This is a genomic window from Cutibacterium porci, assembly GCF_009696315.1.
Classification (GTDB): Bacteria; Actinomycetota; Actinomycetes; order Propionibacteriales; family Propionibacteriaceae; genus Cutibacterium; species Cutibacterium porci.
In genome coordinates, this window is sequence record NZ_VUMG01000005.1 from 57,672 (window position 1) to 150,217 (window position 92,546).

General features: G+C 59.0%; 86 protein-coding genes, 1 pseudogene and 1 riboswitch (1 of these 88 only partly in view). Of the genes and pseudogenes, 37 read left to right on the top strand and 50 right to left on the bottom strand.

Annotated elements, in window-relative coordinates:
- The 3 genes from FYJ43_RS11405 to FYJ43_RS11415 all read left to right on the top strand — a co-directional run.
- Positions 1-153, top strand: the 3' portion of a protein-coding gene (locus tag FYJ43_RS11405) for a DUF1003 domain-containing protein (RefSeq protein ID WP_154565003.1). It extends 372 nt beyond the left edge of the window; 153 of the gene's 525 nt are visible here — the last part of the coding sequence; the start codon falls outside the window, past its left edge; it ends in the stop codon at positions 151-153.
- Positions 154-214: 61 nt separating this feature from the next.
- Entirely contained in the window at positions 215-1,375 is a 1,161-nt protein-coding gene (locus tag FYJ43_RS11410; protein ID WP_154565005.1) for an Mrp/NBP35 family ATP-binding protein, read from the top strand.
- Between the two features lie 118 nt (positions 1,376-1,493).
- Positions 1,494-2,993, top strand: coding sequence for a cellulase family glycosylhydrolase (locus FYJ43_RS11415; RefSeq protein WP_154565151.1), 1,500 nt, complete (start codon positions 1,494-1,496; stop codon positions 2,991-2,993).
- A gap of 42 nt (positions 2,994-3,035) precedes the next feature.
- Here the strand turns inward: FYJ43_RS11415 and FYJ43_RS11420 are convergent, their stop codons facing one another.
- Positions 3,036-3,449, bottom strand: a complete 414-nt coding sequence (locus FYJ43_RS11420; protein ID WP_154565007.1) for a sec-independent translocase — start codon at positions 3,447-3,449, stop codon at positions 3,036-3,038.
- 73 nt (positions 3,450-3,522) lie between these two features.
- The gene (gene dapA, locus FYJ43_RS11425) at positions 3,523-4,404 is read right to left on the bottom strand and encodes a 4-hydroxy-tetrahydrodipicolinate synthase (protein ID WP_154565009.1); all 882 of its coding nucleotides are present in this window, start codon (positions 4,402-4,404) and stop codon (positions 3,523-3,525) included.
- A gap of 69 nt (positions 4,405-4,473) precedes the next feature.
- On the opposite strand from dapA, the gene FYJ43_RS11430 reads away from it, so the two are divergent.
- Entirely contained in the window at positions 4,474-5,127 is a 654-nt protein-coding gene (locus tag FYJ43_RS11430) for an O-methyltransferase (protein WP_326833619.1), read from the top strand.
- 81 nt (positions 5,128-5,208) lie between these two features.
- Here FYJ43_RS11430 and glgC read toward each other — a convergent pair whose 3' ends face one another.
- Positions 5,209-6,435: a glucose-1-phosphate adenylyltransferase gene (gene glgC / locus FYJ43_RS11435; protein ID WP_154565011.1), complete on the bottom strand. Its 1,227-nt coding sequence runs from the start codon at positions 6,433-6,435 to the stop codon at positions 5,209-5,211.
- Positions 6,436-6,578: 143 nt separating this feature from the next.
- On the opposite strand from glgC, the gene glgA reads away from it, so the two are divergent.
- Entirely contained in the window at positions 6,579-7,763 is a 1,185-nt protein-coding gene (gene glgA / locus FYJ43_RS11440) for a glycogen synthase (protein ID WP_154565012.1), read from the top strand.
- Between the two features lie 56 nt (positions 7,764-7,819).
- Here the strand turns inward: glgA and FYJ43_RS11445 are convergent, their stop codons facing one another.
- From FYJ43_RS11445 to dapE, 3 genes are read right to left on the bottom strand one after another with little or no spacing between them, the layout of a single operon-like run.
- Positions 7,820-7,987 (bottom strand): DUF3117 domain-containing protein, encoded by a 168-nt coding sequence (locus FYJ43_RS11445; RefSeq protein WP_154565014.1) that lies wholly within the window; start codon positions 7,985-7,987, stop codon positions 7,820-7,822.
- A 40-nt stretch (positions 7,988-8,027) separates the two neighbouring features.
- On the bottom strand, positions 8,028-8,333 hold the full coding sequence (locus tag FYJ43_RS11450) for a DivIVA domain-containing protein (protein WP_154565016.1): 306 nt from the start codon (positions 8,331-8,333) through the stop codon (positions 8,028-8,030).
- Complete coding sequence (gene dapE / locus FYJ43_RS11455) at positions 8,333-9,433, bottom strand: succinyl-diaminopimelate desuccinylase (protein WP_154565018.1); 1,101 nt, start codon at positions 9,431-9,433, stop codon at positions 8,333-8,335. Before dapE ends, FYJ43_RS11450 begins: the two co-directional genes overlap by 1 nt.
- Before the next feature lie 178 nt (positions 9,434-9,611).
- Between dapE and dapD the strand changes: the two genes are divergently transcribed.
- Positions 9,612-10,574 (top strand): 2,3,4,5-tetrahydropyridine-2,6-dicarboxylate N-succinyltransferase, encoded by a 963-nt coding sequence (gene dapD, locus FYJ43_RS11460; RefSeq protein WP_154565020.1) that lies wholly within the window; start codon positions 9,612-9,614, stop codon positions 10,572-10,574.
- A gap of 1 nt (position 10,575) precedes the next feature.
- Positions 10,576-11,508: a hypothetical protein gene (locus FYJ43_RS11465; RefSeq protein WP_229771758.1), complete on the top strand. Its 933-nt coding sequence runs from the start codon at positions 10,576-10,578 to the stop codon at positions 11,506-11,508.
- A gap of 7 nt (positions 11,509-11,515) precedes the next feature.
- Here the strand turns inward: FYJ43_RS11465 and dapC are convergent, their stop codons facing one another.
- From dapC to FYJ43_RS11485, 4 genes are all read right to left on the bottom strand, one after another.
- Complete coding sequence (gene dapC, locus FYJ43_RS11470) at positions 11,516-12,619, bottom strand: succinyldiaminopimelate transaminase (protein WP_154565022.1); 1,104 nt, start codon at positions 12,617-12,619, stop codon at positions 11,516-11,518.
- Positions 12,616-12,936 (bottom strand): ferredoxin, encoded by a 321-nt coding sequence (gene fdxA, locus FYJ43_RS11475; protein ID WP_326833620.1) that lies wholly within the window; start codon positions 12,934-12,936, stop codon positions 12,616-12,618. Before fdxA ends, dapC begins: the two co-directional genes overlap by 4 nt.
- Before the next feature lie 145 nt (positions 12,937-13,081).
- Positions 13,082-14,503, bottom strand: coding sequence for an NAD(P)(+) transhydrogenase (Re/Si-specific) subunit beta (locus FYJ43_RS11480; RefSeq protein WP_154565024.1), 1,422 nt, complete (start codon positions 14,501-14,503; stop codon positions 13,082-13,084).
- Between the two features lie 3 nt (positions 14,504-14,506).
- Positions 14,507-16,054, bottom strand: coding sequence for a Re/Si-specific NAD(P)(+) transhydrogenase subunit alpha (locus FYJ43_RS11485; protein ID WP_154565026.1), 1,548 nt, complete (start codon positions 16,052-16,054; stop codon positions 14,507-14,509).
- 327 nt (positions 16,055-16,381) lie between these two features.
- Here FYJ43_RS11485 and FYJ43_RS11490 point away from each other — a divergent pair, with 327 nt between their 5' ends.
- Together FYJ43_RS11490 and FYJ43_RS11495 are read left to right on the top strand one after the other, a co-directional pair.
- The gene (locus FYJ43_RS11490) at positions 16,382-16,882 is read left to right on the top strand and encodes a GNAT family N-acetyltransferase (RefSeq protein ID WP_154565156.1); all 501 of its coding nucleotides are present in this window, start codon (positions 16,382-16,384) and stop codon (positions 16,880-16,882) included.
- Positions 16,883-16,959: 77 nt separating this feature from the next.
- Positions 16,960-17,463, top strand: a complete 504-nt coding sequence (locus FYJ43_RS11495; RefSeq protein WP_154565028.1) for a phosphoribosyltransferase — start codon at positions 16,960-16,962, stop codon at positions 17,461-17,463.
- Between the two features lie 26 nt (positions 17,464-17,489).
- Here FYJ43_RS11495 and FYJ43_RS11500 read toward each other — a convergent pair whose 3' ends face one another.
- Positions 17,490-19,184 (bottom strand): dihydroxyacetone kinase family protein, encoded by a 1,695-nt coding sequence (locus tag FYJ43_RS11500; protein ID WP_154565158.1) that lies wholly within the window; start codon positions 19,182-19,184, stop codon positions 17,490-17,492.
- A gap of 119 nt (positions 19,185-19,303) precedes the next feature.
- Here FYJ43_RS11500 and FYJ43_RS11505 point away from each other — a divergent pair, with 119 nt between their 5' ends.
- The gene (locus FYJ43_RS11505) at positions 19,304-20,353 is read left to right on the top strand and encodes an alcohol dehydrogenase catalytic domain-containing protein (protein ID WP_154565030.1); all 1,050 of its coding nucleotides are present in this window, start codon (positions 19,304-19,306) and stop codon (positions 20,351-20,353) included.
- Positions 20,354-20,367: 14 nt separating this feature from the next.
- Here the strand turns inward: FYJ43_RS11505 and FYJ43_RS11510 are convergent, their stop codons facing one another.
- Positions 20,368-23,826, bottom strand: a complete 3,459-nt coding sequence (locus FYJ43_RS11510) for a bifunctional proline dehydrogenase/L-glutamate gamma-semialdehyde dehydrogenase (protein WP_154565032.1) — start codon at positions 23,824-23,826, stop codon at positions 20,368-20,370.
- Positions 23,827-23,911: 85 nt separating this feature from the next.
- On the opposite strand from FYJ43_RS11510, the gene FYJ43_RS11515 reads away from it, so the two are divergent.
- From FYJ43_RS11515 to FYJ43_RS11540, 6 genes and pseudogenes are all read left to right on the top strand, one after another.
- Positions 23,912-25,375: a purine-cytosine permease family protein gene (locus FYJ43_RS11515; RefSeq protein ID WP_154565034.1), complete on the top strand. Its 1,464-nt coding sequence runs from the start codon at positions 23,912-23,914 to the stop codon at positions 25,373-25,375.
- On the top strand, positions 25,372-25,923 hold the full coding sequence (locus FYJ43_RS11520; protein ID WP_154565036.1) for a cysteine hydrolase family protein: 552 nt from the start codon (positions 25,372-25,374) through the stop codon (positions 25,921-25,923). Before FYJ43_RS11515 ends, FYJ43_RS11520 begins: the two co-directional genes overlap by 4 nt.
- A gap of 116 nt (positions 25,924-26,039) precedes the next feature.
- Positions 26,040-26,969, top strand: a complete 930-nt coding sequence (locus tag FYJ43_RS11525; protein ID WP_154565038.1) for a metal ABC transporter solute-binding protein, Zn/Mn family — start codon at positions 26,040-26,042, stop codon at positions 26,967-26,969.
- Positions 26,970-26,974: 5 nt separating this feature from the next.
- Entirely contained in the window at positions 26,975-27,832 is an 858-nt protein-coding gene (locus FYJ43_RS11530; protein ID WP_326833621.1) for a metal ABC transporter ATP-binding protein, read from the top strand.
- Between the two features lies 1 nt (position 27,833).
- The gene (locus tag FYJ43_RS11535; protein ID WP_154565042.1) at positions 27,834-28,688 is read left to right on the top strand and encodes a metal ABC transporter permease; all 855 of its coding nucleotides are present in this window, start codon (positions 27,834-27,836) and stop codon (positions 28,686-28,688) included.
- A gap of 101 nt (positions 28,689-28,789) precedes the next feature.
- A pseudogene (locus FYJ43_RS11540) lies at positions 28,790-30,034 on the top strand (esterase-like activity of phytase family protein); the annotation flags it as partial.
- A gap of 519 nt (positions 30,035-30,553) precedes the next feature.
- Here the strand turns inward: FYJ43_RS11540 and FYJ43_RS11545 are convergent.
- From FYJ43_RS11545 to FYJ43_RS12380, 3 genes are all read right to left on the bottom strand, one after another.
- Positions 30,554-32,641, bottom strand: a complete 2,088-nt coding sequence (locus tag FYJ43_RS11545; RefSeq protein WP_154565160.1) for an ABC transporter permease family protein — start codon at positions 32,639-32,641, stop codon at positions 30,554-30,556.
- Positions 32,642-32,709: 68 nt separating this feature from the next.
- Entirely contained in the window at positions 32,710-33,393 is a 684-nt protein-coding gene (locus FYJ43_RS11550; RefSeq protein ID WP_195839992.1) for an ABC transporter ATP-binding protein, read from the bottom strand.
- Positions 33,394-33,416: 23 nt separating this feature from the next.
- Positions 33,417-33,818 (bottom strand): hypothetical protein, encoded by a 402-nt coding sequence (locus FYJ43_RS12380; RefSeq protein ID WP_229771759.1) that lies wholly within the window; start codon positions 33,816-33,818, stop codon positions 33,417-33,419.
- Between the two features lie 286 nt (positions 33,819-34,104).
- Here FYJ43_RS12380 and FYJ43_RS11560 point away from each other — a divergent pair, with 286 nt between their 5' ends.
- The 4 genes from FYJ43_RS11560 to FYJ43_RS11575 all read left to right on the top strand — a co-directional run bounded on the left by FYJ43_RS11560 (position 34,105) and on the right by FYJ43_RS11575 (position 37,060).
- On the top strand, positions 34,105-35,031 hold the full coding sequence (locus FYJ43_RS11560) for an ABC transporter substrate-binding protein (protein WP_154565046.1): 927 nt from the start codon (positions 34,105-34,107) through the stop codon (positions 35,029-35,031).
- A gap of 287 nt (positions 35,032-35,318) precedes the next feature.
- Entirely contained in the window at positions 35,319-36,002 is a 684-nt protein-coding gene (locus FYJ43_RS11565) for an amino acid ABC transporter permease (protein WP_229771766.1), read from the top strand.
- Between the two features lie 35 nt (positions 36,003-36,037).
- On the top strand, positions 36,038-36,799 hold the full coding sequence (locus FYJ43_RS11570) for an amino acid ABC transporter ATP-binding protein (RefSeq protein ID WP_154565164.1): 762 nt from the start codon (positions 36,038-36,040) through the stop codon (positions 36,797-36,799).
- A gap of 45 nt (positions 36,800-36,844) precedes the next feature.
- Positions 36,845-37,060: an RNA-binding S4 domain-containing protein gene (locus FYJ43_RS11575; protein ID WP_154565166.1), complete on the top strand. Its 216-nt coding sequence runs from the start codon at positions 36,845-36,847 to the stop codon at positions 37,058-37,060.
- Positions 37,061-37,072: 12 nt separating this feature from the next.
- Here FYJ43_RS11575 and FYJ43_RS11580 read toward each other — a convergent pair whose 3' ends face one another.
- From FYJ43_RS11580 to FYJ43_RS11600, 5 genes are all read right to left on the bottom strand, one after another.
- The gene (locus tag FYJ43_RS11580; protein WP_154565048.1) at positions 37,073-38,548 is read right to left on the bottom strand and encodes a S8 family peptidase; all 1,476 of its coding nucleotides are present in this window, start codon (positions 38,546-38,548) and stop codon (positions 37,073-37,075) included.
- A gap of 173 nt (positions 38,549-38,721) precedes the next feature.
- Positions 38,722-39,768: a methylmalonyl Co-A mutase-associated GTPase MeaB gene (gene meaB / locus FYJ43_RS11585; protein ID WP_154565050.1), complete on the bottom strand. Its 1,047-nt coding sequence runs from the start codon at positions 39,766-39,768 to the stop codon at positions 38,722-38,724.
- Positions 39,769-39,905: 137 nt separating this feature from the next.
- Entirely contained in the window at positions 39,906-42,095 is a 2,190-nt protein-coding gene (scpA, locus tag FYJ43_RS11590; RefSeq protein WP_326833622.1) for a methylmalonyl-CoA mutase, read from the bottom strand.
- Positions 42,092-44,002 (bottom strand): methylmalonyl-CoA mutase small subunit, encoded by a 1,911-nt coding sequence (gene mutA, locus FYJ43_RS11595; protein ID WP_154565052.1) that lies wholly within the window; start codon positions 44,000-44,002, stop codon positions 42,092-42,094. Before mutA ends, scpA begins: the two co-directional genes overlap by 4 nt.
- Before the next feature lie 80 nt (positions 44,003-44,082).
- Positions 44,083-44,335: riboswitch (cobalamin riboswitch) on the bottom strand.
- 70 nt (positions 44,336-44,405) lie between these two features.
- Complete coding sequence (locus FYJ43_RS11600) at positions 44,406-45,362, bottom strand: alpha/beta fold hydrolase (RefSeq protein ID WP_154565054.1); 957 nt, start codon at positions 45,360-45,362, stop codon at positions 44,406-44,408.
- 200 nt (positions 45,363-45,562) lie between these two features.
- On the opposite strand from FYJ43_RS11600, the gene FYJ43_RS11605 reads away from it, so the two are divergent.
- Positions 45,563-46,729, top strand: a complete 1,167-nt coding sequence (locus tag FYJ43_RS11605) for a nucleotide sugar dehydrogenase (protein WP_326833623.1) — start codon at positions 45,563-45,565, stop codon at positions 46,727-46,729.
- A gap of 15 nt (positions 46,730-46,744) precedes the next feature.
- Here FYJ43_RS11605 and FYJ43_RS11610 read toward each other — a convergent pair whose 3' ends face one another.
- The 6 genes from FYJ43_RS11610 to FYJ43_RS11635 form a co-directional block, all read right to left on the bottom strand.
- A complete protein-coding gene (locus FYJ43_RS11610) occupies positions 46,745-47,980 on the bottom strand; it encodes an alpha-amylase family protein (protein ID WP_154565056.1) in 1,236 nt (411 codons plus the stop codon).
- A gap of 46 nt (positions 47,981-48,026) precedes the next feature.
- Positions 48,027-49,451, bottom strand: coding sequence for an amino acid permease (locus FYJ43_RS11615; protein WP_154565058.1), 1,425 nt, complete (start codon positions 49,449-49,451; stop codon positions 48,027-48,029).
- Positions 49,452-49,602: 151 nt separating this feature from the next.
- Positions 49,603-50,106 (bottom strand): thiol peroxidase, encoded by a 504-nt coding sequence (tpx, locus tag FYJ43_RS11620; RefSeq protein ID WP_154565060.1) that lies wholly within the window; start codon positions 50,104-50,106, stop codon positions 49,603-49,605.
- Between the two features lie 52 nt (positions 50,107-50,158).
- Positions 50,159-51,127, bottom strand: a complete 969-nt coding sequence (locus tag FYJ43_RS11625) for an aldo/keto reductase (protein ID WP_154565062.1) — start codon at positions 51,125-51,127, stop codon at positions 50,159-50,161.
- A 27-nt stretch (positions 51,128-51,154) separates the two neighbouring features.
- Positions 51,155-51,673, bottom strand: coding sequence for a glycine cleavage system protein R (locus tag FYJ43_RS11630; protein ID WP_154565064.1), 519 nt, complete (start codon positions 51,671-51,673; stop codon positions 51,155-51,157).
- A 23-nt stretch (positions 51,674-51,696) separates the two neighbouring features.
- Positions 51,697-52,359 carry a peptidyl-tRNA hydrolase gene (locus FYJ43_RS11635; protein ID WP_154565172.1) on the bottom strand — a complete coding sequence of 221 codons (663 nt, stop codon included), beginning with the start codon at positions 52,357-52,359 and terminating at the stop codon, positions 51,697-51,699.
- A 116-nt stretch (positions 52,360-52,475) separates the two neighbouring features.
- Here FYJ43_RS11635 and FYJ43_RS11640 point away from each other — a divergent pair, with 116 nt between their 5' ends.
- Genes FYJ43_RS11640 through FYJ43_RS11650 form a run of 3 tightly spaced genes read left to right on the top strand, consistent with a single transcriptional unit; the run spans position 52,476 to position 53,600 of the window.
- Positions 52,476-53,078 carry an HAD-IA family hydrolase gene (locus FYJ43_RS11640; protein ID WP_326833624.1) on the top strand — a complete coding sequence of 201 codons (603 nt, stop codon included), beginning with the start codon at positions 52,476-52,478 and terminating at the stop codon, positions 53,076-53,078.
- 25 nt (positions 53,079-53,103) lie between these two features.
- Positions 53,104-53,310 (top strand): hypothetical protein, encoded by a 207-nt coding sequence (locus tag FYJ43_RS11645; protein ID WP_154565068.1) that lies wholly within the window; start codon positions 53,104-53,106, stop codon positions 53,308-53,310.
- The gene (locus tag FYJ43_RS11650) at positions 53,307-53,600 is read left to right on the top strand and encodes a hypothetical protein (protein ID WP_154565070.1); all 294 of its coding nucleotides are present in this window, start codon (positions 53,307-53,309) and stop codon (positions 53,598-53,600) included. The genes FYJ43_RS11645 and FYJ43_RS11650 overlap by 4 nt, the downstream gene beginning before the upstream one ends.
- 311 nt (positions 53,601-53,911) lie before the next feature.
- On the opposite strand, the gene FYJ43_RS11655 is transcribed toward FYJ43_RS11650, so the two are convergent.
- From FYJ43_RS11655 to FYJ43_RS11690, 8 genes are all read right to left on the bottom strand, one after another.
- The gene (locus FYJ43_RS11655; protein ID WP_229771767.1) at positions 53,912-54,451 is read right to left on the bottom strand and encodes an arginine repressor; all 540 of its coding nucleotides are present in this window, start codon (positions 54,449-54,451) and stop codon (positions 53,912-53,914) included.
- Between the two features lie 145 nt (positions 54,452-54,596).
- On the bottom strand, positions 54,597-55,502 hold the full coding sequence (arcC, locus tag FYJ43_RS11660; protein WP_154565074.1) for a carbamate kinase: 906 nt from the start codon (positions 55,500-55,502) through the stop codon (positions 54,597-54,599).
- A 22-nt stretch (positions 55,503-55,524) separates the two neighbouring features.
- Positions 55,525-56,529: an ornithine carbamoyltransferase gene (locus FYJ43_RS11665; protein ID WP_154565076.1), complete on the bottom strand. Its 1,005-nt coding sequence runs from the start codon at positions 56,527-56,529 to the stop codon at positions 55,525-55,527.
- Between the two features lie 68 nt (positions 56,530-56,597).
- Positions 56,598-57,842, bottom strand: coding sequence for an arginine deiminase (locus tag FYJ43_RS11670; protein ID WP_326833630.1), 1,245 nt, complete (start codon positions 57,840-57,842; stop codon positions 56,598-56,600).
- A gap of 136 nt (positions 57,843-57,978) precedes the next feature.
- A complete protein-coding gene (locus FYJ43_RS11675; RefSeq protein WP_154565174.1) occupies positions 57,979-59,460 on the bottom strand; it encodes a basic amino acid/polyamine antiporter in 1,482 nt (493 codons plus the stop codon).
- 552 nt (positions 59,461-60,012) lie between these two features.
- On the bottom strand, positions 60,013-60,696 hold the full coding sequence (locus tag FYJ43_RS11680; RefSeq protein ID WP_154565080.1) for a type 1 glutamine amidotransferase domain-containing protein: 684 nt from the start codon (positions 60,694-60,696) through the stop codon (positions 60,013-60,015).
- Between the two features lie 73 nt (positions 60,697-60,769).
- On the bottom strand, positions 60,770-62,158 hold the full coding sequence (locus tag FYJ43_RS11685) for an NAD-dependent succinate-semialdehyde dehydrogenase (protein WP_154565082.1): 1,389 nt from the start codon (positions 62,156-62,158) through the stop codon (positions 60,770-60,772).
- A gap of 113 nt (positions 62,159-62,271) precedes the next feature.
- Positions 62,272-62,700, bottom strand: a complete 429-nt coding sequence (locus FYJ43_RS11690; protein WP_154565084.1) for an organic hydroperoxide resistance protein — start codon at positions 62,698-62,700, stop codon at positions 62,272-62,274.
- A 120-nt stretch (positions 62,701-62,820) separates the two neighbouring features.
- On the opposite strand from FYJ43_RS11690, the gene FYJ43_RS11695 reads away from it, so the two are divergent.
- A complete protein-coding gene (locus tag FYJ43_RS11695) occupies positions 62,821-63,252 on the top strand; it encodes a MarR family winged helix-turn-helix transcriptional regulator (protein ID WP_326833625.1) in 432 nt (143 codons plus the stop codon).
- Positions 63,253-63,347: 95 nt separating this feature from the next.
- Positions 63,348-64,514: an MFS transporter gene (locus FYJ43_RS11700; RefSeq protein ID WP_154565178.1), complete on the top strand. Its 1,167-nt coding sequence runs from the start codon at positions 63,348-63,350 to the stop codon at positions 64,512-64,514.
- 52 nt (positions 64,515-64,566) lie between these two features.
- On the opposite strand, the gene FYJ43_RS11705 is transcribed toward FYJ43_RS11700, so the two are convergent.
- The 4 genes from FYJ43_RS11705 to FYJ43_RS11720 all read right to left on the bottom strand — a co-directional run bounded on the left by FYJ43_RS11705 (position 64,567) and on the right by FYJ43_RS11720 (position 68,872).
- Positions 64,567-65,157, bottom strand: a complete 591-nt coding sequence (locus tag FYJ43_RS11705; protein WP_154565086.1) for a cysteine hydrolase family protein — start codon at positions 65,155-65,157, stop codon at positions 64,567-64,569.
- A gap of 248 nt (positions 65,158-65,405) precedes the next feature.
- Positions 65,406-66,389, bottom strand: a complete 984-nt coding sequence (locus FYJ43_RS11710) for an amidohydrolase family protein (protein ID WP_326833626.1) — start codon at positions 66,387-66,389, stop codon at positions 65,406-65,408.
- A complete protein-coding gene (gene ychF, locus FYJ43_RS11715; RefSeq protein ID WP_326833627.1) occupies positions 66,386-67,477 on the bottom strand; it encodes a redox-regulated ATPase YchF in 1,092 nt (363 codons plus the stop codon). Before ychF ends, FYJ43_RS11710 begins: the two co-directional genes overlap by 4 nt.
- Before the next feature lie 108 nt (positions 67,478-67,585).
- Positions 67,586-68,872, bottom strand: coding sequence for a M18 family aminopeptidase (locus FYJ43_RS11720; protein WP_154565088.1), 1,287 nt, complete (start codon positions 68,870-68,872; stop codon positions 67,586-67,588).
- A 78-nt stretch (positions 68,873-68,950) separates the two neighbouring features.
- Between FYJ43_RS11720 and rmuC the strand changes: the two genes are divergently transcribed.
- Positions 68,951-70,153, top strand: coding sequence for a DNA recombination protein RmuC (gene rmuC / locus FYJ43_RS11725; protein ID WP_154565090.1), 1,203 nt, complete (start codon positions 68,951-68,953; stop codon positions 70,151-70,153).
- A 15-nt stretch (positions 70,154-70,168) separates the two neighbouring features.
- Here rmuC and FYJ43_RS11730 read toward each other — a convergent pair whose 3' ends face one another.
- On the bottom strand, positions 70,169-71,140 hold the full coding sequence (locus FYJ43_RS11730) for a 4-hydroxy-3-methylbut-2-enyl diphosphate reductase (RefSeq protein WP_154565092.1): 972 nt from the start codon (positions 71,138-71,140) through the stop codon (positions 70,169-70,171).
- A gap of 149 nt (positions 71,141-71,289) precedes the next feature.
- On the opposite strand from FYJ43_RS11730, the gene FYJ43_RS11735 reads away from it, so the two are divergent.
- The 3 genes from FYJ43_RS11735 to FYJ43_RS11745 all read left to right on the top strand — a co-directional run bounded on the left by FYJ43_RS11735 (position 71,290) and on the right by FYJ43_RS11745 (position 75,640).
- Positions 71,290-74,088 (top strand): bifunctional YncE family protein/alkaline phosphatase family protein, encoded by a 2,799-nt coding sequence (locus tag FYJ43_RS11735; RefSeq protein WP_326833628.1) that lies wholly within the window; start codon positions 71,290-71,292, stop codon positions 74,086-74,088.
- Between the two features lie 71 nt (positions 74,089-74,159).
- Positions 74,160-75,407, top strand: coding sequence for an exodeoxyribonuclease VII large subunit (gene xseA / locus FYJ43_RS11740; protein ID WP_154565094.1), 1,248 nt, complete (start codon positions 74,160-74,162; stop codon positions 75,405-75,407).
- Positions 75,404-75,640 carry an exodeoxyribonuclease VII small subunit gene (locus FYJ43_RS11745; RefSeq protein ID WP_154565096.1) on the top strand — a complete coding sequence of 79 codons (237 nt, stop codon included), beginning with the start codon at positions 75,404-75,406 and terminating at the stop codon, positions 75,638-75,640. The genes xseA and FYJ43_RS11745 overlap by 4 nt, the downstream gene beginning before the upstream one ends.
- An 18-nt stretch (positions 75,641-75,658) precedes the next feature.
- Here the strand turns inward: FYJ43_RS11745 and FYJ43_RS11750 are convergent, their stop codons facing one another.
- The 3 genes from FYJ43_RS11750 to trhA form a co-directional block, all read right to left on the bottom strand.
- Positions 75,659-76,174 (bottom strand): DUF4245 domain-containing protein, encoded by a 516-nt coding sequence (locus FYJ43_RS11750; RefSeq protein WP_154565184.1) that lies wholly within the window; start codon positions 76,172-76,174, stop codon positions 75,659-75,661.
- 79 nt (positions 76,175-76,253) lie between these two features.
- Positions 76,254-77,633: a PhoH family protein gene (locus tag FYJ43_RS11755; RefSeq protein ID WP_154565098.1), complete on the bottom strand. Its 1,380-nt coding sequence runs from the start codon at positions 77,631-77,633 to the stop codon at positions 76,254-76,256.
- Between the two features lie 116 nt (positions 77,634-77,749).
- Positions 77,750-78,421 carry a PAQR family membrane homeostasis protein TrhA gene (trhA, locus tag FYJ43_RS11760; RefSeq protein ID WP_154565100.1) on the bottom strand — a complete coding sequence of 224 codons (672 nt, stop codon included), beginning with the start codon at positions 78,419-78,421 and terminating at the stop codon, positions 77,750-77,752.
- A 144-nt stretch (positions 78,422-78,565) separates the two neighbouring features.
- Here trhA and FYJ43_RS11765 point away from each other — a divergent pair, with 144 nt between their 5' ends.
- Positions 78,566-79,387: an isoprenyl transferase gene (locus tag FYJ43_RS11765; RefSeq protein WP_154565102.1), complete on the top strand. Its 822-nt coding sequence runs from the start codon at positions 78,566-78,568 to the stop codon at positions 79,385-79,387.
- Between the two features lie 19 nt (positions 79,388-79,406).
- On the opposite strand, the gene FYJ43_RS11770 is transcribed toward FYJ43_RS11765, so the two are convergent.
- Both FYJ43_RS11770 and FYJ43_RS11775 read right to left on the bottom strand, forming a co-directional pair.
- Positions 79,407-81,422 (bottom strand): thioredoxin domain-containing protein, encoded by a 2,016-nt coding sequence (locus FYJ43_RS11770; RefSeq protein ID WP_154565104.1) that lies wholly within the window; start codon positions 81,420-81,422, stop codon positions 79,407-79,409.
- A gap of 47 nt (positions 81,423-81,469) precedes the next feature.
- Positions 81,470-81,670, bottom strand: a complete 201-nt coding sequence (locus FYJ43_RS11775) for a GNAT family acetyltransferase (protein ID WP_154565106.1) — start codon at positions 81,668-81,670, stop codon at positions 81,470-81,472.
- Between the two features lie 26 nt (positions 81,671-81,696).
- Between FYJ43_RS11775 and FYJ43_RS11780 the strand changes: the two genes are divergently transcribed.
- Positions 81,697-82,128, top strand: coding sequence for a DUF4307 domain-containing protein (locus FYJ43_RS11780; protein WP_154565108.1), 432 nt, complete (start codon positions 81,697-81,699; stop codon positions 82,126-82,128).
- A 21-nt stretch (positions 82,129-82,149) separates the two neighbouring features.
- The gene (greA, locus tag FYJ43_RS11785) at positions 82,150-82,656 is read left to right on the top strand and encodes a transcription elongation factor GreA (RefSeq protein WP_154565110.1); all 507 of its coding nucleotides are present in this window, start codon (positions 82,150-82,152) and stop codon (positions 82,654-82,656) included.
- Between the two features lie 78 nt (positions 82,657-82,734).
- Here the strand turns inward: greA and FYJ43_RS12385 are convergent, their stop codons facing one another.
- Entirely contained in the window at positions 82,735-83,709 is a 975-nt protein-coding gene (locus tag FYJ43_RS12385) for a DUF4097 family beta strand repeat-containing protein (protein WP_154565112.1), read from the bottom strand.
- 37 nt (positions 83,710-83,746) lie between these two features.
- Complete coding sequence (locus FYJ43_RS11795) at positions 83,747-84,847, bottom strand: AI-2E family transporter (protein WP_195839995.1); 1,101 nt, start codon at positions 84,845-84,847, stop codon at positions 83,747-83,749.
- 189 nt (positions 84,848-85,036) lie between these two features.
- Here FYJ43_RS11795 and FYJ43_RS11800 point away from each other — a divergent pair, with 189 nt between their 5' ends.
- Complete coding sequence (locus FYJ43_RS11800) at positions 85,037-85,753, top strand: uracil-DNA glycosylase (RefSeq protein WP_154565114.1); 717 nt, start codon at positions 85,037-85,039, stop codon at positions 85,751-85,753.
- 27 nt (positions 85,754-85,780) lie between these two features.
- On the opposite strand, the gene FYJ43_RS11805 is transcribed toward FYJ43_RS11800, so the two are convergent.
- Positions 85,781-85,885, bottom strand: a complete 105-nt coding sequence (locus tag FYJ43_RS11805) for a methionine/alanine import family NSS transporter small subunit (RefSeq protein ID WP_154565116.1) — start codon at positions 85,883-85,885, stop codon at positions 85,781-85,783.
- Complete coding sequence (locus FYJ43_RS11810) at positions 85,882-87,501, bottom strand: sodium-dependent transporter (protein WP_154565118.1); 1,620 nt, start codon at positions 87,499-87,501, stop codon at positions 85,882-85,884. The genes FYJ43_RS11805 and FYJ43_RS11810 overlap by 4 nt, the downstream gene beginning before the upstream one ends.
- 153 nt (positions 87,502-87,654) lie before the next feature.
- On the opposite strand from FYJ43_RS11810, the gene msrA reads away from it, so the two are divergent.
- Together msrA and FYJ43_RS11820 are read left to right on the top strand one after the other, a co-directional pair.
- Positions 87,655-88,287 (top strand): peptide-methionine (S)-S-oxide reductase MsrA, encoded by a 633-nt coding sequence (gene msrA, locus FYJ43_RS11815; RefSeq protein ID WP_154565120.1) that lies wholly within the window; start codon positions 87,655-87,657, stop codon positions 88,285-88,287.
- Positions 88,288-88,399: 112 nt separating this feature from the next.
- Positions 88,400-89,263 (top strand): aldo/keto reductase, encoded by an 864-nt coding sequence (locus FYJ43_RS11820; protein ID WP_154565122.1) that lies wholly within the window; start codon positions 88,400-88,402, stop codon positions 89,261-89,263.
- A 3-nt stretch (positions 89,264-89,266) separates the two neighbouring features.
- Here FYJ43_RS11820 and FYJ43_RS11825 read toward each other — a convergent pair whose 3' ends face one another.
- Both FYJ43_RS11825 and FYJ43_RS11830 read right to left on the bottom strand, forming a co-directional pair.
- Entirely contained in the window at positions 89,267-91,195 is a 1,929-nt protein-coding gene (locus FYJ43_RS11825) for an OPT family oligopeptide transporter (protein ID WP_195839996.1), read from the bottom strand.
- 134 nt (positions 91,196-91,329) lie between these two features.
- Positions 91,330-91,761: a GtrA family protein gene (locus FYJ43_RS11830; protein WP_154565188.1), complete on the bottom strand. Its 432-nt coding sequence runs from the start codon at positions 91,759-91,761 to the stop codon at positions 91,330-91,332.
- 135 nt (positions 91,762-91,896) lie between these two features.
- Between FYJ43_RS11830 and FYJ43_RS11835 the strand changes: the two genes are divergently transcribed.
- Positions 91,897-92,388 carry a GNAT family N-acetyltransferase gene (locus FYJ43_RS11835; protein WP_154565126.1) on the top strand — a complete coding sequence of 164 codons (492 nt, stop codon included), beginning with the start codon at positions 91,897-91,899 and terminating at the stop codon, positions 92,386-92,388.
- Positions 92,389-92,546: the final 158 nt, after the last annotated feature.

A 92,546-nucleotide genomic window follows, 5' to 3' on the forward strand; every position in this document is an offset into this window, starting at 1 on the left:
GATATGGAGTTCCTGGCTCGAGAGGTCGCATCTATCCGGATGCAGATAGGTGAGTTGGCTACCCGCGACTATCTGCGCTCCGAACTACGCGACGAGTTACGTTCCCTCCTGGAGGAGATCGAAGCCTCTCCGGCGTCGTCGACCTCCCATTGACTGACCCGGTTCGCGGTCGGCGAGTTGTCGCATAGGCCCAACGGTGTGTAGACAAGTCAGCATGAGCACCGAGAACCCAGTGGTTGAGGCCATTGCCGACGCGTTGTCGCACGTCAATGACCCCGAAATCAAACGCCCTATTACCGACCTCAACATGGTTGATGAGATCACCGTCGACGAGCAAGGACGCGCTTTCGTTCGCGTCTTGCTGACTGTGGCCGGGTGTCCCCTCAAAACCGAGTTGCGTGAGCAGGTCACCGAGGCTGTGCGCGGCGTCAATGGGGTCACCAGTGTGTCCGTCGAACTCGGAACTATGACCGACGAGCAGCGCGACGCCCTCAAGGTTCAGCTGCGCGGCGGCGTCCCGGAACGCATCATCCCCTTCGCCCAGCCCGGAAACACCACCAAGGTCATTGCGGTCTCCTCGGGTAAAGGCGGTGTCGGCAAATCCTCGGTTACCGTCAATCTGGCCCTGGCCCTAGCTCAGCTTGGCCGCGAGGTTGGTCTACTCGACGCCGATATCTACGGCCATTCGGTGCCTGACATGCTTGGTCTAGGCGATGCGCACCCCACACCTCTCGACGACATGCTGCTTCCAGTACCTGGCCTCGGCATCAAGTCGATCAGCATCGGCATGATGAAACCCAACAAGTCCGACGTCATCGCGTGGCGCGGGCCGATCCTCGATCGCGCGCTCACCCAGTTGCTCGCCGACGTCCACTGGGGCGACCTTGACTACCTCCTCATCGACCTTCCGCCAGGCACCGGCGACATCGCCATGAGCCTAGGCCAAAAACTCCCCAACGCCGAGGTGCTCGTCGTCACAACCCCGCAGCAGGCCGCGTCCGAGGTGGCCGAGCGTGCCGGCACGATGGCAGGGATCATGCAACAGCGAGTCATGGGCGTCGTGGAAAATATGTCGTGGCTAGAAGTGACCGCGCCGAAGTCCCGCGAAACCTTCCGCGTCGACCTGTTCGGCACCGGTGGTGGCCAGAAGGCTGCCGACGCGCTGTCAGAGCGTCTGGGCACCACGGTTCCATTGCTCGGCCAGATCCCCCTCGATGTCGAGCTACGCAGCGGCGGTGACGACGGCGACCCGATTGTCCTGGCCCACCCTGAATCGCCGGCGGCTCAGGCGATTGGCGCACTAGCTAGCACTATCGATTCACGTCCGCGCGGGTTAGCGGGCATGAATCTTGGGGTTCAGCCAGTCAATCACTAGCGCTAGCAGCTGCGAGGGCGATTAGTGACCCTGCGTACCCTACTGTGTAGGCATGCTTATCTCTAAGCGACATCCGCTGTGCTTGAAAACGGCGCTGTGGGCCACCGCCCTTGCAACCATGTTAGGTCTCCATGCCTCGGCACATGCCGCGACCCAAGACAATCGGTCGCATGTGGCGGTCTCCAGCGCCATCACTGATTCCGGCCCTATCGACCAGAAGAAGCGCTGGTACACCGACGGGCAGGGGCGTGTCCTGTTGACCGCCGGGGTTAACCTGGTGTCGAAGAATCCGCCGTACAGTCCTGAAGCTGCCGGATTTGACGAAGCAGATGCGGCATGGCTGCAAAACAATGGCTTCGACTCAGTGCGTTTAGGAATCATCTGGAAGGCGGTCGAGCCATCTCCTGGGGTGTATAACGACAACTACCTAGCCAGTATCACCCGCACCATCAGGCTGCTTCGCTCCCACGGGATCATGACTCTGTTGGACGCCCACCAGGACATGTACAACGAAAAGTTCCAAGGAGAAGGTGCACCAGACTGGGCCGTGCTCGATAAGGGCATGCCGAATCTACTCAAAGTTGGCTTTCCCTCCAACCAATTGTTCAATCTTGGCCTCATCAAGGCGTACGACAGCTTCCTAACCAATGCCACCGGTCCAGGTGGAGTCGGTTTGCAAGACCGCTACGCCTCGATGTGGAAGCATGTCGCCCATACCATCGGCAACGAACCGGGCGTCATGGGATATGACATCATGAATGAGCCATGGCCTGGCCATCACTATCCGATATGCTATCTCGCCTTGGGATGGTGCGGTTCAGCCATGAAGTCTCTTAATGGGATGTATCAAAAGGTTGGATCAGCCATCGTCGCAGCTGATCCGGACGCCATCGTCACATATGAGCCTTATTCCACTTGGAACCAGGGACTAAATTCCCGTCCCCGTCGCCCTTCGGTACCTCGCGCCGCTATGTCTTGGCACGTGTACTGCTCCATGAATGCGCTTTTCGGCACCTACCTTGGCTGCAATCTGCCCGACAATCACACCTTCCGCAACGCCGACAGAGCTGCCATCATCAATGATTCAGCCTCCTTGCTCAGCGAATTCGGAGCCACTAAGGACGTCAAGACTCTGATGGGCGTGACGCTGAAAGCCCGTACGCATCTCGTTGGTTGGCAGTACTGGACGTACAACGGATGTAATGATCCAACGACGCAGAATGTCGCCGATCAGGACCTAGTGTCGGACATTGACCATCCCGGACCCGTCACCGACGGCCAGGTAGATCATAACAAACTTGGCGTGCTTGCAGTCCCCCACCTGCGTGCGACGGCTGGCACTCCTACATCGACCTCGTGGGCGCCCAGCACCAACACTTACCAGGCTTCGTGGTCGTCAGCGCGAGTGGCTGGCGATGGGAACTTCGTCAAGGGTTCCATCTCTGAGATCGCCGTACCTTCCGCTCACTACCCGCACGGATATGAGGTCAAGGCGAACGGGGGCGAAGTGGTCTCCGCCCCAGGTGCTTTGCGCTTGCAAATCCGCTCAACCGGAGAGGGGTCAGTGAGCGTCACCATTACACCAGCCAGTGAGAAGTCCGGCAGCTCTCACGCCTGACCTAATTCTTGGCAAAGCGTGGCGGTGCTCCGGCACCGCCACTCAGGTCGCCTCGGTGTCGAACGGCACGGGCTGGGTGGAGTCGTGGACTGGTTCAGGCACCGTGTCCTCCGACGCCTCTGGCAGCCCCTCAGAGTTGCGAATGTCTGCTAAACCGAGGTCGAGATCAGAACGGACATCAGACAGATCAGCTTTGATCTCGTCGATATCGTCTTGCAGGCTATCGAGGACATACTTGCGCACAAAGTTCTGCGGCTTAAGGTCTTCATATTCCAGATCGGCGAACTGCGGGCCCAGCTCACTGCGGAGCTGATCGCGCGTATTGTTCGCAATGTTCTTGAAATAGTGGTAGAGACGCGCCGCTTTGCGGGCCATCTCCGGTAGCTTGTCTGGCCCGAACATGATCACAGCAATGATGATGAGTACCGCGATTTCCGCTGGACCTGCTGTGGACATGGCCTTTACCCTACCCCTGACATTGACCTGCCGACATCACGGCACGATAGTCACGCCTGCGCGATCGGCACAGTCACAACTGTGCACGATCCAGCACATCGAAGAATGCCTGGGCCTGGTCAGGAGTCGGCATCGTCTGGGGGGAACGCACCTTGCCGACGTCAAACCCTTGGTGAGCTAGCCCTGCCTTGACCATGGTGACTCCCTGGGCTGCGAAGACGCCGGTCAGCACCGGCAAAATCTCCCGGTAAATCGACAACGCCTCATCGACTCGGCCGTCAAGGTATGCATCAATGACCTCATGCATTCGTCGACCAGTAAAATGGGTAGACGTCCCGACGAGGCCCACTCCGCCCACGGACAACAGCGCCGGAGTGATGGCATCGTCACCGGAGTAATAGGCCAAGGTGGTGTTAGCCATCACCGTCGCAGACTCGACGACAAGGCCCTTGGCGTCCTTGACGGCCACAATTCGTGGATGATCGGCCAGCTCAATAAGAGTCTTCGTCTCGATTGGAGTACTGGTACGCCCCGGAATGTCGTACAGCATGATCGGCAGGTCAGTGGCGTCTGCAACCGTGGTGAAGTGCTCAATAAGTCCGGCCTGCGAAGGCTTGGAATAGTAGGGGGTAACGACAAGCAGACCGTCAGCGCCAGACTCGGCAGCCTGGTGAGCCAGTTCGACGGTGTGTGCGGTGTCGTTAGTTCCGATACCGGCAACAACCGCAGCATCCGATCCGACGGCTTCGACAACGGCCTTGACGATCTGCGCCTTCTCGGCGTCAGTTGTCGTCGGTGATTCCCCCGTCGTGCCGTTGACAACAATGCCGTCATTGTGTTGTTCCTCAACAAGTTTGCGCGCCAGATCGCCAGTCCGACGCAGGTCCACCGCCCCCTCGGACGTCATCGGAGTCACCATGGCCGTAAGTAGACGGCCAAAAACGGGAGCGGACATGCGAGACCTCCTTGTGTAGCTAACGCCCATGGTAGCCACGAGATGGCCTCAGCGGGATAGGCTGTTGATGTGAGTCCAGCACAGCCCAGACACCAAGTCCCCGACGCCCGGTCGTGGGAGTACGCCGACGGTTTCGTCGCACCGTCCCCGGCCTTACAGGAGGCCCGCGAGGCAGCCCGCGTTGATCAGTGGGAGGTGCTCGGCAACGGCACCACCGCCTTACTGACCTTGTTGGCTCGCGCCATTCAGGCCGGCAGCGTCGTCACCATCGGCACTGACGCCGGAGTCTCGGCGCTAGCTCTGCTAGAAGGCATGACCGATCACGGCGTCCTGACCAGTATCGACCCCGATGCTGAACGTCAAGCTGCGGCGCGTAAAGTCCTGAGCCTGTCCCATATCCGCTCTCATCGAGTACGGCTCATCACTGGCACCCCGTTGGATGTGCTGCCCAAATTGCGAGACGGCGCCTACGACATGGTGCTCATTAATGGCGACAGACTTGAATACGTCGAATACGTCTCCCAGGCCTTGCGCTTACTGCGCGCTGGGGGCATCGTCATCGTCAACGACGCGCTGGCCAATAACCACGTCGCCGATCCGGATAATGAGGACGACGACACCCTCATCATCCGCGAGACCCTCGACTCGGTTTTGGAGACCGAAGAGTTCACCCCGGCGCTCCTTCCCGTAGGTCAAGGTTTGCTGCTGGCTACCAAGAATTGAGCCCGCACGCTTAGGCACCCGGCATAGCGAAGCGGCTCCCGAATACCGGAGGCCGCTTCACGCATTCTGGACGTTACTCGATCAGTAGGGAACGGTAATTCCCTTACCGACCACCGTCACACCACCGGGAGACACAGTGAATCCACGAGCGCGGTCATGGTCATGGTCGACGCCCACTTGGGCGCCGTCAGGAACAATGACATTCTTGTCGAGGATGGCGCGGTGGACCGTCGCGTTAGAGCCAATCGTCACATTATTCATAACAATTGATTCATCAACGCGAGCCCACCTCTCAATGCGGGCACGCGGGCCCAATACCGTCCGGTAAATGTCGGTGCCAGAAATGATGCACCCGGCAGAGACTAGGGTGTCATCGCAGGACCCGCGCATCACAAATTTGGCACCCGGAGCTTGCTCCTGCATTGTCCAGATAGGCCAGTCAGGGTTGTACAGGTTGAACTCCGGCTCGACCGAGACTAGATCCATGTGCGCGTCATGATAGGCGTCAATGGTGCCCACGTCCCGCCAGTAGTCAGCATCCTTTTCAGTGTTGCCGGGAACCTCGTTATCACGGAAGTCATATACCTGCGCATCAGCCGCATTGACGAATCTCGGAATAACGTCGCCACCCATATCGTGCCGCGAATCGGCGCTGTGGGCATCGTCGTGAAGGGCCTGAACCAGGGCCTCGCGGCTAAAAATGTAGTTACCCATCGACGCGAAAGATTCGTCCGGGGCATCCGGAAGACCGGGCGGATCAGCCGGTTTTTCAAGGAACTGGGTTATTTTATGATCCTGGCCAGCATCAATAATCCCGAAGGCAGAGGCGTCCTTTCGTGGCACTCGAATCCCAGCGACGGTACATCCCAACCCGGAATCGATGTGGTATTGAAGCATGGCGTCGACATCCATCCGGTAAATATTGTCGGCACCAAAAACCACGACGTAATCGGGGCTCTGATCGTTAATGAGATTGAGAGACTGATAGATGGCATCCGCGCTTCCCTGATACCACCGCGGCCCCAGACGCTGCTGGGCCGGAACCGGGGTCACATAGGAGCCCAACATGGTCGACATCCGCCACGTGATGGAGATATGACGGTCAAGCGAATGAGACTTGTACTGGGTTAGTACGGCGATCTGGGTGAGGCCCGAGTTCGCCAAGTTGGACAGCACAAAGTCAATAAGCCGATATGTACCGCCAAAGGGAACGGCTGGCTTGGCCCGGTCCATTGTGAGGGGCATGAGGCGTTTGCCTTCGCCCCCGGCGAGGACGATGGATAGAACCTTGGGACGCGTCTTTGCCATGGTCCTCAATCTACCGTCACTCAGCGTCACCGTGGGCAATCGTTACAAGGTCAGCCACACATTGTCGACGAGAGTTTTCGGTCTGTTGGCAGCAACGCAACCCAGCTCCCCCATTGTGGCTGTCTTTGTGGGACGATCAAGCCATGTACGTGTCCGTCCTGACCCGTGAATACCCTCCGACTATCTATGGTGGCGCCGGCGTCCACGTCGCGCAGCTCGTCCCCCAGCTTCGCACTCTCATTGACGTTGATGTGCAGTGCATGGGGGAGCCGCGTGAAGGAGCCACCGCCCACGCCGAGAGCTTCCCCGAAGGCGCGAATGGCGCGCTGCGGGCATTTGGCGCAGACCTGTCCATGGTCAATGCCATCCCAGACGGGGTCGACCTCGTACATTCCCATACCTGGTACGCCAATCTCGCTGGTCTGCTCGCCGGCGTCTTTCACAACGTTCCGCACGTCATTAGCGCTCATTCGTTGGAACCCGACCGTCCGTGGAAGGCTGAGCAACTCGGGGGCGGCTACCGGCTCTCCTCCTGGGCAGAAAAGACCGCCTACGATGCCGCTGACGCCATCATCGCGGTCTCTGACGGTATGCGAACCGACGTCCTGCGTGCCTACCCGGAACTCGATCCTGACAAGGTTCACGTCGTGCGCAATGGGGTCGACACCGACGAATTCCACCCCGTCACCGAAACCGACGTATGCCGTGACATCGGGATGGACCCTGACCGACCCTCAGTGGTCTTCGTCGGGCGCATCACACGCCAAAAGGGATTGATCCACCTGGTACATGCCGCTACAGAGCTTGATCCCGAAACCCAGCTCGTCTTGCTTGCTGGCGCACCTGATACCCCAGAAATTGGCGAACAGTTCAAAGCCGCCTTCGAGGAGGTTCGTTCCAGCCGACAGGCGCCGGTCGTGTGGGTACAGCAGATGCTTCCCCGCCCCTCAGTTCGCCAGGTACTCTCTGCAGCGACGGTCTTCGCCTGTCCATCGGTCTACGAGCCGCTAGGCATCGTCAATCTGGAGGCGATGGCTTGTGCTACGCCGGTGGTGGCATCTCGTGTTGGCGGAATCCCAGAGGTCGTCGTCGACAGGTCGACCGGACATCTCGTCGACGGGGTCCCCACCGACTCATCGACCCCAGCCGAGATCGCAGCCTTCGAAAGCTCTTTCGCTACCGCTATCAACGATCTCACTCGAAACGTGGAACGCGCCAAGGCATTCGGAGCCGCTGGTCGTCAACGTTGCATCGACGAGTTCTCCTGGAGTCGAATCGCCGAGCAGACCGTCGAGGTTTACCGGGCAGCTATCAGACGCCACGGCTGACCTCTCATCTAGCATGATCGTGCCCGGCTCAGCTGAGCCGGGCACGATCATCTGCGTCAGCCGACGACGTCCTTAAGGCACGCGAGTAGTTCTTGGGCTTCGTCTGCGTTGAGTTCAACAACCAGCCGGCCGCCACCTTCGACTGGAACGCGCATGATGATGCCACGACCCTCCTTCGTGACTTCCATGGGACCGTCACCGGTACGGGGCTTCATAGCTGCCATGTCACTCTTCCTCAATCACTGGGCAGTGGTGCAACCCCTATTATTCCGTATCCGGGCGCTTTGCGTCAGTGGTGGACTCATCGACGCTTGTCGAGGCGGGTCGCTGAGCTACCTCCATCTGCGCTGCCAGACGGTCCACAAGCTCGTCGACCTGGCGCATCGAGTAGCCTCTCGCGACCACAGCAAAGCGCGCTCCACGCACATCATCTGCACTCAGATCGCCCTCGGGAAGATCGGGAACAGGACGATCATCGACAACGGCTGGCACTTGTCCGAATTTTCCCGAGGCGGCCAGTACAGCCAGTCCAATGATGACGATGATGCCCCCGCACAGTATCCACACCATCACGACTCTCCTTCGTCACGTGAACCGTCAAGCCAGGACGCCAGTGCCCGAGCACAGTCGTCAAGGCTGGACAATTTGCAGCACTCATCAGCCTTATGGGCGTACATGGCGTCACCGGGGCCAAAGTTAAGGGCCGGGCGGCCCATCTCAAAGAATCGAGCCACATCCGTCCAGCCGTATTTTGGCATCGGCATCGTCGCAACTGAGCGGGCGAAGGATTGAGCCAGCGGCTGATCCAGACCTGGTCGAGCCGGCGAGGACAAGTCCAACACGTCCATCCGCCACCCGGCGAACATGGCGCGCATAAGTTGCTCGGCCTGCTGAGCGGTCTTGTCCGGTGCGAATCGATAGTTGATTTGAACTGTGGCCTCGGGAGGTACCACATTTCCAGCCAGACCCCCCTGCACCATCGTCGCGTTCAGACCCTCCCGATACGTCAACCCGTCAACCTCGACGAGATGATCGCCACTCACCTGCCAATCCGACAAGATGCGCAAAATTGGCAGCAAGTCGTGAATAGCGTTATGCCCAGCCCACGAGCGAGCCGAATGAGCGGCTTGACCCTCAGTTGTCAGGGTGAAACGCATCGTTCCCTGACATCCTCCCTCAATAATGGCGTTCGTGGGCTCCATAAGAATGGCCAGATCGCATTCGAGCAAGCGTGGATCGTGGGATCGCAATCGGAGCAAACCATTGTGCTGCGCAGCAATCTCTTCGGCCTCGTAAAACACCCAGGTGACGTCTCGGCTAGGAGCGGCCAAGGTGGCCGCAAGGTGCAAGCCGACGGCCACTCCTCCCTTCATATCGCAACTTCCTCGACCGACGAGGTAATCGCCGTCACAACGGGTTTCAATGTGGCTGGGAAGGTTATCTGCCACCGGCACGGTATCAAGGTGACCAGCGACAAGGACTCGACTATCCCGATTGAGATGCGTCGCCGCGACGACCGAGTTACCGATTCTCGTGACCGTCAAGTGATCGAATTGACGCAAGGCTGCGTCGATGGCATCAGCGAGTTCCTTCTCATGGAGGCTTTCAGAGCGGATATCTACGATGTCCCGAAACAGAACGTGCAGGTCGCCAGCAAGGTCGAGTTGCATGATCTTCACTGTACTGACTTCGGCTGCGCAAGCGCTCCCCGGAACGTCGTCGTCACCGTACGCTCGGTGACATCTGCGAGGACACTTAAGCGTCAGACCGTATCTCAGTCACCACCGTGAGCCAGTGTGGTCGCTGCGACTGCGCAAGGCGTCTGACCACACAACTAGACTCATGTCCATGACGCAGACGACGACTTTGCAGACTGCCTCGGCTAACCGTCAGGCCTGGGGATGGGGCCTGGCAACTGTCCACGAGGACGGAGACGTGCTGGACACCTGGTATCCCGAGCCTCAGTTGGGTTTCCCCGACGACTCACCTGCCCCTGCTGATCTACAGCGGGTTACTGAAGCCGGCCGTGACGCTATTCGCAATGTCCATACCGAGGTGGTGCGCACGGTCATTGACCTCGACACTGCGCCCACCAGCGTCGCTGACGCGTATCTGCGCTTGCATCTACTGTCATCCCGGTTGGCTGCTCCCCGCACGATCAATCTCGATGGCATCTTCGGTGTGCTGCCAAACAATGCCTGGACAACTATCGGCCCTATCCGCATTGCCGATCTAGAAAAAGCCCGCATGGAAGCTCGCATCGCCCATGCCCCCTTTACCGTCCTTCTCGTCGATAAGTTCCCGCGCATGGTGGATTTTGTCGTCCCCACCGGGGTGCGTATTGGTAACGCCGACCGGGTCCGCCTGGGAGCCCATCTGGCTGAAGGAACCACCGTCATGCACGAGGGGTTCGTGAACTTCAATGCCGGCACGCTGGGCCACTCCATGGTTGAGGGCCGCATCAGTCAAGGTGTCGTCGTCGGGGATGGCACTGATATTGGAGGTGGCGCCTCCATCATGGGGACCCTCTCAGGCGGCGGTAAGGAGCAGGTGACGATTGGTCGCGGCTGCCTACTCGGTGCTGAGGCCGGAATCGGTATTTCCCTGGGCGACAACTGCGTCGTCGAGGCTGGTTTGTATGTCACTGCGGGAACGAAGGTGACGCTTCCTGACGGCACAGTTGTCAAGGCAGCTGAGCTTTCCGGTACTAGCGACATCCTCTACATTCGTGATTCAACGACGGGGATCGTCAAGGCCCTCGGTCGTGGTAACCACACGATCGAACTCAACTCGGATTTGCATCATAACTGACATGACGAAGTCCTCTCCCCGCCGGGCCCAACCCGCCACCACGCGACATCGACGTCGACGTTCCGCCCCTGTACGGTCGATTGCTGCCTTTGTCGTGGTATTGGCGATCCTGGCTGGGTTGGGCTGGGGAGGCTACAAAGTGTGGAAGGCAGTCGACCCGTTCGCCACAACAGAGCCCGAAGGCTGCCGAGTGACAGTCTCAGGCCAGTCCTACGACCTTGACTTAGAACAATCCCAAAACGCTGCCATTATTACCGCTGAGTCAATCCGCCGTGGCCTTCCCGCCCATGCGGCCACCGTCGCGCTGGCGACAGCCATGCAGGAATCGAAGTTGCGCAATATCAACTATGGAGATCGTGACTCCCTCGGGTTGTTTCAGCAGCGACCGTCCCAAGGATGGGGAACTGCCACGCAGATCATGGATCCGTGGTATTCGTCAGGGAAGTTCTACGAAGAACTGGTGAAATTCGGCAATTGGGAAACCATCAGTATCAACGACGCCGCCCAGCAAGTGCAGCGATCAGGCTACCCCGAGGCCTACCGCAAGCATGAATCCCTGGCGAAAGCATGGTCCTCTGCGCTCACTGGCCAGTCCCCCTCAGCGCTGACATGCATCAACAGGTCCACCGAAACGACACGAATCCAAAAACTCACCAGCACAGCACGCAAGGGCCTCGCATCGAAAGTCGCCGTCCAGGCAACTGGATCGACGGTGACATTCACCGCCACTGACCCGACACTCGTGCGAGCAGCCGTGGCGTTGACGATGGCAAGCACGAACCTTGGGCCCATCGACCATGCCACGGTCGCAACGACGAATTGGAAGGCTGATCCTGATCGCTACGCGCCGTGGACAGCAGCCTCTGGCCCCTCAGCGAGTCCGGTCTCCAGCGGGTCGGGCCGGGCCTACGGCACCGTCACCGCTCGCAGCTAGGCGGTGATCAAGCTGTCAGCCGTCGGGCAGCAGCGTTGATTCGCTCGTCAGTGGCCGTCAGCCCAATACGGACATGGTCGGAGCCACCATCGACGTAGAAATCACCGGGGGAACACAGGATGCCCAACGTCGCTAGCCGATCGAGAGTAGCCCGACAATCCTCGCCGTGGGTAGCCCACAGATACAGCGACCCTTCGGAATGGTCGATGCGGAAGCCAGCCTTCTCGAGGGCCGGTTTCAAGACACTGCGACGCAGCCGGTACCGGTTGGCTTGTTCACGCACATGGCAGCGATCTTGCAGTGCCGCCTGCATGGCAGCAATGACTGGGGTTGAGATCATGAGCCCGCAATGCTTGCGCACTGTGAGTAACTCGCTGGTCAGTTCAGGATCTCCAACGACAAAACCGGCACGATAACCGGCCATATTCGACCGTTTGGACATCGACAGACAAGCCAACAAGCCGGTGACGTCACCACCGTTGACCCTCTCGTCAAGAACAGAGACCGACTCGCCTTCCCACACAAACTCGCCATAGCACTCGTCGGAAGCCAGCACAGCTCCCGTGCTGCGCGCCACATCCACCCATGCCTTCATCTCATCTAGGTTGAGGATGCGCCCTGACGGGTTAGCCGGAGAGTTAATCCAGATGAGGTCGGGTGTGACGTCAACCTCGTCGGGCTCATTGACGGCAACGATCTTCGCCCCAGCTAGCTGAGCACCAACCCGGTAGGTCGGGTAGGCACACGCTGGGATGACGACGGTAGAACCTGATCCCACACCAAGTTGACTAGGCAGGGAGGCCACTAGTTCCTTGGTTCCGATGACCGGCAGAACGCTGGTTTCGTCAAGGCTCGCGGGCGCGCCCCAGACACGTTTCATGTGGTCCAGGATTCCGGCCCGTAATGCGGAGGTCCCCCACACTTGTGGGTATCCGTGAGCATCACCGGCTGCCGAAAGCGCATCGGTGACAACACGTGGGGTCGGATCGACCGGCGTACCTACCGACAAGTCAACGATACCGTCGGGATGAGACTCGGCCTTTCCCCTGGCCGCAGCGATGGTGTCCCAAGGGAAAGTAGGCAGGCTGGCAGAGACGCTACGGCGACTCATTCGCCCTGCGGGGGCAAGGCTTGAACAGCCGGATGGTCCTTGTGGGTTGGACCAAGCCGAGCAGCACCGCCCGGAGATCCCAACTCGTTAAAGAACTCGGCGTTGATGTCGAGGAACTTCTCCTGATCGCCAGGCAGGTCGTCCTCGTAGTAAATGGCCTCGACGGGACACACAGGCTCGCACGCTCCGCAATCCACGCATTCTTCGGGGTGAATGTAGAGAGTGCGCTCACCCTCGTAAATGCAGTCGACAGGACACTCCTCGACGCAGGCACGATCCTTGACGTCCACGCAGGGCAGACCAATGACGTAGGTCACGTCTTCTCCTTGTTCCGGCCCTTATACGGGGCCTGATAGACATTCACCGTCATCATAGTGCCGCATCGTGACATCTGCCCTAACACGCACCGACGCCCACAACCGTCGAACGGTCGTGGGCGTCGATTTTGGCTTGAGCAAGCCCTCAGAGAGCAGCTACCAGAGCGTCAACGCTGGCCTTCGCGTCACCGAAGAGCATCCGGGTGTTGTCAGCGAAGAACAGTGGATTCTCTACCCCGGCATATCCGGGCTTCATGGAGCGCTTGAAGACAACTACCTCATTGCCCTCCCACACGTGGAGCACTGGCATACCCGAAATCGGGGTACCGGGATCCATGGCGGCAGGGTTGACGGTGTCGTTAGCACCAATGACCAAGACGACGTCAGCATCAGCAAAATCATCATTGATCTCGTCCATTTCCATGACGATGTCATAGGGGACGTGGGCCTCAGCGAGCAGCACATTCATGTGCCCGGGTAGACGACCGGCCACCGGATGGATGGCGAACTTCACGTCAACACCCTTGTCGCGCAGCTTCTTGGCAAGCTCAGCGACCGGGTATTGGGCCTGGGCCACGGCCATGCCGTATCCGGGAGCAATGATGACCGAGGACGCGTCGGATAGCTGGGCTGCCAACTCATCAGCCTTAATCTCCGTGATTTCACCGGCCGGTCCCTCACCTTCGACTGCCGGAGCGTCACCAAAGCCACCAAGGATGACCGACACGAAGGAGCGGTTCATGGCTTTACACATGATGTAGGACAGGATTGCGCCGGAAAAGCCGACTAAGGCACCGGTGACGATGAGAACTGGAATGTGCAGGCTGAATCCGGAGAAAGCAGCTGTCCAGCCGGAATAGCTGTTCAGCATTGAGATAACAACCGGCATATCCGCGCCACCGATAGCGGCGACGAGGTGGAAGCCGAGGAACAACGAGGCTACGGTCAATATGACAAGCGGTAGCCACGCAATACCACCGGACGCATTGGAGAACCAAATACCACAGATGAGGATGACGACCAGAAGCCCGAGGTTAATCCAGTTGCGCCCCGGTAGAGTCAGCGGCTTCGAGGCAATCTTGCCTGACAGCTTTCCCCACGCCACCAAAGATCCTGTGAACGTCAGCGCACCAATAAAGATGCCAATCCAAATCTCGGAAAGCTGGAAGGTGCTGGCGCCAGTCCCGTCCTCAGCGAAGGCGTTGAATCCGATGAGGACGGCGGCCAAACCGACGAAGGAATGCAGCTGAGCGATGAGCTCAGGCATACCGGTCATCTCGACCTTCAGGGCCTTCCATACACCGAACGCGCCACCAATAAGCATCGGAATGAAGAGCAAAACGATAGATACCGGCGAATATCCAGGCAGCTTAACTAGGGCAACGATCGTCGCGACAATCGCGATGACCATGCCGAGAATGCCGTAGGCATTGCCCTTCTTAGAGGTCTCAAATTTGGACAGACCTGCCAGGGCAAAAATGAACAGTAGACCCGCGACGATGAAGGACGCGTTGACGAAGTTCACCAACGATCCGGCCATCGGAGCAATGAGAAGTGTTGACGTCATGGATCAGGCCTTCCTGAACATCTTGAGCATGCGCTGGGTGACGGTAAAGCCGCCAAAGATGTTGATACTGGCTATGAGCACAGTCAACGCGGCGATAATCCTGATACCCCACGAGTCGCTGCCGAGCTGGGTAATGGCACCGACAATGATGATGCCGCTGATGGCGTTCGTGACACTCATTAGCGGTGTATGCAGTGCGTGGGTGACGTTCCACACAACGTAGTAACCGACGACGACTGCGATGGCGAAAGTGCCGAACAATGCGACAAATTCCATCGGGGAGAAGGTCAGCAGTGCGATAAGCGCGATCGACAGTACTGCGACGATGCCAAAAGTCTGCGGCCACGGACGCGGCGTCTTTTCTGGAATGACCGGAGCACTCGCGGTCTCAGCTTTGGCGACCGGCTTGGGAGCGGCGGCGACCTGTACCGGGGGCGGCGGGAAAGCCACCTGGCCCTCGTGGCACACCGTCATGGTGCGTATAACCTCGTCGTCAAAGTTGAGGACTAGCTCGCCGTTCTTTTCCGGGGTGGCTAGCTTGAGCAAGTTGACGAGGTTAGTGCCGTAGAGCTGGCTAGCTTGGCCGGGTAGACGAGAAGGCAAGTCAGTGTAACCAATGATCGTCACACCGTTATCAGTGACGTAGGACTCACCGGGGTGGGTAAGTTCACAGTTGCCACCGCCGAGAGCAGCAAGGTCCACGATCACGCTGCCGGGTTTCATCGCGGCGACCATCTCAGCGGTGATGAGCTTGGGGGAAGGCTTACCAGGGATGGCAGCGGTGGTGATGATGATGTCGTCTTTACCAGCCTGCTCCATGTACAGCTCGGCAGCGCGGGCGTTGTAGTCGTCGCTCGTTTCCTTGGCGTAGCCGTCAGAGCTGACACCTTGGTCAGAATCTCCGGTTCGCACGTGTAAGAAAGTGGCACCCATCGACTGCACCTGCTCAGCAGTTTCGGGGCGAACGTCGGTGGCATAAACTTCGGCACCCATCGAATTCGCCGCGCCCAGTGCAGCCAGACCAGCCACGCCGGTACCAATGACGAAAACCTTGGCTGGCGGAACTTTGCCTGCCGCAGTGACCTGTCCACCGAAGGTACGCCCATATGCGAAGGCGGCCTCAACGACGGCCCGGTAACCAGAGATATTCGCCATCGAGGACAACGCGTCCATCGACTGCGCGCGCGAAATGCGCGGCACCATGTCCATACTGAGACCGGTGACGCCAGCTGCGGCCAGCTTCTCAGTGAGGGCGAGGTCCTGACGGGGATGCAGGAAGGTGACAAGGACGGATCCCGCGTGCATGGCGGCGATCTGGTCGTCGGTGGGTTCGTTGACGGCCAGCACGAGATCGGCCTGCCACGCCTTCCCCGGTGCAACGATCTTGGCTCCGGCCTTTTCATATGCGTGGTCGGGCAGAGCGGCATGCTCGCCAGCTCCGGACTCGACGACCACGTCGTAGCCGAGTTTTAATAGGGCGGGAACAGTCGTCGGAGTCGCGGCGACCCGGTTCTCACCTGGGAGTGACTCCCGTGGGATTCCGATGATCATGATGGTGACTTTACGGCCAAACGCCCTCACTCACGACATTGGGGTTGCACGTTTCCCCATATTGAGACTCGCCGGAGTGAAAATTGGGTCACTGTTCATCTGGGATTGTCTGTCACATCGCCGCAACGGATCGTGAACGAGGCTCACCGGGACCAGGAGACGGTCTCCCCGGCGGCAAACGCGCACGTGGCTCATCCCACGTGGCCTCTCGGGCCCCTTCTCGTTGACCGCTAGCCGTCAGACTGCAGACCACAACAGCGACTACCAGAGTGTCCCACTAGGCAGATGCCTGACGTCGGCCCCTACGTGACCGCTACTTTACCGTCCATGGACGTCAACATCCGGGACATGGAGGAACGCGATCTTCCCGCCGCAAGCCGCATTTATAACGAACACGCTGTGGCAACGACCTACTCCTACACATCGGTCGACACCACCGTCGAGGACCGGCTGTCATGGTGGCGCGAACAGGTCGCCGATGACAGACCGGTTCTGGTAGCAGAGGTCGACGGAGCCCTGGCGGGGTACGCCAATTACCACCAGTTCCGTACCGGCGGCGGATATGACGTCACTGCAGAGGTGACGATCTGGCTCGATACCCCGGCGCGCGGGCACGGGGTGGGACGCAAGCTCATGACCGAACTCATCCTCCACGCTCGCGCAGATCACCGCCTGCGCAACCTATTATCGGTGATCGATTCGGAGAACGAACGCAGTATCGGGTTCCACTCGGCCATGGGCTTCACTGAGGTCGGACGGCTACCGCACATCGCCTACAAATTCGGGGGCTGGCGCACCGCTGTACTCATGCAGCTAGCTGTGGGCTGACACAGTGCCGTCGATCACGACCCACCAAGAGTCCGAGCTACGCCGGAACGCGGCGCCCGCATGGCTAAGGTTACGCTATGACCGCGTACCATGCTGACGCCAGCGACCTTGAAGACAAGGAAATTCTCACCTGGGAAACCTTCGGTGACGCCACCGATGAATTAGCTCGCCACATCCATGATTCGGGGTTTAATCCCGAGATCCTTATCGCCGTAGCGCGCGGCGGCATGATCCCTGGCGGAGCCCTCACGTACTCCCTCGGGATCAAGCTCACTGACGCCATCAACGTCGAGTTCTACACCGATGTCCAGGAAACCCTTCCTGACCCTGTTTTACTGGCCCCGATGCTCGACACCGAATCCATCAGGAACAAGCGCATCCTGATCGTCGACGACGTCGTCGATTCCGGTCGCACCCTTGCCCTGGTCCTTGATTTGCTGCGCGGTTTTGGCGCCGACGTCCGCTCGGCAGTGCTCTACTCCAAGCCCACGACCATGATCGACCCGGACTTCGTGTGGAAGGCTACCGACAAGTGGATAGTGTTTCCCTGGAGTGCGAAGCCTCCACTCAGTCAACACTGAGCGCGAAGCCTCCACTCAATCAGCACTCACTTCGACAGCACGGATCCGACTGCGACGACAACCTCGTGAAAGGACACTGCTCCCGGATCAGGTGTACCTAGCGATTTCTTCCCCAACGGGCGCGCCCGACCGACCCTGGCCGTCATCTCGGAGGTCGCCTGTGCTGCCACACCGGCGCTATGGCAGGCCGATTCCCACGCCTGCGGCAGCTGGTCTGACGACGACTCGAGGGTCGTCACGAAGGGGTCCATGGCGTCGATCATCGTCTTGTCGCCGACCTTGGCCCCACCCAGCGACGTGACGGCGTCAAGGGCTGCTCGGGTAGCGTGCCGGATGATGTGGTCGTCTGCCGGATCGTCGTCGCCAAGCGCAGCCCCGAAAGCCGTCAGTGCTGCTCCCCACAACGCACCTGAGGTCCCACCGGCATGTTCAGACCATGCCGAACCGGCCGCATTGAGGGTGGTTGCTGCTCCGGCTCCATCCTCTCTCACCCTACGTGCCTCGGCTAGGGCTGCCTGGGAGCCGCGCGTCATGCCAATCCCGTGGTCGCCGTCGCCAGCAACAGAATCGAGGCGACCCAGCTCACTGCTGCACTCCGCCAGTCGCACTGCCACCGCTTCGAGCGCGGTGACAATGGCATCGGCGGTCTCTTGAGAGGCCCGAGACCCCGGATGCACAACCGAGACGTGTTCTGCTGTTTGGGGAAGGGCCGTGGTATCAAGCTCTACCTGGCCGATGACTCCGCGACGGAATGCAGGGGTGTCACATGCGGCCAACCACAGCGGCTCGATGACATCGTCGAGCCAGACGAGGGTCAAGGAGACCCCAGCCATGTCAAGGCTCGTGACGAACTCTCCCACCTGCGGATCGACTATCGTCAGGCCAGCTGCCTCAAGACGACAGCACATGTCATTCCACAATACGAAGAGTTCTTCGTACTTGGTACTGCCCAATCCGTTAACGATCGGCACCACTCGTGTTCCAGCGTTCTCAGGACGATCAGCCAGCAACCCGTCGACAAGCATGGCAGCCACCTCGTCTGCGGTGCCGAGTGCCTCGTCGTGGATGCCCGGCTCACCGTGGATGCCCATGCCCACGCCCATGTGGTGCGGTTTAACCCGGAATAGTGGCTCGTCACCTCCCGGCAAAGTACAACCAGCAAAGGCGACTCCGAAGGAGCGGGTGCGATCGTTGACCCGGTTGAACACCCTAACGACCTCGTCGATATCTCGGCCTTCCTCGCACGCTGCCGCCGTGACCTTGAAAACAGGCAGGTCGCCAGCGATGCCACGGCGTGCCAGGTGATCCTGCGCAGACGCAATATCGTCAGTGACGAGCAGGCAACGCGCATCAATTCCCTCACTGCGGAGTCGCTCTGCCGCCTGTCCGAAATGCAGCACGTCACCGGCATAGTTACCGAAACCAATGAGAACTCCAGCACCTCGATCGGCGGCTTTACACACCGAATAAGCCTGGGAAGCCGAGGGGGAAGAGAAGATATTCCCGCATACCGCACCATCAGCGAAACCTGGACCAACCCACCCGGCGAAGGCTGGGTAGTGGCCCGATCCCCCACCGACGACGAGGGCAACCTTGCGATGAGTACGGGCAGCGCGAACCACTCCTCCGAATACCGGCCTCACATGGCCAGGGAAGGCACTGGCAAAGCCGGCGACCGCCTGAGACGGGAAATCATCAGGATTATCCACAAGTCGTGTCATAGCTAGGTCTCCGATCATCATCGTCGATGGGGGTTTCCTCATATCCGATGATAATTGCAGTCTCCGTGACCTGTCCGGCACCGCGGAAATGCAACACTAGAGCCGTCGAAGGAGATCTCATGACGCACACCATGCCTGCTCTGGTCCTCAATGGCCCTGGGGACGTCCAGCTGGCCGAAAAACCCGTCCCCACCCCCGGCCCGGGTGAGGTCGTGCTGGCCGTCGAAGCGACGACGATTTGTGGCACCGACCTTCGTATCATTTCCGGTGAGAAAACGACCGGAGTGCGGCCAGGCGTCACCCTCGGCCACGAAATCGCGGGCAGGATTGCGTCTCTCGGCGACGGGGTTGAAGGGCTGACCGTGGGGCGGCAGGCGACTGTCTCTATCGTCGTTTCTTGCGGCATCTGTCGGGCATGTCTGGCGGGACAGGAGCACTTGTGCAGCCACTGTGAACTCATCGGATACGGCCTCGACGGTGGGCTGGCACCATGGTTATGTGTACCGGCCCGGGCCGTCTCTCGTGGAAACATCATCCCGGCTACCACTGAGATGCCGGCTACTCGACTAGCCCTGGCAGAACCGCTCTCCTGCGTCCTCAATGGGCACCGCCGTCACGGCGGGGTAAACCCTGGGGAGACCGTCGTCATCATCGGTGGCGGCGCTATAGGTCTGCTCCACACACAGCTCAATGTGGCATGCGGAGCTGGAAAGGTCATCTTGTGCGAGAAGCACGCTGATCGACGCGAACGCGCCGCCGCCATGGGTGCCATTACGACCGGGCCAGATCACCTTTCCGAGGTTGTCGCCGAGCACACCGACGGCTACGGGGCCGATCTCGTCATTGTTGCTATTGGTCGACATGAGTTAGCCGAGGAATCTCTCGATCTTGCCGCCCCCGGAGGGCGAGTGAGTTGGTTCGCCGGTTTCCCCAAAGGGTCAACCGCGACGATCACCCCCAATACGGTGCATTATCAAGAGCTGACCGTCTCTGGAGGGTCGAATGCCCGTCGCGCTGACGTTCACCGAGCAGTCGACATGCTCGGGCGCGCAGATATCGACGAGACCTCTATCGTCACTCATGTTTTCGGCTTGTCCCATTGGAAAGAGGCTGTTGAGGCAGTGCGCGGCCACGCCGGGGTCAAGATCGCTATTGATCCCCGGCGGTAGCTCACACGGAAGCTTCACAGTCTCAGCGACAGGGCCCCGGTATCCGGATTGCCAAATCGGTGTGCTGTCACCGTGACCGACTGCTCCCGCAGGAAGGGCAGAAGTTCGATCTGCGGGGCAGCGGTGACCTCGTTGCACCACAAGGCTAGGTCGGGGTCTCCGTCAGCCTCATCGGCAGCTCGAGCGGGATCGCCGCCGACGAGTCGGACCCGGCCAGCACCCCGGCTGGCGTACCAGTCCTCGTCGCTGGCAGTGGTGACGGCCACCCCGACCGAACGTAACGCGCGGCCTAACCCAGCGTCGATGCCCGGAGCCAAACTCACCGAAACGTCGTTTCCGGCAGCCACAAGGCCAGCGGCAACAACACGAGCGACATCAACCAGCTTGGCGTCGGCGCAACCTCTTATCTGCGTCGACACCGGGCGATACCTCAAAACGTTGCGCTCTCGTTCCAGACCGCCAATGTCAGTTGCGCGTCCAAACCATTCGCCCCACTCGTGGGCATCGCGGGCAACGGCGTCGAGGAGCCACGCGCGTTCGTCGCGAGTCATCAGCCCCTCGACATGCCCAATGAACTGCTCAACCAGAGCACAGGGACGATCGGCCGGGGTCGGAGTCGTCGTCGCAGCTCGTCGCCACGACCCCAGTACCTGTAGATAGTGGTAGCCACCGGCCTTGGCACCTGGGCCGACTGCAGAGCGTTTCCAACCGCCGAAGGGCTGACGACCGACGATAGCTCCCGTAATACCCCGGCTGACGTAGAGGTTTCCAGCCTCGACCCTCTCAGCCCAGAACTCGATCTCGGAGGGGTCCAGAGAGTGCAGACCGGCCGTAAGGCCATAGGCGGTGCCGTTTTGGTATTCGATAGCGGTGGCCAGGTCGGGGGCGTACATAATTCCGGTAATCGGACCGAAATACTCAGTGAGGTGGTACGGGTCACCCGGCTTGATGCCACCCCGCACGCCCGGAGACCAATACCGACCGTCCTCGTCAATACGCACCGGCTGCAATGCCCACACCTGGCCTGGATCGAGCTTGGTCAACCCGTCGAGCAATTTTCCACTGGCAGGCTCGGCAAGCGGACCCATCTGAGAGCGCAGATCGGATGGCGATCCCACCCGAATCGAGGACGCCGCGTCGAGAATTTGGTGGCGCAATCGCTTGGAACGATAAGCCTGCCCCACAAGGATGATGAGAGACGCCGCTGAGCACTTCTGCCCGGCATTGCCAAACGCTGACTTGATGATGTCGGCAGCCGCCAAATCGTAGTCAGCATTCTCGGTAACGATGATGGAGTTCTTGCCGCTAGTCTCCGCCAGCACCGGCAAGTCATGACGCCAGGAGCGGAATAGCTTAGCTGTCTGCCACGCGCCAGTAAGAATGACCCGATCGACCTCCGGGTGACTCACCAAATGTTGACCGACCTCATTTTCCTCAACATCGACAAGCTGCAGGACGTCGCGTGGGATCCCGGCCTGCCACAGACACTCGGCGATGACGGCAGCACAATGGCGGGCTTGTGGGGCGGGCTTGAGAAGTACCGACGATCCAGCGGCCAGGGCTGCCAGGGTGGAACCAGCGGTAATCGAGAGGGCGAAGTTCCATGGCGGTGTAACGACAGTTACTCGCGGCGGCACGAACTGGGCACCATCGACGGCATCGAGCTCCTCAGCTCGGTCGGCATACCAGGCGGCGAAGTCGATCGCTTCGGACACCTCGACGTCACCCTCAGCCACAATCTTGCCAGTTTCAGCGCCAGCCACCGCCAACAAGTCACCGCGTCGGGCGGCAAAAACATGTGTCACCGAGCGCAGTACATCGGCGCGCGCGTGTCCACCACGGTCGGCCCACGCCTGCTGGGCGTCGAGTGCGGTAGCAATGATGGCATCGACCTGACAGGCGCTCTCAATGTGGTTGTCGGCCAGGGTCGACTCTCCCAGCTGACAGTTCTTCATCTTCTCGGCGACCTCATCAGCCCAGCTCCGGATATTCGGCAAGGAGGGGTCGGAATCGGTGGACTGAACAAATCCCTCAGTCAGGTCCGGCACCCGATCGGGTTCTTGCCGACGACGAGGCTGCGGTACGACTCTCGTCACTCCAGCTACAGCGGTGCGGAACCTGGCCTCTTCACGAGCAAAGAGTGTGGAATCGTGACCGAGTTGGAAAACAGCCGACATGAAGTTCTCACTGGCAGCGTTCTCTTCCAGCCGACGCACCAGGTAACTAATCGCCACATCAAAGTGGGCAGGATCGACGACCGGCGTATAGAGCAACAGTCCGCCCACGTCAGCTCCAATGCGCTCAACTTGGTCAGGAGCCATGCCGAGCAGCATCTCGAATTCGACACGATCCCTGACGCCACGACGCTCAGCTAGCAGCTTTGTCAGCGCGATGTCGAACAGATTGTGACCAGCGACTCCGTAGCGCACTGACTGGGTGCGCTCAGGGGTGAGTGCCCAGTCGAGAATCCGTTTGTAATGAGTGTCAGTGGCTAGTTTCGACGGCCACGGCGTCTGCTGCCAGCCGTGAATTTCAGCGTCTACCCTCTCCATCGCAAGATTGGCACCTTTCACCAACCGCACCTTGATGCCCGCTCCACCAGTAGCGGTGCGACGATCAGCCCACTCAACGAGGCCCTGCAGAGCGGCAAGGGAATCGGGAAGGTAGGCCTGCAAGACGATTCCCGCCTCCATGTGGCGCAGCTCCGGGCGATCAAGGAGTTTCTGGAAGACTTCGATCGTCAGATCAAGGTCGTGGTACTCCTCCATATCGAGATTAATAAACTTCGGTGTCGGAGCGTTCGCAGCCAGATGGTACAACGGCAGCAACTGCTCGACGACCTCGTCAACTGTCGCATCATGGGCCCACAGATCAAGCTGATTGACAACGGCGGAAATTTTGATCGACACGTAGTCGACGTCGTCACGAGCCAAGAGAGCCATCGTTCCTTCAAGCCGGGACGCCGCCTCACGATCGCCTAGCACGGCCTCGCCCAAGAGGTTGAGATTAAGCCTGACACCCGTGCGTCGCAGTGCTTTAAGGGTGCGCGTCAGGTGGGCAGGCCGTGCATCGACAACCAGATGGCCCACCAACTGCCGCAATGCATTACGCGCGGCTGGGACGACGACGTCAGGGGCGATGGGAGCCATGCGTCCGCCTGCTCGCACCGCAAGTTGCAACGCACTGGGCAGAAATGAGCAATCTGTCTTGGCTAGCTCGGCAAGATTCGCCGCAGCAGTGCGGGGATCTTCAGGGCGGACAACCCGGTCAATAAAGGCCAGGGTGAAGGGCAAACCAGCCGGGTGAGACAGCACGTCGGACAGTAGGCCTGCAGCGATCTGTGCTCGATTTGTCCGCCGCTTCGATACACCATTGGCGTCTCGTAACCAGGTGTGGACTTGGCTAACTGCCTCGTCAACCAGGTCAGCAGGGCGTGGGGATGGAGAGATCCAAGTATCAGCGTCGATGCTCATGCCACGACTGTAACCCGGACGACCGACAGTGTGACGACGACACGGTGTAAGAATATCGCCGCTAATACTCCCGAGAGGACAGCTCATGACGCAGACCGCTACCGAGCCGAGCACGGAACCACGCGCGGGCATCGAGACGACTGGAATCGAGATCGTCGAAGAATCACAGCGCATCGCCCGGCCCCGTGACCTTTTCCTCCCCTGGTTTGCCTCCAATGTCTCGGTCTTCGGAATGAGTTACGGGGCCTTCATACTGGGATTCGGGGTGTCTTTCTGGCAAGCGATAGCAGCAACCTTAATCGGTGTTATCATCTCTTTCGGCTTCTGCGGAATTATCGCTATCGCTGGCAAGCGCGGCTCCGCACCAACGATGGTGCTGTCTCGGGCCGCTTTCGGTACTCAAGGAAATAAGATCCCCGGGATTATCTCTTGGATGACCTCGATTGGCTGGGAAACATCACTGGCTATTACAGCCGTCTTAGCTACGACAACAATCTTCCACCGCCTAGGTTGGAGCTCCGGTAATTCAGTCAAGGTCTGCGCCACGGTCGTGGTAGCCTTCCTCATTATCGGTGGCGCGGTGGCCGGTTATCACATCATCATGAAATTGCAGGCTTTTTTAACCTGGATTACCGGCATCCTCACTGTGATCTACTTAGCGATGGCGGTCAGCCATATTAACTGGCATGCCGCAACGTCGTTACCTTCGGCGTCCTTCCCAGGTTTCATCGGCGCACTCACCCTCATCATGACCGGCACCGGTCTGGGCTGGACGAATATCGCTGCAGACTGGTCACGGTACCAATCGCGCACATCTCCTGGATTCGCGATCGCCTTTTGGAATGTCTTTGGCGCCTCGTTGCCGCTCATCATTCTCATTACCGGCGGGTTGCTGTTAGCTGCATCGTCAAAGGATCTTTCCGACGCCATTGGGGCCGATCCTATTGGTGCACTGGCGACGATCCTTCCAACTTGGTTTCTCATCCCGTTCCTATTGGCTGCAATCCTCTCGCTATTGGCTGGTGCCATCAACGGCATCTACTCATCTGGACTCACTTTATTGACCCTCGGAATCCGAATCCCACGCCCAGCAGCTTCTCTTATTGACGGGGCAATTCTCACCGCCGGCACGCTGTATGTCGTCTTTGTGGCTCCGAACTTTATTTCTCCTTTCCAGTCTTTTCTGGTGACACTGGGCGTGCCACTTTCAGCATGGACTGGCATCATGATGGCCGATATCACCTTGCGCCGGCGCCCCTATGACGAGGCTGATCTTTTCGACGGTTCTGGACGTTACGGTCGCTTCGACGTCACCTCAATCACGATCTTCATCATCGTTACAGTCATCGGATGGGGGCTAGTCATCAACACCTACGAGGGCGTCAGCTGGAATAATTGGCAGGGATATCTCCTTGGGGTCCTCGGTCTGGGTGGGCGTGAGGGCGATTGGGCCTACGCCAACCTTGGGGTGCTCGGGGCACTGTTCCTCGGCTATATCGCCACCATCATTATCCGGCGCGGCACCGTGCGCCGTCAGGAGTCCCGATGAGTGAACCATGGCTTATTGTCATTGACCCCCAAATGATCTTTGCCTCCCCCACGTCTCCGTGGTGCTGTCCAACTTTTCCCGACATCATCGACCCGATTAATCACATGGCCGCCGCTTTTCGTGGTCGAACTGTCGTGACGCGCTGGATTCCCGCGACGATTCGCCATGGATCGTGGCGCGACTACTTTGACCGCTGGACCTTTGCAGATCGCCCCGCAAGTGACCCGATGTTCAACCTTGCCCACGGCGCTCAAGAATGGGTGGAACGCCCAACTGTCGACGTCACAACCTTTGGCAAGTGGGGATCTCAATTGTCGGCACTCACCGGCGACCATCCACACCTTGTACTCACCGGAGTCTCCACCGACTGCTGCGTCCTCACTACAGCTTTGGCCGCCGCTGATGCTGGCGCTTGGGTGACGGTTGCGTCTGACGCCTGCGCCGGATCTGCACACGATAACCACCGAGCTGCATTAACTGTCATGAATCTGTATGCCCCGCAGATCGACGTCACCACCAGTTCGCGAGTGCTTGAAACCCTGACCTAAGACCGCACGTCCCCAGCTCACGTCATCATCATGACGTCTTTGGCCACCCTAGCTTGCCGATACGCCCCATGAATACGAAAATGGTTATCACTTGCGTACTGGAAAGGGAACACCACATGCATCGTCGTCTTCTGACCCTTGCCGCCATCAGCGCCTGCGCCTTGAGCATGGCCGGTTGCTCCGGCAACTCTGATTCCGGCTCCGCTACCTCGGGCGATTCTTCTGCTGCCGCGTCGGGCACGGTCGATGTCGTCGCATCAACTAACGTCTGGGGGTCGGTCGCCCAGGCGGTCGGTGGGGACAAGGTCAATGTCCATTCCGTCATCAGTAGCCCCGATCAGGACCCGCACGACTATGAGGCAACCGCCAAGGACAAACTCGCCTTCTCGAAAGCCAAGGTCGTCATTGCTAATGGTGGTGGCTACGACGACTGGGCTGCCAACCTCGCCAAGAGCACCGGTTCCCAAGCTGACGTCATTGACGCCGTTGAAACCTCTGGCCTCAAGAAACCCGGCCAACAAGATTTCAACGAGCACGTCTTCTACTCAATCGACAGTGCCCGCAAAGTGGCCAAGGTCGTTGAGTCTGACCTCGTCAAGGCTTCACCAGACAACACGTCCACCTTTGAAAACAACCTCAAGGAGTTCGAGTCCAAGCTCGACGACCTCAAGGCCCGCGCGGGCAAGGTGGGGCAGCAGCACCCCAATAGCACCGCAATTGCTACCGAACCAGTGGTCGGCTATTTGCTCGATGACATGAAGATCAAGAATGTCACCCCCGACGAATTCGTCGAGCAATCTGAAACTGAGGCCGGTCCGTCAACGAAAGTCATCCACGAGACCGCCCAGTTGATCTCCGATAAGAAGGTCTCCATTCTTCTCGTCAACGGTCAAACAAGTGACGACGTCACCAAGGAATTGCAAAAGGCCGCCCAGAGCGCCAAAATCCGGCAGGCTGGGGTCTGGGAAACCTTCCCGACGGGCATCGACAACTACCCAGACTTCATGAGCAACACCATCGACTCCATTGACAAGGGCTTAGCCTGACACTCGTGGCATCACATCGTTTTGACACCGCCGGGGCAACGACGAGGATCGAACCCGCCAGGCTCACTGGCGCCACGGTCGCCTTCGGGGACCGAGTGCTGTGGTCAGGCCTCGACCTTGTTGTCGACCCCGGCGAGTTCATCGCCGTTTTAGGCCCTAACGGGGTTGGCAAGACCACCCTCCTGCGAGTCCTACTGGGGCAAATTGCGCTGACAGCCGGCACCGCTATGGTCGCTGGCCGTCCGGTGCGCCGTGGCTCGACTCACATCGGCTACATCCCGCAGCAGCGTTCCCTCGAGACAACAGCCCCCATCCGTGGCCGTGACCTCGTTGGGATGGGAATTGACGGACACAAGTGGGGATTCGCCCGGTTTAGCCGATCGCGGCGTCGCCGTATTGACGAGGCCATTGCCTCAGTCGGGGCTACTGCCTTCGCTCATGTCCCGCTGACGATGACGTCGGGTGGTGAGCAGCAGCGGCTGCGCATCGCCCAAGCGCTGGTCACCAATCCCCAGTTGCTGCTGTGCGACGAGCCATTGTCAAGCCTCGACTTGCGTCACCAGCAAGACGTCACCCGGCTCATTGATAATGCGTGCCGAACCCGCAATCTCGGGGTGCTCTTCGTTACCCACGAAATCAATCCCGTACTGCCCTACGTCGACCGGGTGGTCTACGTGGCGGGCGGCAAGGTTTGTGTTGGCACTCCCGACGAGGTGTTGCGCTCGGATGTTCTTAGCGAGTTATACGGATCACACGTCGAGGTATTTCATCACGGCGATCGCATCATTGTGCTCGCTGACGAGGAACGCTCCTCCCACCTACACGCCCCAGAAATCTCCGATAAGCCCAAGGAGATAGGCTGACATGGATTTTTCCACGATTATCAATTTCGACAGTTTCAGCCAGTTGGTGCCGCTCGTTCGCGGCTCGATCGTTGCCGGAATCATCCTTGGCGTGCTCGCAGGCCTTATTGGGCCGATGATCCATGCCCGGGACCTGGCATTCGCAGTCCACGGCACGTCGGAGCTTTCCTTCGCAGGCGCTGCGGTAGCCCTGTTCTTTGGGGCGTCAGTGACCAATGGGGCGGTAATCGGGTCTCTCGTGGCTGCCCTCATCTTGGGATTACTAGGCGTCAAGGCAGCCGAGCGCAACGCATCTATCGGCATAATGCTGCCATTCGGCATGGGAATTGGCGTGCTTTTCTTAAGCCTATACAAGGGCCGGTCGTCTAATAAATTCGGACTCCTGACCGGGCAGATCGTTGCGGTCGATACCACGGAATTACGCACCCTAATCACTGTGGCTCTCTTCGTAGCTGTGTGCTTGGGCATCATCTGGAGGCCACTGCTCTTTGCCTCGGTGGATCCAGAAGCTGCCAAGGCACGCGGCGTTCCGATGCGATTCCTGTCGATTGTGTTCATGCTGCTGCTCGGCCTCACCACCGCGATGGCGGTGCAACTCGTCGGCGCTCTGCTGGTCTTAAGCCTCCTCATCACCCCAACAGCCGCTGCCGCGAAAGTCACCGCCCACCCATTAGCGATGTCACTGCTTTCTATTGCATTTGCAACGGTTTCTGCCGTCGGAGGGATCTTGTTGTCCCTGGGGCCAGGATTACCCATTAGCCCCTATGTCACGACGGTGAGCTTCCTCATCTACCTCGTATGTCTAGGCTTGGGAACTCTTCGTCAGCGGCACGGTTGGAGCCGACGAATCATCTGACCGGCGTTGTATACCCAGCTGCGTGATGTTGTCATCTCGGCGTCACCGTCTCGTCATCTCACCACGATGGACTAGGGCGGTACACGTCGAGAGGATGACTCATGCGTCGCTATCTGGCCCTAGGCCTTGCCACTTCCACCTGCGCTGCCGCCCTCGCGAGCCCACTGACGGTTGCCTCGGCCGCACCCATCGACACCGCCATCCAGGTGTACACCGGTGACGCGCCAGTGCTGGCCACACAGCCAGATGGCGTGACAATCACCGATAGTGGATTCGGGTCAGCGTTCGCGCATCGCAATGGCGATCCCGATGACACGTATTACGGCCTGACCGACCGCGGCCCAAATGCAGATTCTGATACTGAAGACGTCAAGATCGAGCCAGTGACCTTCCAGCCTGCGATCGCCAAATTCCGCCTCCAGAATGGCCATATGACATTAGTCAAGCGCATCGGATTGATCGCCAAAGATGGTGTCCCCATGAACGGCGCTGTCAACCCCGAAGCCTCTACCGGCGAAACGATCGTTGACATTAACGGCACAGCAATCGCCCCGTCGCACGCGGGCATTGACTCAGAAGGGCTCGTCGCCGCCCCTGATGGCACCTTCTGGGTCTCCGATGAATATGGCCCCTACGTCGTTCACGTCGACGCTCAAGGCCATGAGATTTCCCGCCTCAAGCCGTTTAACGGCACTCTCCCCCGAGAATTAGCCTTTCGTACCCCCAATCGCGGCATGGAAGGTCTCACCTTGACCCCTGACGGCACGACGCTGGTGGGCGTCATGCAGTCGGCATTGGAAACCCCAGACTTATCAGGCAGCTCCAAGAAAGTCCCCTTTGTCCGCATCGTCACTATCGACGTTGCCAGCGGGAAAACCACAGGACAGTATCTGTACCAATTGCACCTTAGCCAGGCCAAAACCTCTGTCTCGGAAATCACGGCGCTGGGAAATCACACCTTGCTCATCGACGAGCGTGACGGCGATTCTGGCCCGGATACGTTCAAGCGCCTGTATCGCATCGACTTATCCAAGGCGACCAATATCAATGATGCATCGTCGATCCCAGCAGCAACATATAGCGCGTCTAGGGGCGGTCTGCTTGTCGACGGAAAATCGCTTGAGGGTCTCATCTCCGCCAATAAATCAGCTAAAAATAACGAGACGACGGCTACCGAAATCCTTAACTCTCACGGCATCAAGCCGGCTGTCGGTGAATTATACCTTGACGTCACCAAGCTGGTATGGACAGCAGATCCGTCCGGCAAGACGTTCCCCCATGACAAAGTCGAGGGAGTCGCCGTGACTCACGGTGGCGCCACAGTCACCGTGTCCAACGACTCGGACTTCGGCATCAACGGCATCGTTCAAGGGTCCAAGAATCCTTTCCAGCTCGTGGAAAAGCATTTCGGCACCGATGAATCCTGCCAAGACATCGGCGAGTCGATGAAAGTGAGCATGGATTCCCTGCCTGAAGGTCTGCGCGGTCCGGGATACCGAAAAGCCGGGTTCTCCGTCACGAATCGCACCGTTACTGCAACCAACCTTGAGCCTGACACCGGTTACGTTGTGACAGTCGATGGGAGCACCCTCGGCACACTCATGGCCGACGCCCACGGATCAGGTGTGCTCAGACTGCCATTTCTGACGCCGGGAAGCCACAAGGTGGTCTTATCCCTGGCTCAGTCCGAGGTGGCCTCCTTGACCGTCAAGTCCGTGTCTACTCCTAGCCCGACGCCGACAAACGGCTCCCCTGCCCCGCACCCGAAGCCATCCAACACTTCTGGCACTGTGAGGCCGTCGCTTCCGTCAGCCAACCAATTGCCTCATACCGGGGTTTGAGCAGTCAGCGGTATCGCGCCTTGCCTACGTGGTATCTCTCACGGTTGACAGTCGAAAGCGAGGCGCAGCAGTCGCGTGGGCGGTGACGATAATGGCGATCACACTGACCGCCCACATCGTGGCAGGTAGCGCTGCAATAGTGGGGTCAAAGGATTGACTCGCGTCGGTCGATCCGATCGCGGCATTAATCGCCCAGCCAGCCAGAACACCGATGACCAGTGACATCGACTGGGCTGGCAGGATCGTGACGATCATCTGCACCACGAAGGATCTTCGCAGCACACGGGCGGGGGTACCCACAGCTTGTTGGACGGCAATGGTACGCCGCATCCCCCACCGCAATTCGACAAACGCGGCAGAACATGCCGTCAGGATCAGCAGAAATCCGGCCGCCATGCCACTGCGCATGATTCCCTGTTGCTGAATAAACACCTGTAAAGTGTCGAGATTCTCAACCCCGGCATAGACCGAATAGGACGGCGCGGCGTCGTGGAGTTGATCCACGAGACGATCGAGGTCGCCCGTTGTGGAGTCTGCCGTGAATTCCAAGATGTCCGGCGGCAGACCTGCCAGTCTCGGATCATTGCGGTCGAGCAGAGCGTCATTACCGTAGGTGACGGGCAGGTAGCTGACGGGCTTGATAATGCGGATCGTGGCGTGCTTGCCGTAGTCAAAGGTCCATGTCGATGGCGCGTCTCGTGTCGTTGCCGGCATCTTTGGACAGGGCTGCGGATCGGGATCGAAGGCGGCTAAATCGGCACAAGAAGCGGCGACGAGGGTACGGCCATCGGTGGTCAGGTACATCATGCGTCGAGGCCGGGTAATACGCCGGAGGGCTTGCTGTTCGCTGGCTGTTCGGTCAGTGAAGGGGACTTGAACGAGGACGCGGTGGGGGTCCCCTGCTGTGCTACGCGTGCCAGAAATGACGAATCCTGATCCAAATCCGGCTAGGCCAACCATGATCGTCAACGCGACCACCATCACAACGGAATCCGGATAGTGGGCGCGGGCCAGGACCAACCCGAGGCGAGTGGGCAGTCTCACCTGCTCGCGACCAGCACACCATACGACGATGACGTGGGCTGACATGACGGCACCAAGCGTTCCAAGGATCGCTCCCCCCATGATGTACCCAACGCCTTGGTCCCCCTGGCCGTTGTGAGCGAGCGCCATCGTCAGGCACATCCAGCCTTCCAGACCGATCGCAGCCACGACGAGGAGCAGACCGACGGCCCCGAGCAGATGACCGCCACGGTGGGCACGGTGGCGCGGGGGGTGGGTTGAAGCCAGCAATCTTCGCAGGATGCGACGGGCCAACTGGCCACTCACGATCACCATGATGACGACGAGCAGCCACGTCAGCCATCTCAGCCGCGCTTGCCAAGGCCACCAGGTTAGCCCGAGCACCCCACTCGATCCGAGGGCGTTGCGAACGGGAAGAGACAGTGCCAACCCGAGCAGAGCACCTAGGCCAGCAGTTCCAGAAACCTCAGCGGCGAAAACGTGCCCGCACCAGTTGGGGTCGCATCCCATGCGCACTAAGGTCTTAAACCTGTCACGGCGCGAGGCAGCCGACAGGCTCAGCGACGTCCACAACAACACGGCTGCCGGCAGCCCCACCAGTCCGGCCACCTCGATCCACACGGTACGCGACGACGCCCCAGAATCGCCGACCCTGGTCAAGCCGAAGCCCTTTAGCTCGCGGCAACCAGCCTGATCGGCAGTGGTCGTAATCGAGAACAGTTCATCGGGTGAGGCCAAGGTGGCCCGATCCATCACCACCGGATCGACCGTACCTAAGCTAGAGATTTTCACGATTCCGGCGTCCATCAACGACTTCAGACGCGGGGACACGATGGTGTGGCCAGGTTGGGGCCAGTGCTTCAGCCCTGGGGGCAACCGGTCATCGGGGTGGCTCACTATGAAACTCGTCCAGGGCGTACCGTCGACCTGTAAGTCCTGCACCTTGAACCCGGTATGTCTGCTAGTCGGCTCGTCGGGAGCAAGAATCGGAGTGCGTGCATCACGCACCTCCTGCTGCTGGGCAGCGACGCGAGGCAGGGCGATACCCACAGCTAACCCGAGCGTAGCCAAAGCCACACCAACAACCATCATCAATGATCGAGCCCAGTCATGACGACCCGCCCCGCGGCCCAATCGCAACGCCAGCCGCATACTTTTCACGACGCGCCCTCGACGATCCGACCATCCGCTAAGCGAACGATCTGAGCATGTCCTGGCAGCGTGTGCTCATCATGGGTAACCATCACCAAGGTAGAGCTTTCGGAGCGAACCAGATTGTCCAGCAGTCCGATTACGGCGTGACGGTTCGCGGTGTCCAAGGCTCCAGTGGGTTCGTCGGCCAGGACGACCTCCGGGCGATGCGCTAGGGCGCGACCCACGGCAGCACGCTGCGCCTGGCCTCCCGACACCTCGCTGGGGCGTCGCCTGCTTGCGTCTTTGAGGTCAAGGATTTCAGCAAGGGAGTCGGCACGCTTCAGCGCGTCCCGGCGTCTAGCGCCAAGGAGCTCAAGAGGCAAGGCAATGTTGTCACGCAGAGTGAGCTCGGGAACCAGCTCAGAGTTCTGAAACACCAAGCCGATCGTTCGCAACCGCCACGCCGCACGCTGTCTGTCATTCAGCCCATATATATCCACAGTGCCATGAACAACCCGGCCTCTGGTCGGCTGCGCCAAACCGGCAAGGCACATCAACAACGTCGATTTGCCCGAGCCAGAAGCACCGACAACCACGGTAACTGACCCCGGCGGCATGGCAAGCGAGACATCGTCCAATGCGAGTCGGCCCGCATGGGGAAACTGCATGGCCACGTCACAACAAGTCAGTGAATATCGATTAACCATAGAATATCCGATCCAGGCAGTCTTTACTCGCGGTATAACCGGTCGACGCAATGGTCACCGTACCAATGCTCGGCGCAGATTTGAACCCGAAGATCTGCCGCACGCAGAGTATCCCCCGGACTCACATCAGAATTGACAGCCACTTTGCCACCAACATTGACGTGACCGATTCTCGTCCACGAGTACCCTTGCTGACGGACATTGACATGACCTGAGTTAGGACCAGTTGATGCCAAGGTTCCGGTAACCCTCACCGCCTTACCAGCCCAGCCCCGATGACTCACCCCATAGGTGTATCGGCCATGAAAACTGACTTTCTGCCCCGTATCGATCCCTATGGGTCCACTAGTAGAAGCATATGCGGCAGCAGTCATTCCGACTGTCAATGCCGCAGCAACTCCAACGACAGCCGAGAATCGTTTCATTACAGCCCATCTCCTTATGATTCCACAGAACCACTTTAATCTCGTAATTAATTACACGGAGTGATAGCACGCACGCAAACCTATTCTTAGATATCGTGTCCCTTCGTCTGCAGTACATTTGCCCATTTGTACAGCTGCCAAGCAAAAGGTTCTGGTGACCCTCCCCACCTACACACGGCCCCCGACCTCCCGCCGCCACACCCACTCAACTTGAAATTATGCCGTCGTATGCATAATTATGTACCTCACGGTGTTACCCGACACCACACCAGTGAAGGAACGTCACATGAAAACCCTGCGCCACGCCGTCGGCGCCTGCATGGCCGTCGCCGCTCTCACCGTGAGCGGATGTACACACGCCTCGGAGGATTCAGCCAGCCCCGACGGTAATTCCAGCAGCACCAGCCCGGCTTCCAACGCCGAGATCATCGGATCAGTTAAGAAGGACCCGACCATCGCCGCCATGGTTCCCGACGACATCAAAAAGTCCGGAACGTTACGCAACGGCGCAGCAGCCAACTACGCGCCCGCCGAATTCATCGATACCGATGGTTCCACTGTTGTCGGCCAAGATGTCGACTACATCACCGCCGTCGGTAAGATCCTGGGGCTCAAAGTAACCACCATCAACGCGGCCTTCCCCAGTCTTATCCCCGCTATCGGGTCAAAGTACGACGTCAGTGTCTCGTCCTTCACAATTACCCCTGAGCGTCAAAAGCAGGTCACCATGACCTCGTACTTCAAAGCTGGGTTCTCGATGGCCGTCCCGAAGGGAAATCCTCAACACATCTCCCCTAACGACTTGTGCGGTCACTCCGTAGCTGTCCAAACTGGCACAGCTCAAGAAACTGCCGCCCAGCAAAAGTCGACGCAGTGCGTCAAGGCTGGCAAGAAACCCATTGATCTGCTGTCGTATGCGTCCCAGTCTGACGCCACCACAAACGTCGCCGGAGGCAAGGCAGACGTCTTGTACGCCGACTCGATCATCACCTCCTACGCCATCAAACAGACGTCCAAGCTTGAAGCTCTTGGCGGCATTACCGATGCCTCCATGTTTGGTGTCGCCACCGCCAAAAATGACGGAGGCTTATCAAAAGCCATCCAGGTCGCGACCCAAAAACTCATTGACGACGGCACCATGAAGAAATTGTTGACCGCGTGGGGTACGGAGGACGGTCTTATTGAGACCTCCGAAGTCAATCCCGAATCGTGATCACATCGAGCTGAAAGGCATTTACGGTGGTCAACCACCACGCCGATATTCCCCATCGCATTCAGGCCCGTGACGTCATACACCCCGGCACCTGGATCGCGGCCGTCATCGTCGCGATCCTTGCGCTGGCCTTTATCGAAGGCCTCGTAACGAACCCTAATTATCAATGGCCTGTTGTGTGGCTATACCTGCGCGACGTCAAAGTCATTACCGGTATCGGTTACACCATCTTGTTGACATTCGCCGCAATGCTCCTTGGAACCGCGGTAGCCCTCCTCATGGCCATTATGAGGCAGTCCCGCAATCCCGTCTTGCGTGGCGTGTCATGGGCATACATTTTTGTATTCCGAGGAGTCCCGGTGTACACACAGTTAGTGTTTTGGGGCCTGTTAGCGGTTCTATACCCCACTCTGTCTATCGGGGTGCCCTTTGGCGGTCCACAATTTGCCAGCGTCGAGACAGAAAAGGTCGTCACGGCGCTAGCCGCTGCCATCATCGGCCTCGGCCTCAATGAGGGCGCCTACCTCGCCGAGATCATCCGGGCCGGTCTTGAGTCTGTTGACGTCGGCCAAACTGAAGCGGCCAAGGCACTTGGCATGAAACCCTCTCTCATCTTGCGACGCGTCATTATTCCTCAAGCCATGCGCGTCATCATCCCACCGCTGGGTAACGAAACCATCGGCATGCTCAAGACGACGTCGCTGGTTCTTGCCGTGCCCTTCACACTCGACCTTCAGTACGCTTCCAGCGCCATCGCAAACCGCATCTACGCTCCAATCCCCCTCCTCATCGTCGCCGCCTTCTGGTATCTCGTCATGACGAGTGTCCTCATGATCGGGCAGCATTTCCTTGAGCAATACTTTGGTCGTGGATTCAACGGAAAATCCTCGTCGAAACGTTTGCGTCGTCAAGCCGCCATTCAGGCAGCCGGGACGACGCATAAAAACATTGCCCTGGAGGTCGAGCAGTGAGTACATCTGTCGAAGCGCCCGTCGATGTCGAACCCATGGTGCATATCTCGCAACTGCACAAAGAGTTCGGCCCGCTGCACATCCTCAAGGGAATAGACCTTGACGTCGCACCGGGGGAGGTCTGCGTCCTACTTGGCCCATCAGGTTCGGGTAAATCCACCTTGTTACGCTGTATCAACCAACTGGAAACCTTCGAAGCGGGGGAAATCTGGGTCGGTGGTGAACGCGTGGGCTACGAACATGATCCGCTCCCCGACGGTCGGCTCAAAAAACTTTCTGACAAGGACATTGCCGCCCAGCGCGCCCGCATAGGAATGGTGTTTCAACGCTTTAACCTCTTTCCTCATATGACCGCCTTGGGCAACGTTATGGAGGCACCCATCAAGGTATCGGGGCTCAGCAAGGAAGAGGCTAAACCGCTGGCTATGTCTCTGTTAGACCGTGTTGGCATGGCTGATCGGGCTGACCACTACCCCGCCGAGTTGTCCGGTGGCCAGCAACAGCGCGTCGCCATTGCGCGCGCTATGGCAATGAAACCCGAACTCATGCTCTTCGACGAGCCCACCTCGGCCCTCGATCCTGAGCTTGTTGGTGACGTGCTGAGTGTCCTCAAGGATCTTGCCCGTGAAGGCATGACGATGATCGTCGTTACTCACGAGATGGGATTTGCCCGGGAAGTCGCCGACCATGTCGTGTTTATGGATGGCGGGGTCGTCGTCGAAGCTGGTTCCCCCCAGCAGGTCATTGACAACCCGAAGTCTGACCGTCTACGCGGTTTCATTGATTCCGTGCTGTGAAGTGTCGCGGTCTCATGACACAGTGACATTGTGCACGACGACCATATGATCAGGCTCGGCCAGTACCTCAAGTTCGCTAACCTCGCCGAGACTGGCGGGCAGGCCCGCGAACTCATTGCATCTGGGATGGTCAGCGTCAATGGTGAGGTAGAGACTCGACGGGGACGTCAGCTTCACCCCGGTGACGAGGTGACGGTCAGAAACGGCGGCCAGACCGTCACCGAGACTGTCGACCTCACCGAACCTGACGTCCCCTGGTAACTCTCTCCGCTATCAGGCTGGTTTAGCCGCCTGAACCGCCTCGCGAGCATCAATAATGCCGGTTCCGCACCTAGACGTGCACATGGCTGGGTTCACAGACCGCTTGAGGATCTCCTCAATCCTCGCGGGAGTCAAGCCCGGGTCGTCAGCAACCATGAGAGCAACAACACCCGAGACATGCGGAGCAGCCTGGGAGGTGCCCTCCATATATCCGTAGGCCGGGGACCCCGGAGTCGTCTTCCCGTCATTGACGGTAGACAGGATCATATCGCCGGTGCGATCATCGCCGCCCGGAGCAGAAACATCAACACCCGAACCATAATTCGAGTAGTACGACTGGGCGCCAGTCTCACCAGTCGCCCCCACGACGACCACATTGCCGCAATTAGCAGGCGTCGACTTACTCGCGTCCCTCGCCTCGTTACCAGCTGCCACCACAATGGTGGATCCGCGAGAAACAGCGCCGTCAATGGCTCGTTGATAGCTGACTGGACAGTAACTAGCCGAGCCGCCGAGACTCAAGTTAATGACTTTGGCGGGATGGGGATTAGTGGGAACACCCGGCACTTTGCCGCCAGATGCCCAGGTAATGCCATCAGCAATGTCGACGTCGGTCCCGCCGCAGTGCCCCAGCGCCCGTACCGGGAGAATTTTCGCGGCGGGAGCCGCACCAGCAACGCCTTCACCATTGTTAGTCGATGCACCAATGATGCCAGCTACGTGAGTCCCATGCCATGATGACGGGACGTCACGCCGAGTACACGTCCCAGCCCTCGTCCAGTCGCCTTCATCAGACGGGTCCGAGTCACGGCCATCACCGTCGCCGGCAGTGCTGCCGTCGGAGATGAAGTCATAGCCGGGCAGAATCTTTCCATCGAGATCCGGGTGCCTGGTAATACCGGAGTCGATGACGGCCACAGTCACTCCAGCTCCGGTGCTCGTCCTCCAGGCACCGGGGGCGTCGATTCCCTTCTCGGAGTTCAGTCCCCACTGATGATTCCAATACTGGTCGTTCGGAGCCGACGATACTGCGGCGGGGCGGACGTCACGGCTCTCATTAATCGTCATATGCAAGACGGGCTCAACGGACTCCACTTCTGGGTTGTGTTCGATCTCGGATGCAAAGGCCTTAGCCGCGGTGGCATCAAGTCCTCGAGACACTCGAACCGACATAGAGTCGTTAGCGTGAGCCACTGACTCGGTGACGTGGGCACCCCGCGCCTTCACAGCACGATCCACCGTCCCTCGCAGGGACGCAGTAGTTACATGTATCGCGGAGGAGGTACGAGCCGCCCGCGACATGCCCCGCACGGATGCCGAATGGTCCTTGAAGTGAATGACGAAACCGCTGGTGGATTGCGCGGAATCAGCGGTGCGCAGCGGCGAGGTCGTGAAGCCGGGAGCAGCGCTGCCAGGGATGGCGGTCACAGCAAGTGATGCGCCGGTGACCGCGCTGAGTAGCAAAGCCAACGTGCGACGTGATGCCATATGCCCATTCCTCTCGGTATACCGATGTTGGAATGAACATACGGCGCGACAAGGTCATGATCACGGCGTCACCCGAATATTTCTCGAATAACGATCGAGAAACATTCCCAGAGTCACGGTCACGCAAGCGTCGATGGCGAGTACGCCCACGCCGAGGGCCACTCACCCCAGGCTTATGACCCGCTCGTCAATTCCCCCTGGGCCCACGGGAGGTGCGGCACAGCGCGAGCGAATGCACGCAAAATCTCCTCGGCCCCTTCCAGAGCGCTGGTGGCTTCAATGCCTAAGCCGGCCTCAATGCGCTGCGCCGTCTGCTGGACGCTGGGGTCAGTGTCCAGCGACTCGATGATCTCGTTGCGCACCATATTCCACAGCCATTCCCGCTGCTGCTCGGTGCGACGAGCCTGAAGAGAACCGTCCTTCTCCAGATAGGCGCGATGCTCGACAACCGCCTGCCAGACCTCGTCAAGGCCCTCCTTAGTGTACGAAGAGCAGGTCAGCACCGGAACTCGACGCTTGTCCGCATCCGAGGACACAAGCCTCATAGCAATCGAGAGGTCTCGGGCGGACACTCGCGCATTACCTGCATTGTCACCGTCAGCTTTGTTGACCGCGACGACGTCGGCAAGCTCAAGGATGCCCTTCTTAATGCCCTGAAGCTGGTCTCCGGTACCGGCAACCGAAAGCATAAGGAAGGTATCAACCATCCCGGCCACAGCAACTTCAGACTGGCCGACGCCAACCGTCTCGACGAGGACGACGTTGTACCCAGCCGCCTCCATGACGATCATGGCCTCACGAGTGGCGCGGGCAACTCCGCCAAGATGGCCGCCCGACGGCGAAGGACGCACGAACGCCTCGTCACGGTTAGCGAGATCGCCCATCCGGGTGCGATCACCAAGAATTGATCCGCCAGTGCGCGTAGAAGAAGGATCGACGGCCAGGACAGCAACTTTGTAACCGTACTCATCAATGAGCTTGCCACCCATGGCGTTAATAAAGGTGGACTTGCCAGCACCGGGAACACCTGAGATGCCAACCCGGATGGCATTGCCGGTGTGCGGAGCTAACTGACGCAGCATCTCGCGCGCCTTCTCACGATGGGCCGGTTTGCTCGACTCCACCAGAGTGAGCGCCTTGGCAATGTGCTGGCGGCTCCCGGCCAGGACTTGCTCAACCAGTTCGGGGACGTCGATCGGCATGGTCACCATTTCCTTCATCGGGTGGGTACTCTTACCGTACCGTTCAACGACGACATGTTCGGCGTCAGCCCCATCCCGCTTGTTCTCAGCAGTATGCCTACAACACGTTGAGGCCTCCGGAGCTTAAGCTCCGGAGGCCTCAACGTTAATCGGACTCAGTCATCGTTGTGGGCAGCGAGCAATTTCTCCATCAACTCGACGGCAGCGTCCGGGATGACGGTGCCAGGCGGGTAGATGGCTGCTGCGCCGTCCTTACGCAGCTCGTCAAAGTCCTGGGTCGGAATGACGCCACCGACAACGATCATGATGTCGGAGCGACCAAGCTTGTCCAGTTCCTTGCGCAGTGCCGGCACCAGGGTGAGGTGTCCGGCGGCCAGCGAGGAGACACCAACGACGTGAACGTCGCCCTCAACAGCCTGTCGAGCCGTCTCCTCCGGGGTCTGGAATAGCGGGCCGACATCGACGTCCATGCCGAGATCGGCATAGGCGGTCGCGACAACTTTCTGGCCACGATCGTGACCATCCTGGCCCATCTTCGCGATCATGATGCGCGGACGACGGCCTTCCTTCTCCTCGAACTGCTTGATGAGCTCTTGGACCTTCTTGGTGGACTCAGAGTTGCCGGCTGCCTTGCTGTACACGCCCTCAATGGTACGGATCTGGGCGGTGTAGCGTCCAAAGACCTTCTCCATGGCGTCAGACATTTCACCGACAGAGGCGTTCGCACGCCCAGCTTCGATGCACAGCTTGAGCAGGTTGCGGTCAGGATCGCTGGGATCCGGGTTGGCGGCAGCCCACGTGAGCTTCTCCAACGCAGCCTGGCAGGCCTCCTCGTCGCGGTTAGCACGCAGCTGCTCAAGCTTGGCCTTCTGCTCCTTGAGCACCTGGGTGTTATCAACCTTGAGGACCTCGAGGGGCTCCTCTTCATCGAGACGGTACTTGTTGACGCCGATGAGGGGCTGACGACCGGAGTCGATACGAGCCTGGGTACGGGCAGCGGCCTCCTCAATGCGCATCTTCGGGATGCCCTTCTCAATGGCCTTGGCCATGCCACCGGCCTTCTCGACCTCCTGGATGTGAGCCCAGGCCTTGCGAGCCAGCTCAAGGGTGAGCTTCTCGACGTAGGCCGAACCGCTCCAGGGATCAATGACGCGGCAGGTGCCCGACTCCTGCTGGATGAACAGCTGAGTGTTTCGAGCGATACGAGCAGAGAAGTCGGTCGGCAAGGCGATGGCCTCGTCAAGGGAGTTGGTGTGCAGGGACTGAGTGTGTCCCTGTGTAGCTCCCATGGCCTCGACACACGTACGAATGACGTTGTTGTAGACGTCCTGGGCGGTCAGCGACCATCCCGAGGTCTGCGAGTGGGTACGCAGGCTCATCGACTTCGGATTCTTTGGCCCGAACTGGTTGACCAACTTGGCCCACAACATACGGGCCGCACGCATCTTGGCAACTTCCATGAAGAAGTTGGTGCCAATAGCCCAGAAGAAGGACAGGCGCGGTGCGAACTGGTCCACCTTCAAGCCCACCGACTCACCGGCGCGAATGTAATCGACGCCGTCGGCCAGCGTGTAGGCCATCTCGATGTCGGCAGTAGCGCCAGCCTCCTGCATGTGGTAGCCGGAGATCGAAATGGAGTTCCACTTCGGCATGTTCGCGCTGGTGTACGCGAAGATGTCGGAGATGATTCGCATCGACGGCAGCGGCGGGTAAATGTACGTGTTACGAACCATGAACTCTTTGAGAATGTCGTTCTGGATCGTTCCGGCGAGCTGCTCAGGCTTAGCGCCCTGCTCTTCGGCGGTGACAACGTACAGGGCGAGAATCGGCAGCACAGCGCCGTTCATCGTCATGGACACCGACATGCGGTCCAGCGGGATACCCGCGAAGAGCTCACGCATGTCCAGGATGGAGTCCACAGCCACACCGGCCATACCGACGTCACCGGGAACACGCGGATTGTCGGAGTCGTAACCACGGTGGGTCGGCAGGTCGAAGGCGACCGACAATCCCTTCTGACCAGCGGCTAGGTTACGGCGGTAGAAGGCGTTGGACTCCTTGGCAGTGGAGAATCCGGCGTACTGACGAATCGTCCACGGACGGAAGGCGTACATGGTGGCGTACGGACCATGTGTGAATGGCGGCAGACCAGCGTAGGTGTCCAGCCAGTCCATGTCGCTGTAGACGTCCTCGGAGTACAGGTGGCCAACCGGAATCTGCTCCGGAGTGGTCCAGGGCTCCTGCTCACCGACGGCCTCGGCCAGCTTGGCGAACTGCTCCTGCGCATCGGCAGGAACCGGAGAATCCCCGAGATTGATGGAATCGAAACGAGGCAGGGTGGTCACTTGGCAACTCCCAACGTGTCCAGAGTGGTGGTCAGGACGTCGACGACGTCCATCCCGAGGTAGATACGCCCGTCGATGACCTTCTCGGCCTCGGCAGCGTCATCACCGAATTCCTTGAAAGCACCCGACAGGTAGACCAGCTTGGCGCCAGCCTCCTTGAGGGCCTTGGCGACCTCGAGGCCCTGAGCCGCGTAAGTCTTAGCGTTCGAGCACAGGTCGGCAATCTCGGCACCAGACTCCTTGAAGGCCTTGACGACCTCCTCCGTGGTGCCTCCCTCGCATTCGGGGGTCTCCATGCCGGCGATATGCCACACCGGAGCGGAGAATCCCTCGCGAGGACCGAAGTCGCGACGAGTACCCAAACAGGCCAGGAAGACCTTCGGGCGCTCGGCGCAGGTGGCAGAGCGGTCGACGAGACCTTCAAAGACTTCCGCATCGCGATGCCACTCCAGGCCCTGACGCTCGGCGACCTCTGGGTAAGGCTTAGTCTCAACAGTCTTCGCATCGAGCAGCGGGAACTCGCTGACAGCCGTAATCGGCTGCTTGCGGGTAGCCAAGCGCTTGGCGCGCTCGTTGTTGAGCTTATCGAGCTCGGCGCGGACGTGGTCGCCAGTGAGGGCAGCAGCCATACCACCAACAGCCTCGACGGCCTGGAACTCAGCCCAACCGGCTTCCTCCAGCCTCGTGGTCAACGCCTCGACGTAGAAGGAGCCACCGGCCGGATCGTTGACGCGGCCAATGTTCGACTCCTCGGCGAGAATGATGCCGGTGTTGCGGGCGATACGGCGGGAGAAATCGCTCTTCGGCAGACCAATTGCGGCATCGAAAGGCAGGGTCGTGACGGCCTCAGCGCCACCAACAGCAGCACCGAACGTCGAGATCGTGCCACGCAAGATATTGACGTAGGGATCATCGCGAGTGAGCTCGCGCCAGCTCGTGACGGCCTCTTGGCGGGCACCACGCTTCGCAGCCGGCACCTCGAATACTTCACCAACGCGATTCCACAATGTCCGCAGAGCACGAAGGCGGGAGATGGTGAGGAACTCGTCGTGGGTGGCCGAGACTCGGAAGTTGATGGAGTCAAAGGCCTGCTCAGCCGTGAGCCCCTGTTCGATGAGTGCCCGGACGTACTCGACACCAGTCGCGATGGCCCACGCAAGTTCGTGCACATCACCAGCACCAGCATTGTGGTAGATCGTGGCATCGACGACGAACGGGCGAGAATTCTTGTATTTGTCAGTCTTCTTGACCCACTCGGCCATCCCAGACAGGTCCGGAGTGCCACCGTTAAGGGCCACAAAACCGATCGGATCCAGGCCGAGGTTAAACGACAGCTTATCGGCGTCGATCTTAGATTCCGCGTAGACGTCGAGGAGTGCTTGAGCAGCAGCTTCTTGATCGTCACGGCTGGAAACCTCAACCTTAGCCAGATCGAGCAACACATCCTTGAGATCACCAGCGATGTCCTCAGGCTTGATGGCGTCGGCTCCGACGCGCAGCCACAGGGACGTCACGCCACGCTCAAGGTCAGCGATGACAGCCTTCTTGGTAAACACGACGTCGGGATCCTCGTGAAGGGCCCGAACGTCCCACGCGTCCATGCTGCCGTCACGGATCGTGGTGCCGCGGGTGAAGGGTGGCACACCGGGAACGCCGAGCTTCTCGGGGGCATCCTGGCGCCGGTACATCGGCTCGATCTGGATGCCGTCGACCGTCGTCGGCTCGAGGCGCTTCATTCCCTGCTCAATGTTGAGTTCCTTGCCTTCGGGGCGCCCCCGGTTCAAGACCTTGAGGACCGCGTCCTCCCACTGCTCGTGGGTGACCTTCGGAAAGTCCCCGGCCAGGCTCAACTCCTCGGGCATCCTGTCCTCGACGGACTTGGATGCGAGGTTGTCAGGATCAGTCATTCGTCAGACTCCTGCTCCGCTGTGGATGGTTGGACGACCTCGGTCGGCCCTCGAGACCTCGGACGCTGTGGCACACGCGGAGTGCACCACACGCTCTGGCAGGTATTCGGACTCATGGGCACCTCGTCTGCCGACGAGTCCTACGTCACCGCTTCCCAGGCCGGAGCCCAGTGCTTGATCGTCGTCTACCTAATCCTCGGATTAGGTAGACGACGATGGTGATGTCGTTCCCACTCACCGCTGCGGGGCAGTTCCGGAGTCACACCGGATTCCCTCTTACCGCCTCAAAATCCCGGATGGGGATTCTTTGGCACCAGCACCTACGATACTAGGCCGCGCACGATCGGCGTCACACATCGGGGGTACATGTGCACGATTGTGCGTTTATGCCGAAAAAGACCCTTCAACGTGCTTTTCGCACCTGCCGGACCTGGGGCCGGTTTGCGACGGTGTTTATCCATTCGCGCAGGTGGGCATGAACGCGCCGGCGATTGACCTCATTGAGAACCTCATGACGCCCACCTGGGTAAAGGATGACGTCCACCTCGCGGGACCCGGAATCACGCAGCTGGCGAGCCACCCGTCGCACTCCTCTACCGGAATCACCCACCGGGTCTTTCGCACCAGACATCAGCAAGACCGGCAGCGTCGGCGGGGTAGCACGGAGCACCTCGGTGGAATTAGCAAGTTCAATAAGGCGCACCAACTCACGGTAAAACGCCGCAGTGCATACGAAGCCGCATAGTGGATCCTTGACGTAATCATCGATGATATGCACGTCACGAGACAACCAGTCGTAGTCGGTACGAGCTGGCTGAAAAGCCCGGTTAAAAGAACCGAATGACAGTGTATCGAGCAGCGGACTGCGGGAATCCTCGCCCATCATCAGTATCTGGGCTTGAGCTAGGCCGGTAGCAATGGTGCTCAACGGGCCGAGGGAAGAGCCAGTGCCGATGGCGACAAGGCCAGTCATCTCACGACCCCGCCTAGCTGCAAGGACGCGAGCTAAGAAAGAGCCCATGGAGTGGCCAACGAGGAACCATGGCTTACCCTCCATCAAGAAGTGGTCAGCAACAGCCGAGAGATCGTCAAGCAACTGGTGATAGCCACGATCTGGGGTAGAACCAAGCTCTCCCATAGCCGCCGCACGTGGGCCGTGGCCACGATGGTCATTGGCAATCACGAGCCAGCCGTCGTCAGCAAGAAGACCGGCTACCTCGTCATATCGAGCGGCGTACTCAGCCATCCCGTGGCACAACTGCACAAGTCCTTTTGTTGGCCGGCCTGAAACCTCCCGAGGACGCCACACGAGGATGTCGACGTCAGCTCCGTCATCAGCAGTAATGGTGATGGTGTCCATGATTCCTCCCCAGGTTGTAGCTCCCAGCATATTGAAGCCCCACCGCCCAATTTCCCTGCGGATACAGGGACACCTTTCCCTGCGGATACAGGGACACCGCCACCAAGCTGCAACAACGCAAGCTCTCCACTCAGATACGTAAGCAACTTTTCTCCATCTCCTCCCTACACTTAGTGGAGACCCCGCTGAGAGGAGACGCTGTGAAAATTACCGTCGCAGGACTGGGCTATGTCGGCATGGCCAATGCAGTGCTGCTCGCCCAGCACAACAGCGTCGTCGCTATCGACATCGACGCCGAACGGGTCGAGATGGTCAACAACAGTCATACGACAATCGTCGATCCTCTGATCACGGAGTATTTGGCCCATCGCGACCTAGATTTACACGCCACCACTGACCCGAAGGAGGCCTACCAGGGAGCGGACTTCGTCGTCATCGCCACGCCCACGAACTATGACCCTGATCAAAACTACTTCGACACCTCAAGCGTCGATGGAGTTCTTGATCTTGTTCAGGACCTCGCACCCCACGCGACAATCGTCATTAAGTCGACAATTCCCGTGGGTTACGTGTCACATGTCCGCAAGGAACGTCCTGGACTCGACGTCATCTTCTCCCCCGAGTTCTTGCGAGAGGGGAAAGCCCTGTTCGACAACCTTCACCCGTCGCGGATCGTCGTCGGGTCGGACTCCCCCAAAGCCCACCTTTTTGCCGATCTCATGGCTACCGGGGCCCTCGACACAGATATCCCGATCCTCTTCGTAGGAGCCACTGAGGCCGAGGCCATCAAGCTCTTCGCCAACACCTATTTGGCAATGCGGGTGTCCTTCTTCAACGAGCTCGACACCTATGCCTCTCAGCGCGGACTATCTACTCGCCAAGTCATCGACGGCGTGTGCCTCGATCCTCGTATCGGCCACCACTACAACAACCCGTCCTTCGGATATGGCGGTTATTGCTTACCCAAGGACACCCGTCAGTTACTGGCCAACTACCAAGATGTGCCGCAGACGCTCATCCAGGCCATCGTCGATTCCAACACCGTGCGCAAGGACTTCATCGCCTCCGACATTCTTGCCAAAGACCCTCAGCGAGTCGGCATCTTCCGTCTCGTAATGAAGGCTGGCTCGGACAACTTCCGGTCCTCCTCGATCCAGGGGGTCATGAAACGCATCAAGGCCAAGGGCGTCGAGGTGGTCGTTTACGAGCCAACCTTCGACGGCGACGAATTCTTCCATTCGACAGTTACCAAAGACCTTGAGTCTTTCAAGGCTGACTGTGACGTCATCATTGCCAACCGAATGTCACCGGATTTGGCCGACGTCGCTGACAAGGTATATACCCGAGATCTCTTTGGCGGGGACTGACTCGGCGCATGCTGGTCAGGTCTGGCTAGACCAGAGGATCTGACCGGCCTCCCGAATGAGGGCGGAGCAGCCGTCGCGCACATCGAGTTCGACGATCAGAGGTTCTACCCCTGGCGCCACGCTTCGGTAAACGTAGCGTTCATTGGTGAGATCTAGAGCCTCGGTGCGGGCATCCACGAGCCACGGGTGACGACGCCGCAGGCCGAGCAAGGCTTGGTGGGCGCGAAACGTATCTTCACCGAGGGCGGACAGGTCCGCAGGACGAGTTGGGAATACCGGGCGAATGTCGTCGTCACCCCCGAATCTTTCCTCTTTAATCCCACGATATGCCAGCTCATCTCCGTAGTAGATGAGTGGGATACCACCAACGGTGGCGAGTATTGCGGTAGCAAGGATGGCGCCATCTTGCCCCACCCGTGAGGCTATTCGGGTGACGTCATGGTTGCCGACGAAAGTCATCGGCGTAAAGGCGTTGCTGAACTCGTTGTGACGGCTCAAAGCGTGGTCAAGCTCAAAGAAGTTACGGGATGCAATGGCGGACCATATCGCCTTCCATAACTCGTACTGGGTCACCGAATCCATACCTGAGGTGTGGACAATATCGGTGTAATCGCCGTGAATAACTTCGCCAAAAATCCACACGTCTGGGTGCGTTTCACGCACCGGGGGAAGCACCGCCGCCCAAAACTCAGGCTTGACGGAATACGCGGCGTCCAACCTCCACCCGTCGACGCCGCGGTCACACCAATAGTTCATCACCCGGGTGACGAGCTGCCGGACTGCGGGGTCGTCATGGTTGAGGGCTACCAGCTCATCGTGGCCCTCGAAAACGGCAAGCTGGCCGTCGCGCCAGCGAACGAAGCGGCCAGCATCGGAAGCCGGACCGGCGCTCTGCGCGTCCTGCACGATGCGGTTTCGAATCGAAACGTGGTTGAAGACCCCGTCGAGAAGTATGGACAAGCCGCGACCGTGGGCGGCCTGGACCAGGTGATCGAAGTCAGCGTCGTCGCCAAGCCGAGGGTCGACGGTGAAGTAATCCAGCGTGTCATAGCCGTGGCTAGCCGACGAGAAGACCGGCCCCAGCGCCAGGCCAGAGCACCCGAGTGACACAACATAGTCCAGCCACGCCTCCACATGAGTGAGACGATGACTCATGTGGTGAGATCCCTCACGTATCGGGGCCCCGACGAATCCCAACGGATAGACATGCCACCCAATGAGGTAATCAACCCATCCAGGCCGATGAGCCATGACGCCTCCCGCCGTTGCAACCGATCAACTACCAACGTCCATCATGTCAGTCGCTATGCAGATTCGCCGTTGAAAGGTCAGCACGAGGCGCTTTGGTGACGATCTTGTGGCCGATCCACAGCACGAGGAACACCGGGATGGTGATGTAAGCGACGACCATGCCAGTGATATCACCGCTAAGAACTGCATCCCGCCCCTGCCCTAAGGTGACGATAACGCACAGCACCCCGGCGACGATCGGCCCAGCGGGGTACCAACGCGCCTGATACGGCAACTCGGATAAGTCGTGCCCCTGAATCAGGAAAGCGCGTCGAAACTGGATATGGCATATCGCAATACCGATCCATGCGATAAACCCGCACAACCCCGAGATATTCACTAGCCAGGTATATGCCTGGCCTGAACCCACTAGGGAGGTCGCAAAGCAGGCAGCCCCGACGAAAGTAGTAACGACGAGAGCCGGAACCGGAACCCCTCGTCGATTCGTGCGACCAAGTATCCGCGGCGCTTTACCCTCACGCGCTAGGGCATAAAGCATCCGGGTGGACGCATAAAGACCTGAGTTACCGGCAGACAGCACCGAGGTGAGGATAACTGCGTTCATCACAGCAGCCGCAGCGGCAACACCAGCCCGCTTTAACACCAAGGTGAACGGGCTGACGGCAATATCGGTGACCTCGCCTGCAAGCAGGTGCGGATCGGTATAAGGCAGCAGCACACCGATAACGGTGATCGCACCAATATAGAAGATCATAATCCGCCAAAAGATCTGACGGCTGGCCCTTGGGACTGTCGCCGCGGGATCTTTCGATTCTCCTGCGGCAATGCCAATGAGCTCGGTGCCTTGAAAAGAAAATCCAGCAATGAGAAAGACGGTCATAATGCCGCCGAACCCATGAACGAAGGGTGCCTCACCACGACGCCAATTAGAAAGGCCAGGAGACGTCCCCATGATCCCAGCAATCATGAGTATGCCAAGCACTAAGAAGACGATCACCGCCGTCACCTTGATGATGGCGAACCAAAACTCACCTTCGCCATACGCGCGGGCAGACAGGACATTCAAAAGGAAGAGTAAGGCCAGAAATCCGACCGACCATATCCACGACGGTACCCCGGGCCACCAGTAAGCCATCACGATTGAAGCGGCAGCTAATTCCGCAGCTACTGTGATAGCCCAGTTAAACCAGTAGTTCCACCCCAACGCGAAGCCGAATGACGGTGAGACGAATCTCGTGGCGTAGGTTTCAAATGCACCTGGCACTGGAAGATAGGAGCTCATCTCACCTAAGGACTGCATCAGCAGAAAGACCATAAGCCCCATAGCAAGGTAGGCAATCAGGGCTCCGCCTGGCCCCGCCTGGGAGATGGTGGCACCAGACGCTACAAATAGCCCGGTACCGATAGCCCCGCCGATCGCGATCATATTCATGTGTCGCGAGGAGAGCCCGCGCTTCAATTCACCGTCCATGGTGGTCCTCAGTTAGGAGAGCCCCGCCCTGCTGAACGAAGCGTCGGCAACTGTACCGCCCGCAAGGACCCTCTCATTCAATACTCTGTATGCTGATACGCCGCACACAAGAAAGGCGCCCCGACATTACGCCGGGACGCCTCTCATGATCTCAGGCCTTGGACGCAGCCTCGAGCGCAGCATCATAATTCGGCTCGGTGGTGATCTCATCAACAAGCTGGGTGTAGGTCACTTTGCCCTCAGCATCGACAACGATGACGGCTCGGGCCAGCAGGTGCTTCATCGGGCCGTCAGCGAGGGTGACTCCGAGATCCTTTCCAAAATGGGAGCGGAATGCCGACGCGACGACCACGTTCTCGATGCCCTCTGCTCCGCAGAAACGATCCTGGGCGAACGGAAGGTCACGAGAAACACACACGACGGTGGTGTCATCGAGTCCGGCGGCCTTCTCGTTGAAGGTACGAACGCTCGTGGCACAGACACCGGTGTCGATACTCGGGAAGATGTTGAGGACGAGCTTCTTGCCCTTAAGCTCGTCACTCGTCAACTCCGATAGATCAGGCTTGACAAGGGTGAACGACGGTAGCGCAGACCCAACCTGAGGAAGATCGGCGACAGTGTTGACGGTCTGTCCTTTAAACGCAGTAGTAGCCATGGTCACACTTTATGCGGATATGGCTGCCGACCACGAGGCTCTCGGGGACCATTCAGTTCCGAGTGAACAGGTCAGATGCTGCGTCGAGGGTACTCACCTCGTCATGGGTCAAGGTGAGATCGGTTGCGGCCAGTAGTGGGCCAAGCTGGTCAACTCTGCGAGCTGACGCGATGGGGGCCGTGACGCCTTTCGCGAGCAACCAGGCCAGCGCAACCGACGTCACCTCAGCACCGTGGTCCCCGGCGATGCGACGCAATTGATCGAGGACAGAAAAAGCCGCAGCCTCGTGCTCGGCATCAGGCAAGTACGCGGTCATCATGGATTCGCGGGCTACACCGTGCAAGTCGTCGCGCGTGGTGTATTTGCCAGTCAGGAACCCCGAGGCTAGCGAAAAATATGGGAAGAGGGCCAGGCTGTACTCCCTGGCTAGTTGCCCGTAACCCTGCGGATCCTCGACGTCTGCGCGATGCAACAGGTTGTACTGCGGCTGCAACGCGATAGGCCTTGCAAGGCCCTCATGCTCGGCCACTTCAAGCCACTTTTGTTCGCGGGCTACCGAGAAATTGGATAAAGCAATCCAACGCACCTTGCCGGCCTTAACGAGCTTATCGAAGGCCACTGCCATGTCCTCGATCTGCTGGGAGTCGTCGTCAAAGTGGGCGTAGTAGAGGTCAATGTAGTCGGTATGGAGCCGCGCCAAGGAGGCGTCAACCGCAGCAGAAATGTTCTCCGGAGCCAAGCCCTTAAACTCCGGGTGAGTTGCGACCTTGGTGGCTAGGACGATGTCGTCGCGCCGACCGCCTTTCTCCAACCACGAACCGATGATTGTTTCGGACTCGCCACCGCTATTGCCGTCAACCCAATGTGAGTAACCATCCGCGGTGTCAACCAGCGATCCCCCAGCAGCGATGAAAGCATCAAGGATGGCATGGGACTCATGCTCATCAGCCGTCCAACCGAAGGTATTAGCCCCCAAAACTATTGGTTTGACGTCCAGATCAGTGCCTGGGATACGAGTCATGAGACCTCCTCTAGATCATGGCCGAGATCACGAACGGTCAACCAGATCAATGTCGACCATAATCTCGGTGGCAATAGCTTCCAATTCCGAGCGTAGTTCGTCGAGGGTCGTCGAGTTCGTAATACGGCACTGCACTTGCGCCTCGAAGAGAATACCGTCCCCCATCGGAGCCTCACGTAAACCGGTAGACAGGTCATCTATGGTGACCCCAAGGCGGGCCATGGTGGACGTCACGTTATGGATAATGCCCTGATGGTCGTGACCGACAAGGTGAACCACCAAAACGGCCTCGCCCTCATCGTGGTGCGGGCTGGTATCAGTGACGGTAACCCGCAGTCCCTTAGCCTCAAGACGATTAAGGTCAGCCTTCAGGGGCTCAACCTTGGAATTGTCGATGTCAACAAGGACGATCCCGGCGAAGGCGCCAGCGAGCCGTGCCATACGGCTATCAAGCCAGTTGCCGTCGTAGCTGGCAACGATTTCAGACAAGTCGGAGACGAGCCCGGCGCGGTCCACGCCGACCGCAGTGAGAAGGAGCTGAGTCATAACTCAATTCTACGCGACGTTGCTCACCATCGGGCCCTGGTGGTCGCAGTGGGGCCATCAAACTCCGTGAACCCGGCGTCGACAACCCTGACGCGCGCAACATCAGCGTCCCAATGTTCGACCGTGGGAGTGACGACGTGAACTCGAAACTCGTCGCGGCGCCACCTGTCCAAGGCGTGACGGTCCTCGTCGTTTCCAGAACTCATGGCCTCGTAGGCGAGCTGGGCAGCATGGCCGCACTGGGCGCAGGCCTTACCGGTAGTCATCTCAATACGGGGGTTGATTTCTATCGTGACAACGCCGTTGGTCGTGGCAGAAACGCCGTCGGCGGGAAGATTAGTGCCAGCCACCTGCAGCTTGTCGATCTGCTTGGGTTGGGGGCGCACTGGAGCCGGTACGAAGGCCCTCACCCTCGCAGGACTAGTCTCGACGGGGCCGTCTGCTGGCGGGTCCTGGCTGACGGTAACTCCTTCGAGGGCCTGGACGTCGTCCCACCTCTTGCCAGAGGCACGGCGAACGATCTTGCGAATGCGCTTATCAGACCACTGTCGCACGGCGTCGTGCCAGGGACCTCCCGGCTGAGTGCGAGGATCATCAAGGAGAAAAACAACCGCCCGCGCTGCCGCCTCGCAGGCATCTACCTGTCGCGCCGGATGACGTTTGTCACGCAGCAGTACCAGTTGCATCGCCCAAGGGTCGGGCTCGTGCTCGGGTGTGATCACTCCTGGCAGGCTACCCGTCGGCCCCGACGAGTGACCAGGGCGGTCGTCGGTAGCGCCGCACATCTGCAAGACTCACAGATGTGCGGAGCATCATCTGGGACATGGGAGGAACGCTGATCGACACGTACCCAGAGGTCGATCAGACCCTTGCGGAAGTCGTCTGGGCCACTCCAGGTAAGGAACAACTGGCCGAGGTGGCACAGCTGAGATCAGCGTCAATCGCCCACGCCATCGACGCGTTGGCTGACCGCTACCAAGTATCATCAAAGCAGCTCAATGATGCGTACTCTGCCCTCAAGAAGAAGTGGATACACGACCCTGCGCCACTCATGGCGGGGGCTGACGAGGCCATGGCAGCGGTACGTCGAGGCGGCGGACTCAATCTCGTCGCAACCCACCGCGACCGCACCAGTGCGGAAAACCTTTTGAAAGCCCTCGGGGTGCAGGTTGACGATCTGGTATGCGCGCCCGACGGTTTTGCTCGTAAACCCGACCCACATATGAACCAGGTGCTCATGGAGCGCCATGGCCTCTCCCCCACCGACGTCATCGCTGTGGGAGACCGACTCATTGACGTTGAGGCGGCACGATCGGCAGGAATCGAGGGGATCTTGGTGGCCCCGAAACCGTACCCGCACGTCACGACGATCACGAGCTTGACGGAATTGCTGGATCGACTGTGAACCAACCTTGCGCTAGGGATCGATCATGCGGAAATCACCTGGCATAGGACGACGTTTCAGGCGTGCTCTGGCCTGGCTCCTCGTCGGAATTCTCGTCGGAGGCGGCACGGTCATTTGGTTGTCTCGCCAGAACGTACCTGCGCTCGGCGGTTTCATCGGCACCTCCGAGAAGACGACCGACCGTCGAGTTGTCAAGTCCATGGAATTCAAGGGAGACGTTTACTCAGTATGAAGATTCCAAGACTGCTGCAAAAAGAGCAGGCTAAAACCATTGGCGGCCACGAGGTTTGGGGCACCAAGAAGACCGAATTCATCCAGTATGGCTATGATGCCCAGCTCGGTATTGACGGTACAGCTGTCATTATCACGCGTAAAGATCCGACTCACATCAAAGTCACTGTGCCTCCGTTCAAATTCACCGGCCACAGTAACGAAGAATTCAAGAAGGCAGCCGAGGACAACGGCGCTATTAGCTTCGTGACCGCTGACATCGACGCCGCCAAGGCGATCACGGAACTCTAAAACCCCGCGACAGAACAGCAACATATCAAGGACAATGACAAGGCTCTCAGAGCCCAGTGCGAAAAGTTCTACCGAGGCATCGCCGAAGGTATTGATCCCAGCATCCAGGTCGAATTCGAATATAAGGATACCAGCTGAGGCAAGGCATAGTTGTGGGCTACTCGCTGAACAATGCGAGTAGCCCACAACTTTGCCAATAGTCCCACGGCCTGAGACTCCCACACGGGGCCAAGGCACGCGCAGATACACACCCTCCTGGTTGGCTATCAGGCCAGTTATATATCACGAGAATCTGGACTGCATAGCGGAACCTAGCCTTCGACGATCAAGCCCTCGGATGGGAAACCCGTCTCAGCCATTTGCCGGAAGGACTTAGCAAGGTCCTCGCCTCCGACGGCGGGTGTACAGATGATGAGGACTGTGTCATCACCCGCAATCGTGCCAATAATGGCGTCAATACCTGACGAATCAATCGCCGAACCCAAATACTGAGCAGCACCGGGCGGAGTTTTGATGACCACCGCACTATCGTTGCTATTTACTTCAGTACACAACGAATGACATATGCGAGCAAGGTGATTACGAGCTGGGAGCCCCGTCGTCACGTCTGAGGGGTGCTCCCCCTCAGGAATGACGTAGCGAAAATTCCCTAAGTGGTCCCTACTACGGATCGCACCCGCATCCTTAAGATCGCGAGAAAGCGTCCCCTGGCTGACGACAATACCCCCGTCAGCCAGTCTCTGCGCCAGCTCAGCTTGCGACGATATTCGTTCAGAACGTATCAATGCGCTGATACGGGATAACCGAGCCGCCCTAGACACAAGAACCGCTTTGTGACCGTCGTTGGTCAACGGAACCTCCTCCTTACGCACATCGCAACCGCGACAGTCACCAGCCTGCTCGATCGGCTTGCTCAATCCGTTGGGAGTCCTAACATCACCGCCGTCAATGTCACTGGCAGTGTGCCATGATCCCAGCGAGGCCAATGATCTCATGTCAGGCCACGATTGTCGTGCCATGGGTGCCGTTGACGAGGCCTTGGATGTCTTCGAGGGACCCGATAACAGCACGATTTCCCGTTGCTAACGCGAAATTACACGCGGCCTGAACCTTCGGTCCCATCGACCCAGCCGCGAACGGCGTATCCAGAGCCTCCCGGGCATGCATCAACTCAATACGCTCCTGATTGGGCTCACCCCAGTGATTAAACACTCCTGCAACATCGGTGGCAATCACTAGCACGTCAGCCCCGACACGAACAGCCAACTCCGCTGAGGCAAGATCTTTATCAATCACAGCCTCAACACCATGAAGGCGACCATCCTCATCAAAAACACACGGGACTCCGCCGCCACCAGCACAGACCACGAGCACACCGGAATCCACTAATTGACGAATCGCCTTCTGCTCAACAATGTTGCGCGGCTGCGGCGAGGGCACCACACGACGGTAGTACTGCCCATCACGAGCAACCGTCCACCCCCGCTGTGCCGCTAACCGCTCAGCGGTCTGCTGATCGTAAACCGGGCCTATCGGCTTGGTCGGGTGCTCAAATGCAGGATCGTCGCCATCAACCACTGTCATCGTGATCATCGAGACAATCTGCTGATCCTTCGGCATGACATTGCCTAGCTCCTGCTCGATCATGTATCCGATCATCGCCTGAGACTCAGCACCTAACACATCCAGCGGATAAATACCCACCTCCTCATATGCCGTCGATTGCAATGCCAACAACCCCACCTGGGGGCCATTACCATGCGCCACGACGACCTCATGATCGACAGCGACTTCCTTAATCCGCTCCGCGGCAATACGCACATTGGCGCGTTGATTCTCGGCCGTCATCGTCTCCCCGCGGCGCAGTAACGCATTGCCGCCGAGCGCAATCAAAATTCTCATCACAACCTCCCCAGCCCATTCATCACGCCAGCGACGACACCAATACAGCCTTAATCGTGTGCATACGATTTTCAGCCTGATCAAAGGCGATACACGCCGACGATTCAAACACCGACTCCGTCACCTCAATGCCGTCCGCGAGCTGCGGATACGTCTGAGCAATCTCCGCGCCAACCGTCGTCTCGCTGTTATGGAACGCGGGCAAACAATGCATCACCTTGACCCGCGAATTCTCAGCCGATGCCACCAGATCATCGTTAATCTGGAACGGCATGAGAGCATCTACTCGCTCGCCCCAGCTCTCCACCGGCTCACCCATAGACACCCATACATCCGTGTGAATGAAATCCACACCACGCACAGCGTCACGGGCAGACGACGTCACCGTCACAGAACCACCCGAAGCCGCAGCCCATCCCTGACACTGCTCCACTAACTCCGGTTCCGGTGCCAAGCCCTCCGGCGCCCCAATCCGAACATCCATACCCAACTTGGCGCCCAGCAATAACAACGAGCGGCCCATATTATTACGGCCATCACCGACATACGCGAAACTGATCTCGTGGAACGGCTTTTGCGCATGCTCGCGCATCGTCAATGCATCAGCCAGCATCTGAGTCGGATGGAACTCATCAGTCAATCCATTAAACACCGGCACCCCGGCATACTCGGCCAACTCCTCCACTGTTGACTGATGGAAGCCACGGTACTCAATACCGTCATACATACGACCCAACACCCGGGCCGTATCCTTCATCGACTCCTTATGGCCAATATGGGATCCGCTCGGCCCCAGATACGTCACATGAGCCCCCTGGTCATGAGCCGCTACTTCAAAGGCACACCGAGTACGCGTCGACGCCTTCTCAAAAATCAACGCAATGTTCTTGCCCGCTAGCATTGGCCGTTCCGTACCAGCGTACTTAGCCTCCTTCAACTGGCCGGCCAAACTAACCAGGAACTCAATCTCCTGAGTGCTATGGTGCGCCAGCGACAACAAATGACGATTCTTCAAATTAAAAGCCATAATCCAATACTCCTTTCAGAAAGTGCCCACCTATAGGACACACGATATATATTCTTACACAGAACCGATCAATAATTGACAGGATCACGAGTAATCGGGCACGTCATGCAATGACCGCCGCCTCGCCCGCGCCCCAGCTCAGCTGCTTGGATCTGGATGACCTCGACACCGGCATCAGCGAGTAAGGCATTCGTCTCCACATTGCGGTCGTAGCCCACGACAACACCTGGTTCAAGAGCTACCACATTATTCCCATCATCCCATTGCTCGCGCTGGGCCTCCCAGCGATCACCACCAGTCTCGACAGTACGCAAACCATCCAGACCCAGCGAACTTGCCACAATATCGGTGAAGTGACCGTCATAGACTCGCACCGAGAATCCCGATTCCTCATTACTCGGCTCCAACACCAAGGACGTGATGGTATCGACCACTGGCTTATAAAGAGTAACCAAATCGACATCACAGAAGCTAAACACCGTGTCGAGGTGCATAGATGACCGATCCGGCGCCATAGCCGCGACGATTATTCTGCGCGCCGCATGATTAACGAATAATGCACGAGCTAGCTGGGTGATCGCCTGCCACGATGACCGCTCACCCATCCCAATCAATACTGTGCCATTGCCGACTGGCATGATGTCACCACCTTCAAGGGTGGACATACCATGATCACCCTCGGCGCGGCCATACCAGACCTTAAAGTCACGCTCGACAAACGCAGGATGGTACGCGTAAATCGCACTCGCCAAAACCGTCTCGTGCTGACGCGCTGGCCACCGCATTGGATTGAGGGTTACGCCTCCGAAGATCCACGCCGTGGTGTCACGAGTGAATTGGGTATTCGGCAATGGCGGAATGAGAAACTGGTTTTCGTCATGAGCTTTGATAAGCGCACCCAGCACATGCTTACGCCTCTCGGCGGGAACCTCTCCATATGCCACTCCACCAATGAGATGCTCAGCCAAGGTATCTGAGGGCATGTCATCGAGCCAGGCACGAACATCCTTGTCAACACCAAGCCCAACCGCGTTGGGGGACAATTTGTGGTCAAGTACCCATGCGCGCCCCTCGGGAATGTCAAGCACCTCAGACAGCAGGGTATGCATTTCGTGAACAACAATTCCACGATCACGCATCTTCGTCACAAAGTTTCGATGATCTTCTTGTGCCTTATCAACCCACAAAACATCGTCAAAAAGCAGCTCTCTGCAGTTACTTGGTGTCAGTCGACGATGTGCCAAGCGCGGCTCGCACACCATCACTTCACGAAGTTTCCCTACCTCTGACCATGCACCAATCTGAGTCATTATTGTTCAACCTTTCATAGTAGAGGATCAGATCCTCTTGGGGCAACGAGAGCAGCGTCGCGACGTTACCCTATGTTCTTTATTTGCAACCTATCGAGATCAATTATTCCCGCACTCACACACCGAGAGATCACATCACTTACCCTAATGTCAATCGCCCTGTGGCTATGAGTATTATCGCAATTACTGAAACCGCAATCAGAAGGGCGAGGATGATAATCTCATAAGGCTTGAATATCCGCTTAGCCTTCTGCTCCTTTTTAGCCCAGATAAACACTGCAACTCCAGGCAGGTAGAGCAGCGCGGCGAACATCAGCGCGTCAATTCCAGCAGCCAGCAACAGCCAGATACCATAGAGCGTTGCGACGCCGGTTACCACCGCGTCACGGACTCGACGTGATGTCGAATCATTGCCGTACGTCTCACCCGTAATGACGAGCTTGAAAGCAAAAGCCGCAGATAGCAGATATGGCACCAGAATGAGGGCGGCTGCAAGAGTGGCCATGACGAGATAGGCACCATCCCATAGGACAGTTAGCAGCAGACAGGCTTGAGAAATAGCATTGGTAATCCACAGGGCAGGAGCTGGAGCCTCGTGCTTGTTCATCCGCCCGAACAACCTCGGCATAGTGCCATCTTCACCTGGCACCTGCATAGTTTCGCCGCACAACAGAATCCACGCGAGCAGGGCGCCAAGAAGCGAGATGATGACACCTACGCTCACAAAGATCGAACCCCAGGGACCCACAACGGCCGATAAAACATCTCCCATGGAGGCATCAGGAAGTCCAGCAAGCTCAGCACGACGCATAATGCCCATGCTCAGCAGGTTGACGCCAATCAAGAGGACAAGCACGGTAAGGAAACCGGCGATCGTCGCTTTGCCGACATCAGAGCGCTTGCGGGCCCGCTTTGAATAGATCGATGCCCCTTCTATCCCAATAAACACCCACACTGTGACGAGCATCATATTCTTGGTCTGAGAAAAGATGCTTCCCAGACCCGCGCTGGATCCCCAGAAGTCCTCGCTAAATACGCCAACATCGAACGCGACAGCACAGATGACAAGGAACGTTACCAGCGGAACAATTTTGGCGATCGTCGTAATAGTGTTAACAAACGCAGCGGTGCGAATACCAGCCAAAACAAAAGCATGAGTTAACCAGAGCAGGACTGACGCTCCAAGCACTGCCCAAATAGTGTTACCCCCAGCAAGCGCTGGCACGAATTTTCCTATTGTAGAAAACAGCAGTACCAGGTAGCCGACGTTTCCAATGAGGGCAGACAACCAATACCCCCACGCCGAGTTAAACCCGGCAAAATCACCAAATCCGGCCTTCGCATAGGCATAAATACCATTGTCCAAGTCTGGACGACGAATAGCCAGTTTCTGATAAACCATGGCAAGGCAGATCATACCGATCCCGGTAATCACCCAACCAATAAGCATAGGCCCCGGACTTGCAGCAGCAGCGATATTCTGCGGAAGGGAGAATATGCCTCCCCCAATCATAGAGCCGACAACAAGTGCCAACATTGCAGGAAATGATAATTTCCCGACTTCACTACCGCCATCTACCGGAGCTACCCCGCTCGCTGCGTCAGCGACTTGCGCAGCCATATCCCCCTCATAATCTTTCGCCACATCACCATTGTTGCGACAGTCAGCGGGCGAATCACCTGACCAAGAGCAAGGCTAAGAAGGGCATACGGCAACGTCAAGCATCAAAAATCCCACCGACTACCGCGGTCTTCAACTGGGATTTTAAAACTATTACTCCACATAAAAATACATGCAGTCGTAACCCGCGAGGCATGAGAGTTACGCTCCAATCCTATGCATGAGGTATGGATATTCTCATCCCATCGTTAATCAATATTCATCACACATGGATCTGAATAGTGTGAGTCATGTCACTGAAAGCCCATTGCGGAAGACAGAGCTACACCCACCAACCCACGTGCAGCTACACACGTCTGGCATTCACCCTGTCAGGCATACGACGCCCAACACGGCTGCTCAAGGATCGCCGGGATCTGCAGGAATTCTCATGCCGCATCGTCATTGACAGCGCCTCACCGCAGATCGTCGACTGATTTTCTGAGGACCCGCCGCAACAGGGCCCGCCGGATGACATACCATCTTGCGGGCCCGAGCAGCTCGTCCGACAAATCAGTGAGGCAACAAGGCGAGCAGACGTTGAGCTGTTGCAGCGGATGAAGCCGGGTTCTGACCAGTGACCAGTGTCTTGTCGACCACGACATAGCACTCACCGTCAGGACCCTTGCTGTACCGCGCTCCGGCGTCCTTGAGGGCGTCCTCGACGAGGAAGGGGACGACGTCGGTCAGGCCAGCAGCCTCCTCTTCGCCGTCAGTAAAGCCGGTGACTGATCGATCAGCGACGAACGGCGTGCCATCGTGCTTCTTGACAGCGTGCAGCACGCCAGGAGCGTGACACACCAGGCCTAGTGGCCGTCCTACTGCATCGCTATCCAGGATGATCTGGTGTGACTTCGGATCATTGGCCAGGTCCCATAGCGGGCCATGGCCCCCTGGGTAGAACACCGCGTCGAATGTGGTGACATCAACGTCTGATAGCGGCGTAGTGGCCGCCAGAACGGCTTTGGCCTGCTCGTCGCCATTGAAACGACGGGTAGCATCAGTCTGCATCTGTGGCAACGAGCTCGTTGGATCGATGGGCGGCTGTCCACCCTTCGGTGAGGCCACAGTGATGTCGTGTCCAGCGTCACGGAACACGTAGTAGGGGGAGGCAAATTCCTCAAGCCAGAATCCCGTCTTGCGGCCAGTATCACCTAGCTGGTCATGGGAGGTGAGGATCATCAATACTCGCGACATAGGTGTTTTTCCTTTCACAGTGTCATAGCGTGATGCCGCTAGCGTGCTCGCTAGCGGCATATCAAGGCACCTCTTACCGGGCGGCCGATACCGGGTTAGACACCCGCAGAAGGCGCTTGTTGACGAACTCGTCGACGCCGTACGTCCCCAGCTCACGACCGAAGCCGGAACGGCCAACGCCCCCAAAGGGTAAGCCAGCAAGGCTTGTACCGTGCTCATTGACGTAGGTCATGCCCACATTGAGACGACGCGCAGTAGCCTCCGCAAGGTCGAGGTCGTCAGACCACACCGATCCACTCAAGCCGAAGGTACTCTCGTTAGCCAGCTCAACAGCTTCATCGACGTCTGCTACGCGATACACGACGGCGACCGGCCCGAATAATTCCTGCGACCAGGCTCGCATCTCGCGAGTCACGCCGGTAAGGATGGTCGCCTCCATGAAGGCGCCGGCTCCTGGGCGCGGGTGACCACCGACGACGACATTCGCGCCGTGGTCTACTGCATCATCGACCAGCCTCATGAGTTCATCACGCGCGTCGATGCTCGACATCGGACCTACGTCAGTAGCTTCGTCACGGGGATCTCCCACAACCGCCGCCGAGAAATCAGCCGCAAGCCTGTTGACGAAGGTGTCGTAGAACTCGTCAACGACGATCATGCGCTTCGGCGAGTTGCACACCTGGCCGGCATTACTCAACCGCGCCCGCGCTGCGGAATCTGCTACCGCGTCAATATCGCCGCCCAGAACGATCAACGGGTCGGAGCCACCGAGCTCCAGCACAGCCTTCTTTAAATGCTTGCCGGCTGCAGCCGCAACCGAAGCACCAGCCGCTTCGCTGCCCGTCAGAGACACACCGCGCACCCGCGGGTCCGCAATGATGCCTTCGATCTGAGAACTATCCGCCAGAATCGTCTGGTAGACATTCCTCGGTAAACCAGCCTCGCCGAGTAGCTCTTCCATTTTGAGGGCGGAGGCAGCGCAGATCGAGGCCGGCTTCAGTAACAACGTGTTGCCAAGAACCAGATTGGGGGCGATGAATCGTGCGAGCTGATAGTAGGGAAAGTTCCACGGCATGACGCCAAGCAGAACACCTAATGGCTCCTTTTCGACGCGCGAGGAATTCGCTCCCTGACTCGGCAAGACGTCATCAGCCATGAGGAGGGCGGCGTGCTCCGCGTAGTAGTCAAAAATCTGGGAGACCAGCTGAATTTCGCGGATGCCTTGACGCACGGGCTTGCCCATCTCCGTGGCCGCAATTTGGGCGAGCTCCTCGGCCCTTTTCTGAAATAGTCCAGCAGTCTTGGCAAGGACGCCAGCGCGCTCCTCAATGCATGTACGCCGCCATGCCGTGAAAGCCTTGTCGGCAGCATCAATCATTGCGCTGATCTCATCACTGCTGATGGACGTCCAGTTGTGAATCAGCTCGCCCGTCGTGGGGTCCTCGGTACGGTACTTAGTCAATGTTGCCTCCGTTGTCGTGGGTTCGACGGTTCAAAGTGGAGCCATGGAAGCGTGACGTTCCACCATGGCGGCGGGTGTCCCAGGGCATAAGCCCCAGGACCACCGCGACGGGGTCAGTCGTCAACAACAGTGACGTCAACGCGAATGTTGCCCCGCGTGGCATTCGAGTAAGGACACACCTGGTGGGCCTTATCAGCGAGTTCCTGAGCCTCGTCGTGCGGCAAATCCGGGACGACGACCTCCAGAGCAACAGCGAGGCCAAAGCCTTCACCAGCCTTACCGATCGAGACCCGCGCACCCACAGAAGAGTCGCCAAGCTTCTTCTTTGCTTCGCGGGCGACCATCTGCAATGCGGAATGGAAACAGGCCGCATAACCGGCAGCAAACAGCTCTTCTGGGTTCGCACCCTTGCCGGTGCCGCCCATCTCGACGGGAATGGCTAAGTCCTCGGACACACGCCCGTCGGCGCTCTGGACGTGACCGTTTCGGCCAGCACCAGTAGCGATCGCCTCGATGGTGTAGAGGGGCTCGATGTCAATCATGGTTTCTCCTTGCTCGCTGAGGGGATATCGGCTGCCGATCCTGTCGGGCAGCCCCACAACGAAACATAGCTCACAATTAAGTTGTACACAATTTTATTGTGCATCCTGTATCCTTCTGACGTGCCACACCAGACGCTCGACCTCGATCATCAGTTCTGCTTTTCCCTCTACCGGGCAAGCAGGGCAGTGACGCGCGCCTACCGCCCGCTGCTAGAGGGAATCGGCCTCACCTATCCCCAATACCTGGTCATGCTGGTGCTCTGGCACGCTGACGACACTGTCGGCGTCAACGACATCGGGACGCGGCTGCACCTCGACAGTGGCACCCTGACGCCCCTGCTGCGCCGTTTGGAGCAGGCTGGTTACATCACCCGGACGTGGAGCAATAACGACGAGAGGCGGCGTGTTATCAGCCTCACCGAGGCGGGCCGCACCCTGCGTCACCAAGCGGCGAGTTTCCCTGAACAGATGCTTGCGTTGTATCCGGCTCCGCCACGGGAACTGGCCCGAGTTAAAGCTTTCCTCGACAACCTGGCGGCCCAGCTCGAATGACGTACCCCGTAGGATTAGATAACTGCCAGATTGAGATTGACGAGCTGTGCTCGAACCCTCGTTGAGAGATGACGAAAGGCCCCTCAATCGTGCATATGCTCCTCCTGGCCATCATCTACCTGGCGTTCATTAGCCTGGGGCTACCCGACTCGCTCGTCGGTGCCGGATGGCCGGCTATGCATGACAGCCTTGACGTCCCGATGTCCTTTGCCGGTTTCATCACCTTTATTATCGCAGCCGGGACCATCATCTCGAGCCTGATGTCCGACCGATTGACTCACCGCTTCGGCCCAGGACGAGTAACGGCGGCAAGTGTGGCAGTGACAGCCGTCGCGCTCTTTGGTTTCTCATTATCGACGCAGTTCTGGATGCTGTGTCTGTGGTCGATTCCCTACGGGCTAGGGGCCGGAACGGTCGACGCTGCACTCAACAACTATGCAGCGCTGCATTACACCGCTCGACACATGAACTGGCTGCACGGTTTTTGGGGTCTCGGAGCGTCAATCAGCCCGTTCATTATGAGCTACGCGCTAGGTGCCGGCCATGGGTGGCCATCGGCCTACCGCACCGTCGGAATTCTACAAGCCGTACTGACGGCCATCCTCACCGCCAGCCTTCCGTTGTGGGGCAAGACGCGCACAACCAGCGACGGCGCCTCGGCAAGATTGCCCCGAACGCCGATACGCACAGCGATAGCTATCCCAGGAGTTCCCGCCATTCTGGGAGCCTTCTTTTCGTACTGCGCCATCGAGAGTACGTCAATGCTGTGGGCAGCGTCGTACCTGGTGTCAGTGCGAGGAATAGACGGTACAACCGCCGCAGCATTCGCATCCCTCTACGTCTTGGGAGTCACCATTGGCCGATTCCTAGCCGGATTCGTAGCAGAACATCTCGGCGACAGGATGCTCGTGCGCGGCGGATTCACCGCAGTAGGTGTCGGCGTCATCCTCGTAGGGCTACCCGGTGTGCCGTCATGGGGTGCTCTGGCAGGTTTGGTAATCGCAGGTGTCGGATCCGCGCCGATATATCCAGCCATTATCCACTCCACCCCAGCCACCTTCGGTGCGCAGAACTCTCAAGCGATTATCGGCATCCAGATGGCTGCGGCGTACGTTGGGACAACGCTTGCTCCCCCGCTATTCGGGACGATCTCGGCCGGATCCGGGCTGTGGGTCCTGCCGCTGTATTTGGCCATACTCGTGATATTCGGCCTCGTCATGTCCGAACAGGTTGCACGACAACGGCGCATCACAGAAAGGTAGGGTACATACCCCTCTACGCGTCGCGGCTGGCCGGGCGACCAGCCAGACAAGTTCAGCGCGGCAATGCGGCAACGATCTCGTCAGTACTGGCGACGTAGCCGATACTAGGGATCGCCTCCTGGAGAGTCGCGCTATGGCGCGCCAGATTGCCATCCAGGGTGGCATCGCTCACGACGATGACGTGGAAACCCTCGTCATAGGCGCTGCGCGCGGTGCTCTCAACGCCAGCACCAGTTGCGATGCCGGTGACGACGACCTGGGTGATGCCACGGTTGCGTAACTGCTCGGCAAGGTCCGTGCGAGCGAACGAACTCATCGTGCGCGGTTTACCCAGGTGAATATCGCTGCCAGCCACCGGCAAGTCATCGTGCAAGACAGTGAAGTCGGCAGGCAGCTCGTCTGGTTCGGGGACGGGACGAGCAACGCGACCAGGGGGCAGGCCGGTGGCATGCACCCATACGACGGGTAACCCGGCGGCGTGGAAAGCATCAGCTAGACGAGTGTTCGCCTGCACCAGATCTGCGACGGCATCGGCCGGAGTCATGGCCAAAATGCCCTTCTGCAGATCAACGACAATGAGGGCGGTACGGGGATCGAGCTGAATAGCCATCGAGGTCTCCTCCTCTGGAACGATGAGAAACATGCCAGGCCGCGCCTGTCATGGTTGGATGAGCGGCACTTAGACCTCGCCGCTAATGCCACCGGCATAGCCCGACTCATCGCCAGCCTCAGAACTCATTCGCGAGCCCAAGCGCTGCAGTCCGCGAGGTGGGTACTGACGGTCAGGTTAGATCAGACACCACCGTCTTATCAATACCGATCAATCCCCTATCCTCCCAACGCAGGAAGGGCGAAATACGGGCTATACCGAAATCGAGCTAAGGCCGATCTTCAGCGAGGCAAAAGCTCACCATAGAGCTGCTCAGCGTTCCGGCGCAACACGTTGTCGATGACCTCGGCACCGACGCTTAAGTCGGCAAGGTCGTTGATGTAGGTTACAGCGCGGGTGTACTTGGCATCCTGGAAATACGGGAAGTCAGAGCCCATCATGACGTGGCCATCGCCGTAGACCTCCAGCGCAAGACGCAGACTGGGAGTGAAAAAGTTGGCGGCGTCAAACCACATCCGCCGCAGGCTCTCACGTGGCGAGCGAGCAAACGAACCCCAGTCGTCATAGTTGTCCTCCAGACGCTGCGCAAGGAACGGCAGGTCGCCGCCCAGATGCGCAATGTGGAAGCGAATGTGCGAGTGCCGGTCGGGCACGTCAGCCTTGAGCAACTGCAATGTGGCGATGGCATCTTCCATCGGTGCGCCATTGACCCAGATCAGACCGTGGTCGGCGATGGATGCCGCTCCGGCTGCGAGGCCAGCCGGGTGCAGGTAGACGATCGCGCGACGACGGTCGAGTTCGGCGAATATTGGCTCTAGTGCGGGATCGGCCAAGGACCCGTCGGCACCGACGAAGGTGTTGAGAGCGACCGACCGGAATCCCAGCTCGTCGAACGCACGGGCGATCTCGTCCAACGATCCGGCGACGTGCGGCAGGGGCAAGGTGGCGTGTGCAATGAAACGGTCAGGATGACGCGCGACGAGTGCAGCGTAGGCATCATTGATGTAACGGGCTGCGGAAGAGGCATCGTCAGCATTGTCAAGGACAGGCACCTGCGGTGTGGCGGACAGCACCTGCACGCGCACGCCGGCAGCATCCATCATGGCCAGGCGCCGGGAAATGTCGGCCTCGTCGTCTCCGGCGTGCAGGCCCCGGGCGATCCGCGTAGTAGCTGGGTCGGTGCCAAGCTCCTCCAGCAGATCGAGCCAGTGGTCGGGATAGACATGGGCATGCGTGTCAATGACAGCGGTCATCGTGGCACTCACTTCTTTCCACCAGACGTCAGACCCGTCCTGAACTCGACCACGTCACCGTCTTGCATGACGTAGTCCTTGCCTTCGAGCCGCAACCTGCCGGCTGCCTGGGCCTCTTTTTCGCCACCAAATTCGACAAGGTCATCAAAGGACACCACCTGGGCTTTAATAAACCCCTTCTGAAAGTCGGTGTGAATGACGCCAGCAGCCTGCGGAGCGGTGTCTCCCTTATGAATCGTCCACGCGCGGGATTCCTTCTCCCCCGCGGTCAAGAAGGTTTGCAAACCGAGAGTGTCAAAGCCGACACGGGCCAGCTTGTCAAGGCCGGGCTCGTCGATTCCGGCGTCAGCCAGGAACTCGGCGGCCTCTTCAGGCTCCATCTCGGCTAATTCTGCTTCAAATTCAGCATCCAAGAAAATCGCCTCGGCGGGGGCGACGAGGTCGGCCATTCGCGTCATGAAATCGCCATCAACCAACTGGTCCTGATCACAGTTGAAGACGTAGATGAAGGGCTTGCTCGTCAGCAGGAATAGGTCGTGCAACGGCTCGGGGTCCAGCCCGGCCGAGAAGATCGTCCTGCCCTCTTCGAGCACTGCTTTAGCCTGCTCCCAGGCCTCAGCCTTGGGACGAGACTCTTTCTTGATCGCGGCTTCCTTTTGCAGCTTAGGGAGCTGCTTCTCCATAGTCTGCAAGTCGGCCAGGACGAGCTCTGTGGTGATGGTCTCAATGTCGTCGGAGGGATCGACGTGACCGTTGACATGGGTCACGTCGTCGTCGGCAAAGCACCTCGTCACCTGGCAGATAGCGTCGGCCTCACGAATGTTAGAGAGGAACTCGTTGCCCATCCCCTCACCCTTGCTGGCGCCCTTGACGATTCCAGCAATGTCGACGAAAGACACTGTCGCAGGAATGGTCTTCGCAGAATGGTACATCTGCGTCAACACCTCAAGGCGCTTGTCCGGCACCCCAACCACGCCAACATTCGGCTCGATGGTCGCGAAGGGGTAGTTCGCCGCCAAGACGTCATTCTTGGTCAGCGCGTTGAACAGAGTCGACTTGCCGGCATTGGGAAGACCGACGATTCCAATCGTAAGTGCCACGGTTGGCCACTCTACCGTTCCGCGCCCAACTCACCCCAACGCTCTATAGGGAAACGGTGGAGGCAGTTCATGCCGACCGATGCGCCTGAGACATGCCTGTGAATCGGCTCAAGCTCCAGCCCAGTAGGCCCCCAACGCCTTGGATAGGTACACAAGGTCAGCCGTACCGGCAAGTTCACGTGTGGAATGCATCGACATCAGCGGCACACCGACGTCAACTGTCAACATGCCGAGCCTCGTCGCCGTCAGCGGGCCGATCGTAGAGCCGCATGGCACTGAATTATTCGATACGAAGTCCTGGGTTGGCACTCCGGCTGCGGCGCACGCGCGCTGCCACAAAGCCCCGCCCACCCCATCAGTGGCATAGCGCTGGTTAGCATTGATCTTGAGCAGCGGCCCCTCGTTGAGCAGCGGGTGATTCGCCGGGTCAAATTTCTCTACGTAATTGGGATGCACGCCATGCCCAGCATCCGACGACACGCATGAGGACCTGGCAATCATTGCTCGGTATGCCGCGCCGGTCATCCCGAGTCCTTCAGCAATGCGCACCAAGATGTCTTCGAGGAACGGCCCACAGGCTCCCGACCTTGTCGCCGAGCCAACCTCCTCATGATCGAAACATGCCATAACCGCCACGTCGTCCGTCGGCTTGACGTCAACAAATGCCGCTACCGAGGAATGAACCGACGAGAGATTGTCCATGCGCTGGCTGGCCAGGAATTCCCCGTAGGGGCCGATGACGGCCGGAGGCTGAGTCAGATAGGCGAAAATGTCGTGGAAAGCCAGGTCCTTACGCTCGATCCCTGCCGCCTCACACAGCAGGTCCTCGACGTCAAGGTTCGGTCTCCCCACTGAGAGAATAGGCATGAGATGACGCTGGCGATCCAGCTTGAGGTCCTCGTTGACGGTGCGATCCAGATGCGGCGCAAGCTGGCTGATGCGCAAAATCGGACCGGTTCGCACCAAGTGAATCTGCCCGTCACGAGTAACTAGTCGCCCAGACAGGCCGAGATCACGATCGAGCCAGGAGTTTAATAGGCCACCGCCGTAGACCTCCATGCCAACCTGCTGCCAGCCCTGATTGGTAACAGTAGCGTTTGGTTTGAGCTTGAAAGACGGAGAGTCGGTATGGGACCCAACGATCCTCACCCCCAGCTGTGAGGTCACCACGTCCGGGGTGATCCAGGCGATGACAGCCCCGTCCCGCACCACGTAGCGGCGTCCCTCAACTGACGGCCACGCGTCAGTTTCCTCGAGACACTGGAACCCGGCCTGCTCCAGGCGCCGCGCCACCTCCGCCGCAGCATGGTACGAAGTGGGAGACGCCTCCACGAAGGAGATGATGTCGCGGACGTGATCCGCCGTCGGAACGCACATGTCAGCCATGCCGACCATTCAACCATCACCGGCTGTTCCAGACGACGGAACACCACTCGTACCCAACATGTCGGCCCTTGCTGGGATTCTCATGGCATGACGAATCTCGTGGTTGGGCTCATTGGGCTCATCATCGGTGTGGCCCTGGGATGGCTTTTCGCGCAGTTACGCGCCTCCCAGCGCGTCACCGAAGCCACCTCTGCGGCACGCATCGCCACTGAACGGCTGGAGGCGGCCGAGAAAATCGCTACCGATCGTGACGCGCTGGCCACTCAATTCAAGGCACTGTCGGCTCAAACCATGGCTGACCAGGACGAGCGCGCTGCCCGGTCGGCCCAGCGGACCATAAGCGACGCCCAGCGATTACTAGCGCCGGTATCTCTCGCGTTAGAGCGATTGGACCGACGTCTAGCCGAAGTCGAACATGAGCGAACCGCTATGACGGCGAGTTTGCGTCAACAGGTCGCCGAGGTAAGCACTGCCGGGGAGAGCCTGCGCAAGGAGACTGCCAGCCTCGTCACCGCCCTGCGCAAGCCTCATGTCCGGGGAGCGTGGGGCGAGATGCAATTGCAACGTACCGCCGAAGTTGCCGGAATGCTTGACCACTGTGATTTCCAAACTCAACAAACCACCACGGCCCAAGGAACCCCACAACGACCAGATATGACGGTGAAACTCTCCGGTGGACGGTGCATTCATGTCGATGCCAAAACCCCGCTGGCCGCATTTCTCGATGCCGCGCAGTGTGACGACGCTGACGAGTACGACGCCCAGATGGCTCGCTTCGCCCGTCATGTTCGCACCCACATCGATCAGCTATCGGCCAAGGGGTACTGGCGCACCGACCTCGATTCCCCCGAATTCGTGGTGTGCTTCCTACCCTCCGATGCTCTACTTCAGGCGGCGCTACAGGAGATGCCCGACCTTCATGAGTACGCCAATCGACGCGGGATCGTGGTAGCTAGCCCGTCAGTCCTTATTCCGATGCTACGCACAGTCGCCCTAGCGTGGCGTCAGGAGGCTGTCGCGAGATCTGCGGCGGACGTCGCGGCGCTCGGACGCGACCTTCACAAGCGCCTTGGAACCCTCGCGAGCAACCTCGACAAGATGGGACGGTCCCTGACCTCAACGGTGCGCGCATACAACTCAGCTATAGGCGGCCTAGAGACGAGAGTCCTCGTTCAAGCCCGACGTTTCGAAGATCTCGAGGTCACCACCGACACCCTCGCGTCCCCAACTCCGGTAGACGATGCGGTGCGCCCCCTCACCTCTCCGGAACTCACTGAGGATGAGCCTTAAGCGAACCCTCAAACATCAACTCGTCGTGGTGCGACGCTTTCGCAGTTGCGGGGGCAGGGCGAAGGACAACGATTCTTCAATGATGGTCTCTTCCTCAGCCTGTGGCCAGCCCTTCGAGGCGAGCAGGTCGAGCACCCCCTGGACGAGGGTCTCTGGCACCGACGCCCCCGAGGTCACACCAATACTCGAGACGCCGTCGAGCCAAGCCTCCTCAATTTCCCGGGCGTTATCGACGCGGTAAGAAGCCTTAGCCCCCGACTCGAGGGCGACCTCCACCAAACGGCCCGTGTTCGATGAGTTCTTCGATCCCACCACGATAACGAGATCACACTTGGGAGCCATCTGCTTGACAGCATGCTGCCTGTTCTGGGTCGCGTAGCAGATGTCGTCAGAAGGTGGGTCAATAAGCTGAGGATACAGTTCGCGAATCCGATCGACGGTTTCTACCGTCTCGTCGACGCTGAGTGTCGTTTGGGACAACCATGCCACGGAACGGTCACGATCCAAGGTAAGTCCATCGACATCCTCAGGAGTCTGCACCAGAGTGATGTTTTCGGGAGCCTCACCAGTCGTCCCTTCTACCTCCTCGTGGCCAGCATGACCGATGAGAAGGATCTGGGTGTCCTGGTTAGCGAACCTTTTGGCTTCATGATGCACCTTCGTCACTAACGGGCAGGTTGCATCAATGGTGCGAAGGCCACGATCTGAGGCTTCTTGTTTCACTTGCGGGGACACGCCATGGGCCGAAAACACGACAAGCGCGTCATCGGGCACTTCGTCGAGTTCGTCGACGAAAATCGCGCCCCGCTCCTCCAAGGTCTCAACGACGTGGCGGTTGTGAACAATCTGCTTGCGCACATATACCGGCGCACCGTATGCCTCTAGCGCCTTCTCGACGGTCACCACCGCGCGATCAACGCCTGCGCAGTATCCACGCGGCGCAGCCAGGTACAGCTTCTTTTCCGTGCTCGCCCCCGAAACAGCCATGTCTTCGAGTCTACGGGTAGGTTGACCTCTGGCGAACCCACGCAGGTTCGCCCGCCGAAGACCCGCACCACGTCCGTTCACCCAAAGTTCCCTGAAGGTGCATCCGTCACGCCACTCAGCTGCCCCGCCCACTTTCTAAGTTCGGGGCTATGAATGCTCCCGCCAACGCACACGTATCTAGACGGTTGCGTCGAGGTCTTGCCTCAGCGTGTGCCGCTGTTACCGCAATATCAACACTGTGCCCAGCTCATGCAGCTCCGCCACCCGAACAGGGCGGACCACTGTCCAGTTCTACCGGCCGCACCACCGTCGGTCAGTTGCTGACGCCGGCCGGTAAGCTCACCACCCTTGGTGACCTTCCGCTCAATGAGGCCCTGTCCCCCGATGGTAAATACCTTGTCGTCAGCAATGATGGCCAAGGAACTCAGTCCCTGCAGGTCATAGAAACCGCCACTAGCAAGGTCGTCCAAACCATCCCTTATACGTCTCCCGAGAGCCTGTACATGGGGTTGGCTTTCAGCCCTGACGGCAAGCACCTATATGCCAGCGCCGCCGGTAACCATAAGATCCGCACGTACCATTTCGACTGCGGCAAGCTCGTGGAAACTACCGCCATTCAGATGCCGGTCGTCAGCCCGAAGCGCAAGAAGGTTAATTTGTACCCGGCTGGGCTCACGGTCACCAAGGACAGCAAGCGGCTCGTCGTGGCAGACCAGCTTGCCGACGCCGTCTCCGTCATTGACCTGGCCACCAATAAAGTTCAGACGACACATATCGGACACCGCCCCGTCTGGGTAACCCTCTCCAAAGACTCCACGAAAGCATTCGTCTCTTCCCAAGGTGGTGCTGACGTCGCCGAGGTCGACATCACTGGCTCCCAGCCAATGGCCACGCACAAGATCACCGTGGGTTTCCACCCCAACAAATCGGTGTTGACTCCCGATGGCAAGACCCTCTACGTCGCCAACGGGGACGCCGACACCATCTCGGTCGTCGATACCGCATCCCATCGCCAAACAGCCACGATCCCGGTCAACCGCGACGGTTCCACATTGGTCGGCGCCAACCCTACTGCTCTCGCCCTTTCTGACGACGGCAAGCGCCTCTACGTCACTAACTCGGGCCACAACGAGGTTGCCGTCATTAACACAGCGACTCGCAAGGTTGCCGGGGACATCCCGACGGGCTGGTACCCAACCCAGGTCCTCAGCCACGATGGCAAGCTGAGTGTCATTTCAGCGAAGGGGCTCGGTGCCGGGCCTAACAACGGGCCTGGTCACCCGAATCCAACTGACCCGCATAGCACTGCCGAGAACCAGTACTCCGGATCCATGATCAAGGGCATACTCTCCACCGTCAACGAGCCCGACCCGGGCACTCTTGCCACGCAGACCGCCACCGTCGTGAGGAATAACACCGCCAACGATCCCGTCCGCAGCAGCGCCGTCCCCAACCGTATCGGCACCAGGTCGAGCAAGATCAAGCACGTCATCTACATCGTGCGCGAAAACCGCACCTTCGATCAGGAGCTGGGCTCCAACGGACGCGGTAACGCTGATCCTTCCCTCAACCTCTTCGGCGACGAATCGGCCCCCAATACCCGTGCGCTAGCCCGCCAATTCACGACCTTCGACAACTTCTATGCCGATGCCGAAGTCTCGGCCAACGGCTGGAACTGGGTCTCGCAAGCCAACTCAAATCCGTGGTCAGAAGAGATGTGGCCGTCAAACTACTCAGGTCGCGGTGCACCATATCCAGCCGAAAATAACGACCCAGAATCCCGCGCGAAAGAACACGACTCATATTTCTGGGAACACTTATCAAAAAACAACATCAGTTTCCGGAATTACGGCTTTTACACTGAACTCGACAAGAATGGCAAAGCCCATGGGGCTGACAAGAAAATCCTTGATCCGAATACCGATCATAACTTCATAGGGTGGACCTTAGACTGCCCGGATTCTGCTCATTCCTTCGCGCCGATGGCCACAAACTGTGGACCGAAGTCCCGTGTCGATGAGTGGAAGTCCGACTTCAGGGAACGGGTCGCGAAGGGAAGCGTACCGACGGTCCAGTTCGTTCGTCTCGGTAACGACCACACCCAGGCCACCAAGGCCGGTGTCCCGACGCCGCAGGCTTACGTTGCAGACAATGATCAGGCCATCGGCCAGCTCGTCGAGACAGTGTCCCATTCTCCCATCTGGAAAGACACTGCGATCTTCATTACTGAAGATGATGCCCAGAATGGCCCCGACCACGTCGACGCCCACCGTACTATCGGGGAGATCATTAGCCCATACACCCGCACTGGCGGCGTCGATTCCACCTTCTATTCAACCGTATCGATGCTGCACACTATGGAGGGCATCCTTGGTATAGGGCCGCTGACTCAGTTTGACGCTTTCTCTACCCCAATGTCTGCGGCGTTCACCGACAAGCCCAACCTGACCCCCTACCAGGCGGCACGCCCGTCCTACGACATGAAGACGCGCAACACTTCTAAGTCCCCAATGGCGAAGGAATCGGGTAAGCAGGACACCACGAAGGAAGATGGCATCGACGAGCAGGTCTTCAACAAGGCCATCTGGAAGGCCGTGAAGGGGGCCCAATCCACAATGCCTGAACCAAAGCACTCGGTGATTCAGTCCGGCCCTGTGCTGGCCTACGACGATGATGACGACGAGGGCGGTGAGCTCAAGCCTGGAGACGCCGACCTGGACGAACTAGGAACCTACTCCAAAGATGCCAAGGGCTTTCCGGTGTGGGCTCCCGACAGGGACGCCAAGCGGTTTGATCCATCACACAGCGTCGACCCCTGCACCCCCACACCGAAGCCAACCACGTCGAAGCCAACCACACCGAAGCCAACCGTCCCAAGCGCCGTCACGACGAGTCGCGGCTCCCAGCAAGGTAAGACCCACCCAGGCCTTCCTCGCACTGGAGCGTAATCGCGAGTCTTGGGCCGCCACTACTCTTGTGGCGGCCCTGTCATGTCGGCACTATCGGCTAGCGTTGCCTCATGGCCGAGCCGAGTACCGCCGACAATCCGCGCTCACTTGCGTGGGTCGTCAATGCTGTCAAAGGGTGGGTGGAACGCTGCGGTGCCGTCTGGGTGCAAGCCCAGGTCATTGAGGTCGCCAGGCGCTCCGGCCCAACACAGTTCCTCACGTTGCGCGACCCCACCGAAGAAATCTCAGCTAGCGGCACATGCCACCGTCGCGTCCTTGACGCCGCTGGACCAATCGAGTCTGGAATGACGGTTACCGCCCTCATCCGACCAACAGTGTGGTCACGCACCGGCAAGCTTTCCTTTGAAATCTCCGAGATCACCCCGACCGGAGAAGGCCAGCTCCTCGCCCAGCTAGAACGACGCAGGCGCCTGCTCGAAGCCGAGGGGCTCTTCGACGTCACCCTCCATAAGCCGATTCCCGTTCTGCCGCGCGGCATCGGACTCATCACAGGGGCTGGCTCCGATGCTGAGCGCGACGTTCAGCGTCATGCCACGTTGCGCTGGCCCGCCGCCCGATTCGTCATCCGTAACACCCTGGTGCAAGGACCGATGGCGGCCCATCAGCTCATCGCCGCCCTTGCCGGCCTTGACGCAGACCCTACGGTTGACGTCATCGTCATCGCCCGGGGAGGTGGGTCGCTAGAGGACCTCCTCCCCTTCAGCGACGAAGCCCTAGTCAGAGCGGTTTACGCCACTCGGACACCCGTCGTATCAGCCATCGGCCATGAACGAGACAATCCGATTCTCGATCTCGTCGCAGACCTGCGCGCATCGACACCCACCGACGCCGGCAAGCTGATCGTCCCGGACGCCGCTGAAGAATCCCAAGCTGTCACGATAGCCAGAACGCGGCTTCGCCAAAGCGTCACACGGTTCATCGACGTCGAGATGACCCACCTTGCTCACATCCGTTCACGCCCGGTCATGGTCAATCCGGCAGCGACCCTCGATATTGCGGTGGAAAAACTCGACTCTACGTTGCAGCGTCTGCGTCTTGCGACGAATCGTGCCCTGGACGCCGAGAGCCGCGATGTCAGCCACATGTTAGAGCGCGTGCGAGCAATGTCGCCCAAGGCCACCTTGGATCGCGGCTACGCCATCCTCGCCGATTCTGACGGCGGCTCCATTACGTCAGTCGATGACACTGATACAGGCGCAAACCTTTCAGTCTACCTATCTGACGGTACTCTCGGCGTCACCGTCAATTCCCTCGATCGTCGTACGCCAAACCAACCCACGCCCCAGGAGGACTCATGAGCGACACCATCCCTGATGCGGTTTCTGAAGAGCCGGACATCCCTTACGAGGCTGCCCGCGACGAGCTCGTCGGAATCGTCACTCGACTCGAATCTGGCGGGATCTCCTTGGCCGAGACTATGACGTTGTGGGAGCGCGGCGAGAAGCTAGCCGATATCTGCCAATCCTGGCTCGCCGGGGCACGAGCCCGCATCGACGCAGCCCGATCCGACGTCGATGCTTCGCAGTCCTGACGTTGAGCGGTCGAAAAATCAGGACGTCGTCAGCATCTGCGCAAAGTCGGTGAGTACCGGATACTCTGCATCTGCGACGATCACCGCCGTTGAGGAGCCAATTGTCGTCGTTAGGGCGCGGGTGCGACCATCCGGACTGACCATCTTCACCCAGGTGTATCGACCGACTGTGACTTTGCCGTCCTCTGTAGCCGATCTCGTCACGGCTGCCACAAACGCCCGACGAGGTTCGTCGGACTGATTCACCGCTAGGTAAACGTTCTGGCTTGTCAAGAATCCCAACTCCCAGCGGTTTCCCGCAGAGATGGTGTTGCCAACCCAACGATCTCCTCTGTTGGCATATCGGGCCTTCGTCGGTCGCCAATCCTCTGGAACCACCGCCGGAGCCAACACCGGGTATCGCGCATGGGACCGTGCCGAAGCCGTCATCGACGTCCAATCGACCTGCTGGATGTTGGGCTCGTCGGGGGTTCTGGTAAAGAACCACACGATGAGCAACACCGGGATGAGAATGACCGCCAAGGACAAAAACATGTCCTTGACACCGGCTCTGGAATTGCGTGGCACCTCTCGATTGTTGCAGATGCAGCCCTCGCCGTCGCCTCAGACGATTTCAGGCAACCATGTCCTCCATCATTGATGTCACCAAAGCCGCGATCGGGGACCGCTCCGAGCGAGTCAAGGTGACATGCCCAAACAGGTCGTGGCCTCGCAGCCTCTCGACGACCGCTGCCACCCCGTCATAACGACCAACGCGTAGGTTGTCACGTTGGGCGACGTCGTGGGTAAGCACCACTCGCGAATTCTGGCCAATTCGAGAAAGCACCGTGAGCAACACGTTGCGTTCCAGAGACTGAGCTTCATCGACGATGACGAAGGCGTCGTGCAGCGACCGACCTCGGATGTGTGTCAGTGGCAAAATCTCAAGCATCCCCCGAGACATCACCTCTTCGATGACGTAGTTATTCGTCACGCTGGTAAGGGTGTCGAGGACCGCTTGCCCCCACGGGGCCATCTTTTCCCCCTCGTCGCCGGGCAAGTAGCCCAAATCTTGGCCACCAACAGCGTAGAGCGGGCGAAAGACCATGACCTTTTTGTGGAGCTGACGCTCCATCACTGCCTCAAGGCCTGCGCATAGGGCGAGGGCCGATTTTCCTGTTCCAGCTCGCCCTCCCATCGAGACGATTCCGACCTGGGGGTCGAGCAACATGTCGAGTGCCACTCGCTGTTCAGCAGAACGGCCACGGATCCCGAACGCTTCCTGATCGTTGGGGATAAGACGGGCAGACGCATCGGGCATCCGCCGAGCCAACGCTGTTCCATTCGGGCCCTCCAATACCAATCCGGCGTGCACCGGGATTTCATCAAAAACCGAGTCGACGACGCTCCCTTCCTCATAAAGAGTCGAGATCATCTCATCGGGCACATCGAGGTTCACCATGCCGGTCCACCCACTACCGGGGACGAGCTCGTGGCGGTATTCCTCGGCTTCCAGGCCAATCGCCGACGCTTTGACGCGCAGCGGCAAGTCCTTCGTCACCAACACGACTGAGTGCCCAGCGAGTCGGTAATTTTGCGCAACGGCCAGGATACGAGTGTCGTTATCCCCCAGCCGAAAACCATCGGGCAGACACGTCGGGTCCGAATGATTGAGCTCGACGAGCAGCACGCCTCCCTCGTCATTGACCGGCACTGGCCCGACGAGGCCGCCATTGTCGAGTCTCAACCGGTCGAGGATGCGCAGCGCCGCACGGGCAAAGTGCCCCAGCTCGGGGTGATGGCGCTTACCCTCCAGCTCGGTAATGACGACGATCGGCACAACCACCTCATGCTCGGCAAAATTGAGCAGAGCGCGGGGGTCAGACAGCAGCACCGAGGTGTCGATGACGTAGGTTCGCCTCCCCTCGGGTGCCTCCGGAATCGGGCTGTGGGCTCGTTCGGAGCCTTCTGGACGGACGGACACGAATACCTCCCGTGACATGAGAGGTCGCATCGAGGAAGGAAACGTCGTCGAGGCGTCGAAAGCGGCCCCTCTGACATCAAATGTAGAGGCCGTGCGGTGGCGTCGAAGCGACCTCTTCTCCCATTCGCCCAGAGTTCACCCGCTGGTCAGATGACGGCAAGTCCGATGGCAACAGCGTGACAGATCGCCGCCACCGCCGTGCAGCTGTGAAAGACCTCGTGGAATCCAAACCAGGTAGGCGATGGGTTTGGCCGCTGGCGGGCGTAGGCGACTGCTCCGACGGTATAGAACACCCCGCCGACGAGTATCAGGATGACGACCGCTGGCCCGCCAGCGCGCCAGAACTGGGGAAGCCACCACAGCGCCGTCCATCCCATGACGATGTAAAGCACTGTCGAGGCCCATCGCGGCACCCCGTTCCACACGAATCGGAACGCCACCCCTAACAGCGCGCAAACCCAAATTATCGACAACAACATCACGCGGGACGCGCCGGTGGTTAGGCCAGCTGCCAGGGGGGTGTACGTGCCGGCAATAAACACTGCAATGTTGGCGTGATCGACGCGCCGCAAGACGTCCTTAACTTTCGCGCGCCACGGCACTCGGTGGTAGATAGCCGAGTTTCCGAACAACTCCAAGCCAGTCAGCATCCAGATCCCGACGGCAAATCGGTTTCCCCACGTCGGCGTGGCAATCATGAGGCCAACCCCAGCTAACAACATCAGCGGGGCCATGACGGTATGCACCCAGCCACGCAGCCGCGGTTTGGGGAGCCGTGAACCACGATCCGTGGCCTTTCTGCTGAACCCGGTCGTCATAGGTCGTCCTCCCCTCGCTACCGCAAAACCTACGGTTCGGTAGGTTTGCGAATCCAGCCTACCGTGCCCTGTATTCACGACGCGATTTCACCTCATAGCGCGGGCTATCGAACGATTCTGTCTAGCACTGACTACTCTGGACCTATGAGCAGCCTGGACCACCGCTTGTCGAAGGTCAGCGAGACCCTCGACCGTATGCATCCGTCCGGCCTGTTGTACACCACCTACGAGGCACGTCTCCTTGACCAACTAGATCGCAGCCGTCTACCTCAACACGTCGCAGTCCTAGCTGACGGTAACCGTCGCTGGGCCCGACTCAATGCTCCAGGAGAGCCCTTGGTGGCCGGTTATGAGGCGGGAGCCGACCGCCTCAGGGAGTTTTGTACCTGGTGCGATGCCGTCGGCATCCCGATCATCACCCTGTGGGTGCTGTCGACCGACAATCTGCAGCGCGCCGAAACTGGCGAGCTCGGACCGCTCCTCAAGGTCATTGAATCCCTCGTCGACTCGTTAGCAACCAATTCACGGTGGCGGGTCCAGGCTGTTGGGGACCTTGACCTTCTTCCTAAGGATATGGCCGAGTCGCTATGCCGGGCCGATCGCACCTCGGCCAGGCACGTCGGCATGCATATCAATGTTGCAGTGGCTTACGGCGGCCGTCATGAGCTGCGTGACGCCGTCCGTTCCCTACTGGCCGAAGAAGCAGAAAAGGGCACCAGCCTGGCCGAATTAGCCCAAACACTAGAAATCGACCAGATCGGGGACCATCTGTATACCCGTGGCCAGCCCGACCCCGACCTCATTATTCGCACCTCAGGAGAGCAGCGCCTATCCGGGTTCCTTATGTGGCAAAGCGCCCACTCAGAATTCTACTTTTGCGAAGCGTTGTGGCCCGATTTTCGTAAGGTCGATTTCCTGCGAGCGCTACGCTCTTTTACCCAGCGGGAGCGGCGCTACGGTCGCTGATCCCGCTGGGGGCACCGTTTTAGACTCGTCGCCAGAGCGGTTCTTTAAGGTCTAAATAGTCACTGACCGGCTCAAAACACACCGTGCCACGGCACACCCAACAGGTCGGTTGGCCATCCCGCGGGGTACGCCCGTAAAACCAGGTGCCAAAATCAGCGCCTCCGTCGACCCGACGCATAATCGCCGACCCCGCCGGAGCCATACGCCACGCAGCCGCGGCCAGGTCACCAGGCTCATCGGTGGTATCCGCTATGACGATTCCAGCCGGCTTGAGACCGCGACGAGCTTCGTCTGCGATGAGGAAGTCTGCCAGGCCCCAACCGGCAAATCGCGGCGTCGCAGCTACCACGGGCAGGAGAGCTGCGGAGGCTCGGTCGGCACGCTCGACGAAGTCGGCACGTTCAGCCATCAGGCCCACTCGGCGCAGGGCCATCACCATGACGGCAGTTGGGCTGGGACAAGCGTCGTCGGTGAGTGTATGGGCGGGCACCGTGAGCAAGGGTGAATCCTCAGCATCGAGAAAACTACCGTCGGCAGCGCTAAAGCGGGTCACGGCCTGGTCAACTATGTCAACGGCGCGCTGCAGCCACACCGACTCTCCCGTCGCACCGGCCAAACCAGCAAAGGACAACCCAATCCAGGCGTAGTCTTCGCACACTGCAGAAGTTCCCGGACGATCATGGAACGATGTGCGCAACAACTCACCGTCATTCCAATGCGCCGTCCACAACGAGTCAGCCACGTCTCTGGCCTGTTGCACCCACGACCACTCGCGCAGGATCATGCCGGCCTCGACGAGACCGTCAACGAGCATGGCATTCCACGCGGTGACCGCTTTCTCATCACGAGCCGGGGCACTGCGACGGCCTCGCGCGTCGAGCAGGATGTCCATGTCTGCGTTTACGCGCTCCCATTCGACGCGCCCCCGCAGCTGAAGAGTGCCCAGACCGTCGTCATCAAGGGGTTCAAGATGCACGAGCGGGCGCAACCATTCGGCTTCGTCAGAGCCTAGGGCGTCAGTAATGACATCCTGATTCCACAGGTAATAAATGCCCTCACGCGTGTGCCCAGCAGCATCATCAGAGTCGGCGTCTAAGCCTGCGGCATACAAGCCGTTTGGCAACCGCATCTCCCGGTTGAGCCATCCGACGGTACGACGAGCAGCGTGGGAGTACAGATCACGGCGATCAGGGTCATGGTCGGCAGTGCGACGCCAACAGCGCGCCATCGTTCCTAGTAACAGAACATTATCGTAAAGCATTTTCTCGAAGTGCGGCACCACCCATTGGGAGTCAGTCGAGTAACGGTGAAACCCGCCACCGACGTGGTCGAAGATGCCGCCTCGGACCAAATGCTCGCAGGTGTTTTGAGCCATGTCGAGGCTGGTTGGGTCGCCCTTAACGAGCAAGGCATCAATCAGCGTCGCATTGGGGAATTTCGTCGGCCCTCCGAATCCGCCGTGAACGATGTCGTAGTCAGTTCCGACGGCGTCGATGAGCTCACCGGCAATCGGCCTGGCGACGTCAGGTGCCTTCCCGACGGGGCGCAGGTGCTCGACAATCGCTTCTGCAGAGGACACCACCTCATCGCGACGCTCTCGCCACGCCCCGCCGAGGGCTTCGACGAGCTCGACAAACCCCGGAAGTCCGCCACGACGCACCGGCGGAAAATAGGTGCCAGCGAAGAATGGCTTGCCCTGAGGAGTCAGGAACACGGTGTTGGGCCAGCCTCCTTGCCCGGTCATTGCCAGGGTTACCTGCATCAACGCCGCGTCAACCTCGGGATGCTCCTCGCGATCGACCTTGACGGAGACAACGTTGGCGTTGATGACCTCGGCCACCTCAGGATCCGAAAAGGACTCTAGGGCCATGACGTGGCACCAGTGGCAGCTCGAGTACCCTACCGAAACCATGACGGGCACATCCCGACGATGTGCCTCGTCAAACGCTTCCTTTCCCCACGGGAACCAATCAACGGGGTTCGCAGCGTGCTGGATGAGATACGGGCTAGTGGACTCGCCAAGGTGGTTGGGCATAGTAGCCAGCCTACGAGGACAACCCCGTCCTCGGCCACCGGCTCAATTCATCGGCTCTTAAGACCGTTATTGGCGTCCTCTCCATGCCCCTCTTTGAGGGCAGGGCCGCAGGGAACCTCATCGAAGTCGATACCGCGAATGTTGCGGCGAATGCTAATCCACGCGACGACGCCAAAGACAGCCAAAACGAGGCAGCACAAGAAGTTGGCGAGGCCGGTACTCACGAGTTGGGCTGCAAGAACTGTCATGCCGTCAGCTTACGCCCTAAGGCAGAATGGGCCACGTGCCAACCCCAAGCCATGATCCCTCCCTCAACGATGCAGCTCGTGAGCGCATCGCGAACCGTTACCCCAAGCCTCGCCGAGCACCGTGGATCATTCTCAACATCGTGCTCGCGGCAATCCTTATCGGGTGGACGGTGTGGGCGGGGCTCTATCACGCCGACCAACCGATCCGTGCCAGCTTGCACGGCTACCAGGCGGTCTCCGATACCCGCGTCGACGTCACCATCAATCTTCACCGCCCCGACCCATCCGTCGCAGGCTCGTGCACCCTGGTTGCCACCGGGGCCGACCATGTCCGCGTCGGAGAGACGACGGTAACCTTCCCGGCAAGCGCCTCAAAGGATGAAACTATCCACACCAGTGTCAAAACGTTTTCCCGCGCTGTCACCGCTGAGCTCCAGAAGTGTGGACCGATGAGGTGACTGTCGCGGTAAGATAATCGAATGCCTGAGTCTGAAGATACTGTGTGGCTGACCCAAGAGGCTTTCGACAAGCTCACCCAGGAGCTGGAGTACCTCAAAGGCGAAGGCCGCACCGTTATAGCCAACAAGATTGCCGACGCCCGTTCGGAGGGCGACCTGTCTGAAAACGGCGGCTATCACGCTGCCCGGGAGGAGCAAGGACAAGCCGAGGCCCGCATCCGTCAACTCGAGCAGATGCTGCGCAACGCTGAAGTGGGTGAGGCTCCGTCCTCCTCCGATGAGGTCGTGCCGGGGTCCAAGGTAACGGTCTGCTACTTCGACGACCCGTCCGATACCGACACTTTCCTGCTCGGATCGCGCCAGGTGATGGGCCTTGACGATTCCGTCGACATCTCCGTGTATTCGCCGCAATCTCCCCTTGGAGGTGCCATTTTGGGCCATTCGAAAGGCGAGTCAACCGAGTACAAGGCCCCCAATGGCAAGACGATTAAGGTGACGATCCTTGACGTCGAGCCATTCGAAGAGTGACGCTCATCGCCGCATCGTTCATCATGGTGAGGGCAGGGTGCTGAACACCCTGCCCTCACAGTGTTCTGCCGAGTATCCTCACATCGCGCGGACAGCAATCCGCCCAACTAAGCAGGAAAGGTCGAGGCGGGCAGACCCGTTGCCCACCACGTACTCGTCAACCTCGCCGCCTTCAGGCCACGAGATCATGCCAGTCTGTGCCTTGCCTCGCACTGACACGTTGGAAGCACCTGCCAGCCTGATGCTGAGATTTCCCGATTCGACGCGGATTTGGGAACGCCCGGTATCGATGCATCCGGTAATGCTGGCATTTCCGGCCTGAAAGAGTCCATCCTCAATCTGATGTACTCCGTCGATCTCGGTAACGCCAGCAGTAACACGCACCCGCCCGAACTTCTCGATCCCGCTGGCGCGCAGCGAGCCACCAGACAGTTCGATATCGACAGGAAGGTCAGGGTGTACCCGGACCGTCACTTCACGGCCAAGGCCCAGATCCTTCACCCCATCCATATCGGTCGGGAGACGGAATCGCTTGAGAACGCCGAAGTCGGGAGCCAGATGCCCGTCAATCCCGACCTCGATGATCCGTCCAATGCGCCGACGAGTGTGCTTGCCCTCGATCTGCACACCCGACAATGATCGGTCCCCAACCAGTCGAATGCGACGACCACTACAGTTAATTCGAATTGCGTCCACATCCGTCGCCGCATCGACGTTTTTCTCCGGATCGTCTCCTCCACTGGCTCGACGCGGCCCCGGCGACATCGTCGAAGCGACCGTTTCCCCCACAGTCTCTGCCATGCCAGACACGACACGCCATGCGGACCGAAGCCCTTCCCTCGCCTCTGGCGGAATCGTAAACCCACCCAGCGGACCGCTCTGAGATTCGGATGTTTCGTCCTCAGTAGCCCGGTGTCGAGGGCCCGGTCCATCATCGGGGCCGCTCGTAGTTCCCTGTGCTTGTCCGGCGGCGGCGATACGGCGGTTCGCCTCGGCAGTGTCAATCCTCCCGGCAGCAAGGTCCTCGAGGATGGCGGTGATGTCAGCGCTCATAGCATCAACTTTACGGGAGGTTCCAACACGTCAATGATCACGTATGCTCAGCAGCCAGGTCATCGTGGTCAGGCGGAAGCTCGCTCGCCGGGGTCTCCGGATTCAAGGCTTTAATGAAAGCCACTCCAAATGCGACGATCGGGATGGCGAATAGAGCACCGACGATACCGGAGATGATGGCGCCGACAGCGATGCCGAGCAGCACGATGAGCGGATGGATGGAAACGGCCTTACCTAGCAGGAAGGGCTGTAGGACGTGTCCTTCGATCTGCATGACGGCGACGAAGACGATAAGCATGATGACGGCCTTGAAGAAGCCAAGGGTCACCAGCACCACACCGACGGCGACGACACCCGCTGTCAACGCACCAACAATGGGGACGAAGGCCAAGATAAAGGTCAGAGCGCCGATCGCTACTGACATTGACGACCCGATAATGGCGGCACCGATCCCAGCGCCCAGACCGTCAACAAATGCGACAATGACCGCAGCGCGCACATAGGCGACCAGCGCAACCCAGCCGCGCTTCGCGGCGTCAAGGATCTTGCCGCGGTGCTCGCGCGGGACGAGGATCGCTGACTTCTCGGCCAATTTGTCGCCTTCGTAAACGAAAAAGAACGTTGCAAATAGCGCCATGACAAGGCCGGCGCCAAACCGCCCAATCTGGGTGCCAGCTGCCGCTGCGGCCGAGGCGATGCGCCCCTGGGACCCTGACATGGCTGCTTCAGCCTTGTGCATGAGGTCATTGAGCTGAGCCTCATTAGTGTGTAGCGGGCTCTGGGACAGCCACCGCAGAGCCTGTTGAAAACTGGCGACGCTTTGGTTGCCCAACTCACGCCACTGCATGGCAATTTGGGCCCCAACAAGGGTAAATATCCCGCCAACGACGATAATAAGGAGCAATAAGCAGATACCCGAAGCGATGCCACGATGGATGTGATGCCGCGACAACCAATTTGCGAGCGGCCACATAGCGGCCGTAAGCATGATCGCCACCGCTACTGGTACAGACACCTCAGAGGCTGCGTGGAGAACTTGGTAGAGGCCATAAACGAAGGCCGCAATGATGAGTATCCGCCAGCACCAGCCGGCAGCGGTGCGCAGGCCACTGGGGACGTCCTCGACGGGAGCCGACATTGGCTGGCGCGTCGTCTGAGCAACCTCGGAATTAGAGGTAGGGGTAACCGTGTCATCGTCAACTCCACTGCGCGAGGACGCCAGCGGCGGTGTGGGGGTCTTCCTACCCGAGTTAAAGAACTTCATGGGTCCCTTCCGGAATAGTGTGACGGAGCTGGGGCTCCAGGTGATCACAGGGTAGCGTCATGCATGTTATCCGTATGTTTTCTCCTGGAGGCCACCGTGGTTGCTCGTCCACTTGCTGAACTCGTCGCACCGGATTGGGCAGAAGCATTAGCAGGTGTAGAACCCCGGATCCACGATATGGGCATGTTTCTGCGAGCAGAAACGGCTGCTGGTCGAGGATTTTTGCCTCATGGTGACCGTATTCTGCGTGCCTTCTCACGCCCGATGGCTGACGTCCGCGTGCTTATCGTCGGTCAGGATCCCTACCCGACCCCCGGGCATCCGGTAGGTCTGAGCTTTTCAGTGGAGCGAGACGTCCGACCGCTACCACGGTCGTTGCAAAACATCTACGCCGAGTTGCAGTCAGACCTCGGTATCGCACCGTGTGAGCACGGTGATCTCACCGACTGGTTTGAGCAAGGAGTGCTGCTGTTGAACCGGTGCCTGACTGTCCAGCCGGGGCGGCCAGCCTCTCACCGAGGCAAGGGATGGGAAGAGGTCACCCAGACGGCAATCGAGGCTCTGGTAGCTCGTGGCGGTCCACTCGTCGCGATCTTGTGGGGACGCGACGCGCAATCCCTCCAGCCCATGCTGGGCGACGTTCCTATTGTGAAATCCTCGCACCCGTCCCCAATGTCAGCCCGATACGGTTTCTTCGGGTCCCGGCCCTTCAGCCGCACGAATGAGTTACTTGTACAGCAAGGGGCCAACCCCATCAACTGGGATTTAACGTCTCAGTGATCCGGGCCCTCGTGTCAAGCTTTCTCGTCAGTCTTGTTCAGGATGATGGAAGAGCGAGATGGCCGACGCGGTGAGTCCACCCCACACCGTCACCATCGCAATGATCATCATGACGATCGCTGATGCGCTCATACCAGTGCTCCTTCCTGGGTGTCGTGGGTGTTTTCGCGAGCTAGCTCCTCTTCTTGGGTGAGCTCATGATGAATCGCCGAGCGATGCGGCCACGGAATGAGTGACAGCACTACCGCCACGACAACGACGAGAACCGACATTCCCCAGCCAAAAATCCCGACGAAGTTTCCCGGCATCCCGCCGTATCCCTTGTTCGCGACAGTGATGATCTCGGTGATCCACAGGCCCAACAGCACCAACGGGGCGACGACGCTGACCAGGGCCATCCACACCTTGTTGACCTTGAACGAGGAGTACTCGTTGAGGTGATCGCGCAACACTGGCAACGCCCGCAACCCCCAGGAAATGACCAAACTCGCAACCAGAGCAACCCCCACGATGCCGATGTTGTTAATGAAGTGGTCGGTGACGTCAAGCAAATTGAGACCCGTCGTCGTCGGGAACAACACGATCGACGCGATGGCCGTCACTCCGCCGATGATCCAGGTGGCCGCCTTACGCGACGTACCTGTCTTCTCTCGGAACGCAGCGATGACAACCTCGAGCAAACTAATCATCGAGGTAATGCCGGCAAAGACCAGGGAAACAAAGAACAGCACCCCCAGGATCGGTCCGACAGCACCGGCTTGGCTGATGATCTGTGGGAAAGCGATAAAGGCCAACCCGATCCCCGAACCAGCGACCTCACTCACCGGCTTACCGGATGCAGTCGCCATGAATCCGAGGGCAGCGAAGACACCGAGACCCGCAAGGATTTCAAAAGATGAGTTCGCGAATCCCACAACCAAGCCAGACCCCGTCAGGTCAGACTTCGGCTTGAGGTAGGACGCGTAGGTCACCATGATCCCGAACCCAACCGATAGCGAGAAAAAGATCTGCCCGTACGCGGCCATCCACACCTGATAGTTGCCTAGAGCAGCCCATGACGGAGTAAACAACGCATTGAGTCCGAGTGAAGCACCGTCGAGCGTGAGGGCGACGATAACCAATGCAATGAACATCACGGCGAGTAGGGGCATGAATACCCACGATGCTCGGGTAATGCCCTTCTCGACGCCGGTCGCCATGATGGCGAGCACAAAAAGCCACAGCAACAACAACGGCCAGAACACGCCAGACACGAAGTGAAACTCGACGTCAACGTTGCTCGCCACATGCAGGAAGCTGCCGGTGAGGAACCCCTCGGGGTCGTTTCCCCACGCTTTCGTCACAGAGAATCCGACGTAACGGATAGCCCACGCAATGATGACCGCGTAGTAGATGACGATTACCCAACAAATGAGGGTCTGCCACCACCCAATAGCCTCCATGCGCTTATTAAGACGGCGTAGCGCCATCGGCGGGGAGCCCCGGAACTTGTGTCCGACAGCGTAGTCGAGGAACAACAACGGAATACCAGCCGTGAGCAGAGCCACCAGATAAGGCACAACGAAAGCTCCGCCACCATTGCTGTAGGCAACATAAGGGAACCTCCAAATGTTGCCCAATCCGACCGCAGAACCGATAGCAGCGATGAGAAAGGCACCTCGCCCGGTGAAACTTTCACGCCGCTGTGGCTTCCCAGTGGTGCGCCCCCCACCTGCAACGGTCGCACCAGACTGCGCGAGGTCAGACATGTTGATCCTTTCCTGCGGTGAACTTCGGTGACACAGTCTCACATAATGAAGAGTTGGGACCAGATCATGGACCACCCCTTGAGATGGACAGGAATGGATCGCAACGGTGGTTCGTTGACGTGACGACACATTTGACCTGACAGGAGAAGGTGCATGAATAAAACGGACATCGTCTCACCGGAAAACGCGCTTCCTGGGGGTCATACCCCTGTACTCGTCATGCCGTTTTTCCACCGAGTGACCGGAGACCGGCTCGATCGCTCCTTTTCAGGCTCAGAGACGATCTATCTGGCCATGGGATGCTTTTGGGGAGCTAAAAAGCTCTTTTGGACCACCGACGGGGTGCTGCAGACCGCCGTCGGGTACATGGGTGGATTCACTCCAAACCCCACCTACCGTGAAGTGTGCACCGGAAGGACTGGTCACGCTGAAACCGTTCGGGTGACTTACGATCCAAGCCAGGTCTCGACCGAGACGATCCTCACTGCCTTCTTTGAAAACCACGACCCCACTCAGGGAATGCGGCAGGGCAATGACGTGGGCACCCAATACCGCTCAGCGATCTGGTGTTCTACCACCGAGCAGTTCATGGCAGCTACCACCCTTAAAGGCACTTTCCAAGCCAACCTACTTAACGCCGGTTATGGGGCTATCACCACCGCAATCTCCCTGGCCAACGGCGTTGAGTTCTACCTCGCGGAAGCTGAGCACCAGCAATACCTCGAAGAAAACCCCTCCGGCTACTGCCCCGTTCATGCCACCGGGGTGTGCCTGGCCAACTCGTGAGGACGGAGCTCTCCTCGGCGCCCCGGATCCACCCGGTCGCGGCACGATTGACCGCCACGATGCAGCTTTCACGCCCTCGGAGCATCATGGATAGCACCACGAAGGGAGATTCATGAAGTACCGCCAGATCGGACCTTTCCGCACGTCAGCAATCGCGTACGGCTCGATGCCGCTATCTATTGAGGGCCGGCCCCACCGTGATGCCGCGATCAAGGTCCTCCACGACGTCCTCGACGCCGGGTGCACTCATATCGACACGGCGTGGGCCTACTACCAGGCGGGAGGCGAAGAACAGTACGGCGAAAAACTCGTCGCCGACGCTTTGGCGTCCTGGGAGGGTGACCGTTCGACGATCTCGGTTGCTACCAAAGTGGGACACTTCCGCTGCTTCAATGACGCCGGGCAGGCCGTCTGGGACGTCGATGGATCGCCCCAGCGGCTGCGTCGTGATGCCCAACTGTCAGCCGAAGCATTGCGCACCGATCAGATCGACCTGCTCTACCTTCACCGTCCCGACCCGAAAGTTGACTACGAGGACATGGTGAAGACCCTGGCCAGCATCCTGGATGACGGTTTGGCGCGTACTGCCGGCATCTCGAACGCGAACCCCGACCAAATTCGGCTAGCCCACGCCATCCTCGGTGATCGTCTCGTAGCAGTACAGAACCAGTTCTCCCCAGGATTCATGTCGTCGCGTCCAGAGATGGAGTTGTGCGGCGAGTTGGGGCTGGCCTTTGTGGCGTGGAGCCCGCTGGGCGGATACCGTCGTCCCCTCGACGAAGACGCATTCGCGGCTTTCCAGCGTATCGCCGATGCGCGCGGCATCAGCCGGGCACAGGTCATCCTCGCGTGGGAACTCAAGCAAGGCCCGCACGTCATCCCGATTCCCGGCTCCCATCGTTCCCAGACGATTCTCGACTCTCTCAACGCCGTCGACCTCACACTGACCGATGAGGAGCTTGCCCGGCTACCGTAATCCTCAGACTTCGACGCGCTCTTTCGCCTCGCGCTTGGTCCACTGGTACAGGGCCGCGATTGCAGCAACGAAAATAATCACGCCGACAATCCCTGCACCGCCGTCCCACGACTCAGGCGCGATCGCGATAGCGTCCTCGGACCCTGCCGCTGCGATCATCGCGGCATAAATGACGCCAAATATCGACTCACCGACGATGAGGCCCGTAGCCAGCAAGATGCCGGTGCGCTTCTTACCTTCGACGTCGCCGCTGGTGTGAGCGGCCCACCTGTCGAATAGCCAACCGAGCGCAGCACCAATCGGGATGGTCAGGGACAACGTCATCGGCAGGTACATGCCCATACCGACGGCGAGCGGCGGAAGGGAGAACTTCTTGGTGGTGTGAGTGAGAATCTCGTCAATGACGATGACGCCAACACCTACCAAGGCACCAATCCCCATAAGTCCCCAGTCAAGGGACCCACCGAAAACACCGGTAGCGAGCGAGGAAATAAGAGTAGCTTGCGGCGCCTGGAGAGCATCTGGGCCAGCACCCGGAGCGCCTTGGAAACCAAAGGCCGTCTGCATGAGCTGCATCACCGGCGGAATGATCGCTGAACCAAAGATGACGCCAATGATGAGCGCAATCTGCTGCTTCCACGGCGTCGAACCGACCAGCTGGCCTGTTTTCAGGTCCTGCAAATTGTCATTCGAGATCGTGGCGATACCAAAGACGATAGATGCGGTGAACAAGGTGTAGGCCACGAGCTTGACTGTCTCATCGCCACCCACGGTGCCATACGTGAGCTTAATGAGCAGCGCAGCTACCAAGACGACAAGAATGCCGACACCAGAGATCGGGCTGTTCGATGCGCCAATAAGGCCAGCCATGTAGCCACACACCGAAGCAACGGCCAAACCGACCAACAAAATGAAGACCAAGCTCACAACAATGACACCGGTCATAGACCGCGAGACGACCATGTCGCGGGCAAACCCCCACAGCAGCAAGCCAATCGGAATCATCGAGATCAGGACGACGGTCAAGACGACAGAAATCGGCAGGTCGCGCTCAGTCAGCGGAACCTCCCCGCCCTCGTGGCGAGTCTTGGAGGACCGCATGGAATCGCTGATGCCCCTCGTAATCGGCCCGATGACTTTAATAAGGGTCCAAATGGCTGCGACACCGATAGCGCCAGCACCGACGAAGCGAACATCGCTGGAGAAAACGTCTTGGATGACGCTGAGGTCACTACCGACCTTGCCCGACACCCGCCACGGCAGAATCGCGCCATACGAAATAATAAGACCGACGAGCATGGCTGCAGCAACGGCGACGCCAACCAAGTGACCGACGCCGATGAGGGCCATCGACATGCTTACACCGACCATCGAGCCGCTGCTATCACCAGCTTTGAAGGGTTTGGTCAGGGCAGACTTCACAAGCTTGAGATCCGACAACAGTGCGTACCCTGCTGAGACGAGCGACCCGACGATGATAACGCGCAGACCCACCTTGTTGGCCTCTGCGGCACCAGCCGAATCGCCGACCTTAAGCACCTCGGCTCCGGCAACGCCCTCAGGGTAGGGAAGGTCTGAGCCAGTGACGAGGGCTCGGCGTAACGGAATCGAGTACATGACGCCAAGGACGCCGCCTACCAGACAGATAGCCAGGGTGGTCCAGTACGGAAATCCCGTCCACCAGCCAACCATAATGAGGCCGGGGAGGACGAAGATGATCGCCGACAAGGTTCCAGCCGCCGAAGCGATGGTCTGGACGATGTTGTTCTCTTCAACCGAGTGTCCCTTAAAGTGCCGCAATACGGCCATTGAGATGACGGCGGCCGGAATAGATGTGGCAAAGGTCAGACCGACCTTGAGCCCGAGATAGACGTTCGCCGCAGTAAAAACCAACGTCATGAGGCCGCCGAGGATTATGCCTCGTAGCGTCAATTCACGTATTGAGGTACCCGGCTGTCGGGCTGACGCTGACGAGCTCGATAGGTCAGACATACTCCCCTTCTTCCATAAGATGGCTCAACCACTATGCCACCATCACACGCAGAAAGTTCAGAAAGAACTGCCTTTTACACCAATTGTCGTCTGCCGGACTTCGGAAACACCCAAATGCTCAACATCACATAGACGTAAAGCCCCTCGATGCACGCCGCAGTCAGCCTGGCAAGCTCAAAATGAACACCAACGTATTCCAGCAAAGATGACAGCCCAAGGGTCAAGCAGACGTAATTAGTCACCATTGTCACGACGTAGCGACCGCTTTGACGACCTAAGCTGCCATGGGACTGAAAGTTCAGCCATCTATTGACAAAGAACGAGTAGATGGCGGATAGCCCATAACCCAGAGACACCGAAACTGGATACGGCAGTCTGACTCCCCGGAAGAACACTGCCAATAGACTCATGTCGATAAGAAAACCCAGTCCATTAATGATGCAGTAGCCAATGAACGTGACGGGTAAGCCCGACAGTGGAAATGGCAGAATGGAGTGGACAGTCAAGCACCCCCGCGCAAAGACGCGAGGAGCCGAGCGCCGAGGGATCCTTCTCACCCTGATACGTTTCGCGCTCGTTGCCATAAAGCCATTCTTGCAGGCCTATCAAGCACCGTCGTCACCGGTCGATACTCTGACGCCATGGCAACGACGAGACGAGCAACGCCAGCAGATCTACCACTCATGATCCATGCCCTCAGGCATGCAGCAGGCGGGGTGAACGGACCACTCGACGTCGAGGAATGCCGGACGAGCCCAGCCATCGCTCATTACATCAACGGGTGGACGCCAGATCAGGTAGGCCTGATCTGTCTGGCCGCTAATACCCCCATCGGTGCCGCGTGGATACGTGATCTTCCCGAAACAGACCCTGGTTACGGATTCGTTGCCCCAGGGATCCCCGAATTGACGATCGCGATCTCTCCTCACCACCGTGGAAAAGGCCACGGCAGCTACCTGCTAGCAAGCCTCCTGGACTCCTGCCGTAGGAGCGGAATCAGGTCGGTCAGCGTCGGCGTTGATGCTGGTAATCCGGCCGCGGAATTGTTTCAGGAGGCGGGTTTTGTTTCGGTGTGTCGCAGGGATGGCCGAGTGGTGATGTTGCGGGTTAGTGACGCGTCTACTGGTGTATGAGTGGCATCAACGATGGTGTGAGGTGTGTCGATCGCGGTGTTGGGGTGGTGGGTTTCGGTAGTGAGGGTCTGGAGTTGGTGAGGGGGTTGCGGGGCACCCCCTGTCCCCTGTGCACGTGTCTTGTGGGTGTGTGCACACGCGCGTGTTGGACCCCACCC

Excerpts from the sequence above, each read along its gene's own strand:
- FYJ43_RS11410 (WP_154565005.1), top strand. The coding sequence starts at position 215 with ATGAGCACCGAGAACCCAGTGGTTGAGGCCATTGCCGACGCGTTGTCG.
- FYJ43_RS11415 (WP_154565151.1), top strand. The coding sequence starts at position 1,494 with ATGTTAGGTCTCCATGCCTCGGCACATGCCGCGACCCAAGACAATCGG.
- FYJ43_RS11420 (WP_154565007.1), bottom strand. The coding sequence starts at position 3,449 with ATGTCCACAGCAGGTCCAGCGGAAATCGCGGTACTCATCATCATTGCT.
- dapA (WP_154565009.1), bottom strand. The coding sequence starts at position 4,404 with ATGTCCGCTCCCGTTTTTGGCCGTCTACTTACGGCCATGGTGACTCCG.
- glgC (WP_154565011.1), bottom strand. The coding sequence starts at position 6,435 with ATGGCAAAGACGCGTCCCAAGGTTCTATCCATCGTCCTCGCCGGGGGC.
- glgA (WP_154565012.1), top strand. The coding sequence starts at position 6,579 with ATGTACGTGTCCGTCCTGACCCGTGAATACCCTCCGACTATCTATGGT.
- FYJ43_RS11445 (WP_154565014.1), bottom strand. The coding sequence starts at position 7,987 with ATGGCAGCTATGAAGCCCCGTACCGGTGACGGTCCCATGGAAGTCACG.
- FYJ43_RS11450 (WP_154565016.1), bottom strand. The coding sequence starts at position 8,333 with ATGGTGTGGATACTGTGCGGGGGCATCATCGTCATCATTGGACTGGCT.
- dapE (WP_154565018.1), bottom strand. The coding sequence starts at position 9,433 with ATGCAACTCGACCTTGCTGGCGACCTGCACGTTCTGTTTCGGGACATC.
- dapD (WP_154565020.1), top strand. The coding sequence starts at position 9,612 with ATGACGCAGACGACGACTTTGCAGACTGCCTCGGCTAACCGTCAGGCC.
- FYJ43_RS11465 (WP_229771758.1), top strand. The coding sequence starts at position 10,576 with ATGACGAAGTCCTCTCCCCGCCGGGCCCAACCCGCCACCACGCGACAT.
- dapC (WP_154565022.1), bottom strand. The coding sequence starts at position 12,619 with ATGAGTCGCCGTAGCGTCTCTGCCAGCCTGCCTACTTTCCCTTGGGAC.
- FYJ43_RS11480 (WP_154565024.1), bottom strand. The coding sequence starts at position 14,503 with ATGACGTCAACACTTCTCATTGCTCCGATGGCCGGATCGTTGGTGAAC.
- FYJ43_RS11485 (WP_154565026.1), bottom strand. The coding sequence starts at position 16,054 with ATGATCATCGGAATCCCACGGGAGTCACTCCCAGGTGAGAACCGGGTC.
- FYJ43_RS11490 (WP_154565156.1), top strand. The coding sequence starts at position 16,382 with ATGGACGTCAACATCCGGGACATGGAGGAACGCGATCTTCCCGCCGCA.
- FYJ43_RS11495 (WP_154565028.1), top strand. The coding sequence starts at position 16,960 with ATGACCGCGTACCATGCTGACGCCAGCGACCTTGAAGACAAGGAAATT.
- FYJ43_RS11500 (WP_154565158.1), bottom strand. The coding sequence starts at position 19,184 with ATGACACGACTTGTGGATAATCCTGATGATTTCCCGTCTCAGGCGGTC.
- FYJ43_RS11505 (WP_154565030.1), top strand. The coding sequence starts at position 19,304 with ATGACGCACACCATGCCTGCTCTGGTCCTCAATGGCCCTGGGGACGTC.
- FYJ43_RS11510 (WP_154565032.1), bottom strand. The coding sequence starts at position 23,826 with ATGAGCATCGACGCTGATACTTGGATCTCTCCATCCCCACGCCCTGCT.
- FYJ43_RS11515 (WP_154565034.1), top strand. The coding sequence starts at position 23,912 with ATGACGCAGACCGCTACCGAGCCGAGCACGGAACCACGCGCGGGCATC.
- FYJ43_RS11520 (WP_154565036.1), top strand. The coding sequence starts at position 25,372 with ATGAGTGAACCATGGCTTATTGTCATTGACCCCCAAATGATCTTTGCC.
- FYJ43_RS11525 (WP_154565038.1), top strand. The coding sequence starts at position 26,040 with ATGCATCGTCGTCTTCTGACCCTTGCCGCCATCAGCGCCTGCGCCTTG.
- FYJ43_RS11535 (WP_154565042.1), top strand. The coding sequence starts at position 27,834 with ATGGATTTTTCCACGATTATCAATTTCGACAGTTTCAGCCAGTTGGTG.
- FYJ43_RS11545 (WP_154565160.1), bottom strand. The coding sequence starts at position 32,641 with ATGGTTGTTGGTGTGGCTTTGGCTACGCTCGGGTTAGCTGTGGGTATC.
- FYJ43_RS11550 (WP_195839992.1), bottom strand. The coding sequence starts at position 33,393 with ATGGTTAATCGATATTCACTGACTTGTTGTGACGTGGCCATGCAGTTT.
- FYJ43_RS12380 (WP_229771759.1), bottom strand. The coding sequence starts at position 33,818 with ATGAAACGATTCTCGGCTGTCGTTGGAGTTGCTGCGGCATTGACAGTC.
- FYJ43_RS11560 (WP_154565046.1), top strand. The coding sequence starts at position 34,105 with ATGAAAACCCTGCGCCACGCCGTCGGCGCCTGCATGGCCGTCGCCGCT.
- FYJ43_RS11565 (WP_229771766.1), top strand. The coding sequence starts at position 35,319 with ATGAGGCAGTCCCGCAATCCCGTCTTGCGTGGCGTGTCATGGGCATAC.
- FYJ43_RS11570 (WP_154565164.1), top strand. The coding sequence starts at position 36,038 with ATGGTGCATATCTCGCAACTGCACAAAGAGTTCGGCCCGCTGCACATC.
- FYJ43_RS11575 (WP_154565166.1), top strand. The coding sequence starts at position 36,845 with ATGATCAGGCTCGGCCAGTACCTCAAGTTCGCTAACCTCGCCGAGACT.
- FYJ43_RS11580 (WP_154565048.1), bottom strand. The coding sequence starts at position 38,548 with ATGGCATCACGTCGCACGTTGGCTTTGCTACTCAGCGCGGTCACCGGC.
- meaB (WP_154565050.1), bottom strand. The coding sequence starts at position 39,768 with ATGAAGGAAATGGTGACCATGCCGATCGACGTCCCCGAACTGGTTGAG.
- mutA (WP_154565052.1), bottom strand. The coding sequence starts at position 44,002 with ATGACTGATCCTGACAACCTCGCATCCAAGTCCGTCGAGGACAGGATG.
- FYJ43_RS11600 (WP_154565054.1), bottom strand. The coding sequence starts at position 45,362 with ATGGACACCATCACCATTACTGCTGATGACGGAGCTGACGTCGACATC.
- FYJ43_RS11610 (WP_154565056.1), bottom strand. The coding sequence starts at position 47,980 with ATGGCTCATCGGCCTGGATGGGTTGATTACCTCATTGGGTGGCATGTC.
- FYJ43_RS11615 (WP_154565058.1), bottom strand. The coding sequence starts at position 49,451 with ATGGACGGTGAATTGAAGCGCGGGCTCTCCTCGCGACACATGAATATG.
- tpx (WP_154565060.1), bottom strand. The coding sequence starts at position 50,106 with ATGGCTACTACTGCGTTTAAAGGACAGACCGTCAACACTGTCGCCGAT.
- FYJ43_RS11625 (WP_154565062.1), bottom strand. The coding sequence starts at position 51,127 with ATGACTCGTATCCCAGGCACTGATCTGGACGTCAAACCAATAGTTTTG.
- FYJ43_RS11630 (WP_154565064.1), bottom strand. The coding sequence starts at position 51,673 with ATGACTCAGCTCCTTCTCACTGCGGTCGGCGTGGACCGCGCCGGGCTC.
- FYJ43_RS11635 (WP_154565172.1), bottom strand. The coding sequence starts at position 52,359 with ATGCAACTGGTACTGCTGCGTGACAAACGTCATCCGGCGCGACAGGTA.
- FYJ43_RS11645 (WP_154565068.1), top strand. The coding sequence starts at position 53,104 with ATGCGGAAATCACCTGGCATAGGACGACGTTTCAGGCGTGCTCTGGCC.
- FYJ43_RS11650 (WP_154565070.1), top strand. The coding sequence starts at position 53,307 with ATGAAGATTCCAAGACTGCTGCAAAAAGAGCAGGCTAAAACCATTGGC.
- arcC (WP_154565074.1), bottom strand. The coding sequence starts at position 55,502 with ATGAGAATTTTGATTGCGCTCGGCGGCAATGCGTTACTGCGCCGCGGG.
- FYJ43_RS11665 (WP_154565076.1), bottom strand. The coding sequence starts at position 56,529 with ATGGCTTTTAATTTGAAGAATCGTCATTTGTTGTCGCTGGCGCACCAT.
- FYJ43_RS11675 (WP_154565174.1), bottom strand. The coding sequence starts at position 59,460 with ATGGCTGCGCAAGTCGCTGACGCAGCGAGCGGGGTAGCTCCGGTAGAT.
- FYJ43_RS11680 (WP_154565080.1), bottom strand. The coding sequence starts at position 60,696 with ATGTCGCGAGTATTGATGATCCTCACCTCCCATGACCAGCTAGGTGAT.
- FYJ43_RS11690 (WP_154565084.1), bottom strand. The coding sequence starts at position 62,700 with ATGATTGACATCGAGCCCCTCTACACCATCGAGGCGATCGCTACTGGT.
- FYJ43_RS11700 (WP_154565178.1), top strand. The coding sequence starts at position 63,348 with ATGCTCCTCCTGGCCATCATCTACCTGGCGTTCATTAGCCTGGGGCTA.
- FYJ43_RS11705 (WP_154565086.1), bottom strand. The coding sequence starts at position 65,157 with ATGTTTCTCATCGTTCCAGAGGAGGAGACCTCGATGGCTATTCAGCTC.
- FYJ43_RS11720 (WP_154565088.1), bottom strand. The coding sequence starts at position 68,872 with ATGGTCGGCATGGCTGACATGTGCGTTCCGACGGCGGATCACGTCCGC.
- rmuC (WP_154565090.1), top strand. The coding sequence starts at position 68,951 with ATGACGAATCTCGTGGTTGGGCTCATTGGGCTCATCATCGGTGTGGCC.
- FYJ43_RS11730 (WP_154565092.1), bottom strand. The coding sequence starts at position 71,140 with ATGGCTGTTTCGGGGGCGAGCACGGAAAAGAAGCTGTACCTGGCTGCG.
- FYJ43_RS11735 (WP_326833628.1), top strand. The coding sequence starts at position 71,290 with ATGAATGCTCCCGCCAACGCACACGTATCTAGACGGTTGCGTCGAGGT.
- xseA (WP_154565094.1), top strand. The coding sequence starts at position 74,160 with ATGGCCGAGCCGAGTACCGCCGACAATCCGCGCTCACTTGCGTGGGTC.
- FYJ43_RS11745 (WP_154565096.1), top strand. The coding sequence starts at position 75,404 with ATGAGCGACACCATCCCTGATGCGGTTTCTGAAGAGCCGGACATCCCT.
- FYJ43_RS11750 (WP_154565184.1), bottom strand. The coding sequence starts at position 76,174 with ATGTTTTTGTCCTTGGCGGTCATTCTCATCCCGGTGTTGCTCATCGTG.
- FYJ43_RS11755 (WP_154565098.1), bottom strand. The coding sequence starts at position 77,633 with ATGCGACCTCTCATGTCACGGGAGGTATTCGTGTCCGTCCGTCCAGAA.
- trhA (WP_154565100.1), bottom strand. The coding sequence starts at position 78,421 with ATGACGACCGGGTTCAGCAGAAAGGCCACGGATCGTGGTTCACGGCTC.
- FYJ43_RS11765 (WP_154565102.1), top strand. The coding sequence starts at position 78,566 with ATGAGCAGCCTGGACCACCGCTTGTCGAAGGTCAGCGAGACCCTCGAC.
- FYJ43_RS11770 (WP_154565104.1), bottom strand. The coding sequence starts at position 81,422 with ATGCCCAACCACCTTGGCGAGTCCACTAGCCCGTATCTCATCCAGCAC.
- FYJ43_RS11775 (WP_154565106.1), bottom strand. The coding sequence starts at position 81,670 with ATGACAGTTCTTGCAGCCCAACTCGTGAGTACCGGCCTCGCCAACTTC.
- FYJ43_RS11780 (WP_154565108.1), top strand. The coding sequence starts at position 81,697 with ATGGGCCACGTGCCAACCCCAAGCCATGATCCCTCCCTCAACGATGCA.
- greA (WP_154565110.1), top strand. The coding sequence starts at position 82,150 with ATGCCTGAGTCTGAAGATACTGTGTGGCTGACCCAAGAGGCTTTCGAC.
- FYJ43_RS12385 (WP_154565112.1), bottom strand. The coding sequence starts at position 83,709 with ATGAGCGCTGACATCACCGCCATCCTCGAGGACCTTGCTGCCGGGAGG.
- FYJ43_RS11795 (WP_195839995.1), bottom strand. The coding sequence starts at position 84,847 with ATGTCGGCTCCCGTCGAGGACGTCCCCAGTGGCCTGCGCACCGCTGCC.
- FYJ43_RS11800 (WP_154565114.1), top strand. The coding sequence starts at position 85,037 with ATGTTATCCGTATGTTTTCTCCTGGAGGCCACCGTGGTTGCTCGTCCA.
- FYJ43_RS11805 (WP_154565116.1), bottom strand. The coding sequence starts at position 85,885 with ATGAGCGCATCAGCGATCGTCATGATGATCATTGCGATGGTGACGGTG.
- FYJ43_RS11810 (WP_154565118.1), bottom strand. The coding sequence starts at position 87,501 with ATGTCTGACCTCGCGCAGTCTGGTGCGACCGTTGCAGGTGGGGGGCGC.
- msrA (WP_154565120.1), top strand. The coding sequence starts at position 87,655 with ATGAATAAAACGGACATCGTCTCACCGGAAAACGCGCTTCCTGGGGGT.
- FYJ43_RS11820 (WP_154565122.1), top strand. The coding sequence starts at position 88,400 with ATGAAGTACCGCCAGATCGGACCTTTCCGCACGTCAGCAATCGCGTAC.
- FYJ43_RS11835 (WP_154565126.1), top strand. The coding sequence starts at position 91,897 with ATGGCAACGACGAGACGAGCAACGCCAGCAGATCTACCACTCATGATC.